Genomic DNA, 115343 nt, shown 5'->3' on the forward strand with positions numbered 1-115343 from the left:
AAATATCTCATCAGGTCGCTTTTTGTTAGGATTGCTCTACCGCTTCTTTCGTTTCTTCAGGTGCTTGCTTTTTTTCAAGCCCTAACGCAATCTGCTCTAATTCTGGACGCAATGTGTGCTTCCCAGCATAGCTTTCAATCAGCTCTTTTACATCAAGACCAGAAGTTTCTTTTAATGTTTCTTGTAGTGTAGACATTAAATTAGTAGCATAAGACGTTACTTTATTAGCGCCACTGCCTTCTCCACCACCAGTATCGACCACAGTAATCTTATCGATATTGCCAAGTGGACTTGCAAGCTCTTTTGCATACTCTGGCATCATACGTACAACCATATCTAGTACAGCTGCTTGACCATAGTATTCAAAGGCTTCGGCAATCTTACGTTTAGCTTCAGCTTCAGCCAGACCGCGTAGACGAATGATATCAGCCTCAGTCTCCCCTTGTGCCCGCTCTGCATCTGCTTTGGCAAGACCATCCAAACGAATTTTCTCTGCCTCTGCTTTTGCCAATGATTCAATACGATATTTCTCCGCATCAGCCTGTGCAAGCTCACGCATCTTTTCAGCTGCGGCATTTTGCTCCACTGCATAGCGGTCTGCATCTGCTTTCTTTTTAACCTCAGAATCATATTGCTTTTCTCTACGTAAAATCTCTTTTTCTTCTAATTCAATTTGCTTTTGACGCTCGATAATGCGAATTTGCATTTCTTGCTCTGTTACTTCCTGCTTTGCACGAGCAGTTTCAAGCTCATACGCTTGGTCAGCACGGGCTTTCGCAATATCCTGCTCACGTCGGAACTCAGCTACTTTTAATTGATTTTCTTTTTCTGCTTCAGCAATTTCCGTCGCACGCTCTAGTTCTGCCTTTTGTGCTTCCTTAGACGCTTCTGCACGTTTAATACGTGTTTCTTTTTCTGCATCTGCTGTCGCAATATCAGCATCGCGTTTTACCTGTGCGATTCTCGGTTTCCCCAGTGAATCTAAATAGCCATTTTTATCTCGTACATCCTTAATCGTAAAGGATACAATGACAAGACCCATCTTCGCTAAATCTTGTGAAGCAACACGTTGAACTTCCTGGGAGAATTTATCACGATTTTTATAGATTTCTTCAACCGTCATGGACCCTAAAATCGAACGTAAATGACCTTCTAGCACCTCACGTGCTTCCCCTTCGCGCTCCGCCTTTTGCTTTCCTAAAAACTGCTCTGCTGCTGTCGCAATTTCTGAAATGGAACCGCCAATTTTAATAATAGCTGTACCATCTGCCATAACAGGAACACCTTGCTCTGTATACACCTCAGGCGTTGTCACTTCTAGTTTACTAGAAAGTAAGCTTAACGGCTGTGCTTGTTGGAAAATAGGGAAGACAAATGTACCGCCCCCACGAATGATTTTAATACGATTTCCCGACTCATCCTTATGTACATTTTTAGAGCCGAGATAGCTACCTGTCACAATCAGTGCTTCATCAGGACCCGCCGTACGATACTTTGTCACATATAAGCCAACTAGGGCAATTAAAACAAATGCTACAATTCCTAAAACAATTAAAATATCGGTTGACATAGACATATCTCTCCTTTAAACAAATTTTTTCTCGTACGTTCTAACAAAAAGTGTTCCGTCCTTCACATCCACAACAAGTACGGTTTCATCATAGTCAATGGCTTCATTATCATAGCCCGTTGCTCGTTTTGAAATCATACCACTTGTCGTTTCGATAACAACCTCTCCAAAACCATCTACTGGAATTGGCACAATAACTCTTCCTAATTGGCCACCCAGCGACTCCTCTGTGTAAGCTAAAGAAACATCAGCGGAACGTAGCGGAACGAGGACAAATAAATAAAAGATGGAACTTAAAATAGCGCCGATGATACATGCAGCAATGATGTTCCAAACGCTAGAGAACCAGGCTAGTTTTTCTAAGATAAAACCTGCTGCTGACATCAACGTAATGAAAGATAGAATGACACTCGGATTAAAAATGGGCAGTCCTTCCCCAATACCTTCGACTGCATCACCAAAAAACATAACCAATACTGTGGCAAGGCCGGCGAAAATCAAAACCACTAAAAAGATCTGCTCGAGTGAATAGCCAAATAGCGTCAAGTTGCTCACCCCTTTTCATCATATTACCTACTATACGGATGTACATCGTGAAAAGTTTCAAAATTTTTCAAACTCTTCTTTAAAGTATTATTTTTTGCTTTCATTAGAACCATGTTACAATAGAAAAGTATTCTGACAACTAAGGAGAAATGGCATGAAGCTTTCGACAATCTTAAATTTTGTAATTTTAATATTTTTCACGTTATTATTCGTTAATGATTTCTTCCCTGATACAGCTATTGCTGCGATGCTGACTAAAAAAATAATATTGCTTATATTAGTTGGGCTTGTCATCATTCAGCTAGCCTTCGACAAGGGTAGATATAAAAGATTATCAAAAAAGGCTTATATCGGATTAACATTGTATACAGTTGGATTATGGATTGTTTTAACATTACTTGGCGGTCAGTCACAAATTGGCTTATCGTTCACAAGTCCTCTATTCTATATTATTGTTGTGCTGCTTGGATTGGATTTAATCCGCCTTTCACGCCAAACTAAGCGAGATCAAACAGAGGGGAAAGCGAAGTAAAGCATAGCTATCCGTCAATCTTACGAAGCTATCCACCACTTTCGCATTGCTAACCGCTACATTCACAGCACTATCCGTCACTTTTGTCCTTCTATCCGACAACAACATAAAAAGCATGTCTCCGATTTTGACAGAGACATGCTTTTCTTATGATTCTAATACATTTAAAATGGCGTCCAGTTCATGGACAGCTAGATCTAAGCGTTCCTTTGCTTCGATATTTTGCTGTTTTAAGTGACTAAACTCTAGTAAATTTTTCTCATGCTTTAACTTAATAGAAGATAAACGTTCGATTCGTGCTTCTACTTTTTCTATTGCTTGCTCACAGACTGTTGTCCATAGCTTTTCTGATTGTTGCATTTCCGTAGTAGATGGGTTGTGCTGACGCATAATTCGTGCGTAAACCATTTCTATTTGTTCTATTAGTTCCGAATAAAAATGGCGCTCGACGCGTGTTGTTTGGAATGTTGGATGCTCTACCTCTTTGGCATACGGCGTTATTTGACGTAAGAGCTTTCCAGCATTTTCTCCAAAAGCATGGGATAAATTCAAGACATTCATTAATTGCAATAATAAGCGTATTTCTTCTAGATTAATAAGTTGTGAATCGATGCTTTCCTTTAACTTTAATGATTCCATATAGCGTCGATCAAAATGTTCAATTTCACCGTTGCGCTGCTCTACTAAATGGACACTTGCATTGTCTTTCAAGCTTTTAATATAGCGAATTGCATGGCTTTTTAGCTCCTCTTTTGACAGCAAGTTATCATTGTCTTGTTGTGGTTTTCCTCGTTGAACATACGCAAATGCATCCATTTTTTTGGGCCATTGTGCTGCTTGGGTTTCATCTGAGACATTATAGCGTATATAAATTCCGTGCATTTCATATCCTCCAAGTCCATTAAACAAGTATCTCTAAAGACAATAAATCGAATACGACATTTTTTCAAGTAAAAAACTTTTAATAATTGAAAATCCTTCTTTTTAACAATAAAACAAAAATCCCGAATAGTCGATACTATTCAGGATTTTACTAGTTTTCATTTATTCCTACTTATCCTTTAACACCTTTCCACCTGCTCCACTAACCCGTGTATGGTTGCATCTCGCAAATTTATATCAAAGCGATAGATGACAAGATAAAAACAATGCTGTTAACTGAGGCCTGAGGAATTTGATGTCATAATGAGCAGCTATCGTGCTACAGGAGCAATAAATAATTTTTGCTGATTATATTTTAAAGCATCCCTTCATCAAAGCAACCTGTAATAAAATTGGTAAGTACAGTTCTAAAAATCGCCAAAATCCTTGTAAGCACTACAGGAATTTGGCGATCTTTATGTGTAGCTATTTAAGCCTGTTGGCGGATATCTTGAATGCTCTTCCCTTCAGTAAACGCATGAATCGATGCAATGGAGCCCACCGATTTAAAATTTGCCTTCTCATAGACTTTGGCAACCTGTTCACTAATTGGTAATATCCAAAGATCATCCAATCCCAGCTCGACTGATTGCTGTTGGATATGCTGCAGCATATAGCCGATTAAACCGCGACCACGATAGCTTTCAGTTGTTGCAACACTTTCAATCCTACCTTGATTTTCTGACACAAAAATATTTGCTGAGCAGCACGCCACCCCATCTAGTCTTAGTAGATAATACGTAAAATGTGAAGAATGATAGGTTTGCTCAAATGCCTTTTTTATTAATGAAGGCTCCCCAAATGCAGAAATGCTCATTTCTACTGCTAATGCTTCCTCCATATTTGCATCCGTTACACGCTCAATTTGAATGGCAGGATTAGGTGGAAGTATCGCATATTCACCATCCCAGTACTGAATTTCATTAACAAAATGCTCATATTGAAAGCCGTGCGTCTCTAATGCCTCTATACATAGCTGGATTTCTTCCAGATTATATAAATAAATCCGCGGAATCAGAGACTTTGATTGGTAGAAATCTTTGATGCCTTGTAAAAATAAATCAGGTTGTGCAATCTTTCTCCAAATCTGTGCATGATTTGCATCGTAATAGGTTGGGATAGCCTGATTGTAAAATAAGACGCCCTCCTTACAAACCTCCACTTCACTGAAACTCTTCACATACTCTATATCAAGTTGCATAATGCGTTCTAAATTAAACATGCTCTGTACTCCCTTCTAACCATCTTTCATATAAATGTTCTAATTGAAGTTCAAGCTTCTGCCGTTGTTCTTTAGCAAGCGATGGTTGTTGTAGTTTTGTCTCTAATTTTTCAATTTGTTGTTCAATCGGTAATTCTTTTTTAGGTGGCTGCGTTTTATTGACTGGTTGTTTTTCAATCATTTTCATTGCAAGTTCCTGTCGTTTTCCTCTAGCCCACTCGTAATCTCCCTCAAAAACCTGAATAGCCTGGTTTTCAATCCACGCCGTTTTCGTAAAAATTTTCTGTAAGAAATAGCGGTCATGCGATACCCCAATAATCGTGCCTTCAAAGGATTCTAGTGTCTCTTCCAATACTTCTCTTGCTTCAATATCTAAATGATTCGTTGGCTCATCTAAGATTAAGACATTGATATCCTCATGCATTAATTGTGCTAAACGAAGACGCATTTTTTCTCCACCACTTAAGTCCTTCACTTTTTTAAAGACATCATAGCCATAGAACAAAAATCGTGCGAGTATATGGCGAGCTTCCGCCTCTGACACGGCGACACTTTCACGAAATGCATCAATTAATCGTATAGCAGGATTTGGATGTTCAAATTGCTGGGAAAGGTATCCAAATTTCACATTACTTCCAATCTGACACACTCCCTGATTAGGAATGATTTCCCCTAACATCATTTTTAATAATGTTGATTTTCCACTACCATTGCTCCCAACAATCGCTAATCTTTCGCCAAAATAAATAGCTAGATTGCTTTCCTTCAATAAAGGCTTATCAAAGCCATGATCAATGGCTTGCAATAGCACGACCTCTTTACCACTGCGTTCAGCCATCGTTAACGCTAAATTCATTTTCTTTTTAGTGAGGGGCTTCTTTACTCGCTCGATACGTGCTAATGCTTTTTCCATACTCTTAGCACGTCGATGCATCGAGGCGTTTGGTGGATTCGCCTCATTTGCCCACTGCTTTAATCGTTTAATTGTTTCTTGCATCTTTTTAATTTTCTTTTGCTGCTCTTCATAATTTGCAAACTGTTGCTCAATTTTTGCTTCTTTTTGTGCTATATAAGCATCATAATGGCCGTTATACGTAAAAGCCTCCCCATCCTCGATTTCTATAATCTTCTGGGCTACTTGATTCATGAATTGACGATCATGGGATACGACAATGACAATCCCCTCAAAGTTTCGCACATAATGTTCAAGCCACTCAATGGCTTGCATATCCAGATGGTTCGTTGGTTCATCCAATAACAAAATAGAGGGCTTTTTCAATAAAATTTGTCCAAGCATAACCTTTGTTTTTTCCCCACCACTTAAACTACTAAATGGCTGCTCTAGCATATCTGAAATACCCAGTCCATTTGCAATCATTGCCAGCTGCGCATCTACTTCATAGCCCCCTAATAGCATAAATCGCTCCTGCAATTGCCCATATTGCAGTAATATTTTATCCGTGACCGTCGACTGCATCTCTTGCTCAAGTACCGTCATTTTTGCCTTTATTGCATAAATATCCGCAAATGCTTCCTCCAGCACTTCTTTCACAGCATGTAGTGGATAATGTGGAATTTGGTGTAAATAGCCAATCGTCGCTTCTTTACTTTTAATAATTCGTCCCTTGTCTGGTATCTCTACCCCTGCAAGCAGTTGTAATAAAGTCGTTTTACCACTGCCATTTACACCAACAATCGCCACATGTTCACCACTATTTACCTCTAGCTGTAGGTTCTCGAATAATATATTGCCACCCATAATTTTTTGAATTTGTTCAGCTTTCATTTGCATCGTTTTTTCCTCCAATGAAACGTGCGAAAACATCTTTACAACACAAAAAAGACTGCTCATTAACAAGCAGTCCTCTTCTCAATTAAATGTGTGAAAAAGAATGGTTAATTCGCTACGTTTGTTATTTGATTTTGCTTAAAAATGGACAGACCTATCCCGTTGTTCGCAAAATCGAAAGTAATCACACGTGCAAAATACATAGCCGTATCCACTTTTACACATGTTTTCGTAGCGTTTTTATTCATTCCTTCTCACCTCCGTTCATAGTAGTTATGGCTATCATAGCATTATTCGAATTATTTGGAAAGGGAAAATTTAACGTTCATTTATCATTATTCCAAAGTTCTATTTGAAATTCGCACAAAGAAAAACATGAGAGGTTGATTCATAGCCCCTCATGTTTTCACTTTTTTCACAAATATTTTTACCACAGGCACCAGGAAAATCGAGACAACTAGGACACGAAAAAGCTGAAAGGCCGTGACAATCGTGACATTTGCATGGACTGAAGCGGCAATAATCCCCATTTGATCAAGACCACCAGGAACAATACTTAAAAAGCTTGTCCTAAAATCAAGGCTGTACAACGCTGCCATCACAAATGTTAAACCATAGGCTGCCCCTATAAAAATGCCCGCTGAAACAAACGCATAAAAGATATGCTTCTTCGATAAATGTAAATCCTCTTTTTTCAATAATAATCCGATATAAATTCCTAGCATGAGCTGAGCAATGTGTAGAAGTGATAATGGTAGTTTTGGTACTTCTATTCCTGCCATATTAACGCCCATTAGTAAAAACACGGGGCCTAGCATATAGCCTGTTGGAATTTTTAGCTTTTGTGCTAGCCACCCTGCGCCACCACATACCACAAGTATACCAACAAGGTTCCATGTGTATGTTCCATCAATCATAGAACTATTGCCACCTGCTCCTGCCACCATTAAAGGAACAAAGCCAACGATTAAAAGGACGCGGAGGATTTGAAAGAATGTGATGACCACCATATCCATCTCTTGTTGCTCTTCCGCAAATGCCACAACCTGCGACATGCCCCCAGGAACACAGCATGTTAAGGCAGTCGCAAAATCCAAATCTGTACGCTTGGCAACAAGGAAACTTACTGCAAAAAATAACAAAATAAATATGATATTTAACACGACCATGCTTCCTAAAAAAAGCTTGATGTCCTGTACTGCTTCTGGTGTAAAGGCATAGCCGATAGAATAACCCGCTACGACTAAACCAAAATTGCGGAAAGAATGATGCCATTTTAATTGGACGTTGGTGGATAGCTGCACGGTGAGCACCGCTGTAATCGCTCCTAACAGCCAAGGCATCGGTATATGTAAAAATTGAAAAACTACAGCACCTATTAATCCAATGCATAATGTGATGAACATATGCTTATCAAAAACAAACATGGTAGCAACCCCTTCAACTCGATAAACCTATTATGACCTTTATAATCCGCATTTTCTAGTGGACTGACTTTGAGCTGTATGCTATCGCTTAAAATGAACCTGTTATCCATCAAATAAAACCTCTTATCGAACAATTTATCCTTGTTAAAAACATCTATGCTACATTAGTAATACCTGATTCAGCGTTTTTAAAGGAGGCCTCCTATGAAAATTCATTTAACCATCAATCATGAGCTCGAAGAAACAGAGGTTCATATTCATGCCAAGGAGTATAATGAGCAAATTGAAAGATTGATGAAACAGCTTCAAGCAGCCCAAACGACGATGCTAGATGGGTATGATCAACAGGAAATTCATCTATTAAAAATTTCCGATATTTATTCCATTTACGCAGAGGATGCTAAAGTATTTTTGCAGACAGATGAGCAAGAGTTTGAGTCAAAGCGAAAATTATATGAGCTAGAGGCTCAGCTAGCCAAAGATTTTGTGCGCGTGAGTAAGTCTACACTCGTCAATATCCATAAAATATCCTCTATTCAAATGGGCAAAATTGGCACTACACAACTATTACTTGAAAATGACGTAGCCATTCATGTCAGCCGAAAATATTTAAAAGAATTAAAGAGACACTTAGGTATTGGGAGGGATTCATAGCATGAAGTATTTACGCATGATGATTATCGGTCTACTCATTTCTCTCAGCTCTTCTTATGTCTTAGTGACGTTAAGTGTACTATCAAACAATGGGGTTATGTCAGGAACAGAGTTATTGGAGCAAATTGTGATCGCAGCCATTCTTGGAATTGCTATTGGTTTGCTATCCTTCATTTTTGATATTGAGCCACTGCCTTTTACAGTTCAGCTTCTTTTACATTTCATGGCTGTAACAGCATGCGTGCTAACCGCAGGCTATTTTGGTAATTGGTTTGAACATTCAGGACTGTCCTATGTGCTTATAAGTGAAGTTATTATTTATGCTATTGTTTGGTGTATTCTTTACGTATTTCAATTAAGGGATATTGAAAAAATCAATAAAGAAATTCAAAAGAGAAGGGATTAACCACTCATGACGTTTGCGATAAAAGTTGAAAATTTATGTAAACAATATGGAGAACAGCAAGCTGTCAAAGGCATTTCTTTTACAGTCGAGCAAGGCACCCTCTTCGCTTTTTTAGGTGAAAACGGTGCAGGTAAATCTACAACGATTGAAATACTATGTACTTTACTAAAAAAATCGAGTGGTCAAGTAACTATTAATGGTTTCACACTCGACGCAAGCAATGATAACGCGGATATCCGTAAATCTATTGGTGTCGTGTTCCAGCAAAGTCTATTAGATGAGCGATTAACTGTACGTGAAAATATCCTCCATCGAGGTAAAACATATGGCTTATCGAAAGCACAGCTTACCGATAACTATCAATTTGTTTCCACCTATTTGCATTTAGAGGATATTGAAATGAAAAAATATGGAACATTATCAGGGGGACAAAAAAGGCGAGCAGATATTGCTCGTGCACTGATTCATCGTCCAAGTATTTTATTTCTGGATGAACCTACAACGGGTTTAGATCCACAAACACGTCAATTTGTTTGGCAGGCGATTAAGCAGCTACAACGGGAAACCAATATGACTGTTTTTTTAACGACCCATTATATGGAGGAAGCGGCAGTCGCTCACCAAGTCACGGTCTTAAAGCAAGGTAAAATTGTCGCACAGGGAACGCCCGATGCACTAAAAACAAAATATGCCTATGATTCAATGGCTCTTGTTTTTCATAATACTCAGGAGGGAGCAAAATTTCTTGAGGAAAATGCGATTTCCTTTACCGAGAACCAAGGGATATACACCATCCGTTTAACTTCTACCTTACAAGCGCTTCCCCTTTTAAAAGAGGCTGAACCACTTATCGCCTCCTTCGAAGTCATTAAAGGATCAATGGATGATGTCTTTCTTCATATTATGGCAGAGGAGGAGGTTGCGTAGTGGAGGCATTAATTAGTTTAGTTCTGCGTAATAACAAAATATTTAGACGGGATAAAACACAGGTGTTCTTCTCCCTACTGTCTGTCATTATTGTCATTGTGCTGTACGCTGTCTTTCTCCAAAAAATGCAGGTAGATGCCATTGAACAACTAACAGAAGCTACTCCTGAATTGATCACCATGGTCAATGAGTGGCTTGTAGCAGGCTTACTATCCATGATTGCTGTTTCGACTACACTTGGTGCCTATGGTATCGCTGTTAAAGACCAAGAATCCAAGGTACAAGCCGACTTTTTAACAGCTCCTCTTTCTCGTGCAACCATTCAGTTGAGCTATGTACTCAATGCATTTATTATCGGCTGTATTTTTTCCTTTATCGCGCTCATTGGCTGTGAAATATTTATTGTCACAACAGGAGGTAAGATTCTAAGTTTTGGGGATTTTATTCAGGTATTGAGCATACTGTTTTTATCTGTCTTGCTTGCGAGTGTTTTTAATTTATTTCTTTCGTTATTTGTGTCGACCCAAAATGCTTACTCAACACTCGGCACAATTGTTGGTACATTACTTGGATTTTTATGTGGTGTTTATGTACCTCTTGGGGCTCTACCAAGCTTTGCTCAACATGTAATCATGTACTTTCCAATTAGCCATACAACACTATTATTACGCAATGCTTTTATGGAGAACTCTATCGCAAATGTTTTTGACGGTGTGCCCGATTCCTATGTGGCAGATTATAAAATCAATTATGGCATTGTTTATGAACTAAATGGACAGATACTTAGCTCCTCAACAAGTCTAATTGTGATTGCCTGTACAATCGTAGTTCTTTCTCTAGCATCTATGATTCTATTTAAAAGAAAATATAATTAAATATTAGGTAACAATTATGCACATCGTTTAAAAGACGATGTGTTTTTCATTGCATTTAAACAAACATTTTGTTATTTTAAATATAAAATAGCAAACAAAAATAAAATTCGTTTGTTTTAATAAGGAGAGGTTGCAATGGATGTAAATGAATTATTTTGGCAAGCTCCTATCGATGATCTTAAAAAGGGATATATTGATCAATCGACACACTTCACCTGTCTACTATGCGGAGAAAAAGTAGAAAAAGGCATTATTTATCCTCAAGAGGGCTTATTATATGAAGCAGAAAAAATGATGCAGCACCATATCATATTGTCTCACCAATCAGTTTTTCATTATTTAAACGGTCTCAATAAAAAAATGACAGGCTTAACAGAACATCAAAGCCATATTTTACGCTTATTTTACGAGGGAAAATCAGATCAGGAGATAAAAGAAGAATTAGAGATTGGCAGTGCCACAACGATTCGCCACCACCGTTTTGCTTTAAAAGAAAAGGAGCGCCAAGCCAAAACATTATTGGTGATGATGGAGTTACTAAAGGAACAAGATCAGAAGGAGGAGTCATTTGTGCCTATTCATAAAACAGCTACTATGGTCGACGATCGCTATAACGTAACCCTCACGGAAGAACAGCAATTATTAGCAAAATTATTTCCAAATGGCGTTGGAAAGGAACTGGTACGCTTTCCAAAGCGTGAAAAGCAGAAAATTGTAGTACTGCGTGCTATCGCAAATCTTTTTGACAAGGAAAAGCATTATACTGAAAAAGAATTAAATGAAGTGATCAAGCCGATGTATGAAGACTATGTTCATATACGTCGTTACTTAATTGAATACGGTTTTCTGGACCGCAAAGCAGATGGTAGTGCCTATTGGGTAAAAAATTAAGAAAGCAGGTTATTAAAATGGATCATAAAAAAGAGTTAAAAGAAATGTATAAAGAGATGAAAATTGAAGCTGGCGTTTTTACAATGACCAATACACAAACAGACAAAGTATTTGTGGGGAGCTTTAATAATTTAAAGCGTTTAAACGGCTTTCAATTTATGCTAAAAACCAATACACATACGAACAAGGTGCTTCAGGCAGATTACAATTTATATGGTCAAGAAGCTTTTGAGGTGGAAATCGTTGAGTATTTAAAGAAAAAAGAAGAAGGCTATTTCGATGAAAAAAAAGAGCTCGAAAAGCTGGAGCAAAAATGGCTTGAGACACTAAAGCCTTATGGTGAGCATGGTTATAATTAGTCATTAGCGCATTTGCCAAAAAGGTAAATGCGCTATTCATTACTTGTTTGAAGGGTTGCCAATCAATTGAATTTCCTGCTGTGCTTTCTTCGTTAGTTTATTGAAAACAAGTTCATACGAATGCTTAATAAGATTCTCTACCAAATCCATCGGGACATCCTCAGCATCCATATAAATGGAATTCCAATGGGTTTTATTCATATAGTAACCAGGTATAATGCTTGCATAGGCTTCTCGTAATTCCTCCGCTCGAGAAGGCTCACATTTCAATGTAAGCACAGGCTTACCCGTTCTGTTTCCTCCAAGCATGGCAAACATTTTTCCACCAATATGATAGCGATCTGCTTGCCACTCCTCTTGATAGTCATACGTTGTTCCATGAAGCTGTATACAGTAAGCATGAATTATTTCTTTTTCCATCTTAACAATCCCCGTCCCCTCAAATAAAAACACACGTTCGATTATGGTAAGTATAACCTAAAACGTGTGTAGAGAATAGCATTATTTAGTTGTACCACGATCAAACATTCCGATTACTTCCGTCGTCTGTAAAATATTCACAAACGACTTTGGATCAGTCTCCTTAATCGTGCTTTTCACATCAGCTAGTTGGTAACGCGTAATAACAGTAATTAATACTTTCCGACCCTCGCCTGAATACGCTCCCTTTGCATCGATAATTGTTACCCCACGATGTAGCTTTTCTAATAGCTGCTGTTTGACCTCTTCCCCTTTACTCGTAATAATCATTAGCGTTAATTTAATATGGCTTGTATGAATTGTATCCACTACTTTTCCAGTTGCATAAATGGACACAAGGGTTAACAATGCTGCATCCCAGCTAAAGACAAAGCCAGAAGCAGCCACTACAATTCCATTCATAGCGGCAATTAACGTACCGAGTGGAAAATCGCGTTTGCGACTAAGTAGCATAGCAATAATATCAAAGCCCCCTGAGGAGCCAGCTGCTCGGAAAATCATGCCCATTGCAAAGCCTACAATAACACCACCAAATAAGGACGCGAGGATCGGCTCTTGTGTCGCTTTGTGTATTGGAATAATATATAAACTCACTGACAACACAGCGACCGAAAGAATGGTGTAGCTAATAAATCGCTTGCCGAGCTTCATCACACCTAAAATCAGTAAAGGCAGGTTAAGCAGTAAATTTAACACGCCTGTATTCAAAGGGGTAATAATGCCAAGCATGATGGCAATACCACTCAACCCACCACTCAAGATTTCATGGGGAATCAATAAATAATTATAGGCAAAGGCCACTAAAATGGAAGAAAGTGTAATTATAATCACATTTCGCATAATGCTATCCCCTATCAATCAACGACCAAATTTTGATACATCTTTGTCATAGACTACCCAATTTCCCCTCATGAAAAACCTATCCTCTTACTTTTTCTTTTGTTCTTCCTTTAAAGGCATATTTTGTTTATGTTCCCCAGTATCCGCAACTTTATAGATTCGCTCTAGCATCGGTGGATGTGTATAACGGAACCACTTCACTAAGAGTGGCGGGTTCACTTCACTTAAGCCTGAAATCGTTAGCTTTTGAAATGCTGTTACAGCCGCTTCTCGATCATTCATAAGGTTAATCGCATATTGGTCGGCTCTCGTTTCCTGATACCTCGATATAAAATTGGATACTGGATTGGAAGCAAATAGTAAAATAGAAGTAATGAGTAAAAATAATGGATAGGAACGAATGCTACTGATTTTATTAATTTTTAAAACCTGTCCATATCGTGAAATCAAGCGACGCATAATTTTCGCTGTTAGCCATAGCCCTATTAACATTAAGAATAAATAGCCTGCAATGCCAAAATAAATATGCTTTTCAACATAATGTCCCATTTCATGTGCCATGATAAATAAAATTTCATTGTCCGTTAGCCTATTTAATGTAGTATCCCATAGCACAATTCTCGAATTGCTCCCAATTCCTGTCACATAAGCATTTAAAGCATTTGTCTTTTCTGCCATGTTGACCTCATAAACATGCTCTGCTGGAATATTGGCCTGTGTAGCAAGTGAAAGTATCTTTGTTTCCAGCTCTTTATTTTTTAATGGATAAAAATCATTGTACAAAGGATCAATGACAACTGGCTGAATGAACATCACAAAGATTGTAAAAGGGATAGTTAAAAGCCAAGCATAGAGCCACCACCTTTTTTCACTCTTTTTAATGAGCCAATAAATCACCGTAACAATAATCAAGCTAGTGCCAAAGTTCACCCAAAAATCAATGACACCATCCTTCATCCAAGATGCAAATGCTTGTGTACTGATGCCATAGCTTTTGCTAAGATGATAGCGATAATAATCAAGCGGGAATAGCACGATATAGAGTAATAAAGATAATAGGAATAAGTAGCCTGCATTTTGCAATAGCTTCCACTTCGTTTGGGAGGTCGTCACTTTTTCGAAATAACGGGATACACCCATTAGTAAAATAAAGAAGTAAATAAGCCATTCTAAAGGGGTGGCTACAAAGAATAAAAAGTTCCGTATTTTTGAAAATTCACCACTTAAAAAAAGCTCCTTGCCAGACATAAACATCACTGGATCTGCAGCCGTTCCTTGTAAGGCACTCGGTATTTTACCACCGCCGCTGTGGAATATATACCAGTACATACAAAGCACGTAAACACCGAAAAGTAGTAGTGTAACAATGCCCATTTTTTTCGCTATGTTATTTCCCCCTCATATCACCCAAAGTTTGTCCTATAGTAAGTGTAAGCGAAATTATCAAAGTTAGAACAAACATTGACCTACTTTTTTAATCTCTCTGTGGCCAAAGAAAAATTTCGCCTCATTTCTATATGAGGCGAAATCATTACCGTCCTATTCATTTATCCATAACAAATGCCGTTTTACCACGTTGATCCCCAATTAGATAGCCAGTGGATAATAGCTGCTCATACCATTGCTTTTCTATAGTAGCTGCTTGAGCCGCATCATCTACCTTCGTAGAAAGTTCAACCATAATGTCTCCTTTGTACTGCCATACCTCTATATCCGCTTCATGTCCTAAAAAGCTTCCTTTATAGGTCATAGCACTAGCAGGCCCATATACGACAACTTGAGACAACGTATTTTTATACCATGCTTCGGAGTTCCAATTTACAATTTTCTTTGGCGCATTTTCAAGAATGAGTTTTTTAGCAACATTTGTATCAACTGAATCATAAGAGACCTTAGCAGAAGTCTTCAAGGATTCCTTCCGGCTAATCGTAAATGTACGATGATCTCCCTTAATATCTAGCTCAAACTTATAATTTGACTCAGAACCAGTAAAACCATGATTCATTGTTTCTGCCATTGCTTCACTTAAAGGTGTGTTTAAAAAACGCTTTTTGTAGGTTACATCCATTTTATTACTACCCTTATATACACGTAAGCGATGTATATAATCATTATGGAGAAACGATTGGTCAAGCGTATCATAAAAATAAACTTTTACGTCATTCTTTTTAGTTGCTTGAAAAACCTGGACAATAGTTGATTCCTTAAAAATCTCAGGTTTAATATTGAATTTAATTTCATGGCCTGGCTCAATGGCTGCTTTCGCTTGTGTTGTATTCACACTCATCATACTCATCACTATCAAGCCCAAGACACATATATATAATGCCCAATTTTTTAGTTTAGTCATGCTTTAATTCCTCCTTCGGAAATGTTGTTGTTAAATTTGTATGTGTACTGTGAAAATAGATTGTTTGTCGTGCACGAAGTCTCTGCGACAGTGTCACTACATCCCAATAGTCTGGATGTGTTTTATAGAAGAATTCCTCAGAGATATGCTTTAAGCTAGCTGGATTGTAAGCATGACGAGAATAGCCTGTATGAACAAAAATTGCCGTCGGATAATCCTTTGCAAGCTCCTCCAAATGAGCCTCATCCTGCTCTGAGACAAAATACAATACATGGTCACTGTCCTGTTTTTGCTTGAGTCGTTCTAAAAGCATCACTTTATTCGGCCAAATATTTTCATGCTCTTCCTCATAATGCGCCAATAAAGATTGTAGCTTTACATCTATACGAATGGCTCGAGTTGTATGTTCGGATAGATACGTCATAATATCAACTGTTTTGCCCGAAAAAGAGGAGGGGAATATAAATGAATGATTGGGATGAGCCTTTACATACATAGCCATTTGCTGTAACACCTCAAGATTTCGAATGCATTTTTCCGCATGTCCACTATCAATAAACGCTACATCATAAACAGTTCCATCCTCCACTGGCAAGGTCGCCTTTAATAAATACGAATCGACTACATAATCACCAGAGAAAAAAATCATTTCATCAAAGAAACGAATTTTGTACCACACGCTTCCAATTAAATGCCCACTATATCCCCATTGAAAGGCAAGATATTCATTGACCTCTATCCATTTTCCAACCGTATCTGGATAGAAAGTTCGGACTTGTGGAAGAGGCAGTGGAAGCTGCTGAGCAGTTGTATGACTCATTAGTATCGGTCCCGTATAGCCCATGTTCTGTAGTAATGGCAATGCCCCTACATGATCAATATGCGAATGAGAAATAAAGACAGCAGCTAGCTTTTCAATATGATTAGATGTAATATTTGGTGGCGTTTTTTGTGTATCTTTCATAATGCCACAATCCAATAAAATGGCCTGCCTCTGATTTTCAATATAAAAACAATTGCGCCCATATTCGCCTACACCACCTAAAATTTCAACACTAAGCATTGGCCTGCCCTCCTCGTTTTTGCAGCCAACCTAATAGGAACATAAAAATAACTGTCATAAGGACGGTTATAACAGCTACTGCCATTCCAACCCCTACATTACCTTGCTCAAATTGACTATAAATAAAGGTTGCCCCTGTCTCTACTGATGGTGGCAAAATTAAAAGGCCAGCTACAAGCTCTCGCATTGAAATAATAAAGGTCATCATCATTCCCGTTAAAATACCCTGCATCAAAAGTGGTAAGATGATACGACGATAAACAGCCATGTTACTACGTCCAAAAATAGCGGCTGATTGAAAGATAGAGGCATCTAATTGTGAAAAAGAAGACTTTATATACTGCACCGAATAAGGCAAAAACAGTACACAATATGTGACTACTACCATTGCCTTTGTGTTATAAATCGTTGCGGGAAGCCAAGGAGCATTCCAAAACATAATTAAACCTACAACAAAGACAATCCCCGGAATAATATTAGGCATTAAACTAAAGAAGTCTAATATTTGCTGCTTTCTGGTTTCACCTTTTTTAATATAAAGAGCGATGAATAAACCTATTATGGCGGTTATCAAGGCCGTCATGATAGAGAAAACGATGCTATTTAAAAATGCTGTCAATCCTGCGCTTCCACTAGTGAAGACCTCTTGATAAGAAGCCAAACTGAAATTCCCTGCCTGTAAACCATCTCCCCGTACCTTTTGCAAAGAGGTCACAATAATAGAGAAATAAGGAATGCCGATAGATAGCAATACGACAAGCCCTACAAAAGTCCATGAAGCTGTTTTTATATACCATTTGTCTTTGATCTCACGTCTAGCAGGTGTTTTTCCTGATAGCACACCATATGTATATTTGCGTCCAATGAGATTTTGGAAATACCAAATGACTAAGCAAACAGACAATAAGAATAAGGATAGCGAGGTTGCCATGCGAATATCGACTGGCCATCTTGATAAATAGGAATGAATTTCGGTTGTAAACACTTGAAACCCAATCCGACTGCCGAATGTAGCTGGCGTTCCAAATTCAGCAAGCGTCTTAATAAAAATAAGCAGACTTCCCAAAACATAGCTTGAAAATAAAAGGGGTAACACAACCTTTAGCCAATTTTGCGAAGAGCTTCGCCCAAAAATCAGCGCTGCATCTAAAAATGAGCCATTTATGCGAAGCAATGTATTTTTCAGCATTAAATACAAAAACGGAAACAGGTGTAAGCACATGATCACTACCATGCCAAATAAGGAAAAGAAGGAATCTGTCATCCAAGCAGCACTTGGAATAAGCTGCTGTAAAAAACCATTGTGCTGCATAAACAAAATCCAGCCCATTGAACCAATATAGGGAGGTGTCATAAATGGAATTGTTAACACTATATCGAGCCATTCATATTGAGATAAACTTGTTTTCGTGCGAATGAAAGCCATAGGTAATGCGATAATTGTTGTCCCAATAATAACGAAAACCCCTAAAACCATCGAATTCCCAAGTGTTTTCCATATTCTATCGTGTGCAAACATTCGACTAAACTGTGAAATATCAACATGTCCCTCTTTTATAAAGGTATAAAATAAAATGGCCATCAACGGTGCGATAGCAAATATGATGACAATTGTTAGTAAAAATCCAAAAGCTCGTCTTCCTTCCATTATCATGACGATTTCAACCCTTCTCTATGAAAACTAGAAGGAGGTATATTAACCTCCCTTTATTTAACGAAATAAATCCGTAAACTTTGTTAGTACTTCCAGCTGTTTCGCTTCCGCACCCATCCAATCAACTGTTAACTGTGGAATTTCATCTAATGCTGCACGATTTTTCACAGCAATATCTTTATTCCCTGGTAATAAGTAAGCATCTGCTACTAGCTTTTGCCCTTCATCTGACAATAAAAAATCAACATAGGCTTGTGCAGATTCTACATGTTGCGCATCCTTTAAAATACCTACTGCTCTTGGACTAACAACTGTCCCACTCGTCGGATAAATGATTTCCACTGGCTCACCGTCTGCTTTTGCTTTATAAGCCATATAGTCTACACCTGCAATCGTGGCATTTTTCTCGCCTGTAATAACCGCATCTAAGGCTTCTTTATTCGCACCATTGACTTGTAAGCCATTTTTCTTCCAACTATCAATCGTGCTCCAAGCTGTTTTTTCTGCTGCTGTGTAGCCAAATAAGAAATCAACAGCAGACCCTGACAGACTTGGATCGGGAATATTTATTTTATTTTGCCAATCAGCTTTTGCTAAATCAGACCAATCCGTAGGCGCCTGTGTCGTATTTTTCGTATTATAGGCAATACCTAAAGCAGAGGCACTGTAGCCATAAAAATATCCATCTTGATCCGACCAATCACTGTTGATTTTGTCCTTGTTTTTAGCCGCTTCGTAGCTTTGCAATTGATCTGTTGCTTTTAACCCATCCATTGAGGCAACAGAGGCAAGCACAACAATATCAGCTACAGGATTATTTTTTTCCGCTTCTAAACGAGAGAGAATTTTACCCGTAGTTCCTTGAAACATTTCCACTTTAATCCCTGTTTTTTCTTCAAATGCTTGCTGAATATTTGCAGCTAAACCATCTGGCCCAGCAGAATACACTGTCAGTACTTTCTCCTCCTGTGTCTTTGCACTTGCTTCATTCGTCTCTTTTGCCTCTTTATTACCACAGCCAGCTAATGCTAAGGTCAATAAAATGCCAGCAGTTGCCCATAATTTAAAATGTCGTTTCTTCAATGTAAACCCTCCAATTGATAGATTTGTTTTTCATCAATAAAAACTTGCAATCTTTTTCCATGCTCTAATGGCTGCTTCTCATAAAAGCTCCAAGACTGTCCATCTACCTGTGCTTGTACTAAATAACGATCGCCAACAAATGTACTTTTCACAATCTGCGCTTGTTTGGCAATCGTACCAGGACGCGAGACTCTCGAAACCCCTTCAGGTCGCACAATTGATTGTCGATTGTGAAGCCAATTCACTTTGCCAATAAAATCTGCCACATAGGGCGTTGCTGGTGCACGATAAATTTCCTCAGGCGAGCCAATTTGAGCAATCCTCCCTGCCTCCATAACAATAATTTGATCAGACATTGTCATGGCCTCTGTTTGATCATGTGTTACGAAAATGGCTTGGCAATTAAGCTCATGAATGAGGTGCATAATTTCATCTTGCATTTGCTCTCTTAAAACAGCATCGAGAGCGGATAAAGGTTCATCAAATAAAATTAATTGTGGTTTGGTCGCTAAAGCTCTTGCTAATGCCACTCGCTGCTGTTGTCCACCCGATAATTCACCTGGCTTTCGTTTCTCATAGCCTTGCATTTTTACCAATCGCATCACATGCTCGACTCGTTCAGGAATAGCTGATTTCGGAATAATGCCCTTTAAGCCAAAGGCAATATTTTGGAAGATGGTCATATGTGGCCATAGAGCAAAATCTTGAAACACCATGGCAATATTACGCTTATTTGGTTTGACATTTTTACGAGACGCCGAAGAATAAATGACGGTGTCATCAAATCGTATTTCTCCTTTTGATGGCTGTTCAAGGCCAGCTATCAACTTTAATAAGGTTGTTTTGCCACAGCCTGATTGTCCGAGAATCGTAATAAATTGCTGATCTAACTCCACATCAATCGGCCACAATGCTTGAGACTGCCCATATTTTTTCTCGATATTTTTTAATGAGATTTTCATAAGTATCCTCCTCGTTACTTACAACTATAAATTCCAGATATTTAGAAAATATTAATCTACTATTAATAACACGTTAAAAAAAATCTAATAAACTAAAGCAAATACAAGATTTTTTCTAATTTCCTTTAGGAGGATAAAATGAACAATAGTAAATTACAGGCATTTTGCTTACTTGTAGAATTAAAAAAATTAGCCCCTGTCGCCAAAGCACTTGGCATTACAGCCCCCACTGTATCCTTTCATATTCGCTCTATAGAGGAGGAATACGGTATTCATTTATTTCGAACAAATGCGGGAGGATACCGTTTAACAGAAGCGGGTGAAGGTGTGTATCATTACGCTCGTCAAATGGTTCAACTTCAAAAGGATATGGATCGTTTTATGGAAAATCTTTTAGCAGGCCATATCGGTTCATTACGACTTGGAGCAAGTGGCTTACCTGCCCATATTTTTATGCCAGATTTAATTCATCAAGTTTCAACGACCTATCCTGAGATTCGCATTTCATTAGAAGTAAAAACAGCACCCGAAATTGAAAAAAAGGTAGCACTACAAGAATTAGATTTCGGGCTCATCATGGAGACTAAGCAGGAAAATCCTTTACTTCATTACGAAACGATCGGTGAAGATGCACTTGTATTGGCATTCAGCCCATCACACGAGCTAGCAGCACAAAAAGACATCACCAAAGAAGATATTCTTAAATACAAGCTATTGTTGCATACATCCTCTAGCTCCACGAATCACTTCATTGAAAAGTGGATGGACCCTTTTCAGCCTTCTATTTACACGATTGAGCTGGATTCTGTGAGCACCATTAAAAAGATGCTGACCTTTGGAAAAAACATGGCGTTTCTATCTGTTTCCTTAATAGAAGAAGAATTAAAATCAGGTGTACTGATGAAAAAAGATCTACATGATGTAACACTGAATAGAAAAATTCAATTGATTTATCCGAAAACGCGCTTAGATCACAAAATGGATGAATTTGTCAAAATGTCGGTTTATGAAATAGCTAAGCAATTAAAAATGTCTTCTACGATGACATAATTCCACATACAGTCGTAATAACATGGAATGGAAAGATATTTATATGAAAGGAGGGTTGTCCTTGCTAACCAAGCTGTTGACAAAGGATTGTATACAGCTTGCAAACTTTGTCCAATCATGGCAAGAAGCGATTCATTTAGCGGCTAGCCCATTAGTACAGCAACACAAAATTGAACAGCGCTATGTCGAAGCCATGATTCGATCTATTGAGCACTATGGTCCTTACGTTGTTATCACACCAAAAGTAGCCATTCCTCACGCACGTCCATCTGATGGAGTTCATGAACTAGCCATAAGCTTGCTCCGTTTACAAAGGCCTGTTTTTTTCAGCCCTAATCAGCCTGTCTACCTACTGATTGTATTAGCTGCCATTGACAATGCTTCTCATCTACAGGTGCTGGCTGATTTGGCATTAGTTTTACAAGAACCCGATCAGATTGATGACCTAATCGCCTGTCAACATGCAGACACGATATGGGAGAAAATTAAACAATATACGACAAAGGAGTCAACAGAATGAAAATTTTAGTCGTGTGTGGAAGCGGTTTAGGAAGTAGCTTTATTTTAGAATTGAATGTTAAAAAAGCATTAGAAGTATTGGGGAAAGATGCAGAGGTAACGCATACAGATTTAGCGTCTGCCAAGGCGGAGAAAGCAGATATTTATTTAGGGGCAGCAGATATCGTGAATGAATTAGCGAAAGACAAAGGAATCATTGTGAGCATCGTAAATATGATGAGTATTGCAGAAATAAAAGAAAAGCTTGAACCGTTGCTTTAAGCATTAAAAATTTGGATAGGATGAGGTGTTGGTATGTTAGATGTTATCATGCATGACATTTTAGGAACACCAGCTATATTAGTCGGCCTATTCGCTTTTATTGGTTTACTTATTCAAAAAAAATCAAGTTCCACTGTTCTGTCAGGTACATTAAAAACGATAATGGGCTTTGTCATCCTCGGAGCTGGTGCCACTGTCTTAATTGGCTCTTTAGATCATTTTAGTAAAATGTTCGATCATGCCTTTCAAGTACAAGGAGTCATTCCCAACAATGAGGCCATCGTGGCAGCTGCTCAGACTAATTTTGGTACAGCTACTGCACTAATCATGGTATTTGGTATGATTATGAATCTACTATTTGCGCGATTTACGCCATTAAAATATATCTTTTTAACTGGACATCATACATTATTTATGGCTTGTTTAATCGCCGCTTCATTATCAGTTGGAGGGATGAGTGGTACACCTCTTATTCTTGTTGGGTCTATCATTCTTGGACTTTGTATGGTCGTGTTCCCTGCCATTTTGCAGCCGACGGTTCGGCAAATAACAGGTAGTGACGACTTTGCAGTTGGTCACTTTGGCAGTGTTGGCTATTATGTTTCTGCAAAGATTGGTAAGCTCTTTGGCAATAAAACGAAATCCACAGAGGATATACAGGTTCCGAAATCATTAGGCTTTTTACGAGATACCTCAGTGGCTATTTCTTTAACAATGAGTGTGTTCTTTGTGATTGTTGCCCTTTTCGCTGGCCCTTCCTATATTGAGACACAATTATCAGCTGGCTCAAATTTTATTATTTTCGCTATTATGCAAGCGATTACATTTGCAGCAGGTGTCTATATTATTTTAGCAGGTGTACGGATGTTAATTGCTGAAATTATTCCAGCCTTCAAAGGCATTGCAGATAAACTTGTTCCAAACACAAAACCAGCGCTTGATTGTCCAACCATTTTCCCCTTTGCCCCAAATGCTGTTATCATTGGTTTCATTTTTAGTTTTGTAGCAGGACTGATTTCCATGTTTATACTCCCCTTCATCGGACTTAAAGTGATCGTGCCAGGTCTTGTTCCCCATTTCTTCACAGGTGCTGCAGCGGGTGTCTTTGGAAATGCTACTGGCGGTAGAATTGGTGCGATGTCCGGAGCCTTTGCCAATGGTTTATTAATTAGCTTTATCCCAGCCATACTCCTTATCTTTATGGGGGATATTGGTTACGAAGGCACAACATTCGGCGATTCAGACTTTGGCGTAATCGGCATTATTATTATTAATTTATTAAAATTATTCGGAGCTGTTTAGAACATGTAGTAAAGCCTTACGCTATTTGCGTTAGGCTTTTCTTGTGCTGTACATTCAAGAAGTGCTACGGAAACCTTAATAAATCCATTACTTTATTAGTAATCTAGCTTTATATTTTTAACTTATTATGTATATTGAAATGAATCATTATTCTTAGATATCCTAAGAAATTTATTTTAACCGATGTCTGACATCAGACTAAAAATATTAAGTTTTTGCCGATATATATTTTATACACAACAGGAGGTACACATAATTTGAAGAAATTAATCATTAGTTTTCTTTTGATCACGCTGTTGATAGCAGGCTGTTCCTCAGCACCAACAGAAACATCAACTGAAGGATATAAGATAGGAATTCTACTATCAGATGCAGGACTAGGTGATGAATCTTTTAATGATTCCGCTTTTAAAGGATTAGAAAAGGCGCGAGATGAGCTAGGTATTTTGTTTGATTACAAAGAGGCTCCTGATGGTAATTACGAGGAGAAGCTAAATGAGCTTGTAGCAGAAAAATATGATATCATCATTGGTCTCGGTTTTTCTGTACAAGAAGCACTAGAAAAAACAGCGAAGCAATATCCAAGCCAACAATTTATACTGATTGACGGACAATCTGAAATGGACAACATCATTTCGATTACCTTTAAAGAACAAGAAGGTAGCTTTTTAGTTGGAATGATTGCCGCTATGACAAGCAAAACAGGAAAAGTTGGTTTCATTGGTGGAGCAGATGCTCCTGTTATCCATCACTTTGAAAATGGTTTTATAGAAGGAGCTCGTTATGTACAGCCATCAATTGAAATTATGAGTGACTATGCTGGAACCTTTGACGATACCCAGGCTGGTGCAGCAATAGCAGAAAGGTATATCAAAAATAACGTTGATTTCATTTACCATGCAGCGGGCTTTACTGGCTTTGGAGCAATTAAAAAGGCCGAAGAAATGGGGATTTATGCAGCAGGTGTTGATATTGATCAGTTTTTCGTTGCGGAAAAAACAGTTGTCACATCCATGCTTAAAAATGTTGACCTCGCCGTCTACCAGCTTACTAAGACATTAGTGGAAAATGGGAAAATTGCTGAGAAATCATTTGCATTAGGTTTAGCGGATCAAGGCGTGGGACTAGCAGATATTCGGGTAATTCAACTGACAGCTGAGCAACAGGCTACCATTGAAAAAGCTAAAGAAGCTATTATTTCAGGTACGATAAAAGTTACTGCAGAAAAGAGGAATGGCCAGTGACACTACGGAAGAAATTATTTATGAACACACTGATTCCAATCGTACTGGCTATGGCTATGATTGGCTTTATTATCATTCAAACATTCACGATCCAGACAACAGCACAGGATGATACTAAGCTTTTACTTGCAGTGAAAGAACTAGAGCAAAGCTTAGTTGTTGCCAGTCAATCTTTAAATAATTTTACCTACTTAGATAGTGAAGCCAATAAAAACGAAGCGCTCACTATTTTGCAAGAAACAAAAAGTAATATAGAGGCATTAGCCTCCCTAACGAGAATGCCTGAGCATCAGACAATCGTCGAAAAAATAGCTAGTAAATTTGAAAATCTAGAAAAAGCGACTGAAAGCGGTTTTCAAGAAAACAATCGCTCTGAAATTAAAAAGCAGTCCATCAGAATAAAAGGGATTTTAAACGATATGCATTTGCTCAAAAAAGAAACGAACGAATGGTATCAAGACATGTTACAGGTAACAAAGCAAAAAATAGGTTTCATTACAACCACTACTATCATAGGTAGTGTGTTATTAATTATTGCTACGATACTTTATTCCTATGTGGCTGCGAAAAGAATTACCAAACCCATTAATCAGATTGTAGATTGTGCACAGGCCGCAGCAACAGGAAACTTAACCATTGATACATCTACCCTTTCCTATCAAGCAAACAGTCGATATGAGATTGATCAATTAACAAAAAGCTTTTCAGAGATGATGAATAATTTAAAAAGTACCGTACAGTCCATCGATTATATTGGAAAGGATGTTAATTTGTTTACACAAGAAGTGACGAGCCATATGAACAATATTCATGAAAGTAGTAATCAAGTCGCTACCTCAACAGACGAATTAGCAAAAGGTAGCTATACGATGTCTGAAGACATTCAATCAGTGGCAATGAAAATGAATAATATGGCAGATCAATTTAAGGATGTAATGCGTACAAGTGAGCAATCGGCTGACACCGGCAAACAAGCTCTGGAGGCTGTTCAAAATGGTCAGTATTCTTTAGAAAAACAATCTTCCATTGCAAAGGATATTTCAACTACCTCACTTGATATTAAGGAAGCTGTTACCCAATTCTCTCAATTTACTTCAGAGATTGAAGGAGCAGCCAATGCTGTCCATACGATTGCCAGCCAAACAAATTTATTAGCCCTAAATGCTGCCATCGAGGCTGCACGAGCTGGAGAAGCAGGCAAAGGGTTCGCCATTGTCGCCGAGGAGGTTAAAAAGCTCTCTTCAGAAACGGAGAATGCAACGAATTTAATCACTTCCATGGTCACGCATATTCAAGATGGCATTACGCACATCCTTACTACGGCAGAACGAGGTTATCAGCTATCAAATGAGCAATCACAGTCGATGGTAGAAACAGAACAATCATTTGACGTTATTGCCATGCATATAACAGATATCCATCACGATTTACAAAAACTCACAAAGGAAATGGCGCAAACGAATGAAATGAGCCAGCAAGTAAATAGTACCATTGAAAATATTTCAGCCATTACTGAAGAAACGGCTGCTGGTACAGAAGAAATATCCGCATCAACGCAAGAACAGTTACTGTCCTTCCAAAAAATTAGTGCTAAAATAGACGAGCTTCAGGCTATGACGGATACGTTGATGAATGAGCTCAAAAAATTCACCCTATAGTGATTCGGTTCATTCCCGCAAGAAATCCAGTGAAATGATTTACTGGATTTCTTCTTAGGGTTGAAAAACAAAACAGTCAATTAAAAGGTAGAAATGGATTTCCGTTGTAGGCTACTTGCTTTATTGTGGTCGAGCGCCGAGTCATTTTTCTCCGCTACCGCTCCGTTTAGTGGCTCCCCTGTTTCGCTATCCCACGGGAGTCAAGTAGCCTCCCATTTGAACCTACAAAAGTGTTACCTTTTTAGCGAAGGTATTCACTACTCTTTATGAAGAGGTGTTGTCACGCATCACTTCTCCACATTGAATTGAAAATATGAGCTTATCCCCTCTAAGAATACGGATAATAGACTATTTGATCGCTATGCTACTAGTTGAGTGGAGTGGAGCGGCTCATCGGACGCCCCCTGGAAAGGACGCTGGCGGAACGGAAATCAACCTCTCACCTTGCAAAGTTTCTTCTTCTGCCGTTGACATCATCTTTTGCAACAACAAGAAGAAATCCAATGAAAATGATTCACTGGATTTCTTCTTTCATTATAAAGTTAAGCCACCATCAACTAACACGATGGAGCCTGTCATATAGCTTGCTTTGTCCGATGCTAGGAACACAACCATTTCTGCTAATTCCTCTGGTTTCGCATAGCGTCCCATTCTCATGTTTGGAATTTCCTCTGGCACATAGCCACCTGTTTCAAACATGGCCGTTACACTGTTTGTTAATGCCGTTTCTACTCCACCTGGACAAATACCATTGATACGGATACCTTTTTTTACATACTCTAAACCAGCTAATAGTTTGTCAATATTTTTCATTAAAAACTTAAAATCATCCATGCTATACTAAAAAAGGGTATACCAAATAGCCTTCCGTTTTCTAAGAATTGGAAGGTTTTGTGTTATTTAGTTAGATATAGGTTCTATGCTATATCTTGGAAGGTCGTTTTGTTTTTTAATAGGGCAAAAATCCAATGTAAGAGCTTATTTACACACGCAATGACAGCTACTTTGAAAGGCTTTCCTTCTTCGCGTTTTTTATCATAATATTCTCGCATTCTTTTGTTGCGAGGGATGATTTCATCTGTCATTTTCTGTTTACGACAATCACGAATGGCACAACGAACAGCCATATATAGGGCATGTCGAAGTCTGCTTGATCCTCGTTTAGTAATACGGTTTTGAGTAGCTCTAAATTTACCAGACTCAAATACACTAGGATCAACACCAGCGAAAGCTACAAGCTTTTTAGGATGGTTAAAACGATCTATCTCACCGATTTCAGAAATAATCGTGGCGGCGATTTTTTCTCCAATACCGGGGATGGATTTGATAATATTATATTCTTCAATTTCTTTTGCGAGGGCGTCTATCTCTGACTCTAATCTTGATAGATGCTCTTTGTATTGAAGAATAATGTTAATGTACATACCTAAGCTCAATATATGACTCTGGTAGACTGTCTTTTCAAAAGGGTTACGAGCTGCAGCCTTTTTAAGTTCTAGAGCTTTTTCGCTTGCCCATCTGTTTGAACGACTCTTACATAATTCCTTGATCCTATTCGAGATTGTTTCCTCACTAGCTTTTAATATGTCTTCAGATGACGGAAACTCTTGTAATAATAAGAGTGACACCACAGAATACAGATCACCAAAGACCCCTCGATATTCAGGAAATACCTGATCGAGCACAGCCTGAAATTGAAGCTTAGTTTGAATCATAACGCCCGTAATATTTTCGTGTTGTCTCGTAAGGTTCCGAAGATTTAATAACTGAATTCCTCGCTTTTTATATGGCTCAAATTCCTCTTTGTAATACAATTCGCAGAGTAGGTACGCATCAATCGCATCTGTCTTTACTTTTCTTAGGCTTGAACTCTTCGCCTTATACGAAATTAACGGATTAATAATAATTAATAAATATCCACGTTCATCTAGATATTGGACTACTGGTGTTTGATAGTGTCCAGTTGCTTCTAGAATCACAGGAGGTTTCTGACCTGTTTCTTTCTGAACTTGATTTAAAAACTCTACAAGTAAACCAAGCCCCTCTAGCGTATGAGATACTTTAAAGCTCTTACGAAAAGGTTTGCCTTTATCTACAAAAGCTTGAACCTGACTTTCCCCCTTTGAAATATCCAGACCAACGACTGGATTCATCCTCCATCATCTCCTAACCTCTTATTTGCCGGTACCCCTTTTCCTTCTTGCAGTGTCACAGCTTCGCTTGTTATACGAGATCTAGGTCCCAACCAGCCTCAATCATGTTTCTACAAGTAGGGGGCAAACTGTTTAGCTAACGGGATCTAGTCCCACGGGCAGATACGTTTTACCCCGGCTACCGTTATAATAAGACCATATAAAAAATGGTCAACCAGAAATATTTAGCATTCTGGCTAACCTTATAATACGAAAGAGGCAGATTTTGTTAAACCAACTACTGCATGCTTACTTGCAGAATAGACAGCCATACTATGCTCACTACGAACACCCGCTGTAGAAGCTGTATTAATAATAGAGCCGCTTCCTTGTCCCTCCATTACTTTTAAAACATGTTTTAAGCCAAGGAATACACCCTTCACATTGATTGACATAATACGGTCATATTCTGCATCTTCAATCTCTGTTAGTGGAGAAATTTTCTGAATAACCCCAGCATTATTGAAAAATATATCAATGCGTCCATACGTATCAACAGCCGCATTGACATATTTCTGAACGTCTTCACTTTTTGAAACGTCAGCCTGAACGAAGATACCTTCTCCACCTTGTTCTTTAATCAAGCTTACTGTTTCTTCTCCTGTTTCTTTGTTGAAATCCACTACTACCAATTTTGCACCATTGCTAGCAAGTTTCAAACTACTGGCTCTTCCAATACCGCTTCCTGCGCCAGTTACTACTGCAATTTTATTTAAAAGATCCATCTTCTCTTCCTCCCTAACATTTTGAAGTCACTATCTATTTTATTGCTACTTCCCCTTCATTTATTGTATTATTCTACACAAAATAGTACTTTCTCAATGTCTATCCAATAAAAATGTAAATGCTTTCATTTTGATAGCACCATTACGAACTGAGGTATAGGAACATGAAAATTACCACTATCGATCTTCAATACATAAGCCAATTAATCTATGAAACACACCATCTTCCAGTCACTTATATTAATTCATTGGGGGAAATAATTTTTGACTATTCATCAACAAATAATTCATCTTACATTTCTTTAAAGGAGCAGCTCAAAACATACCCTTACCATACAAATTCAAATGATTATCCAATTTTTTTCTCTTATGCTGAATTTAATTTTTTCTATATTAACTTGAAGACTGATGATCAATATTTAGGGGCAATTGTAGTTGGTCCTTCCTTTTCTGCAGAAGTGGAAGACATAAAGGCAAATGTTAATCAAGAGCTGATCCCTATTCTTCATTATCAGCAATGTTTAGCCATTAGTTTATTTGTGTATTACTCCATCTATCAAAAGAAATTAAATAAAACAGCTGTTATTTATCACAACCAGGCATTAAAACCGCTCATTCGTCATGAGGAAAATACGGCGCTTGAGCTCTCCCATGCTAGAAGAAATGATATTATTCATACAAATCTTTACTACGAAAAAATATTGTTAGACAATGTGAAAAATGGGCGTATGGAGAAATTAAATGAAGTTTTGAATTATTCCATTGTCGAGCAAGCAGAACTTGGAATACTTTCAAAACGTAATAATTTAAGAAGTATTCAATATTTGATGATTACAGGAATTGCACTTATTTGCCGTGCAGCGATTGAGGGTGGATTAAATGAAGAAACAGCCTTTACATTAAATGATTTTTACATTCAAAAGCTAGAGGATCAAAACAGCTTAATCGATATTCTTTCGTTAATGGAGGAGGCTATTTACGACTTTACAAGCCGTGTATCGCAAGCCAATACAAGGAAATATTCAGCCCCTATTACTACCTGTATCCATTATATTGAAAATCAATTATATGGGGATCTAACACTCGACCAACTTTCAGCTATTTGCCATCTAAGCCCCAACTATCTTTCATCTTTATTTAAAAAGGAAGTAGGGACTTCCTTTAGTGAATACATTCAGCAGCAAAGGATTGATGAGGCGAAAAAACTCTTAACATTTACCAACTATCCAATCCTAGACATCGGCACATTACTTAATTTCACAGATCAAAGCTATTTCATTAAAGTTTTCAAAAAATTTACAGGGATCACTCCTAAACAATATAGAACTAAGTATTCTCATAAATAATTCGTTATAGAGGGAAAGTAAAAAGAAGGTAGGAATCAACTTTTACTTTCTTTTTCCTTTTTTGAAGTACTAACCATATACTCTATGTCATACCCTATATTAAAACGTAATCATTACACTTTAAGGAGGTCTATGTGGAACGTCTCCATTTTTCTAAATATGTATTGAATTTTTGGTTCCTTTTCATTTTATTCATAGGCATGCTACCACTACTGTTATTCAACGTCTCAGCACTAAACGACCTTAGTTCCTCTCTACTCAATTTAAATACGATATTTTTAAGTATTTTAATTGAAGCATTACCATTTGTCTTAATTGGAATACTGATTGCAGGCTTTATTCAGATTTTTATTACAGAGGAACATATCCAAAGGTGGATTCCTCGAAATCCTGTGATGGCTGTTTTCATGAGTTGTTTTGTAGGTGCATTATTTCCAGCCTGTGAATGTGGGATTGTTCCGATTGTTAGAAGATTGATTGCCAAAGGCGTACCAATACATGCAGCTATGGGTTTTATGTTAACTGGTCCACTTATTAACCCTATTGTTATTCTTTCTACCTATATGGCATTTGGCAATGATTTAAGAATAGCGAGCCTTCGAATGCTCGTTGGCTTTGTCATCGCTATTGTAGTGGCATTACTTATCAGCTTGTTTTTCAAAGGCTCACAATTTAAGGTCTCCTTACAGTCCTACTCATTGACAACCACTAGACAACAAACATCCTTCATCACTAAACTAGTAAATATGGTCAAGCATGCCATCGATGAATTTTTTGATATGGGCAAATACTTAATAATTGGGGCATTTTTAGCTGCCTTTGTACAAACCTATGTATCTACGAAAACACTCGTAGCCATTGGAGATGGTGATTCCTCCTCCATTCTAGTTATGATGGGCTTAGCCTTCATTCTGTCACTTTGTTCAGAGGCAGATGCCTTTATTGGCGCATCCTTTAGTGCTATTTTCTCCACTCCATCCATTCTGGCCTTTCTTATTTTTGGCCCTATGATCGATTTGAAAAATACCATTATGTTGATGAGCGTATTTCGCTTAAAATTTGTATTTTGGTTAATCGCCTTAGTGGCTACAGTCGTCTACATTAGTATATGGATTCTTTCAGCGTATCTCTAAGGGGGAAAACCATGAAATTTCATGTTCAAGTAGCGCTAAGAGCCTTACTGTTACTTGCCTTTTCAGCTATGATAGCCAACCTGCATTGGACCGGTGAACTAACAAAATTCATCAACCCGAAATATGAAGGGCTGAGTAAAACAGCCGCCATTTTGTTTTTTATACTATTTCTTGTTCAAGTGACAAGAGTAATATCTTTTTCAAAGGCTCCCCATTCATGTGATCAAGCAGGACAAGCTTGCTGCTCCCATCACGACCATGGTCACTCAGCCTTTACACGTAAAAAAATGATTGCCTACCTTATTATCATTACACCAATAATGACAGGCTTCTTCGTGCCAGCAAAAATTTTAGATGCTGCCATCGCTGATAAAAAAGGTGGTGCATTTATTCTCACCCAGCAAAATCAATCATCTAAAATAGAGGATTACCTCACTTCAAATGAAACGATTGATGAAAACATCTATGATGAACATGAAGCTGATCCCCGACTGACAGAGGAAAAACAGGAAATGACAAAAAAACAATATGAGCAATTAAAGCAACAGCTATCCCAACAATCCATGCTAAAAATGACCGATGAGGACTACACGATTTATTATGAAGAAATTAATCAAAATTTGGCTAACTATTTGGGGAAGAAAATACAGTTGAAGGGCTTTGTTTTAAAAGAAGAAAGTTTTACAGAAAAGCAACTAGTGATTTCAAGATTTCTTATTACGCATTGCGTCGCCGATGCCAGTATTGTCGGCTTTCTGACAGAGTTTTCGGACGCTCCTACACTCACAGAAGATACATGGATTGAAGTGGTCGGTACAATTAGTCAAACAACATATGAAGGTGCAAGCTTACCTGTTATCCATATTGATGATTGGGTAACAATCGAACAACCTGAATCACCTTATCTTTATCCTATTAATATTCGAATGAGTTTCTAGTAATAAAAGGGCAAAGCTTATGGCTTGCCCTTTTTCAGCTATTAATGGGGGATCGCACATCTAAGCCTAAATGGGAACGTAATGTGCTACCTTCATATTCAGCTCTGAATAACCCCCGCTCTACTAACATGGGAATAACGTCGCTAAAGAACAAATCCAAAGATTTCGCAGGTCCGCCTGGTATGGCAATAAAGCCATCCAATGCACCCTCTTCATAAAAAGTAACGATTTGATCGACAATATCCTGTGGTGTACCGATTGCTACAAGGTGGGCTGAGCCAATTACCTCTGGGCGTGCTAACAATACTGCGACTGTTGGTTCATTGTTTACAATATAACGACGTACCAAATCTGCATGTGTTTTACTACGTACTTGTTGATCTTTTGATGGCAGCATATCAACCGTTACCTGATCTTCAAGTGCCAAATGACGAACATCCATGCCAATCACAGATTCTAAAGCACTGTAGCGCCGCTCAAGTGTTAAATGTGCATGTGCTTGTCGGTGCATTTCGAGTGCTTCTTCATATGTATCCCCTATAAAGAAATAGAGTCCGGGTAATAAGCGAATATCGTCGGCTGAACGACCTACTTCTATAGCCTGCTGACGCAAATCATTACGCATCTCAATACCCACCTCCATGACTGGTGTAGCCGCAAAAATCGCATTGGAAACAGTAGCCGCAAATTGCCGCCCAACATCCGACGCTCCTGCTTGGAAGAGTGGAATCTCTCCTGCTGGATGCATTGGGAGATTTAAGGGACCTTTTATATGGAAAAATTCTCCTTCATGCTCAATTGGCTTAACAAGCTCTTTTATTTTCTCTAAATTCCCATCCATTTCTAATGTTTCATAGGGATAACTATGCCATAGCTGCTTGACCACCGCTGTACATTCTGCAGCTTTAGCATAACGCTCCTCGGAAGAAGGCATGGGCTCATTGCTGAAATTATGGGCGCCATCTATAGAGGTTACGATATTCCATCCAACTCGTCCTTCGCTAATCCAATTTAAGGACTGCAATTGACGCGCAATCAGATAAGGTGGCGTAAAGGATGTGGAAATCGTTGTTACTAAGCCAATCTGTTTCGTTTCTCTTGCCACCATCGCCATTAAAAAGTTAGGATCTAAGCCAACTGTTCCTTTCATTTTAGCCATTAATTCTGGATGAGCTGTTAAATAATCCGCCTTAAATACAAAATCTAATTTCGCTGCTTCAGCACGCTGCGCAAATGCAATATGTTCTTCTATCAAGGCACCCTGTTTGCCATGATTACCGTAAACAGCTAAATGCATTCCAATAATAAGGTGTCTTTTCATTGCTACTCTCCTTCTTTTTAATTGATAACGATTATCATTTTCATAATAATCATTCATGGCAGAGATTGCAATGAATGACTATTAAGTTTTTGAAGGTCCTCTACAAATGAAAAATAAGCAACCAAACTAATATTTACTATAAAGTTAAATAAAGGTATTATCGAGATAATTCAAAAATATTTAAGCGGAGGAATCATGAGAAAATTTACCTCTTTATTTATAGTTACTCTTTTTATATTTCCAATTGGTGGCGCATCTTTTATAGAAGATCCTATACTCCAACCATCTATTCCGCCGAACCTTGGTGCTTCTGCTGAGGAATCTTATTCTACCCCCACAGCTGAAAAAAGTGATGATTCTCTTCTTACAACGTCTTCTACCTTTCCAACTGGTCAGGGTTCGATGAGCTTTAATTTTAAAGCACCTAGTAATGGCACTGATACAATTCAAATTTATGTAAAAAATAACAGCTCACAATATAACCCAATACCTTCATCTGTTTTTCTACTTAACCATTGGCTGATCATTTTCTCTTCGAGATATTGACCTTCCTGCATATAAAACTTGTCAGTTGAGAAATGATTCACCGATAAATTCATGAGTCCTCTTTCAATTTCATTAATATTTAAAGCGTTATTCATATTATTGATGATTGAACCTCTAGCAATATTGACTTTTGCAGGCTGTTGAATCTCATAGACTTCCTTTTTCTGAATCGATGAAATATACTTTTTCTCATTAGCAGTAACACTTTCGTCCTCACTACTACAAGATGCTAAAATCAATATTGGTGCGAATAAAAATAACATAAAGCTTCTTTTTTTCATTGCTATTTCTCCTTGCATACTATGTATCATTTGATAAATTACCTCATTCAACGATACCAAATTTACCAAAATAAAACATTATATATTTACAAATCTCCCCATTTACCTATCAGATAATCAAAAAAGACCTATGCTCGTTTTCTCGAACATAGGTCTTACTGCTTTCAACTGCTAATGAGTGGGTTTTTCACTACATTGGAGTGGCTCTCACACTTTTAAGAGCGGGTTCTCACCTCTTTAAGAGCGGGTTCCCTCCTTCTTAGAGCGATTTACCCCTCAATACTATTTGGCATTTTTATCGGGCTGGTGAATACCAAATACATTGCCTTCCGTATCAATATAATAGCCTTGCCATGCCATTCCTGGTAATGCGTACTTTGGCATGGCTACTTTGCCCCCGTTTTCAAGAATTTTTGCTTCCGTTACATCATAACTTTCAACACCCATTGTACAAGCAAAGCCATTCAACGCTTGGTTTGTTTCTGGTGGAGGCCCTTGGCGTTGCATTAAAGCACCGTTAATGCCAAGTTCACCATCTTCACCTGTCACGGCACCGAAGTAAGGCATGCCTGCATATTCACTCCAGTCCTGAAATGACCATCCAAAAACTTTCCCATAAAAATCCTTAGCCCGATCCATATCACTTACATGAATTTCAAAATGAACTAATCTCCCCATAGTATCCTCCTTAAAGATGAATGTATTTGATCATATTTACTATATATCATTTTTCTGAAGATTAAAATTAATAAATTATTTCTGCCATACCAACAACACGTTGGTTTATAGAGACTTATATGGAATCTCCCATCTATTATTCAATTCTATTATTTTTAGAACTACAAAAAAGTGTGACTAGAAAATGAATTATTCTCTAATCACACACTATTAGGGCTAGTTATAATTGACTATATACCGAAATGGCATCGGTAATATTATATTGCTCCGTTCTAGGGCTGCCGTCCGCTCCTACTGTCACTAGCACATATTCTTGTCCATTTATAAGAGCTAAGCTTGCTAAACATAAGCCTGCATCTTCTGTATAGCCAGTTTTTCCACCTAAAATTTCCCCTCCTGGCAATGCACTTGACGTCATATGCTGAAACATGCGACTGGTAAAAGTAATGCCTTCCGGATGAAGGTTTGTTGATTTTATAGAATATCTTTCTGCTGTATAAACATTTCGAAACTCATCGTTTGTTAAGGCGTATTGTAAAAGTAAAGACATATCCTTTACAGTTGTATAATGATCTGAATGGTGGAGTCCAGTTGTATTCACAAAGTGCGTATTTTTCATGCCTAGCTGCTGCGCCTTTTCGTTCATCAGTTTCACAAATCCACGTTCTGACCCCGCAACATATTCAGCTAAACCTAGTGATGCTTCTGCACCTGATGGCAACATGGAGCCATACAATAAATCTTCTAATGTCAGCTTTTCATTTGGGAGAAATCCAGCTACTGAAGCATTTTCCTCTATTAAATCCTGAAAGATATGTTTAGGTAAAATGATTTCTTCTTGTAAATTGGAGATCTGCTCAATCGCGACTAGTACCGTCATCATTTTTGTCAAAGAAGCCGGATAAATCTTTTCCTCACTTTTTTTATCTAAGAGAATTTGATTTTCATCCAAATTCACTAAAATTGCATTCGAACTGTATATATCAAGATCAAGCATATGCTGACTGGAAGTTTGTACTACTTTTGGTGCATGATCTATTTCCTGACGTAAAGCCATTGGCGATTCTTTCAATAGTAAATAAATAAATATCATCACGAATAAAAACAATAAACTCAATATACCTTTTCTCTTGAACATAAAAACAACTCCTTCTCTTTATGCTTTTATTCAACCATAAAAAAAGGAGCTTATTTTTAATTTACTATTAGTGAATTCTTAAGGTTTCTTAAGAATTGGTGGGAATCATCACGGTGAATACGGTTGTATCATTACTAGAAGTTGCGGTAATCGTTCCGCCATGGGCCTGTACAATTTCATTAGAAATGGCTAAACCAAGCCCAGCACCTCCTGTTTGGGTAGACCTTGCACTATCTAAGCGGTAAAACTTCTCAAATATCATTTTTAATTTTTCAGGAGGGATCGTCTTCCCTGTATTCGTAAACGAAATAAATGTCTGATTATTTTCGCTTTGCGCACTAATTTCAATTGTACTATTTGGATCACTGTAGGCAATTGCATTTTTTAAAATATTATTAAATACCCTTGCTAATTTATTACCGTCTGCATAGATAGTAATATCTTCATCTATTTTGACGATGGCTTTTTGCCCCTTTGGTGCCAGCAATGGATAAAACTCGTCGACCACTTGCATTAACATATGATGTAAAGGAATAGGATCTTTCTCTAAAATGATAGATTGTAAATTAAATCGGGTTATTTCAAAAAATTCATTGATTAGTTGTTCCAGTCTATAAGATTTTTCTAATGTAATCGTCACATATTTTTCTTTCTGCTCTACAGGCATATCCCTCGCTTCATCTAAAAGACTTAAGTAGCCAATAATGGAGGTTAAGGGTGTTTTAATATCATGCGCTAAATAGACAACTAAATCATTCTTTCGTTGCTCCGCTTCTTGCGCATCCCTTGCACGCTTTTCTAATTTATATTTGACGTTATTTAATTTTTTCTCCAAAAAGTCGAGTTCAGCTGGGAGCTCAATTTCCTTCCCTGACTCATCTGCAAGCATCGTGATACTTGAACTAATTTGATGAAAATATCGGGTAAATCGAGACAAGGCGATATAAAAAATAATCAACAATAATAAAATAAATCCTATGGCTAGCCAAAGCGGTTTATTTTGTCGAAATAACACATGATAGGCACTACTTGCGGCATAATAATCAAGCTGCAAGACATTTTCACAAAAGGCAATAAAAGCATCTGCAAAGGGAGCTTGTAAGACCCCATCAATAAATGCAAAATTAATAAAAAAACCTATGATGCTTGAGATGACAAGTATCGAAATAATTTGTAGAACCATTTTCCTTTTCAGTTTACCAAACTCATTTTTCAATGGTATACCCCACTCCCCAAACCGTTTTAATATACTTTGGGTTCTCCGCAGAATCTTTCATTTTTTCCCGTAAATGTCGAATATGAACCATTACCGTATTATTGCTGCTAAAGTACTTTTCCCCCCATATTTCTTGGAATAATTGCTCTGAGCTAATAACTGTTCCTCGATTTGCACATAAATACCAAAGTATAGCGAATTCCGTTGGTGTAAGGGATATAGGCCTTTCATTTAAAAAGACTTGCCGTGTGTTTTTGTTAATCACCAGGCCAGCAAAATCAATGATATCTTCATGTTGCTTCGAGCCCTGGTTGTACAAGGTAAATCTTCGTATTTGCGCCTTTACACGAGCAACCAACTCCAATGGACGAAATGGCTTTGTTATATAATCATCTGCTCCTAGAGAGAACCCATTAATTTTATCAACTTCTTCTTCCTTTGCCGTAAGCATTATCACTGGAAAATTCAATGTTTCTCGGATTTTTCTTAAAATAGTAAAGCCATCTATATCAGGCATCATAATATCCAGCACAGCTAGATCTACATTTTCATGCTCGATACATGCCAAAGCCTCTTGCGCTGTATAATATTTAAATACATGATAGTTTTCATTTTTCAAGTAAAGTTCTATTAAATCTGCAATTTCCTTTTCATCGTCAACAACTAATATATTCAACTGTATTGCCCTCTCCTTCTCCCCACTTGTTTTCCAATGATTTTTCACAGGCATTATAGCACTTACGTATGACTATATCTATTAATAAGGTAGTACCTTTGAAAGCTAATGAAAAAAGTAGAGATGGAATACTTCTTTCCAACTCTACTTGCGATAGTTTATGTTAGCAAAGGTGCTACACAAAAAAAATATTCAAGTTATTTACCTCAGGATACGCTATAGCTTAATAATGAACGATTACTACACAAACAATAGGCTTAGCCTTTCATGTTTCTCGTGATTCATTTGTTGGATTGATTGCTGTAGCAGTAGATTTTCTACTCATATCCTGTGTTACCACTCTGCCTGAGTAATATAGCATTTGTTTATTTAATTTATTCTCTTTTGCAGTTAAATTGGTTGGCTTCACTTTCAGAACAAGCGTTTTGCTCCCTAAAGATGATTGATATTTATCGATATGCTTTTTTGACAAAGGCGCTTGGTAATAATCTGGTACATATTTATCAAGCATGGCCTGCATAGCAGCAGTAGCTTCATTTAAATCTGTGACAATTTCCACCAAGCCATTTGCGATTATGCTCATATAAGCCGTATCAGTCTTAGCTGGAATGGGATCTACCATTGTTCCATAATTTTCACTTACTGTGATACATGCATTTTGATTGGTTGCTAGAATGTCTATTTTTCTTCCCTCGTTGGCACCGTGGAAATAAAAACTTCCGTCTTTGTAGACATAATTTAGCGGAATAACATATGGCATATGTTGTTCCACTAAACCAAGAAATGCAGTTTGGGCACCTTCTAAAAATTGCTTAATTTGTTTGTCGTCTGTACAAGCTCTATTGATCATCCGAATATCTGTTACCATGATCATTCCCCCCATCCTCTTCTAAAAAGGAGTCTACAGCAGTATTGCACACTAAAAAAGGGACAGTTTGATGAAAGGGAATGGGTACAAGGTAAAAATACTAGTTTATCAGAAACCCATACTATTTCTCTTAGAAGCTTTGCAAATCTCTAAGTGTTATATTTAATAGTTCATCGCAAATATCATTCAACAAATGAATGTCATATAGTGAATTATTATTTCTCCAAATTTTCACCTGCATCACGATAGAATAATTTAAGTTGTGCAACAATCATAATGCTAATGACTACAAGTAAAAACCATGAACTGATTTTACCAAAATGAACAATCGACCAAGACACCTCCTGATTCGGATATGACCATGCTCCAAAAAACGTTGCAATATTCTCCGCAATCCAAATGAAAAAGCCAATCAAAAAGAACGATACAACGATGGGCATTTTAAAGACTTTGTTCCGTACGGTAAATTTTACAATAGTACGATAAAACACAATAAATAGTAGTGCCATTAACAGCCATCTGAAATCATAAATAAAATGGTGTGTGAAAAAATTTAAGTAGATAACGGCTCCAAGTGGAATAGCTACATAACTTTTTGGCCAACTTACAATTTTTAAATCAAACCTACGCCAGGCTTGGCAAATATAACTTGCCACACTCGCATACATAAATCCACTATATAAAGGCACACCCCCTATTTTTGTCCACGCTTCTTCAGGATATGACCATGAATTGAAATTCACTTTATATAGTTCGAGCACGAGCCCAATAATGTGAAACAAGCAAATGACTTTTATTTCATCCTTTGTTTCTAAACCAAATTTATACATCAAGTACTGAGTCAATAGACAGATAACCAGAATAAAGTCATATCTTCCTACCCCAGGTATTTGAATGGCTTTAGAGAGTGCAAGTGTAGCAAATATCACAACAGGAAAAATACAAGATAATGATTGATGATACGTAAAGACTCCTAAGTCTTTACTAAAATTCTTCAACATGAATCCACCTCAAATGAACTTGTTCATAATTTAATGCTTCTTGTATGAAGAATAAACGATAAATTATCTAATTTCAATATTTTTTTATCGAAAATCGATAAATTTTTTCTTTTAATATCGAAACTATTTCTAGTTAAATACGTCTTTGTTGTTCTTTATTTATGAAGAAAAGAGTAGCCACATAAGCAGCTACTCTTTGAAATTAAAGATATATTTTTTGATTTAATTTTAATTGCACTTCTTGCTGATTTATTTCTAAGTTCGTCACTTTTTTCACTTTTAAATAATAAACGATATAACATCCAATGAAGAATGCACCACCACAGTAGAGTGCTAAACGTTGTGCTGGATCAAAAGCCAAGCTTACCATTACTATACAGTTCGCTAATAAACCTAATATAGGGATCACTGGATACAATGGCGCTTTGAATTTTAAATCCTCTACTTTTCCTCCTTGACGTATATAGGAGCGTCTAAATGCAATTTGAGATGCTGTAATCGCAATCCAACCAATTTGTGCACCTAAGCCTGCTAGAGATAATAACCACACAAAGACTGTATTAGCAGCGAAGACACTTGACAGTAATGATAGACCTGCTACAGCGAGTGTGATTAGTAATGCATTCATTGGGATACCTCTTTTATTAACCTTCCCTAAAACGGGACTTGCCATCTTTTCGACAGATAGTGAGAACAGCATACGTGTTGCAGCATAAAGACCAGAGTTTGCGACAGATAATAAGGCTGTTAGGATAACAAAATTCATAATATCTGCTGCATATGGAATACCTATGCTATCTAATACAACTACAAATGGACTTTCCACAACCCCTGCTTTATCCATTGGTATCATAGCTGCAAGTACAAATACCGATAACACAAAGAAGAACAACGTACGCCAAACAGTTTGCTTAATAGATTTAGGGATAGTCTTTTCAGGATTTTCACTCTCCCCAGCAGCAATACCAATTAATTCTGTACCTTGGAATGAAAAATTCACGGTAATCATTGTAATAAGCAGTGCTGTTACGCCATTCGGAAATAGTCCACCCTCATAAAAATGAGTAAGGAAAGGTGCATTTGTTCCATCTTTCATATCGATTAGCCCAAACATAGCTGCTCCACCAACCGCAAGGAACATAATAATTGCTAATATCTTAATGCTGGAGAAAACAAATTCTGCTTCACCAAATGCTTTTGCTGATAAACCATTCAATACAAAGAGCAGTGCAGCAAATATTAGGCACCACATCCATACTGGTGAATCAGGGAACCATCTTTGCATAAGTTGTCCAGCTCCTAAAAATTCAAGAGCAACAGTTACTGCCCAACCTAGCCAGTATAGCCATCCAACGGCAAAACCAGTAGCAGGACCGATAAATTTCGTCGTGTACGTTTGGAACGAGCCTGATACCGGCATAGCAACAGACAATTCACCCAAACATAGCATTGTTAAATACATAACTGCTCCGCCTACTAAGTAAGCGAGGATGGCACCAGTTGGCCCAGCTTGGTTAATCGTGTAGCCTGATCCAAGAAAGAAACCAGTTCCAATACATCCGCCAAGTGAAATCATAAATAAGTGTCTTGCTTTCATACTTCTTTTTAATTCATATTGTTCTGCTGCCATAAAAAACTCCTTACATTCATTATCTTGTAAGCACTTTCTTTTTTTCGTGCAAAACAGATAACAATCTAAAATTTGAATGATTAATAGATAAACTGTTTTATATATTTTATGAACTGTCAATTTTCTGACAAAATAAAGGCTATTGATTAGCTAAATTGTATTGTAAACTTACTATAGGGAGAGCTACTTTCTTATAGTTGGTTGTCGCGACCTAATTTTTTAAGAAAGTTCTTCCTTTTGGGATACAAAATGACTTCTATTCATGGCTTAAAGTAATGTATCGCCAAATAGTGAGCTGATTAAAGCTACTGCAGCAATAGCCGTTTTATTGTATTGATCTAATACTGGGTTAGTCTCAACAAATTCTGCTGAAGTAATAATATTTGCTTCTGACAGCATTTCCATAGCCAAATGACTTTCACGATAGCTAATACCACCTGCTACGGGCGTACCTACACCTGGTGCATCATTTGGATCAAGTCCATCTAAATCTAATGATAGGTGAACACCGTCTGTACGCTCCTTTAAATAGTCAATCGTTTCTGACATCACTTTCGTCATTCCTAAACGATCAATTTCATGCATCGTGTATACTTTAATACCAATTTCCTTAATAAGTTTTTTTTCTCCTGGATCTAAATCACGAGCACCAATAATAACAACGTTTTCAGGCTTTACCTTTGGAGCATAGCCTCCGATATTTGTAAGTGCTGGATGCCCAAGGCCTAAGCTTACAGCTAAAGACATGCCATGGATATTTCCTGAAGGAGATGTTTCACCAGTATTTAAATCGCCATGGGCATCATACCAAATGACCCCTAGATTCTCATAATGCTTGGAAACTCCTGCTAATGTTCCAATAGCAATACTATGATCTCCACCTAATACTAAAGGAAAACGGTTTAAAGAAATTTCATGGTCTACTTTTTGGCCTAGCTTCTCGTTACTTTCTGTGACAGTTTTTAAATTTTTTAAGTTTGTCTTTCCTTCTGCGTCTTTATCTTCGTGTACGAAGTCAATAGTTAAATCTCCTTCGTCATAAATCGAATAACCAAGGCCCTCAAGTCGTTCAGTTACCCCCGCATATCTGATAGCACTTGGTCCCATGTCTACGCCTCTTCTTGTTTGACCTAAATCCATGGGCACCCCAATAATTGTCACTTCTTTATTCATGATGTTTTCTCCTCTCCACTAATTACTTTCACAGTATAAAGAATTTGCAACATTGACTCAACTCGACATTTTTTTAAATTTTTATACAGTTTAAATTATTAAAAACATAGATTTATTCCTGTATAAACGAATGCATAAACGCTATTTCAATGCATACCAAAACATTTTTTTCCTTTTAAACGTGTTTTTTGTAAGAAATTACTAAACAAAATATTAAAACTGTTCTTTTTTTATAGTTTTTTCCGAAAATTTCGTCGGTAATTTTATCTATAAATGCTATATGTTAATAAATATTTTCCAAAATCATTCAATTATTCTTCTTTTTTACGGCAAAAAAAAGCCTTACTACAATAGTAATAAGGCTTTTCAATTGCCTATTTTAATAGTCGCACAATACTATTCAAACAGGTTTCTTTATAAAATTTATGTTGTTCTTCTAAATCGCAGGTTAACCACTGAATTAATGAACCATCAATCATTGCCCTCATCATTTTTGCATAGGTTAAGGAATCAATGTCTGAACTAAAGACACCTTCTCTTTTTCCTAATTCAATAATTTCTTGTCCAATTCTCCAGCAATTCTCATAAAATTTTAAGTTAATTTTTTTGTACTCTTCATTGCTATTTGCCTGAGCTAAAAAATCTAAATAAACTCTGTAAAATTTTTTATTTTCTATAGGGGATACAAAAACAGCATTTAAGTAGGCCTGGAGCTTGTCTATAGCTGTTTGATGCTTGCCTATTTCTTGTATTTCATAGCTGTAGATTTTGCTCGTAGTGGATTCCAGTAATTCTAATAAAATGTTTTGTTTGCTTGTAAAGTAGTAGTGAACTACCCCTTTTGAGACACTGGCATGATTGGCTATGTCTTGTAGTGTAACCTTATCATAACCTATTTGTGAAACAGCGTTAAAGGCTGCTTTCATAATCTGTTTTTTACGTTCTTCCTCTTTCTTTTTCATAGGAGCCTCCGATGACTTGATAGAAGTTATTATACATGAAGAGTAGCAACAATCCAATTTTATGTTGACCGGTCAGAATAATTTTGATACTGTTTAATGGAATAAAATTGTAGGGGGACGTTTACGATGACGGCAGAAAATTTTAGTGCGTTAGTAGTCAATAAAGATGATGCATTTACAGTGAAAGTGAACAAGTTAACTTTAGAAGATCTACCAAAGGGTGAGGTATTAATTAAAGTTAGTTATTCAGGTATTAATTATAAAGATAGTCTTGCCTCTATTCCTGATGGTAAAATCGTTACGTCTTATCCTTTTGTTCCTGGCATTGATTTAGCTGGGACTGTTGTTTCTTCTGAGGATTCTCGCTTTAAAATTGGTGACGAGGTCATTGCAACTAGCTATGAAATAGGTGTTTCCCATTTTGGTGGCTTTAGTGAATATGCCCGCATCCCAGCGCAATGGATTGTACCGCTTCCAAAAGGACTTTCCCTTAAAGAGGCTATGGTAATTGGTACTGCAGGATTTACAGCTGCATTATCTGTTCAAAAGTTAGAGGAAAATGGTATTCATCCTGAAAAGGGAAAAATTCTTGTGACAGGGGCTACAGGTGGTGTAGGTAGCTTTGCTGTCTCTATTCTTTCAACACTGGGTTATCAAGTTGAAGCGAGCACAGGAAAAGAATCTGAACATGAATATTTACAATCACTCGGGGCTACTACAATAGTAAATCGTGAAGAGGTTTATGATGGAAAAATTAAAGCATTAGGCAAACAAAAATGGGCTGCTGCTGTAGATTCTGTTGGTGGAGAGCCACTTGCCTCTTTATTAAGCCAGATTCAATATGGTGGGGCTGTTGCAAGTAGTGGTTTAACAGCAGGTACACAGCTTCCTACAAGTGTATTTCCCTTCATTTTAAGAGGCGTGAGTTTACTTGGAGTTGATTCTGTTTATTGCCCAATGGACATTCGATTGAACATTTGGCATCGATTAGCGACTGATTTCAAACCAGCAAACCTTAATGATTTCATTCAGCAAGAGGTAACACTACAACAACTTCCTGATGTTTTACCTATCTTACTAAAGGGTCAAGCAAGAGGCAGAATCCTTGTTACATTATAAGGAGTTTCATCAAGCCTCCTTCTCCATTGTATTTCCCAGAAAATAATTCTAGTTGTCAAATAAGCTACTACGCATAGCGAGCGTGGTAGCTTTTTTTATGGTTGACATCTCCCTGACATATATGCGCTTTATAGTAACTCATGAACGACCCACCTGTTTCCTTTAGACAAATTTAGGCACCTAAGCTTGTCTAAATTAGTACTAACAAGCATACCAATAGAGTATGTAGACAGCTTTCTGGGAATTCAATACTATAATTAAAATTTTGGAGATGAGCGTATGAAGCGAGCACATATTAATGAATTAAATATTACACGAGCATTAGCCATTCTAGCTGTCCTTCTTATTCATTCTACTAGTACCCCTGTAACGGCTTTATCTAGTGACTCAAAACTATATCCATTTTATGTATTTTTTAATATTTCCCCTAAATTCGCTGTTCCTGTTTTTATTTTCTTAAGTGGATTTGTATTATTTTACAATTATATACAAAAGGATTTAACAAAGGAGCTTATTAAAAATTTTTATAAAAAAAGAGTGACACAAATTCTCATTCCTTACCTCTTTTTTTCTATCTTTTATTATGCAGCGATGCAATTTTATGTGATATATGATTTAGCAGAAACTTGGCGCTCCCTATTTAGTATCGAATTTCTGGAAAAACTATTATTAGGCAAAGCGTATACCCATCTATACTATATTTTTATTATTGTCCAATTCTATCTTTTGTTCCCATTACTCCTATATATTTTAAAGAAAAAACCAGCCCTATCTCCTCATTTAATTTTGATTGGCTTTGCTCTTCAATGGGTCTTTATTCTATTAAATGCGGAGTTTTGGCAGTATCCCTATAGAGGGAGTATCGCTTTCTCTTATCTCTTTTATTTCTTAACAGGGGCATTTTTAGGAATCTATTTTGAAAAATACAAAGGATGGCTTCAACTAAAAAAAGAAAATTTTCCTATCACGATACTTTTTTTGTGGTGTATATGGCTAAGTTCTACGATATATAATGTATATTTATATTTCTATGTTTATTCATCACAAACCTATCTAGTGAACAGCACCATATTTGAGCTAGTTTTTCAGCTACAATCTTTTACAGCCTGTATTGTCTTATTACAGCTTTCTTTCTGGATCTATGATAAATGGAACCAAGCTATTGTAAATGGCTTAATCAATCTAGGAACAGTATCATTTGGCATCTATCTACTACATCCATTTTTCCTTTTCCTTTATAGACAATTAAGTACTGGTGGTAATAGTATTATCTATCACCTTTGGAGCATTGGGGGCTTTATCTTTTCTCTCTTCGTTCCATGGATGGTCGTACTATTGATGGGCAGATTCTTTAAGTACCATTGGATTGCCTTTGGTCCTATCCCAAGCAAATTCCCTTACAAATAGCCGTTCTATATACACAGCCTGTTGTCGATTAGTTTCCGTCAACCGGCTATGTATTTCTTTGAGAGCCTATTTACCCTTGCTATATTTTAAAAAAATTTGGGTTTCTTCAGGGATACATTATTAATAAGAAGAAACTAATTAAAAAAGCCCTGTAGAGACCTCTCCACAGGGCATTTCAATGAACGATTTAATTATTTTGCAATTGAACCGTCTTTTACTTTGTTGTTATTAGCATCAACTAAGTTTGTAGATTTGAATTCAACTACAATGCTATCCGTTAAAGCGTAATCCGCTTTAGTTGTCACAGTTAATTTACCATTAGCTACAGCAGCTGAAGCAACCTCTACAGTTGAACCAGCAATTTTAACTGTTAAACCTGTTGGTGCAACTTGGTCAGCAATACTTTCAGTGAAGTCAACAGTAAATGTTTTGCTATCTACTACCGTTACTTTAGATGCTACAGGCACAATATTTTCTTTAAGTGCTACTAGAATTGTAGCTTTTCCACCTTTAAGTGTATTACCTTTTGTATCTACTACATTTTTAGCTTCAAGTACATAATTACCATTAGCAGTGATAGAACCTTCTGGTAAAGTGAATCGTACTTTTTTAGTACCATCTACAAATTGAAGTTGAGTGCCAGCAGGTAGCTCTTTTCCTCCAATTGTGTAGTTAGCAGGATTTGTTGCTGTTGCAGTCACATCTTTAGCATATTCAACAGTGAATACGTTATTGTCAGTTACAACAACTGGAGTAGCTCCGAATACTAATGAATCTGTTGGTGTTTCAGGTGTAGCTTCAAATACGCCTGTTGTTACATTGAAAGTAACAGTATCAGCAGTTACATTGCCAGCTAAATCTGAAACTGCTTTAGCAGATAATTCAAATGTGTATGTTGAATTGCTATCTAAATCAATGTCCACTTTTACAGTGTTTTTCTCTGCACCCTCGATTTTACCGTTACCATCTACATCGAAACCAGCAACAGCTTTTACTGCTGTTTCTTTCCCAGTAGTGTAAGCAATACCATTTTGAGTTTTAACTGTTAATTTACCATCTACTTTTACTGGTTCACTAAAAGTAAGGTATAAAGCATCTACGTCTGTAGTAGCATTTACATCATCAGCCACTAACATTTTAGAAGAAACAGCTACTAAAGTAGCAGGCGTTAAATCTTTAGAAAGAATAGCATTGAACTCAAATGCATCTCCAGCGTTACCAGCTAAATCTTTTTGACCTTCTACTTTAACATTGGTATTGATGAATGTAGCAGTACCTAATGCAGTTTTTGCATCAATTGTAAATACAGTTTTATCCTCTGCATCTTTAATATCAGCATCTGTTAAATAGAAAACAGTTGATCCAACAGTTACTTTTGCATACCCTTTAACTGTATTCTCTTTATCAACAACAAAATCTTGTTTCTTTAATTCTTCTGAGAAATCGAAAGTGATTTCTGTACCGTTTACTGCTGTTGAAACAGTTGGTTTTGAGTTATCAACGTCTGCTTTAAGAACTGTGAAGTTAACAGCAATCGGATTTGCAATATTATTAGCAAAGTCAGTTGCGCCAACGATGTCTACTTTGTAAGTTTGTTCAGCAGTTAAACCATTGATTGTTAATGTTTTACCAGATAAAGTGTAGCGATCCTTAGCAAGTTCAGCACCATTTAAGCTTACAGTTCCTTCACTTTGTACAAGCTCGTCGAAAGTGATAACTGCTGTAGTACCTTTTGCTTCAACAGTATTTACACTTACAGGAGTAGTGTCTGCAAATGTGATCAATTTGTTAAACTCTTCTGTTAGAACTTTTGCATCTGCTTTTGTTTTGATTGGCTTTACAGTCACTTTGCCATTTGTTAATTTAATCTCTTTATCAGTTGTTAAAGTAACAGTCATTCCATCTTCAGATACTTTTGCATTCGTAATAGCTACACCTTCAATAGCATATTTCGCTGTCACTGCAGCATCTTTAGCATCAACAGCTGTATTGAACTTCACTTCCAATTCTTTTGCATTAAGTCCTTTTACAGAATCTACAGCTGGTGTTACCTCTTTAGTTGTTGCATCAATTGTACGTTTTACCATTGTAGCGAATTCTTCACGGCTGATTTTATCCTGTGGTGCTAATAATGACCCTTTACCATTGATTACACCATTTTCTACAGCTGTTTCTAAGTAAGATACAGCCCATTTAGAAGCTTTAGAAGCATCTGCAAATTGGCTAAGATCTGCTTTACCTGTTAATTGGTAACCTTGAACGATCACTTTAGCAGCTTGTTCTCTTGTTAATTGAGCTTTAGGCTCAAATTTACCATTGCCCATACCATCAAATAATTCTGGTGAAGTTGCAAGTACTGCGTTATAGAACCAGTCATTTTCATTTACATCAGAAAAATCTTCTGTGCCCGTAGCTTTTAAATCTAATGCTTTAGATAAAATTTCAGCAGCTTCTGCACGTGTAAGTGTACCAGCTGGGTTGAAGTTTCCTTTTTCATCGCCTTGGATGTAGCCTTTATCAGTTAAAAATTGTACAGCTTCTTTTGCCCAAGATGAAATGCTAGCTGCATCTTGAAATTCAGCAGCTGATGCTACTGGTACGATTGCTGATGCTACAAGTGCTGCTGTAGCTGTAGTTGCGAAAAATTTACGACCCTTGTTTTGTTTTGTCATAGTATATTCCTCCAGAATTTAAATAAATTATATTATTCTGTGAGAACAATATTATCGCGCTATTTAATTATAAAATTATAAAAATATGTATAAATCGTTCCCACAAATAATAATTTAACCAATTATATGTAAAGCAATCTTCTAAATTTTCCATGATTAAATATCCCAATCAAACTGTAATTTGCTTTACAACACAATAATATAACTTCATTACCAATAAATAAACGCTAAAAATAAGGTAATATTAATACTTCATTGGCTATGTAGGGAATCTTTTCATAAAAAATTTCTAAAATAAGGAAACATTATGCTGAAGTGCGACAAAACAATCCATTTGGATGAATATTACAGACACCTATTTTTTTCTTCAATTTTGTTCTAGTATTTTTTTAATATAATAATAATTCCTTTAAACGCTTATTTTTATACTCCTTAAATTTCATCAGGATTCAAATATATGCAATTACTTATATAGATGAACTCATCTTTAGCGAAATTGGATTAAATGGATGGTATAGAAGAAAAATACTGATGCATGAATAACCGAGGCTCAAGTTTGGGAACAACAAAAGGAGATCGTTTAGGGGCTCTCACTATCTCAATATTATCGATAATGATTATCGTTGTTAATTAAAAATAAATCTTTAAATTCGAACTGAAAAACTACGGATATCTATCTAGTAGAAGAATGAAAAGTGTGAGCTTTATCTTTGCTCAATCGTTTTTTAGGTTGGGGCAATTGTTTGTAATCAACACTTCGATGAATGTCGAAATATTTATCTTTTACAATGGGTTCTGATAGTGAAAATATTTTGCGGGAGGAACTTATAATGAAAATAATGAAACAAATACCAAATACAAAAATAATAAACCCTAAAATTTTATATTATGGATTTCCTGTAATTTTACTGAGTACGTTAAATGAGGATGGTACAGTGAATATTAGCCCTTTATCTTCTTCTTGGGTATTAGGAGACTGTATTGTCTTAGGCATTGGACTTGGTGGAAAAGCAATTGAAAATTTAGAGCGACATCCTGAATGTGTCATTAATATTCCTGCCCCCTCTCTATGGGAGAACGTGGAACAGTTAGCTCCATACACAGGAAAAAATCCAGTTCCAGAATTTAAGAAACAGATTGGCTTTACATTCAGAAAAGAGAAACTTGATAGTAGTGGCTTAACACCTATTGGATCTACAACGGTTATTCCTACTCGAATTATGGAGTGTCCAATTCAAATCGAAGCCCAGGTAAAACATATTCGCATCCCAGATTATTCTCCTAATTTTGCTATTGTTGAGACCCAAACGATACATGTTCATGCCCATGAGGATATAATTATAGAAGAAAATCATATTGATCCAAATAAATGGAGTCCTCTCATTTATAATTTTCGTCATTATTTTGGTTTGGGTAGCAACCTTGGTAACAACTTCCGTTCTGAGATCTAAACATTGGCATTAAAACATAGGGTTCACAAATAGTAAAAAAAGACCAGGTTCTCATTTAAGCGCCTGGTTAGTTGTTTCATTAACTAATTGTGGTCAAGATAAAATACTTGCTGTTCAGAGGGATATACTATCCAATGACAAAATGCTGATCAGGGCTATCGTTTGATAATTGGTCTTTTGCACTCAGTTGAGAATCACTTCAGTTTATTCTGTTCAAAAAAATTCTCTAAAGTTTTTAACGATTTCCTTTGCTTTTGTACGATATAAATAGTGATTAAGGATAGCTTATACAATGAAGGTGTACTGCCTATGACAACCATATGAACGGAGTATGAACAAAAAAATAGTACGTCGTTATATAAAATATAGAGAGGGCCCAAGGATCCATTTGTTATGGCACTACTTAATTGATATGAAAAAAAGGATCTTCAAATCGAAGATCCTTTGGCGAATTTTTTGCTGGATTTTTTGTATTTCGTTTTGACGTTTTTTAACAATCCATCTTTATCAAGCAATGTAGGTAAGCTGATGCCGATAACGATTGTTACGATACCTGCTATTTGCAAAGTTGTAACCGTTTCGCTTAAGAGAATAACGGATACCATCACCGCGATTGGCAATTCAACAGCACTCAATATGGATGACATACCTAATCCCACTTTAGGCACTGCAATTGTGAATAAGAAAACTGGTATAATCATGCCAAATAACCCTAATGCTAAACCATAAATCCACAGTCCCTCGTTAAACAAGGTGCCATTCCAAATAATTTCTGGAGACTGAAAAGCCGCCGTCGTCATGAATGCAAAGAAAGAAACCAAAACTAAACGGTTGGAGGTTGTCATACTTGCGGTTGTCTTTCCGTTTACATATAAAAATAAGGAGTAACAAAGAGCAGCTGCTAAACCCCATAACCACCCTTGAAAAGGTATTTGAGACAAATCAACATCAATTATACCAGCGGCTGGTATGGTTCCAGCTACTAATATAATTAAAGAGATGAATTCAATTCTGCTTGGAAATTGTCGTTTTGTGATACAAGAAATCAACATACCGATCCATGTAAATTGAAACAGTAATACTACTGCTAAGGACGCAGGCAAAAAGTTTAATGAATGACCATATAAAATATTTGTTAACCCTGTTAACAAGCCTGCAAATAAAAGGATTTTAACGCCTTTAAAGCTAAAGTTTGATCTATTTGTAACTAAGGAAATACATACTGCTATACAAAACCCGATAAAAAACTGACTTGTAACTGCCTCAGCTACAGAAAAGCCACTACGCATTGCCAGTTTTATAATAGTTGAAACGATACCAAAACTACTAGCTGCAATCACTACTAATAGGGGATAAAGATATATCTTGATTATTCACTTCCCTCTCAAAATTTGTCTTGATGAAATTTTGTTTATGATTTTGAGATGTCGAAAAAAATCATAATCTCCAATATATATCACTGATTGTTATTTTACAATCTTTTTTTTCGTTCATAAGGAATTCTCCCGTAGCGAAAATGACAAAAAAAGCCAAAACTCACATATATAAAGGGTTTGGCTTTTTTCTATGTATTTTTTATTAAAGTATGTTAAATTGAATGTTTTTCTCAATTTTCTTCAGCATATTACAATCTTACTCTGTAATAATCCAATCAAAAAAACACCTCCCTCTATAAAAAATATAGAAGTGAGATGTTTTTAATGTTCACTAATATGATTAATGAACGGCCGCAAAATGTTTAGCGTGACTCTTTTGGCGGTTGGCATACATCACATTTTCGTTGGTTTTTATTTTTAAATTTTGTAAATGTTTTTTCAAAGTTACTACCACATGCACATTTAAATAGTAGCTTTTGAGAAAAACCATGATATTCTGTCGTTAACAACTTACTTTCTGAATTGTTCTCAACAAATTTCTGAATATCACCAATCGTCCAACGTTTATTCATTCACTTACACCTCCATATTTGATCGTTCTGCGGAGGCTTTTCCTGGCATCCGTTATAAGTACCTTAAGTGCCTCATTATAACATGAGCTGACTCACAATAAAATAGATTTTGACAAGCCTTTGACTCGTGCTAGGAAGCGGAATTCTTGCCTGTTACGATTCGAGCAAGCCTCCCAGCACTTGGCATTCTAAGGAGCTTCCATCTTTAATCAATCTTTTTAAAATTCAAAGCTTTTGAATCTGCTCTTTAATATCCACCTTGCATAATCCACCGTGATAACAAATCACAGATTCAATGTCTAGGTCTGCATATTTCTTTAAAGATTGTTGAGCAACCTCTATATCCAAAGTGGTTGGGACATGAATCCCTCCTAGTGTACCATTTATACTATACATCGAATCGCCTGCAACAAGCGTTTTACTTTGCTTTAAATATAAACTGATATGGCCAGGCGTATGTCCTGGTGTATGGATAACTCGTATTCCCCCACAATATGGTAGTTCTTGACCGTCTTTCAAGATCTCATCTACTTTGCTCTTAGGTGGATTTGCTAGATGCCCGTCTTTCAACAATGGTAATTCCCCCTGAATATAGGGCTTATCTAATTCATGCGCATATACTTTTATATGACTTCCACAATATTGTAATATCTCAGGAAGACTGCCTATATGATCGATATCCTGATGTGTCAATATCACAACTTTTAGTTGGTCGAACGACACGCCTACCTTATCCATTGCTATACGTAGATCTTCCATTTGTCCTGAACATCCAGTATCAATTAAAACAGCCATCTCCTGATCCCATAATAGCGTTGGATGAATGAAGGCCCCATTAAATTCAAGCTCCAGAATCTCTACTCCATTAGAAATTTTCATTTTCTTCCCCTTTATAATTAGATTTTATTATTCAGGAACAAGTTAATTTTTCATATCCTGAAGAACAGTCCCCTTCCGCCAAAGTAACTCTCTCAACGTGTCGAAATTGACTAGAATCGTTCCAACAATAATTGTCATAGTACCTATTCCTGTTAGCCACGAAATATATTCATGATAGAAGGTAACACCTAATATAACGGCAATTACTGGTGAGATATACAGCCATGTTGACGGAAAAACAGGAATTGTTCGTGAAACAAGCCAATAATAAATAGTGTGACCGATCATTGAACCAAAAATAATCAAATAAAAAAGAGAACCCATTGAAGCTGGACTTAAAAGATAATGAAGCTGAATGTTCTCAGTAAAAAGTGACAAAATGATTAATAAAATCCCTCCATGCATCATTTGTGCTGCATTTAAAGCAATTGGGGATGTTGTTCCGAATTTTTGGATAACATGCTTTGTATAAATCGTTCCAGATGCGTAAAAAACTTCACCTAAAATAATAGCGAAACAACCAACCATCCAGAGAGGACTAATCTCAATTGCAAAACTAGGTAAGATTAAGAACGTAACACCAATGACTCCGACGACACAGCCAATAAATGATTTCCGATTTCCTTTTTGCTTCAATAGGAATGTCTGAATCACAATAATCATCATCGGACCTGTAGCAGATAAGACAGCCGCGATTCCAGATGTCACATACTGTTCTGCCCAGTATAATGTGGCAAACGTTCCAAAGGTTAAGCCCACTCCTGTAAAAAACATTTCTTTCCGAAATAATAACCGGATTGTCGTTTTTTTGCGCCAAACCATAAAACTAAATAGTAGTAAACCAGCAATGAGAAAACGAAGACCAGCTGATAAAAACGGAGGAACTCCTGCATCAACCCCAACTTTAATTGCTAAAAATGTTGTCCCAAAAATCAAACACATAAAGAAATAATTAAAAATTACCATATCATACTCCTCCTCTTTTTCTATCATAAAAGAAGGAGGATAGAACAGATTGAAAAGGATAGAACAGATTAGAGCAGTTCGTGGTACAATCGTTTTGAATAGGAGGGATCGATGTGGGCAAAGCAATTCAAAATGAAGATTATCTTTTTAAGAAAATCTATGATAATGTACTGCACAGAATAGAGCGTAAAGAATGGAAAGAAGATGAAAAGCTTCCCTCCGTCCGGCAATTAGCATCTGAAATGAATGTTCATCGGCTAACGGTTTTAAAGGCTTATCAATTATTGAAACAGCATGACAAAGTTTATGTAAAAGATAAATCAGGCTATTTTGTCCAATCAACTGTATCGAAAAATCTTGAATATCTAAATCAGGAGAATCCAATTATTTCAGCATACGTAAAAAAAAATCATTTATCCGAAATCCATCAACCATCTTTTTCTTATCACTTTTCTCAGGCATTGATTGATCCTAATCTTTTGCCAAATCATTATTTTTCTGATTACGTAAAGGAAGTGTTTGACCTTTATCCAAAAGTACTGGCAACCTACTCCACTGTGCAAGGTGATTTAGAACTGCGTGAAACACTTACCCAATATTTTATCAACCAGTATAAAACTCATCTCAGTGCAGATGATCTGTTAATAACGTCTGGCTCACAGCAAGCCATTCACTTAGTTGCTCAAGCTTTTATTAAGCCAAGAGACGTCGTTTTATTGGAACGTCCAAGCTATAGTGCTGCGATTGATATTTTTAGCGCACAAGGAGCACAAATTGTAACCGTGGATATCCATCCTGAGGGCTACGATTTAGAACAGGTTGAATACTATATTAAACAATACAAACCTCGCCTATTTTATCTCAACCCCACCTTCCATAATCCTACTGGTTATACGGTTTCAATCGAGCAGCGCAAAAAGTTAGTAGAATTAGCTGAGCACTATCGGTTTCTATTAATTGAAGACGATGCCTATCACGACATTTATTTTGATGAAGCCCCACCTCCACCGATTTACACATATGATAGTGCTGGGACAGTCATTTATATCCGAAGCTTTTGCAAATATATCTCTCCTGGTTTGAGAATTGCGACTGTTATTTGTCCATCATCATTGATGAAATCACTATTAACAGAAAAATCGCTAGCTGATAATGGCTCACCACTTCTCAACCAAAAAATTTTTCTCCATTACTTCTCCTCACTAAGATTGCAGCAACATTTGGAGAAAATTCGGATCGCCCTGCAGATTCGGAAGGAAATTATGGAGGAGGAGCTAGCTGTAACAGGTTGGCGTTGGATCAGCCCAAAAGGCGGTCTGAATTTATGGGTACAGCTCCCAGATGATCTTCCAACTGAATTATTATTATCTAAAAGTATCGAACAATCGATATCCTTTGTCCCAGGTCAAGTTTGTGATCCACTAAAACAGCTATCATCCTGGATACGTTTAAGCTATTCTTATGCTAATGAAAAACAGCTAAGTGAAGGAGTAAAAAAATTGGTTACAATGGCGCAATCGCTTTCTAAGTGATCGGACTGTCTAATGAACTTTGGCTAATTCATGTTCCTTAACTTATTGTTGGAAACTGGGACTACCGATTATTTTATCTATAAACGATGGTTCATAGCTTTATCAACCATTTTTAATTATTCGTTCATAGTTGACGCGAATTGTAAAAAGCAGTGAACAAAGTAACTCAGGCAGTCACACAGACCTAAACATATTTAGCTGTCAAGTTGAATAATATGAAAAAAAGCTATACACCTAGCTCTTATCTGTATCAAAATCATTGCAACGAAGGACAGATCCTTCAGATTTGATGAACCCATATTGACGCTATACCCCCAGCAAAATAACAGTCAAATTAAAGCAGCCTCTGTTAAGGAGAATTACTTTTATTATTGAAGAGCGAGATTTAGAGAAATTTCTATTCTCATAACCTCCCTATAGAATGATAGAATGTTTTTATACAGTGATAGAAGGAGGAGAAAGATATTGTCTAATCAAAATGAGTCTTCATTAGATAAGGAAAAACAGCCTGATCCGAAAGTTAAAGTAGAAAGAAAAGAGGGAGAACCTACTGCTGCTTTCAAGGGGGCTTCCTGGGCAGCATTGTTAGTAGGTGTGACGGCTTATTTTATAGGCTTGTTTAATGCAACGATGCAACTAAACGAAAAAGGATATTACCTAGCTGTTTTAGTATTTGGACTCTATTCAGCAATATCCTTACAAAAAGCTGTAAGAGATAAAGAAGAGGGAATACCAGTTACGAATATTTATTATGGTATTAGTTGGGTTGCACTTATTGTGTCGATTTCATTAATGGGCATTGGGCTATATAATGCTGGAAGTATTGTTTTAAGCGAAAAAGGATTTTATGGTATGTCATTTGTTCTAAGTTTATTTGCATCCATCACGGTTCAAAAGAATATTAGAGACACACAGCAGGCAAGAGAAAGAGATTAAGTTACTGAAAGAGTCGAGAAGTTCATTCTCGATTCCTTTTGTCATTTTTTCTTAAGCTCCATGCTCCACCAGACTATAAAAAAGAGCATGGCTGTCATCAGCCATACTCCTCTCAATTTTATTAATTTTCTCCGCTTATCTCGACTAAAATTTTAGATTGCGTTTTGTCATTTGTTAACGTTTTGAATCCTTTTTCAACAATCTCATCTAATTCAATTTGACTTGTGATGATCCCTTGAGGATTTAGTTGACCAGCGCTCATTGCATCAATTGTTCGTTGGAAGATTGACGGTGTATAAACAATGGATGATAATACATTAACACCTGTGTTTGTAAGCTGCATTGGATTCCATTCGATTGGTCTTGCAAAAATCGAAACAATCATCATGTTACCACGAGGTTTTGTTACATCAATTGCTTGTTTAAAGGTTGGGGCAACCCCCGCAACCTCAAAGGATACATCAACCCCATCTGCAACAATCGCGCGAACTGCTTGTACAGGATTTTCTTTCCCTGAATTAATAGCATGGGTTGCACCTAATTCTTTTGCCTTTTCTAATCGATCATCGGATAAATCTAATACAATAACTTTACTAGCACCTGATGCTTTTGCAGCGATGACAGTTAATAATCCAATAGGTCCAGCCCCAAATACAGCAACAGAATCACCTAATGTAACCCCAGCATCTTTGACAGCTTGTACAGCAACAGCCATTGGTTCTACCAATGCACCATCTTGTAATGTTAAGTTATCTGCTAATCGATGTATATTCGTTACAGGGACATTAACATATTCCGCAAATCCACCGTTTCCATGTAAGCCAATGAAGTTAAATCCATCATAACGATCGACTTCTTCATGTTTTTTTCTATATGTTAATGTAGGATTGATGACAACTCGGTCCCCAGCCTTAAAGTCAGTAACCTTAGAGCCAACTTCTTCGATGATACCAGCAAATTCATGTCCCATTGTAAGTGGGGCAACTTCACCTGTTAAATCAGCTTTTTCATCAACTGGTACGAAAACCGGACCTTCTTCGTATTCATGCAAATCACTTCCGCAAATACCAGCCCACGCTACTTTTACTTTCACTTCTTCTTCTCTTAAAGCGCGTAATTCAACCTCTTCAACTCTAATATCTTTCACACCATGCCAAACTGCAGCTTTCATTTATGTTACCCCCATAAAATTATTTAAATTGGTACCATAAAATAACATCCTTAATAGCTACTCGTGCATGATCAAAATCCGACACTTCTATACACTTGATAAAAGTATTGATGGACATATGATAGGATTCAACTAGATTCATCTTCCATTTTGTTTGTGCAGCTACATTTGTAACAAATATTGTTTCTTTAAAGAATCGTAGCATCGCAATATTTCCTGTAACATCAAAAAACAATTGTAACAAGTGGGCAAACGAAACAACATATTCATAAATATTTTCAGCAGACTTTCTTTGTTTCATCGCTTCAAAACGATGTAATAGTTCATTTTGCAAATCGGCAGTCCATTTAGATTCACACTTGGTAAGTGCAATATCCAATAGATGATAAAGCGCTTCCAAATAATCCTTTAATTCCTGATCCGTTATAATCTTCACTCTTACACCTTTATGTTGTACTTTTTCAACTACACCATCTTTTTGTAAAAGATAAAGGGCCTCACGGACAGGTGCATGACTTACTTGTAACTCCTTTGCAATTTCCGCCTCTATTAAGCGCTGACCTTGTTCATAGTAACCAGAAAATATACGAAATAATAATCGTTCAGCTATTTGCTCAGAAATTGTTTTTTTTGAAATTGAATTTTCATCAAACCCCATTAAACCACTCCAATAAATTTATATCTTTTTATTTTAACATAGTTCAGTGTATAGGGTGATTAGCTAAAAGCGTTATATATTATGGATTATAGATTATCGATAATCTATAAAAGTATTTTAATCTATAAATTCATTTCTTTCAATTATCTTGTTTCGATTATAACTATTCCCAGAAAATTGGAAATAAGATCACTATAGTCTTCAAGGTCAAAATTTTTCAAAATCATCACCATCTTTTTTTCTCTTCATATTCTATAGAATCAGAATATTGAGGGGGAAACATATGGGGATTGAATTCACAGCTCTCCATTGGATTTACGTGGTTTTTATTGTGCTCATCATCGGATTTATGGTTAAACGTCGCGATACCACCCTCATTTGTGTAGTAGGCATCTTTATGCTAGCAATTGTTGCGACAGGTGATTTTACTTCGTCTATAAGTGGTGTGTTTAACAGCTTTATTTATGCCATAACTGAGCTGCTATCAACGATTCTTATTATTTCGATTATCGTAGCGATGAGTCGGGTCATGATGTCTTCAGGTATTAATGAGGTTATGGTGGCCCCTTTCACAAAGATCATTAAAACACCCGCACTCGCTTATTGGACAATTGGACTATTAATGATGCTTATTTCTTGGTTTTTCTGGCCATCACCTGCAGTAGCGCTATTAGGAGCAGTGCTCTTACCTGTTGCGATTCGGGCGGGCCTCCCAGCACTGGGGGTTGCCATGGCGATGAATTTATTTGGGCACGGTATTGCGTTATCGAGTGATTTTGTCATTCAAGGGGCTCCAAAATTAACGGCTGATGCTGCGGGTATTCCTGTTGGAGATGTTGTTTCAGCTAGTATTCCACTTGTTATCACAATGGGTGTTGTAACGACAATTGTTGCTTATATTTTTTTACGACGTGATATGAAACGAGGAACGCTACTTTTAAATACTGGCAACAATGAGGAGATGGATGTTGAACAAGAAACTGCAGAAAACTTACTGTCAATTGGGCAAAAACGATTCTTCGCCGTACTTATTCCTATTGCCTTTATCTTAGACGTTATCGCTATGTCAGTATTCGATTTAACGGGCGGCGATGCAACGGCTTTAATCGGGGGAACCTCTGTTTTTATTTTATTGTTGCTTAGTATGGTTGCTCATAAATCAGCGGGTTTAGAAAAGACAACAAGTTATTTGATTCAAGGATTTCAATTCGGCTTTAAAGTCTTCGGACCTGTAATTCCAATTGCTGCTTTCTTTTATCTTGGAGATGCTGGCTTTACACAAATTCTTGGTGATCACCTCCCCGCTACCTCACACGGTATTGTCAATGATCTTGGTGTCGGTCTTGCAGCAATAGTTCCGTTAACAAAGGAAATTGCTGTTGTCACGCTAGCAGTTGTTGGTGCTATTACAGGATTAGATGGTTCTGGCTTCTCAGGCATTTCTCTTGCTGGCTCTGTCGGTAGTTTGTTCGGCAATGCCATTGGTGGAGGAACAGCCACTTTAACTGCTTTAGGGCAAATTACAGCCATTTGGGTTGGTGGCGGCACATTAATTCCATGGGCATTAATTCCAGCTGCTGCAATTTGTAATGTCAGCCCATTTGAGCTAGCACGACGAAACTTGATCCCTGTAGTCATTGGACTGATTGTGACGACAATTGTGGCGGTGTTTTTAATTTAGTTTCAACCAAAGGAAAAGAGATGGTCACTATATTAGTAACCATCTCCTTCGCTCTCTGTATAATACTTTTTTAAAATGTCATAAAACATTTCTTTTAGTTGGGATTTTTTCATTCCTAAAATATAAGCCTCTATTAATAGTTGCTCCATATTCATAGTTATTTGTTGAAATGAAATAGTCGTTGCTTTACTAGGATCTACGATAACAAATGCTCTAGAATGAGGTTTAATGGTGATGATCCCCTTTTTTTGAAGCTCTTTGTAGCTTTTATGAACCGTATGCAGATTGAGATTTGTTTGTGCCGCTAAATTGCGAATGGAAGGCAAATGGTCTCCCTTATTTAAATTTCCAGTCACTATTGCTAAAAGCACCTGCTGTGTGAGTTGCTGATAATATGGCGTTTTGCTTCTTCGATTTATTGTTACATTCATTTGTCGAGAATTTCCTCTATATTAAAATTTCTTTTTGGCAATAAAATGATGCATGTTAGCCATCATGAATAGTACAAGTAACAGTGTGATAACAATAGTGAAGCCATACCATGTTTCAACGTTACCTGTCATTAATATCGTTGTAGCATGCAAACTATTACTAGCAGGATTAATGACATCTAAGAATGGATGTAAGCCAGCACAGAAACGACTAATAAATAAGACACCAATACTGATTAATGCAATAAATGGTGCACTATTAAAAAATGTACTAATCATGGCAACAAATGTAATGACAAACAACAGCCAAATACAATAAAATGCTAAAGCTATCAATGCACGAGTTATCGGTACAGAGGTAAATAAATAAGATGTATAGCCAAAGGACATTGCATAGCCAAGCGTAATACATAGAACAGCTAAAACATAATGAGTAAGAAGCTTGCTATTTAAGTAGGATGAGATAGATACTGGCCTTGTTAAAATGAATGCCATCATCCCATTGGCTTTTTCTCCCTGAATAATACCCATCGTTGCAATGGCAAGTATGATTATACCTAATTGATCAAATTGCGAATTCAGTGTTGAGGCGAGCACTTCTTCTCCCCCTGGCTTTGCCATTGTAGGATCAATCATAATCCCTTCAATACCACCCATTGATTGTAAAATAGTAGGTAAGAAATACATCATGATCGGCTGAGTTAAGCCTAGTAGGATATAGACAATCGGTAGCCAAACGACTTTATATTCCTTTGTCATTTGATTCATTTCTTTTTTACTTAATGCTATAAACGTATTCACTCCAGGTTACACCACCAATTCTAAAAATATTTCTTCTAAGCCTTCCTGCATGCCTAGATCATACTTTGTAAATATTACGTTTGAATCCAATCCATACTGTAGCAATCGATGGGCATCCGCTTCCAAGTGATTGACATATACTTTAAAACCATCACTACAACTTTCGATTTTCTTTACATAAGGTAAATGTTCAATCGTTGTTAGCCACTTAACATCTTTCTTTTGAACCATTAAAAAGATAGCTGAATCCTGATAGCGATTAAGTAACTCTAATTTTGTTGCATCTTCAATTTTGTAACCATTTTTAATGACTACAAAGCGCTCACAAACTTCCTCCGCATCGCCTAATATATGCGTAGAAAGTAAAATAGTCGTTTCTTTTTTTATGTCTTTTAATAGATTCAGTACTTCACGCCTACCAATTGGATCTAGTGCTGATACTGGCTCATCCATAATGATGAAAGCTGGCTTGTGTAATAAAGCTTGTGCGATGCCAAGACGCTGTTTCATACCACCTGAAAATGTTCCAACATGAGCATGTGCTTCCTTCCCTAAGCCTACCTTTTCTAAAAGAAGTGGAATATCTTTTTGTAATTGATTTTTCGCAATACCAGAAAGCGTCCCCATAAAGGATAAGGTTTGAGATGCTGTCATCCATGAGTAGAAATTAGGATACTGCGGTAAATAACCAATATGATTTTTCATCTTTGAAATTTTTTGTCCATCAAGGACAATGTCCCCTTCATCTGCATAAAGAATATCAGCAATGATCTGAATTAATGTGGATTTTCCTGCCCCGTTTGGTCCAATAAGCCCTACACATTCATTCGAATCAATAACCATTGAAAAACTACTTACGGCCGTTTTCTGATTAAATTTTTTCGTAATATTGTTAATTTCTAAGCGCACGTTTATTGACATCCTTTCTCCCCATCACGAAATATAGAACAGAACCAATTGTATTAAAGAACAAAATAATAATTGCCCACATTAGTATGTTTTCTCTGCTATCTCGATGTTTATATAAATCAATTAGTGCAACAGTGATAAGTAAAAAACCTACGAGTACAAATGGTAAAAGAATTGGCAGTATGCTTGCCCAATCAATTTGATTTAAGTCTTCAAAACCATAGTGTAATTTCATTGTAATAGCCTCCTTCATTATCATTATCAATAATGATAACAAAAAGATAAAAAAATTTCATTACCTTTTTACTGTACATCTATAAAAAAACGCTATAGTATATTTTTTGATAATGTTCTCAAATTGATAACATTTGAATGCTTCCCTTGATACTATCTCATTTTCTGGTAGGAGGATCGGTTTATGCGCAATAAAGCAGAGGTATTAATGCACCCTGTGAGAATGAAAATTTTACAAGCTCTGATGCACAATAAAGAAGAGGGTTTAAGCACATTGGAGATGATTTCTGTTATTAAGGATGTACCACAAGCCACTCTATATCGTCATATCCAAATTTTAGTCGATGAAAACATCATAAAAATTGTGAAAGAGCGAAAAGTTCGTTCTGTTACAGAGAAGTTTTATGCATTAAATGAAGGAGCAGCAAAACTTAGTAAGGAGGATTGGACTCAACTCACAACCAAGCAAAAATTAAATTATATTTCCTACTATCAATTGGCTTTACTATCTCAATATCAAAATTATTTGCATTCACTTGATGAAAAAGAAAGCACGACAGATTTAGCAACATTTTCTTTAATCGACCTAACGTTAACGAACGATCAATTCAAGAATTTTGAAAATGAATTAAACGATTTATTTACTAAATACTATAATATGACCGACTCAAATAAAGGTTTTGAGACTAAAACAATTGCTCTAAATATTATTCCAAAGCCTTAGGTACTATTGACGTAAAGAAATGGAGAAGATTTATGAAAAAAGGAAAGTCACTAGAAAATATACGAAAATTAATTATGATCATTATTGGGGCAGTTATAGCTGCATACGGACTAGAGGCCGTGTTAATTCCGAATGCTGTCATTGATGGCGGTGTAACAGGTCTTAGTATTATGGGTGCACACCTCTTTGGTATCCCGTTAGGCGTACTGCTCTTTGTATTAAATATTCCGTTCATTTATATCGGCTACAAGCAAGTTGGAAAAACCTTTGCCTTAATGAGTAGTGCTGGTATTGCAGCTTTATCGATTTCTACAGTGCTTTTACATGACGTTAAAACCATTTTAGGCCCAAATGATCCCCTCCTAATTGTCTTATCTGGTGGTATGCTCCTTGGTGTGGGTATTGGAATTGTCCTACGAAATGGTGGCGCTTTAGATGGCTCAGAGGTTTTAGCTGTACTATTATCTCGTAAAATTCCATTTTCAGTCGGCGATATTATATTATTTATTAATGCCTTTATTTTCTTAGGGGCAAGCTTTATCTTTGGCTTAGAGAGTGCTCTCTACTCAGCGTTAACTTACTATATTGCCAAAAATGTTATCGATATTATCCAAGTTGGTTTAGAAAAATCAAAAGAAGTTCGTGTTGTTAGTGGAAAATCCGAGGAGATTGGAGACGCTATCCAAGCCCGCTTAGGACGTGGTGTTACCTATACACATGGACGTGGTGGTTTCTCCAATGAACCAACAGAAATCTTAAACTGTGTCATTAACCGTATGGAAGAAAATAAATTAGTTTCGATTATTAAAGACATCGACGAAGGCGCTTTTGTAGTCATTTCTGATGTGTCAGAAGTTCGTGGTGGTAACTTTAAGAAACGAGATATCCATTAATTTCAAAGTAAGTAAGGCGCACTATACCTTACTTACTTTTTTTAGTTGCTTCTATCATATTTTACGCCTCCTATTAAACATAAGCCTCCCAGCATTACTACTAAGGAAGCCCCAACTAAGGCATACTGATAGCTATTTGTGTAACTTGCAAGTGTGCCTGCAATGGATGGACCAATCATTTGTCCGAGCGCATAGCCAGCCGTTAAATAACCTATCATTTGATGACTATTAACTGGTGCAAGTTTCCTCGCTAATGTTGTACAAACAGTTGTAATTCCCATAAAGGTTGCCCCAAAAATGAAGGCACTAGCATACAGGGTCATCGAATTTGTAGCTAGCGCAGGTAAAACAATACCTAAAGCTTGCAGTAGCATAGAGATGAGTAAAATTTTCACATAGCCATAACGCTGTGCTAGCTTAGACCAAACGATACATGAGGGAATTGCTGCAACACCCACAACAAACCATACAAAGGCTGCATCTCCATGAAAGCTTGTCGACTCCTGTGCAATTGATACAATAAATGTGCCTGTGACAATGTAGCCAAGCCCCTCTAAGCTATAAGCGATGATTAACCATTTCATCCAAGACTGAGGAGGCGTTTTCTGTGAAATTACCTGGCTTTCCACTAGTTGTTTACTTGGTGTAATAGGCTTAATGAATAGTACAATCAAGACAAACAATACAATACTAAATAAAGCTAATACGATCCAAGTTCCATTCCAATGGAAAACAGCTTGGATTGGTGAAACAATTACCGCACTTAATGCAATCCCTATTCCCACCCCACTATAGAACAGCCCCGATAGATGCATATGACTACTGCTGGCTAACTGGTCTAGTATAAGGCTTGTTATAACAACAAAAATAAAAGCACTCACAACACCCGAGATAAATCGTAATAAATACCAAATGATGATTACATTTGTAAAGCCCATGAAGGCTGTTGTTAAAATGCTGATAACAAGGGTAATTTGCAAAAAGAGAATACGTTTATTCCCTATTGGTAAACGACCTGCCACCCAGGCTCCAACCAAATAACCTAAGTAATTACTCGTTGCTAAGTAACCTGCTGTTGCCCGGCTAAATTCAAAAGCTTCTTGCATATAAGGTAAAATAACCGTATACGAAAAACGGCCGATGCCCATAGCAATAACTAAAGCAAAAATGCCCCCGATTAAATAGCGTACGGTTTGCTTGTGCATATCATCACTCCTTCTATTTCACTATATCGAATATCTAGGTATCAAAAATAGATCTAATTCTTTATAATAAGTATCAATAAAATTGATAGCTGGAGGGCATATGAATATTAATGATTTAACGATTTTTCGAACAGTCGTCCAAACAGGTAGCTTTTCTAAAGCTGCCACAGCACTTAATTACACACAATCCAACATCTCTATGAAAATACAAAGTCTTGAGGCACTCTACGAAACAACCTTTTTTTATCGTGGACATCGAGGGATACGGTTAACATCAAAAGGAGAACAATTCTACGAGTTAGTCCTAAAAATGCTTCATCTCTATGAAAAAACCTTTGAGATCATACATGAAACGGAGGAACAACGAGGCGTTTTACGAATTGGTTCGATGGAAACAACTGCTGCATTGCATTTACCAACTCTTTTAACAACATTTCATCAAGCACATGAACAGGTGGATATCACGATACTAACAGGCCCTTCTCTGCACAATATTGAACGGGTAGAAAACTATGAACTAGATGGTGCATTTGTTACAGGACCTGTTTATAAAGAAAATATAATGATGAAAGAGTTTGTCTGTGAAGAGCTTGTTATTCTCACTTCTAGCAAGCATAAATCTATTAAGCATCTACAGGATTTAGAGGGAAGCACCATGATTACATTCCGCCATGGCTGTTCCTATCGAGCCATCTTGGAACATTGGTTACATGAAGAAGGGGTTCGACCACAAAATCGCATGGAGCTTGGTACGCTTGACGGTATTATTGGCTGTGTTGCTGCTGGGTTAGGTATTACCTTGCTACCACGTGCCATTGCGGAAAAATATATGGCAACACAAGCATTAACATTGCACAAGATAAAGAACAAGCAAGCACATATTCCTACATGGTTTATTTATCGTAAGGATGAAGTACAATCTCCCATCCTAACGCATTTTTTAGAAGCCATAGAAGCTTATGACTATCCAACGATTTGAGGGTTCTATCCGTCAATTTTGAAATTCTATCCGTCAATTTGGGGAATCTATCCGTCAGTTTAATAAAACTATCCTTCCCCTAATAAAAAAGCTGTTCAGCAGATTCTCCACTGAACAACTTTTTCTCTGTTTTCTTTTGACGACTGCATGCATTTCCATTAGGCTGTAATTAGACACTGAAGGGAGTTTTCTATGGATATTTTTATCGCCAGTAACCGCCAATTACCGATCCGCTACTATGTGCAGGAAGCAATTTGGATTCGACGTGGTGGCAGTATGAAGCTGCCAGATTTAACACTGCCATTTTTCGTTGAGGTAGAGATTAAAAATCAATATAATTTACATATCATTGCAGATTATATTATGGACTTTCAACGACAATACAAGCAGACAGAAATCCAATTATTAGTCCGAAACACAGCTACCCTAGCAACCCTACAAGATATGCTTTCACAACATGTACAAACACAACATGCCATTAGTATTGTTCCATTGTAGTCAGTTATGAAGCGCTAATGGCAATGTGATAATAAAGTACAGTGTCTCGTTTTTGTATTTTGCGTGAATGGTTCCTCCGTGAAGCTCCACTATGCTTTTGGCTATTGCTAGTCCAAGCCCTGAACCCTCGGTTACATTTGTTCTCGATTGATCTTTTTTATAAAACCTCTCAAATAAACTAGCAAGCTCCACCGGTGTAAAGGCATCACTTTGATTCGCTACACAAATTCGCACATGGTTTGCTTGTCCTTCAAGGGAAACCATAATTTTTCCTTCAGCTGTACTATAATTGATCGCATTGATGAGTAGATTATCAAATACTCGTACAATCTTTTCCGAATCCAGTGCAGCAAAAATTCGTTTCTCTGGAAAATGTTTTATAAAAATGCGTTGTTTCTCTTCTGCTAATGGTACTAATTCCTCCATTAGTTGTTCAAGCAGCTCATTTACACAAACTTGTTGTCGCATTAAAGTATTTTTATCATTCGTGAGCTTAGTATATTCAAATAAATCGTCTATTAAATTTTTTAATTGCTCGGATTTAGAGAAGGCTATTTTCAAATATTCGTCATATTGCTCTTTCGTCTCATACTTCTCTTCTCTTAATAAACGCAAATAACCCATGATTGAGGTAAGAGGTGTTCTAAGGTCATGTGAAACATTTGTAATAAGCTCGTTTTTTTGTTGCTCAATTTTTCTCTCCATCTCGATACTTGTCATAATTTCTTCTGCCATTTGATTAACATTATCCGTTAGTAAAGCAATTTCATCCTGACCTTTTTTCTCAATACGAAAGGCTAAATTTCCTTTTGCGATTTCCATAACCCCCTCCGCTAATGCCTCAATTTGATTCATTTTCCGTTTTGTTATAGAGAAAAATGATACGATAAATAGCATAACCCCAATGAAAAAAGGTATGGGCCCTTCATTCGTACTTGTGATGGCTTCTCCTTGTGGAAGCCCACTAACAAAGAAATAATAATTTTTATCTTGTAAAGTTAGTGGCACTAATGTAGTAAACTCCTCCCGAGAAGTTTCGATTACATGATAGGCATTTTCAAAAGGTTGATTCATTGTAAAGCCCATGACATGCCCCATTTCTTCATGCAAATCGATTTGTTGCTCTTTTACCTGCTTTGTTTTATATAAGATCTTACCTGCCTCATCTGTCACGACAATTTTTAATGCATTGTCCTCATTTTCTATTTTTCCATTTTCTTGATCAATCAATTCTCTCAATGCTTCAACACTATTTTCTTGGGTTGCCAATTCTGCTGTATCCTGTGCATGATAATACATCATCTTCATACTGCCACTATAATCCACAATCACTGTTTCATTGATATTCTCAAAAAATGGCACAACCGCACGTGCCACTAAAAAGCTGCCAAGCGCACATAATAAAAACGTTGTAAATAGTTGAATACGAATGCTCCGCTGAATATTATTTTTTATTTTCGCACCGATATGCTTCAGAAATCTTGGGAACTTTAAAAGCCTAAAGATCTTTTTCAACTTTATACCCTACTCCCCATACGGTTTTAATATATTGAGGATTTCTTGGATTTGTCTCAATTCGCTCTCGAATTTTTCGAATATGTACCATTACAGTATTTTCCGATTGAAATGCTCCCTCTTTCCAAACTTTTTCATAGATTTGCTCTGCACTCATGACGATGCCTGGATTACTAACAAGCAACTCCAATATAGCAAACTCTCTAGGTGTCAGCTTCACTCTTTCATTGTTAACAAAAACTTCATGTGTCGCTGTATTGATACGTAAATCACCCACTTCTTTCTCCTCATTATTAGTACTATTTATACCACTCATTTTCAAATAGCGACGAAGCTGTGATTTAATACGGGCAATCAGCTCTAACGGATTAAAGGGCTTTGTTACATAATCATCGGCACCTATCGTTAAACCAACAATCTTATCCATATCTTGAGATTTCGCAGTCAGCATAATAATCGGCATTTCTGCTATTTCTCTTACCTTCATACACATTTCAATGCCATCTACTTTAGGCATCATTAAATCCAATACAATTAAATGTACTTTATGCATCTTTACTAACTGTAAGCCCTCTTCTCCATCACATGCCTCTAACACATGAAAACCCTCGTTTTTCAAATAAATGGAAATCAGATTTCTTATCTCTTTTTCATCATCTACAATTAAAATTGTTTCATTACTCATCTAATCCCACCATTAATCAAATATTTTCCATTCATAATGTTCCTCTATTTTATCTATTTTTTTATTTTCCGTATATAAAAATAATAAATACAGCTAATAGTGACGAGGAATAACCCAAAGTAAATACCATATTTCGTTGCAATCATAGAAAAATATTCAATTTGACTGCCAAATAATAAACCTAGTGTAAAATAAATCAATGTCCAGACAAAGCCTGTTGTATAGGAAAATAAAGCATATGTTCTAAAAGGCATCTTATTCATTCCCACCAAGTAAGGGAGGATATGTCGAACAATTGGAATAAAGTAACTCAGGACTAATGCAAAGTGTCCATATTGATCTAACAATTCTTTTGACTTGGATAAGTACTTTGCCTTTTTCTTTTTCACAAGTTTATCGAGTACACGATGACCAAATAGTTTTCCAAGAATAAACCCTAGAGAAAGCCCTGAAACAACGCCTAAATAAGTAAGTAAGAAAGACTTCCATATGACCAATTTTCCTAGCGACGATAGAAAACCACCACTCATGACAATCATTTCATCTGGTAGCGGCATGCCTATGATTCCTAGCCATAAACTAAAAAACAAAGCAAAATAGCCATATTGTTCAATAAATAATAAAAGATCCTGTAGCTCCATTAGCTGACCCTCGTATCTCCTAGCCTACAGCTCAATACATAGGCTGGTGGCATATTGAGCCATACTTTCTCATGTGAAATATCCTGAAAATAGGTATGAAAAAATGACTTTTTCACAAGTGAATATTGGAAAGTAATGAATTTTCCATTGTCCAAACAATCCTTCACATTTCTTAAAACACAACATGATACTTCTGCCTTCAACGATGTAAATGGCAGTCCAGAAATAACATAATCTATTTTTTCGATATTCAAGTCCTTCAAATATTGCTTCAAATTTTCTGCTGAGCCATGGATCACTACAACATTGGCTACATGAGCAAATTGCCTACGTAGTTTCTCACAAAAAATCGTATTATGTTCAATGAGAACAAGCAATGTAGCTGGCTTTTTTCTTTTCACAAGCTCCGTTGTAAAGGCCCCCATCCCTGGGCCAAGCTCTATAATGCATTGAGCCGTTTCAAAGCAAATAGGTTGCACCATTTTATGCGCTAATTTCTTAGAACTAGGTGATATGGCGCCTATTGTTTTTGGATGCTTTATAAATTCAGTAAGGAAGGTAATAAGATGCATTTCGTTGTCTCCTCGCTTTGCTTTCTTTATTGATGGTTCTAACTATAAAGAGACTTTCTTAAAGATTTGCAAGGAGAATTCTTAACTTTTTCTTAATAATTTACATTATTTAGCTAGTAGATCAACACGATCTCATATGGTGAAAAGCAAAATATTCTTTTATCTATAAAAAAAAATTGTAAAGGACGGTAAATCTTCTGTATCAACTTCCTCCTGAACATCAGTACCATTTCCCTTAAGATTCATAAAAGATTAAAAGGTACTTCGTTCTAATGACTATTTCCTACATAAAATAGGCATACAATTGCTGCCAATCGAATAGAAACCTATATAGAGAACATTTAGTCATGGGAAAAATAAAGTGGGGTGTGTAAGGATGCTTAAAGTAAATGATGCAAAAGAAATGGTACTTGAAATTGTGCAAGATGACCCATTGTTTGTGGCACTACAACATACGCCTTTAGAGGAAAACCTTTATAATGATGGGTATTTAGCAGAGATCGATGAATCGAAACACTATACAATTGCAGAAGTTGCGGGCTGGTTTAATATTACAGACGCCATGCTGCGCTACTATTTAAAACCGTTTGAACAGTATATTTTTGACAATGCTTCGCCCAATACAAATAGTAATATTCGTTTAAACCTACCTGCTATCTTGAGATTGCGCATGATTTTATTATTGAAGGATGAGTATCGTGTGAGGGGGATTAAATTATTGCTAGGTATTGATGATAACGGTCAGCTGCTGAAACACCAAATTACAGCAACGACCATGGATTCTGAGGATTTATCACATAAAATTGACTTGCTTGGAAACGTCCTACAGCAGATGATTCAAACAGGTCTTTTTCAAATTTTGCCGAATGAAGAGCAAGGGACATTACAAGTTAACATTAATCAGGACTTTCTTGACAAAAACATTCAACGTTTTTCGAACAATTCTGTCCTTCAAGTGGAAGAAATTCAAAAAGAAACGTTGGAACTAAAGCAGGAAAATGAATATCTCCAAAAGCAAATTACCGAGCTACAAGAGAATAGCGTGAAGGACATTGTACAAAAGATTAGAGAGCGTCATATAGAAAATGAAATCGTCTCCACATTACGTACAGAAGCATTACAGCAATACTCCCAACAAAATAAAATCGGTTTTTTCACCAAATTTTTTAAGTCCGCACAAATTGAAATGGACAAAGAGCAATACGTTCTCAGCTATATTTCAAAGCATCTAGAAGAACGTCTAGAAATTGCATTGAACGATTATTATGATAAGTAAACTAGAGCAATGGAGAGCATGAGTGAGACTATTGGAAATGGTCACGATCATGTTCTTTTTTATTTTTCCAAATTGCATTGACCACAGTAGTCAATTTCAATATAATGGCATAAAATATGACAAAAAGGAGTAAAAAATTGTACCAAGCTTTTATGAATTTAGCAGAAGATAAACGTCAAGCAATCATTAATGCTGCCTTAAAGGAATTTTCAATCAATCACTATGCTACCGCTTCAACAAATAGAATTGTGAGCAATGCCAGAATTTCAAAAGGCATTTTATATCACTATTTTGGTAGCAAAAAAAATTTGTATCTTTTCTTATATGACTATACAACTACTATATTTTCCGAGGCACTTAATCGCCAAATTGATTTAGCAGAGCCTGATATTTTTAAGCGTTATCAACAGATTATGAAAATTAAAGTTGATCTCATGAAGCAATATCATGCTCTATTTGATTTTTTGAAAAAGACCTTTGCTGAAACAAGCTCTGAGGTACGAGATGAACTAAATCATTATAATGCCACTATTCAAAAAAATGCTTATGCAACGGCGTTTGAAGGAATTGATACTAGTTTATTCCGAGAAAATTTGGATATAAAAAAGGCAATCGATACTATTCAATGGGTAACAGATGGCATCAGTCATCGTTATGAGGAAAGATTAAAAGCGCATGTAGATAATCAAGAGCTCTTTAACGAATTAATCGAGCAATGCATGGAAGAGGCTAGTGAATATTTTCTATTTTTGAAAACATTATTGTATCAATAAAATGGGGTGAGTGACATGTCCATGATTGAAGTAAACCATTTAACCAAAAAGTTTGGCGATTTTTATAGTATACAAAATATTCATCTACAAATTCCAAAGGGAGAAGTGTTCGGTTTTTTAGGACCAAATGGGGCAGGAAAGTCCACAACCATTCGCCATTTAATGGGTTTTTTACAGCCAACTGAGGGCTCTTGCTTCATTAACGGTTTAAATTGCCGGGAAGCATCTGCAACCATTCAACAGTTTGTTGGCTATTTACCTGGAGAAATTGCGTTTATTGATAAAATGACCGGGAAGCAATTTATTCACTTTATTGCTCAGTTAAGAGGTATGAACGATTACACGCATGCTGAGAAATTAATGCATTTCTTTGAATTAGATGCTTCTAGGCTCATAAAGAAAATGTCGAAAGGTATGAAGCAGAAGGTTGGCTTAGTTTGTGCCTTCATGCATCATCCCAAAATTGTCATTTTAGATGAACCTACTAGTGGTTTAGACCCGCTCATGCAAACAAAATTTATTGAATTCATTTTAGCTGAAAAGGACAAAGGAACGACCATTTTCATGTCCTCCCATATGATTGAAGAAGTAGAGAAAACTTGTGATCGTGTAGCGATTATTAATGCAGGTAAAATCGTGGCGACTGAAACCATTACAGATTTAAAGAAACGTAAATCTAAAAAATACATGCTTGAGTTTCAAGATGAGCAAGAGCTCACTCGCTTCCTTGATGAGGAATATGTACTCGAACGAATCTCTTCTACCAAAGTTATGATTACTATAACTGGAGACCTTCAAGCATTTCTTCATACTCTATCTAACTATAAAATTATAGATTTAGACGTTATTTCCCAATCACTAGAAGATATTTTTATGCATTATTACGAAAATGGAGGTGCTCAATCATGAATTTTACCTTATTCAAGCATGAGCTATTTGCCTCTCTTAAACTATTTATCATTATTCTAGCTGTGCTAATGCTATATATTATCAGTGTGATTTACATGTATAACCCAGAAATGACGGACACGCTAAAAAAATTAACGGAAACAATGCCTGAGATGATGGCAGCCTTTGGTATGACCAGCATTGGCGATACCTTGATAGAATTTCTCTCCACCTATTTATATGGATTTTTATTCATGATTCTACCTATGGTATTTTCTATCATGTTAGCCAATAAGCTCATCATGGGCTATATTGATAATGGTTCAATGGCATACTTAATCGCTACACCGAATACACGCTTTAAAATTGTCCTTACACAAGCACTATTTTTGATTATTAGTCTTTTTACATTACTTGCCGTTACTACGTTGGTCATGATTGTCTTTGCAGAAGTATTATTCCCTAATGAGCTGGACATAACGGCCCTACTGCTGCTAAATTTCGGGCTATTTTTATTGCACTTTGCCATTAGTGGATTCTGTTTTCTTATGTCTTGTAGCACGAAAGATTTAAGAACATCCTATGCCTATAGTGCTGGCATTCCCATTGCCTTTTATCTGATTGAGGCACTGAGCAATATGGGTGGTTCACTAGACAAATTACAATACATTACAATCTATTCATTGTTCGATTCCGTTCAATTAATCCAACATAATAGCTCTTGCTGGTGGATGCTAGGTACACTTTTCCTCATTGGCTTGCTATGCTATAGTCTAGCAATTCGTTTTTTTGTAAAACGAGATTTACATCTATAATTTCTAACGCTACAGCGCTAGGGCTGTAGCGATTTTCCATTAAATAGTACCTACTACATTTCCTAAAAAACGTATTAATCGAAAATGTAGCGCGACCATTTCTTCTACCGTTAAGTTCTCGTTCCCCTTGTCTAACCACTCCTGAATGACCCCTAAAATGGCTGATGCTATAAAGGCTTGTAAGTATTGCTGAAACTCTGGATCTTGTGCTTCCTTGCGTATAAGGGATAATCTGTCCAAAATATGATTCCCAAAGACCATTTTCACCTTTTGTGTAAAGCTAGGACTCCCCTGCTCTCCTAATAACATACGAAAAGCTGGTGCATGCTCTTTTATACACGTTATTACGTTGATAAATGGCTGATAGAGTTGCCCCATTTTTAACGTTTGAAAAGCATCCAACGGCTGAACATGTTTGACATAGCGTTCTAACTCCATTAATAGCTCTTGCTGCAAATCCTCCATCACATCATATTTATCCGAATAATGTAAGTAAAACGTTCCACGATTGATTTCAGCTACTAACGCTAATTTTTTTACAGTTACACGCTCAAAGCCTACCTTCTCTACTTGTTGGATAAAAGCATTTTTAATGGCTTGCTTCGTTTCAAAATTCATTTTTTCATGTACAGACACCTGTTTCCCTCCATTTACTTAACACTTGCTGGCAAACTGTTGATTGTATTTGCTCACATGCTACCGTAAAATTTTTATCAAATCAACATTGTGTTCAGTGAAGGAGTGAGGACCATATGGGCAACCAGGCAATCTCTATTAAATCTCTCGAAAAACGATTTCAACATAAGCAAGTAATTGCCCCCCTATCTTTGGATGTTCCTAAGGGACAGTTAATGGGCTTACTCGGTCCGTCAGGCTGTGGTAAAACAACACTCATCAAAATGATTATGGGAATGCTGAAACCTGATAGTGGTACTATTCAAGTGTTAGATTTGACTGTTCCTCATAAGCAATTATTAAATGATATTGGCTATATGGCACAATCAGATGCACTTTATACAGATTTAACTGGGGAAGAAAATCTACATTTTTTTGCAAAGCTTTATTCATTATCCAAGGCGGAACGAATAGAAAGAGTAGCCTATGCGGCAAGACTCGTTCGTTTAACTGATGACTTACAACTTAAAGTGGAAAATTATTCAGGGGGAATGAAACGTCGCTTATCTCTTGCTATTGCCCTTATACAAAATCCTAAGCTACTCATTTTGGATGAACCCACGGTGGGGATAGATCCTGTCTTAAAAAAGGAAATTTGGCAGGAACTTATTCGTTTAAAAGAGCAAGAACAAAAAACCATATTAGTGACGACGCATGCGATGGATGAAGCGGAAAGATGTGATCAATTGGCCATGCTGAGAAGTGGACATATTATTGCACAGGGTACCCCACAAGAGTTAAAAGATCATTATCAAGCAAAAGACTTTGATGAAGTGTTTGTAAAAGCTGGAGGTGAGGTTCAATGAGAATAGGTGCTATCGTCATAAGAATCATCCAACAAATGAAAAGAGATAAACGGACTCTTGCTTTATTATTTTTAGCCCCACTTCTTGTCTTATCCCTAATGTATTTTATTTTCAATAGTAACGAGGCTTCTTCTGTTACACTTGTGATCTCTAATGCGCCCGCCCCATTGATCGACAAATTGAAAGAGACTGATTTTATAATTATCGAGGACAATGCTTTTTCTAAAAAACAGCTACAAGATAAAGAGTATGATGGTTGGCTAGCAATAGAGCAAAATGCTAGTAAGTTAACTTTATTAAATGATGATCCTTCCCTGGCAAAGGCATTAGCAATGCAACTGGCACAAGTTTTACAACCTTCACAAGCTGCTATGGGCAGTTTTGAAACAGACTATGTTTATGGTAATGAAGATACAGCCATTTTCGATATTTTTAGTCCTATGCTAATTGGTTTCTTCGTGTTCTTCTTTGTCTTTTTAATTACGGGCATTGCCTTATTAAAGGAGCGTACTTCAGGAACATTGGAGCGTTTACTGGCGACACCGATTAAACGCTCAGAAATTGTAGCAGGCTATATGGTTGGCTATGGTTTATTTGCGTTCCTGCAAACAATTATTATCGTCCTGTTTGGTATTTATGTGCTCGATATTGTCCATGTAGGCTCCATCTGGCTTGTCCTGCTTATTAATATGATGGTCGCTCTTGTATCATTATCCTTAGGTGCGTTGCTATCTAGCTTTGCCGCTTCAGAATTTCAAATGATGCAATTTATTCCGCTTGTTATTGTTCCTCAAGTGTTCTTTTCGGGTATTTTCCCGCTCGATAGTATGGCGGAATGGCTTCAAAATATTGGGCGTATCATGCCTTTATACTATGCTGCGGACGCATTGAATGGTGTAATGTATAAAGGTTATTCACTTCCTGATATTATAGTGAATCTCAGCATTCTTGCTTGTTTCGCCATTGTTTTCATTACATTAAATATGATCAGTTTAAAAAAATATCGTTCGTTGTAATCAAACCTTAAAAGTTCTGCTATTTGAGAAGCAGAGCTTTTTTATGTAATTGAAATGACTAAAAACAGGAAATATAACCAATTTAATTGAAGTGAACGGTGGATTTTCATTATAATTATTTTGTGGTGAAGAATTAACCTAAAAGGTGTGTGAAGATGACAACTATTTTGGAAGTACAAAACATCTGTAAACAATATAATGGGAAAAAAATTTTAGAGAATGTATCGTTTTCAATTGCGTCCAATCAAATCATTGCTCTAGTGGGGAAAAATGGTTCTGGAAAAAGCACTTTACTCAAGATGATTGCATCATTCATGAAACCAGACAGTGGTTCTATTGTGAAGCATAAAACGTCTTTAAAAGTTGGCTATGTACCAGAAACAACTCCTTCTCATATTTTATTTACCCCTCAAGAATATCTTTATCACATGGGCTGTATACGAGGTATGGCTAAAAAGCAGCTTTTACAGAAGATAGAAGAATTACTTGAAATGTTTCAGCTAAAAGAGGAAAAAAATACAAGGATTGTCCATTTCTCTAAAGGAATGAAGCAAAAGGTAATGATTATGCAGGCGATGCTAGAAGAAACTGATCTACTGATAATGGATGAACCATTGTCAGGACTTGATGCCAAGGCACAAAATGATTTCGAACAAATCTTAACTAGAGTAAGAAGCAAAGGACTAAGTATCCTCTTAACCTGTCATGAAACCAAATTACTCGAAAACCTTGTAGACTCCGTTTTACTTATTCAAGAGAATGCGATCATTCAGATAAAAGAATTCGATAGTAGCCCAACTCATCGATTAATTTTTGAGATTGCTAGCCTATCATTACTCGATGAACTCATACCTTCTATGGATATTCAACAAAAACAACATTTAATGAATGGACATTATGAAATAGTGACGATTGTTCCAGCAAAGGATTCAGATCAAATTTTACTGAAATTATTACAACAAAATGCTTCAATTAAATATTTAGCTACTGTCCACCACAAAAAAGAACAATTCTCTTCTCATTTTTGAAAGGAGGAATCGAAAAAGATGAGCAGTTTATTGCGCTATCAATTGATAAATTATTTAAGAACCTATCACTACGTTCCACCTTTTACAATCTTCATTCTATGTCTTATCGTTAATTATACTTTTGTCCCTAATCCAATATTAGATAGCTATTCATTTACATCGCTTTTGCTCTTTTTTTTAATGGGCTGGTTTACTGTTACATTATTTCATGCTGAAGATGAAGGACAAAAAATGATTACTACCCTTCATACGAAAAAAACAATAGACTACAATTTAGGGATATTCATTATTTGTGGTCTACTCGCCTTTAGCCTAAGCTGTGTTTCTGTCATCTACCCAATTTTAATAGAGGCATTTTTTGAGAAGCCCAAACTATTACATATTTTACTAGGTTTCTTGTCTCATTTCAGTTTATCGTTACTTGCCATTGCACTCACTGCTTTATTTACTAGGGATCTCGTGAAAAATAGACGAAATACGTGGTGGGGTGTAATAGGCATCCTTATTATTTCTGTCGCTATCGCTACTTTAAAGGATTCTATTCTAACTGGACTACTTTGGTTACTTCCACCACTTCATTTTTCATTAGAAATGATGAGTGTTGGCGATCAAATTGACGTTATACCCAACGTTTTTTACTGGCAATACGCATGGATTATAATTTATGCATTCCTTATCATTGTTTTGTTTTTTTTCCTAGTCAACCGAAGAAAATGATTGAGACATCTTACTGAGGAGAGATAGTATGTATGCGCAACAGGAACATCAAAGTACTAATTGTTGAAGACGAAAATGATATAGCTAATATTATAAAGGACTACTTAAGTGTTAATCAGTTCGATTCACATATTGTTCGAACAGGTCATGAAGCAATCCATTATTTGCAAGAAACTAAACCTGATTTCATTATCCTTGATCTTTCTCTACCAGATTGTGATGGCATTGAATTATGTCGTAAAATCCGTGAAAATAGCAATGTTGCCATTCTTATTTTAAGTGCTCGAGGAAGTGATACAGATAAAGTACTGGGATTAGGCTTTGGAGCAGATGATTATATGACAAAACCATTCTCTTTAAGTGAACTTGTCGCAAGAATAAACGCTCATTTACGAAGACAAGATAGATGGCTTCAGGATAATGGTGGTCATAGGGGAGTAGATGTAATTCATATAGATAATATGGTCATAAATAAACAGGAATATATTTTTTTACGCGATAGCAAGCCAATACCACTATCTGCAAAAGAGTTTGAACTACTATTTTTCCTAGCTAAAAATAGAAACCAAGTTTTCTCTAAAGGTCAGTTACTTGATGCCGTTTGGGGTTATGAGACCTATGGAGATGAAAATACAATTACGGTTTATATTAGAAGACTTCGTGAAAAAATTGAAGTCAACCCTTCTCATCCAGTTTATCTTCAAACGGTTTGGGGAGTCGGTTATAAATTCAGTACAACCAATCACTCATAGGAGAATCAAATGTACCTAAAAAATTGGATGAATAAATGGGTATGGGCCCTAGTAATCTGTGTTGTACTATTGTTTATCGGTGTCCTTTCACTATTTTTTGCAACAGAGACTTCTCAAGAAGAATCACAAGATAACTATGTTATTAATCAAATTCGTATATCAGTAAATCCATTATTATTGTACATAGAAGATCATTTTCCAAATTTAGCATTAGATTCAGCTATACGTAGCACGCTACAGCAAATGAGTAATGACAGGAATATTGATATTACAGTAGTTCAACTAGATGGAACAGTAAGTTACTCTTCAATTAAAAATGATGTTTCAACTACTATTCATCTTAAACATGCTATACATTATGATTTATTTACCTCACAACAAGAGCCTGGAAAGATTAAGATAGCCTTTCCGATTATGAATGGAGAAAGCAATGAACAGATAGGAAATGCTATTTTTTCCCTGAACAAAAACATTCTCTTTCCTTTAAAACAGACTAATTCCAGCTCGATTATTTTATTAGTCTTTATTGGCTTCTTGAGCCTTTTGATCATTTGCCTTGCCCTATTCTTAGTAAGGAAAGTTCATAAAGATATTTTAAAGCCTTTACATGAGCTGAGGAGCAACACAGAGGAAATTGTAAAAGGAAATTACGAACAAATTACCATCCATTCGAAAATGGATGAGATTGGTGAATTGTATGCAGTATTTGATCAAATGCGATTAGAGATTAAACAGTTAGCCATCCAGCACAATGAACAAGAGCAAACTCAAAAGAAGCTCATATCTAATATATCTCATGAAGTAAGAACTCCCTTAACCACAATCAAAGCATATTTAGACGCTATTTCTGAGGGAGTTTGTCGAGATGAAGATTCACTTATGGCCTATATTCAAATCATGCAGTCTAATACGGATAAGATGTCGAGGCTAGTTGATGATTTATTTATTCATACCTTAAAGGAGCTTGGTCATATCCCAATCCATTTAAAAGAACAATATAGCCAAGACGTTCTTACAAACATTCTGAAACCAATTCAATATTATGTCCAAACAACAAATATTCATTTTATAAGACCTACTAGGATTCCTAATGTCCTTATTCTAGTAGATGCTGATCGACTAGAGCAGGTGATCTCCAACCTTATTACCAATGCGTTAAAGCACTCTTCTAATGAAGATACCATCACCATTACTACTTATATCGAAAATCAATCACTCTATATCCAAGTAATAGATACTGGAAATGGGATGCTTCCCGAAGATATGCCTTTTATTTTTGAACGTTACTTTAGAGGGCGGCAACCTGGAAGTGAATCAGTCATTAAAAATGAAGGAGCAGGACTTGGCCTATCCATTTGTCAGCATATTATGGAAGCGCACCATGGGTCCATTTCATTTCATAGTAAGCCCAATGAAGGCACTACCTTTACACTTATACTCCCAATCTCGTAAAAAGACTCCCATTTTAGGAAGTCTTTTTTTCCTTCAACGTTCTTTTCTTATATGCTAAAAAGAACGAAAGTGTAAGTATACTACCAAAACATGAATCGATAATACGGACAACCCATATTCCATAACTTCTTAAAGGAATGCCGTTAATAAGCTGCCATAGACATACATATCCAAGCGTTAAAACAGCTAGTAAACTCCAAAAAATGATCTTCTTTCGTGGCGATAGAGCTGGTGTTTTTTTATCTTTGCTTAAAGATGCTCTGTAGTATATATAGCCAAAGATTAACATAATACCAAACATTGTACTCCCGTGTTGTAGAAATTTATAAATCGGTATTTGATAGCCAAAGATAGTATATGTTTGAGTAAGAACTCGAAGTTTTGTCACCATCAGCCCGTTTTGATGTGTAAATGAATCCCATATGACATGTGTTAACATGCCCAGCAATGCAGAGTAGCTAAAAACGAATATTTTCCACATGTTATTTCCTGCAATTTGATGGCTATCTGTATCTTGTAAAAACTCTGGTAAATGGCTCATGATTGGCTGTTGAATAAACCTTTGATAAATCAAGTAGATGAATAGAACGAGCGGGAGATTGAATAAAAAGAACCCTGCAAATGTATGGCCAATCTCCCCTATTGGCCTTCCTCTTAAAAAGTATTCAAAATCTGGAGCCATACTTCCTAAAACCAATGCAGAAAAATGAATATATTTACTTTTTCGAGAAAAAGGTAAGACTGCCGCTGGATGAGCAAATGTTAAGGGCATATCTCTAACCTCCTTATTTATTACATCTATTAAATCGCATATTATAACGTTTACTATTGAGAAAGGTTACTCTGTCTGTAAGAATTTATTAATAATTTCATAAGAACTTACTAATAATTACATATTACACTAAAAAAAAATGAGTCTAGGAGGCCTTATCATGGAAAAAGAGATACTGATTCGAGCCCAAAATTTATGTAAAACCTATTCAACTGGCAGCGAACAATTCCATGCTATTAAGAATATGAATGTCGACATTTATAAAGGGGATTTCACCGTTATTATGGGGAATTCGGGTTCTGGTAAATCAACGCTTCTTTATCTTTTAAGTGGGCTTGATGCCCTTACAGCAGGTGAAGTTTATTTTCAAGGAGAAAAACTTGATACCTTTTCTGAACGAAAGTTAGCTACCTTTCGTTCAGAGAAGGTTGGCTATATCTATCAAAGTAGTAATCTCATTCCAGATATGACGCTACTAGAGAATATTGCTCTTCCTGGATACATCGCGAAAAAAAATAAAAAGGAAGTCATACAAAAAGCGGAGCAACTACTAAGTTTAATGGGACTTGAAAAGCAACGAAATCGATTACCCTCTCAAACATCAGGTGGTCAGCAACAAAGAGCTGCCATTGCTAGAGCGTTGGTCAACAATCCTGAAGTGTTATTTGCAGATGAACCTACTGGTAGTTTAAATTTTGATCAAGGTGTAGCAGTATTAGATACCTTAACGAATTTAAATAGAAATGGGCAATCCATTGTCATGATTACACATGATATGAAGGCAGCTTGTCGTGCGAATCGCCTAATCATCATTCAGGATGGAAAAATAGATGGGATCTTAAACTTTGAAAAATATGATCATACCAACATACAAGAACGGGAACACATTATCTTTTCTTATGTTGCCGGGAAGGAGTAAAAAATGTACGCGATTATAACCCTTTGCTCTTCCTATATAAGAAAACGGAAAATACAAAATGGACTGATGATTGTCCTTATTTTTCTATCAACACTTTTACTGGCGACTTCTGTCACTATACTGACCAATACAAACAATATTTTTGAAAAAGCCCATCATGATTCAAATGGTGCCCATCAAATTTTAACAATGGGTAACAATATTCATAACCCGATCGCTGTAAACAATTGGTGGCAGGAGCAACCAGGCGTGACAACCTCCAGTCTCATACCCTATAGAAATTTATCTAGATTTACCTTCAATGGGAAAGAAATATCCAATATCTATTTATTTATGATGAATACGCCAGATACACCGTTTATGATTGATCAATTACTATTTTCTGAGGGTGAAAAGCAACTCTCTCCTCCTGAGGGTACGATTTGGATTCCCACATCATTGGCATCAAGCGCTACCATTTCGCTCGGTGATGTAATTGAATTTCATACAGGTGAGAGCACGTTTAACTTAACGGTATCAGGCATTGTGGTTGATATGCCATACGGAGGCCCTTTTACAACAAATGCTCGAATTTGGATGAACAATACTGACTATCAACAGCATTTAGCAACCATGACAGGTTCAGATCAGTACATGATGGCATTACGCTTTAATGACTATCAGCAAAACACCAATTATTGGGGTGATTTTGAAAAATATCTGCAGGGACCTTATCTAGAATCTAAAATGGAATATGAAGAAATAGCTTCTTTTTATTTGATCATTAATAAAATCATTGGCTTTATTATGATCGCCTTTGGTATAGCTATGCTTCTGGTTTCCTTGTTTGTTATTGGTTTTAGCATTTCCGATGCCATTTTAACAAATTACAGAACAATAGGCGTTATAAAATCTTTGGGTCTTTCTTCTAGAGAGATAAGTATCACTTATGTATTACAATTCGGATTGTTATCCGCTGTCGCGATTATACCTGGCATCATCATTAGTAAGTTCCTTTCTAGAATAATTATAGAAAGTTCCTTATCCTATATGAAGGCAGGAAATCATTTAACCATACATCAAGATACTCTACTCAATATGGTGATTGCTCTCATCTTATTTGGCATTGTGCTACTCACTGCCTATTTCTACTCACACAAGGCGCGAAATGTAGAGCCTGTTCAAGCCATCAAATATGGGATGTCAGAAAGTCCAAATAGTAAAATGAATCGGCGCAGAAACAGCTCGAATAGATTATTTCGATTAAGTAGTCTACCGATTCAACTTCAAATTGGTCTTAAAAGTATCATAAAAAACATAAAAAGTTCCATTCTTGTTATGGCACTTACTTCTATTACGTCTGCCATACTAGTCTTTAGTGTAGTCATATTAAATAGTTTTACTTCCATCAAAGAAACATCTCCTTCATGGGGATATGATGCCTCACATGTAGTAGTAACGGTATCTAATAAAGAAACCTTTACAAAACAACAATTTGAAGATTTTTTAATGGCTGATGAACGGGTTAAAGATCATGCATGGCTTGATCAATTCACAGGAGTCCTCCCTAATGACAGCCATCCCCCTTTAAATATTAATGTCAATGTGATTGAGGGTAGTTTTGATGCCGCTGGCTATGTGACATTGTCTGGCCGTAATCCAAACAGTAAGAACGAAATTGCGATTGGGCTCAATGTTGCGCGCGCTTTAAATAAAAATATAGGCGATATTGTAGAAGTTTATCTTGAGGGGAAACCGCATTTTCTTATTGTGACCGGAATCTATCAATCGATAGCAAATATGTCGAATTCAGCAAGGATTACAGCAGATGTTATTAAAGTGAATAACACAACCTACACTACTTCAGAAGTAAGTATGATTAATCTATTAGATGAAACAGTCGCTACGCCATTCGTTGAGGATTTAAATACGCATTTTAAAAGTTCTGTATCAGCTGTCACACAGCAGCTATTATTTGATGCCGTCTTTAAAGAAGTCGTGGCAGTTTTAGTCATTCCGCTTTCAATCGTTGGTATTTTATTTATCATCGTAACCTGCATCATTATTTTTAGTGTATCACGAATTAATGTTAGAAAAGAAAGTAGCACGTATGGGATTTATAAATCCATTGGCATGACCTCTACAAATATTAGATGGTCGATTACAATAGGTATTTTCATTCTATCCATAATGGGTGCATTAGCAGGAATCTTTATCGGGATAAAATTAATTCCTCTAGCTCTTCAGTCGATTATTTTAGATTATGGCTTACTCGAACTACCGCTTGTTATAAACTGGCCAACAAGTATCGGTATAAGCTTTGTAAGTGTGATAGCTGCCATTTTTGGCGGCTGGATTTCGACCAATGTCATTGCTAAAACGTCACCTCGCATATTAATTGTTGAATAATTAAATTTGGCCCCTACTAGTTTAGGGGCCTCTTCTTTAATGTTAGTATTAACTATTCAAAAAAATTCTCTTCAGATAGCACGACAATATTGTTTCTTCGAAGCAATGCCGTAGTTACTCCTTCGCCAGCTAATTTTGTTCCATTAAACGCACCGTTATAAATCTTTGCACTGCCACAGGATGGGCTATATTCCTTTAAAATGACATGAGTTGCCCCTACCTCAAGCGCTTTTTGTAAAGTTGCATAGGCTCCCTTCAGATATAAATCTGTGACATCTCGTCCAGAACTTTCAACCACTGTTGCGTTGCCATCAAGTACATCTTGTCCATTGCCACCTACAATTTCAGCAGGTTCACGAGGCGTTGAAAAGCCTCCCATCAGCTCTGGGCAAACCGTGACAGCTTTTTTTTCTAACACAAGCTTTTGTATTTTTTCATCTAGACTGTTTGTGCCATTATAACGAACATTTAAACCTGCTAAGCAAGCACTTATTAAAATCATCGTTTTCTCACTCCCTCTACTATCTTTATTTCACTATAACACGCGTGCTACACTATTTTTATGAAGATTAAGGGAGGAGATAAAATGCCTGATCCTATTTTGATTTTACCTTATACAGATGAGTGGGCTAAGGAATTTCATAGCATAGGCTGTCAATTACGGGAGGCCTTAGGAAACATAGCGCTGAGAATTGATCATATTGGCTCAACCGCTGTAACAGGATTAGCAGCAAAGCCTGTAATTGATATACAAATATCCGTCACATCGTTTACACCATTAGCAGCATTTAAAGCTCCATTAGAATCTCTAGGTTTTAGTTATCGAGCAGAAAATCCAGACAAGTCTAAACGCTATTTTCGAGAGGCTCCAGGAGATAGACGAGTACATATTCATGTTCGACAGGCTGGTAGTTGGGCAGAGCAGCTAGCCTTATTATTTCGAGATTTTTTGCGCTGTCATCCAGATTACTGTCGTCGCTATGAGCAGGTAAAATATGAATTGGCTAAGAAATATCAACATAATCGTCAACTTTATACAAAATCTAAAGAATCAATCATATGGGAAATTTTAAAACAAGCAAATCATTGGAGTCAGCAGACTGGCTGGTCTCCTGCCAATTCAGATAACTAAAGAAAAAGGAGGAACAAACTTGGCTGAATTTACAATTTGTTTTCTGAAGAAGGGTGATTATATCCTTTTATTGAATAGAGATAAGCCTCAGTGGATGGGCGCATGGAATGGTGTTGGTGGCAAAATTGAACAGGATGAAACACCATTAGCTGGTGCCTTGCGAGAAATTAAAGAAGAAACAGGCATTACGGTTGAGGATATTACCTATAAGGGTAAGATTACCTGGACAGATGGCGTTGTGAACTATGGCTGTATGTATGCGTTTATAGCGGAACTACCTGAATCTTTTACATTTGAAACACCGATAAAGGTTGCTGAGGGCATTCTTGATTGGAAGGAGCTTACTTGGATTTTCCACCCTGAAAATGTAGGTATTGCGGACTTAAAATATTATTTACCTACGATGCTCAATGAAACAGCAAACTATGATTATATTTTTACATATCAAGATAAGAAATTAGTCAATATCTCTTCCGCACCAATTGAACAAACATCGACTGTCTAATAAAAATAAGCCTCGTCCATGCAATAGGTGCATAACGAGGCTTGTTTTTAAAATCTTGGTTGTGCAAAGCGCATTCTGCACATTGACCAATTTAAGCTTGTATTTTGGATGTCATCATGTATTTCCCATAAGCTATCCACGATTCGCAATTCAACATTGCGCTCCAATAATGCTTTAGCTATATCATTAATCTCTGAGACATGGATGGGCATTTGTGTTATTTCACTCGTATAATAGCCCGCAATATCATCCTGTAAAGTGAATCCATTACTATCAAACTCATATAGGTAAAGACTTGTAGTTTTCAATACTTCCAACCACTTGTTTTCTATGACTACTACATGTGAAGCTTGAGGTAGATATTGCTGTCTGTCCTGCTCTGTTGTTTGATCTCCTGCATGGAAGCAAACACGCGGACAATCTCTAGGCGTTAAATAGTTTGGCAGGCATCTTTCGCTGATTGCCCATACTAGCCCTTTTTTGGCATCTAAATCTGGTCGCTCAGGCAGTCGAGGATGAAAAATCATAATAGTAGGGTCTTCACTGACATGAAATAAACGCATGTTACTTCTCCTTTATTTCTTTAATTTAAAAACAATAAAATCTGCACAATGCAAATCTTCCACAAATTGAGGATACTTCTTTAGCATGTCTTGTGATGGCTTGGGCTCTACAATAGTCTCAATAGTAAATCCAGCTTGCCTAATTGCTTGCACATAGCTTGTTAATGTTCGATGGTATAGAACGATCGGTGGGTCAGCATCTAGCTGGTGATACTCCCCTTCATAAAAATAACGTTGGACTTTCCAATACTGTTGATCTAGCTGCTCATGTCTCAACCATCCACTATTAGGTGTCACAAAGCATGGGTGTAAAATCGAAAAAATAAAAGTGCGATTAGGTTTTAATAATCGATACATCTCACATAGAGCAGTCTGATAATCCTCTAAATCTTGGAGAACCATATTTGAAACAATACCATCAAATTGTTCATCTGCTAAAAATGATAAATTTTCACAATTGCCGTGTAAAAATTGAATAGCTTCCTGCTGTTGTGTTCTTTCCATAGCAATGTCTAGCATTTTTTGTGAAAAATCAACGGCTGTTACTCTTGCACCCTTCTTTACTAGTAATCTGCTTAAATAGCCTTCTCCACATCCTGCATCTAATAGATGCTTTCCATCTACCTCTCCTAGCAAAGGAAAGATAGTGGGATTTAACAGTACAACACGATGAATGTCACCCTGCTCATCGTAGTTTGCTGTATACCTTTCCGCATATCGATTCCAGCGTTGAATGGCTTGTTCTGTGTTCATATAAAGTCCCCATTTCAAAGTAAAATCGTAACGTTACGTCCTTTGTGCACTTGTCTATTTTTCCATATAAAGAAAAAAATATATAGACTTTTATTTTATTTTTTAATATCATGTAGATAGAGGCACGGCTTCTTTAAGTAAATGATAAAGCCAGAAATCCAAATAGGATTTCTGGCTTTTATGCGTTATATAGAAATTGTCTGTTCAGCAACAGCTTCTTTTTTTACAGTGAGCCATCTACCAATTACCATAACAAGTAATGCAAAAAACACAACGACACCAGCAAATACAAGTGCTGCTTTATAGCTGCTATAAACTTCAACCAGTTTTCCTGCGACGATCGGTCCGATAATTTGTCCAAAAGCATAAAAGGTTGTTAATAAAGATACAACGAATCCACTCTGTGTCGGGAAAAGCTGTCGTGCATAGGAAGTAGTTAGCGTAACAATTCCTACAAAGGTTAGACCGAATAAAAACGATGCTAGTAAAACGCTCCATACCGTTTGTGCAAAAACAGGTAATAGGATACCAACCACTTGCAGTATGTACGCCACAAACAAAATTTTTATAGCTGAAAACTTCTCTAATAAGACCGTCCAAACAGGAGCTGATGGAATAGCCGCTAGCCCCACAATGACCCAGCTATAGGAGGAGTAAGCTTGAAGAGAAGGAATATTATGAATAATATCGACTAAAAAAGTACCTGTAATAATATAGCCTAACCCCTCTAAGCCATAGGATAAAATCAGCCATGGCATAAAACCCTTTGTCATTTTTGTATCAAGAGATTTCGTAACTTTTGTGCTGTCCGGCACTGCTAAACCTCTCCACAGATAATAGGTAATAAGTAAAAATACTGCTGATAAAATCCCTAAGCCTAACCATGTACCCTGCCAAGCAAATCTTGCTTCTATAGCAGGTACACATAAACCTGAAATAGCAATCCCTAAGCCTATTCCACTAAATACATAGCCAGACCATCGTGATAATGAATGCTTCGCCAAGTAATCCATAATAATACTCGATGTTAATACAAAAATAAGGCCCCCTGTAATGCCAGCAATTAAACGCAGAACTAGCCAGACACTATACACCTCTATTAAGCCCATTAATAGAACAGATAGGACATTGGTAACAACACTTGCCATTAAAACATTTTTACGTTGACAATAAATGAACCCTGCCCATAATGCGCCAATGAAATAACCAATATAATTGCTTGAAGCTAAAAAACCAGCCACTTCCAATGAAAATCCTACATCATGACGCATAAAGGGTAGAATCGGTGTGAAGGCAAATCGACTAATCCCCATTGCAACAACTAATAATAAAATTCCTCCAAAGACAATTCCTATATGTTGTCGATTCATGATGAACCCCCCTCTCATATTATTCTACTGTAATTAAAAGGATACAGAGCGCAAATTAATAAATCTAATATATAATGTATATAAAAGCATAAAAAAAATTTATGAAAGGTGTAACGACATGAATTTACATGCTCTACGTTTATTTACAAAGGTGGCTGAACTCAATAGTGTTTCCAAAGCGGCACAGACGCTTATGATTAGTCAGCCTGCTGTAACCATTCAAATTCGAAATTTAGAGAAAGAACTAGGTTTGACATTGCTAGAATCCAAAGGTAGGGGCATTTCGCTAACACAAAATGGTACTTTTTTATACAAACAGGCACAGCGCTTATTTGATCTAGAAACTGATATTGAAAATAAAGTTGAACAGCTTAAAAATACGGGCAATGAAGAATTGCAAATTGCCTCCACACATGTTCCCTCTCATTTTTTACTACCTAAATGGTTAGCTCAATTTAAACAAGTTTATCCAGCAACACATATTCATTTAAAGACCGCCAATTCCCAGCAAGTAATTGAGGATTTACTCCATTATAAAGCTGATTTAGCTTTTATCGTCAAAGAAGATGGACATCATGCTGATATTAATTATCAATTTCTAATGAATTTGGATTATTGGTTTATTGTGCCGTACAATCATCATCTGGCAGGTCATACAGTATCCCTTGCAGAACTTATGCAGCAGCCCTTCGTCACAAGGGAGGATGGTAGTTCCACAAAAGAATACTTAAATGCCCTATGTAAAGTGCATAAAATTCCTCCACCGAAAGTAGGTTTACAACTAGACGGGATTAATGAATCCATACATGCCATTGCAGCAGGTTTTGGTACAATGTTAGCACCATCCATCGCAGCTTCTAGCTTTATTCTACAGCAGCAAGTTGCCCGCGTTTTTATTAAGGACATTGATATTCAACGCCCGATCTACCTTTGTACAAGAAAAAATGAATTGCATCACTCCACATCCTTTAATAATTTTCTTCACATCATCAATGAATCGATCATGTAGAAAGAAGGCACTCTCAAATAAGTGCCTTCTTTTGTTATCTATCAACGCTTGTCAAAGCTGTAAAAATGTAGTTAAAAAGGTACATATATTTCTTTAGTCACCATACTAATATTCGTTTTTTTATAGACTTAATAGTTTTTATAGCCTATAATAATCCGTGTTATTATCAATAAACGAACATTAAGGTGGTTTTTATGTCTGAATATACGCATATTTTCAAAGGAACAGCTTTTACTAGTAAATCTGCTACTGACGTTCACATTTTAAAGGATTATTTATTTTTCATTAATGCTGACGGCATGATTGTTAAAACTGTCGCTCCTGAACAAGCTGATTACCAGCAACTATTAATTACATATCAAGATCAAAATAACTTCCATGCATTAGCTGAAGGGCAATATTTCCTACCAGGATTTGTCGATTTGCATGTACATGCACCTCAATGGGCACAATCTGGGACAGCTTTAGACATTCCTCTTTACGATTGGTTAAATACATATACTTTCCCTATCGAATCAAAATTCTCCGATTTAGCATTTGCTCAAGAAGTTTATGGGGATTTAGTAAGCACACTTCTTGCCAATGGTACAACTACATCATTATATTTTGCGACGGTTCATAAGGACGCCAGTGTACTTTTAGCGAAAATCTGTGCTGAAAAGGGACAGCGAGGACTAGTCGGAAAAGTAGTCATGGATGACCCTGAGCAGAATCCTGATTTTTATCGAGATGAAAATACAAAAACCGCATTAGAAGATACGGAAGAATTTATTTTAGCTGTAAAAGATTTAGCCAAAACGACTAAACAGGGTGTTTATCCTGTTGTCACGCCTCGCTTTATTCCAAGCTGTACGGACGGTGCCTTAAAGGGCTTAGGTGAACTGGCTGCGAAATACGATACACATATTCAATCACATTGTAGTGAAAGTGACTGGGAGCACGGCTACGTCAAAGAACGATTCAACAAAAATGATGCCGTTGCCTTACATGACTTTGGTTTGTTAGGTGATAAATCTGTCATGGCTCATTGTAATTTCTTAAGTGATGAGGATGCCCGATTATTTGCTGAAACTGGCACTGCCATTGGCCATTGTCCAATCTCTAATGCCTATTTTGCAAACAGCGTGATTCCAATCGCCCGCTTCCATGCAATGGGCGTTGATATTGGATTGGGCTCAGATGTTTCAGGTGGATTTTCTCCTAGTCTTTTTGATAATGCAAGACAAGCTGTTATGTCATCGAGAATGTTAGAGGATGGTGTAGATACAGCTATTGTAGCTGAAAAGCGTGGTGTGCCAAATTCACGCATTACCATTAATGAGGCCTTCTATCTCGCGACAGCTGGTGGTGGAGAAAGCTTAAGTCTTCCAATTGGCCGTTTACAGGAAAACTATACATGGGATGTACAAATTATCGATACAAAAATCTCTACTGCTAAGCTTCCGATTTTTGATCAAAATGAAGATTTACACGATATATTCCAAAAAATCATGTATCTTGTACGCCCAGAAAATATCCGCGAGGTTTGGGTGCAAGGAAATAAAGTTCATACGAGAGACTAATCATTCTCTTATTCTCTACTAAAAATCTATCATTTTGAGGTGTACAACTTCGTGGAAACACAACATAGAAAACTAACTAATCAAACAAAACAAACACAATTAACCGTTCTACCAGATGAAAAAATTTCGTTCGGTCAGTCTGCTCTACTTGGTTTACAGCATGTTATGGCTATGGATGTATACGTGGTGCCCTTTTTAATTGCCATGCTAATCGGCTTACAAACTGGTCAGGCAAGCGCATTAATTCAATCAACCTTTATTGCAGCTGGGATTGCGACGATTGTGCAAACACATTTTTGTATGAAATTACCGATGGCACAAGGTCCATCCTATGTTCCACTTGGTGCCATTATTGGGATCTATGCAGCAAGTGGTAGTGGTGATCTAGGTTGGAGTACTGTGCTAGGTGCTAGTTTAATTGGAGCCATTTTGGTTATTATTTTAGGCTATACAGGCATCTTCAATAAAATTGTCCAAACATTTATTCCACCAATTGTTGGTGGAACAATTATCTTTGTGGTAGGGCTGTCCTTAATGCCTGTTGGTTTAAGTGATAATATTTTTAATGGAGCAGGTGCATCTATTAATCAAAACATCTATTTAGCGCTGATCACAGCATTCGTGTTAATTATTTGTGTCATGTTAGGCACAGTCTTCCATCAAAAAGGACGTCTATTCCGAATAGCTTCTGTCATCATTGCCTTAATTGCTGGTAGTATTGCAGCAAATATTATGGGTGTTTTAGATTTATCTCCTGTATCGCAAGCAAAATGGTTTAGTATGCCACAAATTCCATTTGCAGATTTTAGTTTTAGCTTTAATATTTCTGCTATTATTACAATGGTCATTATATATATTGTCTTAATGGCAGAAACAACAGGAACTTGGTTTGCTATTAGCAATGTCATCGACCAACCTTTAACAAATAGACAAATTAATCGTGGGGTTATTGGTGAAGGAATAGGCTGCTTTATTGCTTCTTTACTTGGTTCCACTCCTGTTACTGGTTACTCCACAAATGCAGGTGTTATTTCTATTACTGGAATTGCGAGCCGTCGAGTATTTATAGCAGCAGGTATTTGGTTTATCGTCTTCGGCTTCTCTGGTAAATTAGCAGCACTTATTTCAGCGATTCCTTCAGCCGTTATTGGCGGTGTATTTGTGATCGTCTGCGGCATCATTGCCATTAGTGGCTTGCAGGTCATGAAAAATGAACACATTGGTGAAAAGGAAATGTATGTTATTGCAATTCCTGTTATTTTAACGTTAGCTTTGACATTATTGCCTGATGATTTCCTCTATTCATTACCTACAACCGTTCAATATTTATTTGGTTCGCCTATTGCGACCGCCGCGCTCGTAGCGATTTTCCTTCATAAAATTCTACCAAGCTCAAAATAGTAGCTATCTACATCAAACAGCACCTCTAGTCCATTCGGGTTAGAGGTGCTGTGTCTATTTATTTTCTAAAATTTCTGTTTCCTTCTCTATAAATCTGTTATACTAGAGCAAAAAAGTAGGGATTAAAATGGACTATGATGTCATTATAGTTGGTGCTGGCTCCATGGGGATGGCGGCTGGTTATTATTTAGCAAAGGAAGGCAAAAATGTACTTATGCTAGACGCCTTTACTCCCCCACATGAAGAAGGTAGTCATCATGGGGATACAAGAATCATTCGCTTTGCTTATGGTGAAGGAGCTAGCTATGTGCCTTTTGTAAAAAGAGCTGGCGAGCTTTGGCAAGAGCTAGAGTCTTTAGCAAATGAAAGCCTATTTTTACAAACTGGTGTAGTTAATATTGGGGAGCCAACATGTGCTTTTATTCAAAATGTGAAGGCGAGTGCTGTGCTCTATGATTTAGCGCTTGAACACTATTCAGCTGATGAAGCGATGAACAAATGGCCAGGGCTATCCTTGCCAAAAAATTTAGTTGCTTGCTTTGAACCAACAGCTGGTGTCCTTCGTGTTGAAGCATGTATCCAAGCCTATAAAAAATTAGCCTTAGAGGCGGGTGCAAGCCTTCGAACAAATGAAAAAGTATTGGCTATCCAGGCTGGTGAAATTGTACAGGTACAAACAGTACATAATAGCTATAAAGCAAAGCAATTAATAGTAACTGCAGGTGCATGGGCGACAGAGTTACTGCAAACAGTAGACGTGAGCATACCCGTCACACCAACGCGGAAAACCTTTGCATGGTTTGAGGCAGATGAGCAGCTGTATCGGGATGAAATTTTTCCAGCCTATTGCTTTGAATTTGCTGATTCAACCTACTACGGTTTTCCAAGTATTGATGGATCGGGGTTAAAACTTGGTCGACACGATGGTGGTGATGTGGTTAATCCAAACGACCCTCTACGTCCGTTTGATGCATCTGATGCTGTTGACTTACAAAACTTCATTGAGCAGTTTATGCCTCAGCATGGAGCACTTAAATATGGAAAAACATGTAAGTATTCGATGACACCAGATGAAGATTTCATTATCGACTTTTTACCTGAACATCAGAATATTGTGATTGCTGCAGGTTTTTCGGGTCATGGCTTTAAATTTAGTAGTGCCGTTGGGGAAGCTCTTGCAGATTTAATTGTAGAAGGAAAAAGTAAACAAGATTTATCTACCTTTAAGCTTAGTCGATTTTAGCAAAAAAGGATTGGTGCAACGACTAACCGTTGCACCAATCCTTTATTTTATTAACATCATTTGAAACTCTTGCCAATCATCTAAACGTGGAAGATTTACATGCTGGTTATAAGATTGATTCTTTAATATTACCTTAGTTGTCACATCATGAAGCGTTTCAAGTACTGCAGGTTTATCATCTACATAAATATCTAAAGCAAGCTCTTTTATAATGGCTACTTTTTCTGCATCTTGCATGCCACAGAAAAAATGACCGTCTGTTATTGGAAAGCCCTGTGCTTCCATCCAAGCTTTTGTTTGCGCGCAATATTGTTTTGGACGAGATGTAATATAGTAAATGTCATGTCCCTGCTCCGCTAAAGTTTGGAGGGTTTTTAAAGCACCTTCAAAAGAAGGACAATCCGTAAAATAGATCTCTTCTAATACGCTATTCCACATGGCTGAACCTTCCTCATCTGTTAATCCAAATGGTTCATGAATTTCTACTCGTTGTATTGCTTGAAAGGTTTCAAAGGAAACATTTTTGCCAAGCTTTTTATTATAAAGTGAAAAGGCATGTGCGCGTAAATCAATTAATGTGTCATCTATATCAAAGCCAAACTTCATCTAGTTGTTCGTCCTTTCACGAAGCCTTGTTTATAAAATTAGAAGCAAATGTTTGCTCTTTTTCAATTTGTTTTGCTAATACTTCCTCAATGGCTTGCTCACGCATTTGTTGAAAATATTGTACGTTAAATTGTCCTAGCGTGTCTTTATTTAGCAATGCTGCAAGACAATCTGCATCTTTTAGTGCACTATTTAGCCCAAAAGCGCCTGTTGGTGTCATTGTGTGAACGGCGTCTCCTAGCAAGACAAGGCCCTTTGTCCCCCAACTATTACAATGGCTACTAAAGACATCAAGCAAAACAAAATCCTGCCAGGATGTTATCTGTGCCTGTACTGTTTTCGTTAATTGTGGAAATGCCTCCACAAGCTGCTGGATAAAGGGTGTAAATGCTAGTTTTCGAAGCTGAGGGAAACTACCTTGCTCAATATTCCAGCCTATTTGAATATAACCACCAACTTGTGTAAACAATGACAGCTGCTTATCATCGATGAGTGCCATTTTTATAGATGGTTCCCAATCAGCGGGTGCGGGAATCTTAGCCCACAGTAAATCAAAGCCATGCTTCTGTTTCTGAACATCAATTTCTGCTTGCTTACGAATAGTAGAATAACGACCATCCGCACCGATAATTAACTGACTATCGATTTTTATAGGGTCTCCATTTTTTATCGCCATAACGCCACTATAATGACCTGTAGCATCCGCAATTAGCTTGATAACCTTTGTATGTAGCAGGCATGTAAAGTTAGGGAACGGTTGTGCTTTTTGTAAAATTGCTTTTAATAAATTTGCCTGTGGTACATGAATGCCTAAATGTCCTATTGCTTCATCTGGAAGAATCGTTTTAAATGCTCTGCCACCAGCATAATACTCAAGCTTCTCCATTCGTAATATACCGAGTGCCTCGACTGCTTCGAAAAGATGATGGCTTTTTAAAACAGCCTCCCCCTCCTCATTTAAATGCTCGCCACGAAATGCCTGACCAAGTGCTATGTTTTGCTCTAGTAGAATCACCGACAGCCCTTTTTTAGCAAGGAGGTAGGATAACAATACACCAGCAGGCCCTGCCCCTACTATACAGACATCTGCTTGATAGTTCACTTTTCTTCACCCTGCTTTGGATAAGCAATAATACGCAAATCCTCACCTATTTTATCAAATGAAGCAAATTCAACATTCCATGCCTCATGCATGAGAGAGGGGTTATAGCCAGCAAACGGTGTTAATGATAGATTTCCACCTAAAACTTTAGGCGCTATATATACCACATATTTATCGATTGCACCTTGCTGTAAAAAGGAAGCATTTATTTTACTTCCACCTTCTAGCAAAATATCTGTTATGCCATGTGTATAAAGTTTTTCCAGCATCTCATCAATCTGTAGTCCATATTCATTTTTTTGTACAGGTAAAACTGTAACGCCTTTTTCTGTAAATAAAGCAATCTTTTCTTGGCTTACATCATCACTACAAACAAGAATCGTTGGTGCATCCTCTATATTTAATACATTTGCATGGTCGGGTGTACGTAGAGAACTATCCATAATAATACGTGTTGGGCTTTTTCCGTATCCTTCTTTTAATCTCGTTGTTAAAGAAGGATTGTCAGCAATGACTGTACCCACGCCAACTAGAATTCCATCCACTTCATGACGAAGATGGTGAACATCCTCACGTGCACCCTCACCAGTTACCCATTTTGAATGCCCTGTATGCGTGGCAATTTTCCCATCTAAAGTCATAGCAAATTTTGAAATAACAAAAGGGCGTTGCGAAAGCATATTGTGAATAAAACGTTCATTTAAGCGGCGCGCTTGTTGCTCTAAAACACCAACTTCTACCACTATTCCCGCATCTTTCAGCAATTGAATACCACGACCTGCTACAGTTGGGTTCGGATCTTGCATAGCAACTACCACTCGACTGACACCAGATTCCTTCACTAAATTTGCACAAGGCGGTGTCTTACCATAATGTGAACAAGGCTCTAACGTTACATATAACGTAGCACCCTTTGCATGCTCTCCAGCCATTCGAAAAGCATGCACCTCAGCATGTGGTTCTCCTGCTTTTCTGTGTAAACCTGTGCCTACAATCATGTCATTCTTCACGATTACAGCCCCAACAAGTGGATTAGGGTTCGTATTTCCTTTGGCACTAGCAGCTAAATCTAATGCTAGTTGCATATACTTTTCATCTACATTCATCATCCTTGCAACCTCCACCTATTGCTTTTCACGTATATGTCCAGATTTTTCAACTTTCGTTTCTAAATAAAAACGATTCGTCTCTGTCAAACCGCCCCATAAAGGAACATGCCCTTCCGCAGCCATGCCACGAGCCTGTAATGCAGCCAGTTTCTTCGGATTATTTGTAATGAGTGTTACAGGTTTTGTACGCAGTGTAGCTAATACAGCAAGTGCTTCTTCATAAGATCGTGTGTCATCTGGGAAGCCAAGTGCATGGTTTGCTTCAACTGTATCTAGCCCCTCCTCTTGCAATAAGTAAGCAAGAGATTTTGAGAATAGTCCAATACCACGGCCTTCATGATCGGCTAAATAAAATATAGCACCACAGCCATGCTCAACAATCATTTTCATAGACTCATGCAACTGGTATCCACAATCACAACGCTGACTGCCAAATATGTCGCCCGTGTGACAAATACTATGCATTCGGATTAAAGCATCTTCTGAATGGGTAAAATCACCATATACAAGCACTGAAGATTGTTGCAAAAATGCTAAATTGGCAGTGGCTAATCCATCAATGATTTCTTCTTTTGTTAAATCTGCATCAATTTTAAGCCAGTTATACCATTGAAAAGTTGCAGAAAAATCACCTTGTTTTACAGGTAATTTCACTGGTCCAACTAGGCAAATATTCTCTGTATTTGTATGCTTCACTATCGTCATTTTATCTTTCACTATGTCCATCACTTTAGTCGTAATTGTCATATTAATCTCCAACCTTCTATAGAAACAGTTAGTGAAATTCACCAACTGAGCACATGTATTTTCACATCACTTACATAATGTAACTTAGTTTATAATAATAACTAAAAAGTGTCAAACAACAGCTATTACTCTAATAATTATAATTATAAGTGATGGGAATTTTATTATTACTTTTTCATCATATACTACTAGCTTATGGAGATGCTATTTTTTCTGTGCAGGCTAGTCTATAATAAGCTGTGGTACTGTAATGACGAAAGGAAGTTTAACATGAACTTAGAAAAAACTGTTCAACTAAAGCAACCAAAATATCAACAAATAGCCATTGATCTCGCCTCCAAGATTGTTGAAAGAAAATACCGCATTGGCGATAAAATATATGCAAGATCCTCTCTTGCCAGTCAATATAATGTTTCCGCTGAGACGGCAAGAAGAGCTATTGCCGTTTTGCAAGACTTAGAAATCGTGGAAGCTTCTAAAGGTAGCGGCGTAATTATAAAATCGTATGAAAAAGCGGCTCAATTCGTCAGACAGTTTCATGATGTACAATCGATTCATGAAATACAAAATGAACTTTTGACAAGTATTCAAAAGCAACATCATGAATTAATTAATTTACAAGATAAGGCAAAGCAACTAATTAGCCGCACGGAGCATTACCGATCAGTCAATCCGTTCATTCCCTATCAATTAGAAATGACAGCGGATAGTCCATGCATTCATCAAACTGTACAAGCTTTAAATTTTTGGCAAAATACTTCTAGCACCATCGTTGGTATTAGACGCGGTAATGAATTATTACTATCCCCTGGTCCTTATGTCTCATTTGAAGAAGGTGACATAATTTATTTTGTTGGAAATGATGAAAGTTTCGCTAGAGTTCAAAGCTTTTTATACCCAAATTAAAATCCGTTTAAGCGCTGATATAACAGCGTTTAAGCGGGTTTTTTCTTATTTGTCGATTTGACAAAAGTAACAACCCTTTGCTACAGTAAGGTTGTTACTTGTTTATTTTTGGGTATCATTATCCTCACATAGTAATAATCTACGAAAGGAGTGCTTCTATGGAAAAAATTAAAATAGAACACGTATCGAAAGTGTTTGGCAAACATATTCCCCAAGCACTAGAACTCGTTAAGCAACAAAAAAGTAAGACTGATATCTTAAAAGAAACAGGTGCAACTGTTGGTGTATACGATGCAAGCTTTACTGTCAACGAAGGAGAAATCTTCGTTATCATGGGATTGTCAGGAAGTGGCAAATCCACGCTTATACGGCTTTTAAACCGCCTAATTGAACCAACGAGCGGAAATATATATATCGATGGAGAAAATATTTCTACCATGGGAAAAGAAAGTCTACGGTCTGTAAGAAGAAACAAAATGAGCATGGTTTTCCAAAACTTCGGTTTATTCCCCCATCGAACATTACTTCAAAACACCGAATATGGCCTTGAGATTCGAGGTATTTCAAAAGAAGAACGGCAAGCAAAAGCTGAACAGGCTTTAGAAAATGCTGGATTACTCGCTTATAAAGACCAGTATCCGAGTCAATTATCAGGTGGTATGCAACAGCGTGTTGGTTTAGCACGAGCCCTCGCTAATGATCCTGAAATATTGCTAATGGATGAAGCATTTTCTGCACTCGATCCATTGATTCGCAAGGAAATGCAAGATGAGCTACTCGATCTACAACAGACATTGAAAAAAACGATCTTATTTATCACACATGATTTAAATGAAGCATTACGCATTGGGGATCGCATTGCCATTATGAAGGATGGCTCTATCATTCAGATTGGTACGGGAGAAGAAATATTAACCAACCCAGCAAATGATTATGTCAAAACATTCGTGGAAGATGTGGATCGTTCTAAAGTATTGACAGCTGAAAATGTCATGGTACGACCAGTTTCTGTCAATACAGACCTAGATGGCCCTAAAGTGGCACTAAAACGTATGCGTCAGGAAGCTGTTAGTTTATTAATGGCTGTTGATAAAAATAGACATTTAAAAGGCTATATCACTGCAGACGATGCACTAGCTGCAGCAAAGAAACAAGAGCAAACCGTCCATTCTATTGTGCAATCAGAAGTATTAACAGTTCCACCAGATATGCTACTACAGGATATTTTAGGGATGATTTATAATTCTCCTACTCCTATTGCCGTTGTGAAAGATGGTCGCTTGCTTGGTGTACTAATTAGGGGCGTTGTCATCCAAGCACTGTCAACGAGCGATGAGGAGGCCGAAGCACATGAATAACTTTTTAGATAATATTCCAACATTACCACTAGCTCCGTGGGTAGAATCAGCTATGGACTGGTTGACGAGTAATTTTTCAGCGTTCTTTAACTCTATTCAGCAATTTGGAAAACTACTCATGAATCAGGTCACTGATTTATTAATTAGTATCCCAGCCATTATTCTTATACTTCTTGTCGTGATATTTGCCTTCTTCGTTTCAGGCAAAAAGTTAGGGCTTGCTGCATTCTCTTTAATTGGCTTGTTGTTTATCTATAACCAAGGATTATGGACTCATCTTATGGAAACAACCACGCTTGTGATCTTTTCCAGTATTATATCCATCATCATCGGTATTCCACTTGGTATTCTAATGTCAAAATCAACGGTAGCTGAAAACATTATTAAACCAATACTAGATTTCATGCAAACAATGCCTGGCTTTGTGTATTTAATTCCAGCTGTTGCCTTTTTTGGTATTGGTATTGTACCTGGTGTCTTTGCATCCGTTATCTTTGCTTTACCCCCAACTGTACGTATGACAAACCTCGGTATTCGTCAAGTACCAAAAGAATTAGTGGAAGCTGCTGACTCCTATGGTAGTACAGCTAGCCAAAAATTATTTAAAGTAGAAATTCCCCTTGCTAAATCAACCATTATGGCAGGGATTAACCAAACCGTTATGCTGTCACTTTCTATGGTAGTTATTGCCTCTATGATCGGTGCTCCAGGTCTAGGACGTGAAGTATTAACAGCCCTACAACGTACCCAAGTTGGGAATGGCTTCGTTGCAGGTTTAGGTTTAGTTATTTTCGCGATCATTATTGACCGCTTAACACAAAGCTTTAATAAAAAGAAAGCACTATAATTGTCATCTTTCTTGCTACCTTCCATCCTCCGATGGATGCCGGCAGTTTGATACAAAATGATGAAGAGAAAGGGAGATTCGATGAAACTGAAAACACTTTCAAAGTTAGGAATGGCTCTAGGTCTAGGCTTCATGCTTGCTGCATGTAGTGGAGGAGACTCGGGCTCAAGTTCTGGAAAAAACAGTGATTCTAAGGAGGTAAACCTAGCCTATGTTGAGTGGGATACAGAAATTGCCTCAACGAATGTTGTTGGGCAGGTACTCGAAGATTTAGGATATGATGTAACATTAACTCCTTTGGATAATGCGATCATGTGGGAGGCTGTCTCAAAAGGAGAAGCTGATGGAATGGTTGCTGCGTGGCTACCACATACACATGCTTCACAATATGAAAAGTATAAAGCTGATTTAGATGAGCTAGGTGAAAACCTTGCTGGTGCAAAAATCGGTTTAGTTGTACCAAGCTATATGAATGTCAATTCTATTGAAGATTTATCTAATGAAGCAGATCATACAATCACTGGTATTGAGCCAGGTGCAGGCATTACTGCTGCTACAGAAAAAGCAATAGAAGAATATGATAATTTAGCAGATTGGAACTTCATTACTTCGTCTTCTGGCGCCATGACAACTGCATTATCAAAAGCGCTGAAAGATAAGGAAGAGATTATTGTCACAGGCTGGTCACCCCACTGGAAATTTGCGAAATATGATCTTAAATACTTAGAAGATCCAAAGGGTGTATATGGTGGAGAAGAAACGATTAATACATTCGTACGTAAAGGCCTAAAAGAAGATTTACCAGATGTATATTCAGTACTCGATAACTTCCACTGGACAGCAGAAGATTTAGAAAGTGTTATGTTACAAGTAATGGATGGTAAAGATCCAAAAGACGCTGCGAAAGAATGGGTTGATGCTAATCCAGATAAAGTGGCCGAATGGACAAAAGACGTAAAAAAATAATATAAAAACAGGCACTCCTGCATAAGGAGTGCCTGTTTAATTATGATAGCAATTTCAACATGATTGCTGCTCCTAATACAAGGACAATACAAACGATGCGTCGCCAGTCCTTAGATTCATTAAAAAACAGCATACCTAACAGTGCTCCCCCAGCTGCACCAATCCCTGTCCAGATCGCATAGGCAGTACCCATTGGTAATGTTTCCATCGCATAGGCAAGGCCTGCAAAACTTAAGGTGAATGCACCAATCAACAGACCTAAATTTTTCATACTCTTCGTCTTATTATATTTACTAATCATATATACGCCCATCATCTCACATAACCCTGCAACAACTAATGCCATCCATGCCATTATTCACTCACCTCTTGTTCCTTAGGCTCTCCCGTTACAAGCTTTAAGCCTACAACTCCTGCAAGTAACACAACAATACATATAATCTTTGCTAATTTCCACGGCTCTCCAAATAGCAAGCTATCCGCACATACAGTACCAGCTGTCCCTAATCCGACAAATATTGCATAGACGGTCCCAACTGGTAGATGCTCACCTGCTTTAATGAGCAAATAAAAACTAATAAAAATGGCAATTGCTGTACCAATCCATTCCAGTACACTTGTTGCATGCTTTAACCCAATGACCCAGCCAACTTCAAAGCAAGCCGCTATAATAACGCTGATCCATTGTTTATTCATGATAAATCCCTCCATTTTATAAGACACGGCCGAATAAATAGCTAATTCAACTACTTTTTCAGCATTCGCCGAATGACTCGATTTTAGCCAAACAAAAAAAGCCTGAAGAAACTGTCTTTAAACAGTATCTCCCAGGCTTTTATCCTTCCGTGTCACAAAATCAATTTGTGGTTTTCTCTCGGACCAGACTAGCAAGCGCTACGGAACCCTAGAAAACTTTTATTCGATTATTACTCTAAGTATAGCAAACTATTTAATGATTTTCCACTGGTACATAGCCAACCTTTTCTACTATTGCCTGCCCTTCCTCAGAAAGTATCCAATCAATCAGTTTCTGTACATTTTGATTTTCTGTTCCTGCTGTGATGGCATAAAATTCAGACACTAAAGGATATGTCCCATTTTGAATATTCTCTTTTGTTGGTGCTACTCCGTCAATGGATAGTAATTTGATCTTTTTGTTACCTACCATCTCTGTAGAATAATATCTAAATGTAAAACCCAAGGCATTTTTATAATTTCGATATTGCGACACTTCACGAATGATTCCCCCCATTCCTGTTGCAACATCTTCAGTGGGTGCCTCCATGATTGGCGTATTGCCCATCAGCTTTTCTAGTGTCGTTTGGCTTCCACTATCTGCTGGGCGTTGGAAAGCACGAATGGCCTCATCCTCCCCACCCACCTCACGCCAATTAGTTATTTCTCCAGCATATATTTTTTTGACCTGCTCAAGTGTTAAATTATCGATTTTATTTTTACGGTGCACAAAAAAGACAAATGCCTCTCGACCAATTGGCGTCATATCAAATGTAAGTCCTTCTTTTTCTGCTTGCCATTCTTGTGAGGTGGACGGGGCTGCCGCAAAGATTAAATCAACATCTCCAGCAATTAAATTTTGATAGGCCTCTGGTGTACGACTTACTTGAACTCTACTATTATATGGAGGATATTCCTCTTTGGGATAAGTAGCCTCCACAAAAGCCGCATATAAAGGGTACATGGCTGTTGCACCATCTAATCGTGGTAATGACTCTGTCAATTGTAAGGAAGCTTTATTCTTCACTACTTTATTGCCAGGGACAAATGGCTGATAGACTGTTACATCAATTTCCGCATTAACAGTGGGAATACTCATTTTATAATAATGTTGAATCGGTTTGATGGCTGCAATCAACAGGGCAATTCCCATGACACCAACTAGCAAGCCCCTTCGTTTTTTTGTGTTGGTCCATTTAAACATGCTACAAACAATCCAGACAAATAAACAAACAGGTATAGTAAAGACCAAATAAATTAAATGCAGTCCACCACTCAATGTGATAATGAATGCCACCATTAATGTCACAAAGGATAAACCAATTAGTATAGATACTATTTGTATAAACTTAAGCATACAAAGACCTCCCTAGTGTAATTTTACACTCTTACACCAATGGTACCCGAAAGATACAGCATTCACAACTATATATTCTGAAAATTATGGTAAAATTAAATTTGTCTTGATTTAATGAATGCTTTTTGTGTGAATGTGGTATATCAAATATAGAAAACGCTCTCTATAGAAATGGGAGCTTTTCGATGTATCTCAAAAAATCTCGACAACCTATGCTAAGGCATAATTGATATTAGTAGGAGGATGTACATATGGCAATTGAAAAAGTACGCCGCCATTTAGCACAATGGCATGTAGAACACAAAATACAAGAATTAGAAGAAAGCTCCGCAACAGTTGAATTAGCAGCACAGGCGCTTGGCTGTGAGCCAGAGCGCATAGCCAAATCTTTATCTTTTCTTGTGAATGATGGTGCGATCTTAATTGTGGCTGCAGGTGATGCTAAAATCGATAATGCAAAATATAAAGCCATATTTGGCACGAAGGCAAAGATGTTATCCAAAGATGATGTGGAGACGATGATTGGCCACGATGTCGGGGGTGTATGTCCTTTTGGTGTCAACGAGGGCGTAGCCATTTATTTAGATGAATCACTGAAACGTTTTACTACAGTATTTCCAGCGTGCGGTAGTAGTAATTCAGCCATTGAGGTAACCATTTCAGAACTTGAAACATATGCTCCCTATAAAGAATGGATTGATGTCTGTAAAGGCTGGAATGAATAAGGACCAAACGATTGGCGATACTTTAAAAAGTCTCGCCAATTCATGTTGTTGAAAAAAGATAATATCGCTAGGAGAAATAATACCTTTTGGCAAGGTAAGGGTTGATTTCCGTTCCGCCAGCGTCCTTTCCAGGGGGCGTCCAATGAGCCGCTTCTCTCACTTACGTTCGCTCCAGGGTCTCATCAGTGACGCTAAATCCCCTAGGAGTGACGCTGGCTCCTCTCCAATCAACCATTCTGCAAAGTGTCTTTACTTTTTTAATAGTAGCATAGTAATAAAATCGCCCATTATCTGTATTCATAGAGGGGATAAGCTCTTATTTTCAATGTGGAGAAGTGATGAGTGACAAGAAGTGAACACCTTCACTTTATTTGAAAACCTTTGCTAAAAAGATAACACTTTTGTAGGTTGGAGTGGAAGGCTACTTGACTCCCGTGGGATAGCGAGTCAGGCGAAACCCTGCACGGAGCGGAGCGAAGGAAGCGGTTCGGCGCTCGCCCACAGGAAAGCAAGTAGCCTGCAACGGCAATCCATTTTCACCTTCTAAAAAAATTTTATGGGTGGTTTTGTTTTTCAGCACTATAGATTTGCTATTCCTTGTAACCAACGGCTAACCAATGTGAATCCCATTCTGTAATTTGATTGCCTACCCGACAGCTTAAACCACATGCTTGGTTATCCGCAACAAATGAGCCAATTAGCCACTTCTTAGCGTGATATCCTTCTTTTAACTGCACAGTTATACTAGGCATCTCCACATACTGTTGGTAAATAAACAAATTATCATTATAATGTTTGGATGTGGAAGCATTTACTCTCCGCCCACTTCCTGCGTAAATTTCTACTGTATTTCCCTCACGAGAATAAACAGGCTTCTTGACATAGGGTATATCACCTCGAATAAATGGCTCTGCTGTCAGGTATGTAGGAAGCATATATTGCAAAATAGCTGCTCGTTCCTCAGAAGTAAAGAGCAATGGATCATTTCTCCGCTCCCATATTAACCATAATAAGATTTTCGATTGTAATACATAGGCAGCAGGTGGATTAATAATTGCCAGCTGTCTTTTTTTGACAAGCTCTAAAAGATGCAAGCCAATGCGATCACCATCCGCTGCCACATCATCTATTAAAAACTCTACAGGGTGTGCAGGTCTAAATAAAATATCAATTTTCTCCATTGTGGGTGTATACAGACCTTGTGCTACCTCAGATGTATCACTAGAAAAGATAATAAGTTCTTGAATGGGCACATACTCAATGTCAAAAGGAATACAGGACTTGATAAACTGTACCTGACAATATTCTTCATAGTCCTCTTTCGCTGTTTTACCTGTGATGACAATCTTCGGCTTTTTGACATCATGTAAATAGTGGATGGCAGCAAAAAGAGCGCCCGACAATGCTTTTTGTAAGGCTGATACATCATTGGGATTTTTATAGCCAAAATGCTGACATAGAGCGTCATTCATCTTGAAGGTTTCTTGTACAAGAAAAGGTGTTTCTCCATTTAACTCTAAACATTTAATGTAGCCCTCCTCCGTACAAATAAAATCAAATCGTGCCAGAATGGATTGCTGCTGTAAATAATCTAACTGAATATATGGGATCATTTCTGGTCGAATACCTAAGGCTAAGAGCTGATCGACTGATAAATGTTTAAATTGTTTCCCGACTTTTAAAAAGATGCGCCAAAGTATTTGTGTTGCATAATAAAGTTGATCAATTTGCTGCTTTGGTAATTCTAAAACATCATATAATGCATACTCTAAATCCTCAAAGTCAGGAAAGAAGTCAGGAAATTTTGAGTAAAATGCTTGTCGTTGCTGTGTGTGATTCATCATGTTCTTCACTCCCTATCCAAGCCTTACGAAGAGGACGAGCCGCCACGAGATGTCCCACCAGTACCAAAGCCTGATTTTCCTGTGCTTGTGGAAGAGCTATTGGAGTAGGAATTGGAACTCTTAGATGAACTATCCGTCGAATAGGAGCGTTGTCCACTCGAATAAGAATTTGATCCACTTGAAGTTGAGCTACTCGAAGTTGAACTAGCCTTATTTTGCGTACTGTTTGTTATACCATTTGTTGGTTTACTCTCATCCTTAGCGCTTGATGACGATCGTGGCACTGCTGAGCCGCCACCATTGCTTTGCTCATCTCGCTCTGTACCATTTTTTAAATTGCGACTTTTATATATCGCACTTCCTATCATGGCTCCAGCCGTTGCATACATCAAACCATTAAAGAAATGCTGTGCATAGTAAGGTGAATTTTCATCGATACATTCAAAGGAACCATCATCACCTTCTTGCCATTCATCACAAGCTTCAGCCATTTCACTATTGTAAACACTTTCTATTTCATCACTTGTAATGGCTTGATTTTGATCTTCGGTTACCTGATTAGAAGTAGTTAAAGGGTATTCTTCTACTGTTTGAGATTCACTATTTCCACATGCTGCTAGCTGTACAGCCATCAAAGATGCTGTTGTCACAGCCATATATTTTTTTATTTGCTTTGCCATATTATAAGCGCTCCTTTATTTCTGGTACCTAGTTTACGATTATCTCCCATTTTAGGTTTCGTTTTTTACAAAAACATACAATTTATTTTAGCAGAAAAAATCCCAAACAGTAGGATTGTTTGGGATTTACAGTGTTTTATGATTGTTTTGATACGACTTTTTTTCCATAAGTCATATAGCGCCATAATTTTTCAAATGGTCCTATTGTAAAGAACTTAAACCAAATCACGCTAAAAATTATTTGAATGATAAACGTAATACTCGCTATCACTACAATATCTGATGGTGAAACTACTTCTAGCCCCATGAATGAGATGATGGCTGTTCCAATAAAGCTTTGCGCCAAATAATTTGTAAAGGCCATTTGCCCCACACGTCCAATTGGCTGAAGTAGCTTCGCTATTGTTTTATGTTCTAATAGAATAAACAAACCACTTAAGTAAAAATAGGTTGTTGGAACAACCCCTAAGCCAATGATAGATTGGAGCTGTTGGTCATCTGCTTGTGAGGCAAACCAAATCCATAATGAGAATCCAATAAAGAATGGGAAAGTACTATAAAGCAACCATTTTATTTTTTGACTATGCGCTCCAATATGCCCAATCCAATCAGCTTTTGCTACTAAAAATCCACTTAAAAACATAATAAAGATAGCTACTGCATCATTGCCTAAAAAGCCAAAAATAGCTGACGAAACGGCATTAGACGGCATATACATTTGTCCTAATAGTGCCAGAATATGCAGTGTGATAATGGTAAATAACCATTTAGAAATGGTTGAAACCTTCGCAGAGTAAAATGGTAGCAATAAAAAACCAATTACTGCGTAAATGGATAGGATAGAGCCCCAAAAAATAAAAATATGAATAATACCAATAACGAATAAAGCAAATAAACGTCTTGCAAAGCGCCATCTCGGTCTATCCCCACGCGCTTCTGCACGTGAAGCAAAAATATAAAAACCAACTCCAAATAGGAATGAAAAGATAGAGAAAAATTTCTTTTCTATAAAAATATCAATAAGTGAATCAATCACCCCATTGATTCCACTCATATCAGGCATTGGTGCACCCTCCATTAAGAGCTGATAGGCACCTACATTAATAAATAAAATACCAAATAACGCTAATCCTCGTATAATATCTAAGGAAATGATTCGTTCTTTTTGTGTAACGGATGGATTCATGTTGAAAAACTCCTTATCTTTTATGCTATAGCTAGCATAACGCACCATCCTTACAACTAATTATTTTTAAGCTTACAGGAACCTTACAAATCAAAAAGAATAGTCTTATAGTTTTTTATCCTCTTCTATGATGAAATATTACATATTTTATAGAAAAGACATCGAAAAGAGAGGTTAAGGAGATGAATAGAAATCGCAAGCTCGGTTTTTGTTATCCTGGCTACCGATACTGTGGCCCTGGCTGCTCAGGACCAGGTATGCCTACAAATGCAGTGGACGCTTGCTGTAAACTGCATGATGAATGCTATGAACGACACGGTAGCACAAAATACTGTGATGAATTGTTTCAACAATGCCTCCGTCCCCATATGAACGCACCAAATAAAATGGCTAGAGACGCTAGACTATTCTATCGAGTTTTTGAATTACGCAATCGTTTCTTTTAACAGCGCATAAAGCTCACGATGTTTATAATAACCTCGTGGGCTACTTTTTTGTATAGATAGCATATTTTTGCGGAGTCGTAAAACCAAGCTTTGTGCCTAGGTGAATGGAGCCTGTATTTGAAATATCACAATCCCAACAAGGCTTTAGCTGGTTGACTAGACAATGATCTATAAAGGCTTCTGCAATGCTACTTGCTAATCCTTGTCCTCTATAGTTTGGATCTGTCATAATATCAATTTCTGCATAGTCATTTGACTTAAATATAGAGACGGCTTCACTAATGATTTGTTCATTATGTACGAAACAAAAGCCAAAGCCATTTTTGAGAAAATTAGAGGTAGAATCCCAATATTCCTCATAATAAGTCTGATCAAATTCCAGTGAATTTTTAATCAGGGGTTCAGTAATAAATTTGACTTCGTAATCACCTTCCCCATGCTTCTCTCTATGATTATAAATATTTTCATCAAATGTAAATGTATAGCGTTCTAGCTTTCTTAGCTGATTATTTAACAATTGTTCGATTTTAGTATTCCACTGTTCAGAATAAGAAAATAAGGTAAACCGTTTCTGTTGTTCTATAGCCTGTTGAAAACAATAAGCAAGCTGATAATCAATCGAAGTCTTATTTTCATCGCCATATACATAGTATATCCCTGATTTCGTGTGAAATAATAATGTTTGAAAAGCAGCTGTATCGGAATAGACAGCTCCTTCTATCATTCGATCTAGTATACTATAAACAAATGTCGGGGCTCTTGAAATAAATTGTTTAATGATAGGATATTGCTCTTCCGAGACTTTTATCATGCGATTTCCTCCAGTATTTTGCAGTATGTATCCTTTCTATTATAATAAACTTATATCCATATGAAGGGACTGAATTATGCGCAGATAGCAATATTTTTCATCCAACATCATCATAATTTTGGAGGTAAAAGTATTGATTGAAAATATCGACACGGAAAGATTGCGGTTACAAAAAATGGAGAAAGCTGATGCTAAAAGTTTATTAACCATTTGGTCTGATCCTGATGTAACCAAGTATATGAACATTACTCAGTTTACACAAGAAGAGCAAGCCTTGGAAATGATTGAACTTCTAGAACAATTAGCTAAGCAACACAAGGCAATCCGCTTCTCTATTTTTGAAAAGGCATCCAATCATATCATTGGGTCATGTGGCTTTAATATGCTTGATTATGACAATGCTCTAACAGAGATTGGCTATGATTTGGGCAAGGAATATTGGGGAAAAGGCTATGCAACAGAAGCTATAACTGCTTTAATTGATTATGCCTTTAAGCACTTAAAAATGGAAACCATTGTGGCAGAAGTTGACGCTGCCAATATCAATTCACTCAAGGTTTTAAAAAAATTGAATTTCATTTACCAAGAGAAGCACAATACTGAAGATACTCTACAACTTTACACTTTAACAAAATCGTAAGAAGAAAAGGCTAAGCATGGTAGAATTCAACCAATACTTAGCCTTTTTGATTAATGATACATGCCGTTATTCATTTTCCCTGTCAGCTTTTCTATTTTTACTTCAAATAGTTCAATTTTCGGCATAATCGGATAGCCTTCTCTTTCAAATGTCCATTCAGGCTTGCCATACTTCTCCAGTAACGCATCAAAGAACCATTCTTTTTTCGTTTCCTCTTCAATTCTTTCGATATGTCCAAACAAAACAACACTTTGATAAACTAGTGCGGATTGACAGGCATATTTTTTGCCTGGATGTAAATCACCCATATCGCAAACTTCTATACAAATTTTAGGATTTTGTTTGATATTTGACCAAAAGTGACTTTCTCGAAGATTACCAATATGCAAGTATAGTTTGTTCTCCCCTTCGTATACATAGACAAACGGAATAACATAAGGAAAACCTTCCTCATCAACTGTTGCAACATGCGCAACTTTTCCCAACTTTAAGTATTGCTGTGCATCCTCTTGTGAAATTTCAACACGTTTGTTTTGAATCGTACCTCTCATCATTTCTTAACCCCCTCATGAAATTATGTAACGATTAATAAACGCCATTAAACAGTTTATTTCAAAATTTACATCTTTAACAAAACTAAAAAAGGGAAATTTTTTCAGTAGAAAAATAAAAGCCAAGGATGCACTAGTATAGCATCCTTGGCTTTTTTGTTATTTAATTGGAATCCAAATTTCTGAATACGCATCAGGGCTATAAGCATCCTCTTCAGGATAAACCTCCAACTCTGCTGTTCCTGCTGGTTCATATGGGTTGGATGGGAACCACTCTGAATAAATTTGTTTCCACGTATTTTGCATTGCATCAGGCATAGGTCCATGTACTTCAAAGATAACCCATTTGGATGCAGGTACTTCCATTGTTAAGAGATCTTCCCCTACTTCTCCTACATGATCAGTAGCAATCCAATAATCAATGAAGCCCTTTTGTCCATGTTCAGTATTTGGTACACAAACACCTAATACGCCATTGACCGTGCCATTATTTAATTGGTATAGCTGGTGATCAAAGCCACTTTGGTTTACCTCTTGCCAAAATAGAGGTATTTCCGTTGTATTCTCCCCATTTTGACAGTTGTATGTTCTTTTTACACCCACAATTTGAAACTTGTCTTTTTCAATAATTTTATATTTCATTGGTTCTGCTCCCTTCAAGCTTACCTGTATGACCAGGCGATTATATGATTGTAATGGTCCTTGCTTCTTTCTTGCTTCACTAGGCGTTACATGGTGTTGTTTACGAAACGCTTTAGTAAAGGCTTCAGGAGTTTCATAGCCGTATTTGTAGGCGAGATCGATTATTTTTTGTTCAGTACCCAGCAATTCTTGTGCAGCTAATGTTAATCTTCTTCGCCGTAGATAATCTGCAATAGACATATCTGTCAAAATGGCAAATGTTCGCTGAAAATGAAAGACAGATGAATTAACCTCCTGTGCAATCTGTTCAATCGTAATATCCTCTAATAAATGATCCTCCATATAATTAATGGCCTTTTGAATCGACTCAATCCAACTCATTGCTCTCACTCCTTGATTCCATCATAAAATAGATATGGCTGCTTAACCTGTCTTTTTATGCTAACTTTGGACAGGCTAAATAGAAAGAATTTTCTTTAAATTTTCTATTGAAATACATTAAATTCTGACCAATTTTTCAGGACAGATTTAACAAAATCAATTGAATTAAGAATTAGGAAGACCTAACCGTATTTTATTATCCCTCCTTTGCTTAACCAACATTAAAAAAAGATAAGTTTATTATATACAGAAATGAAATGGAGGTTTTTTCTTGGTCAAACGGCAAGATGTTGCTGCTTTTTGCTTAAACGAAAGATAATCAATTATTAATGGTTTTACAAGGAAATAAGGATGAAGCAAAAATACGGGCAGATCCATCAGGTGGTAAAGAGGCAGTAGAAGACTTTGAGACACGCTACATTCGGTAGGGTTTATGAAGAAACAGGCAATCTCATTAAGATTATTAAAGAAATTATTATAGACATAATGAAGTTGTGGAGGTTCATTATTTTGAAACGGTCCTGGTTAATCCAGATGAATTCATTTATGACATTGCATAAAAATCAAAGGAGGAAGTTACCCGAATACCTTTAACCTCCCCCAACACTCGAGTTTATCTTTTATTAAAAAAAGTCACGTCTCATCGACATGACCCCTCTTGTTAAATGGTGTAATCGCTTTGCTGATAAATAATTAAAGCAGAATGGATGACCGTCTGCTCTCCAATAAAGAGCGTATTGTATTTGATATCAAGTATGAAAAAGCCTTTTAAATCTACTAAAGCTCGGTTAATATCAAGTTCAAATTGCACAATATCATTGTTTTGAATTGTCACAACTTGAGTTATCTGTGTCATTGTCCACACTCCTTTAATCTTATGATAGAGCAAAAAGAAGTACATGTCACATAAAAAAGTTGGAGCTAAAACAGCCCCAACCTTTAGTACATCGTTAAATACTCCTCACGTTCCCAGTTATGGACACGTGTGCGATATTTATTCCATTCAATCTCTTTCGCAGCTGTGAATTTATCGTAAATATGGTCACCCAGTGCATCACGAACAATGGCATCCATCTCTAATTCGATTAACGCAAATTCTAATGAGGATGGTAAACTATCAATCCCATTCAACTCCCGATCCGCTGCTGTCATTTTATAAATGTTACGGTCTACTGCAGCTGGTGGCGTTAAATCTTTTCGTATACCATCCAGCCCAGATGCTAGAATAACAGTCATTGCTAAATAAGGGTTTGCTGCTGGATCCACTGAACGTAATTCAATTCGTGTAGATAGCCCACGAGCTGCTGGAATACGAATTAAAGGTGAGCGGTTTTGAGCAGACCAAGCTACATAGCAAGGGGCTTCATAGCCAGGTACTAATCGTTTATAGGAATTGACAAGTGGATTTGTGATAGCCGTAAAGCCATGCACATGCTTCATGATTCCTGCCATAAAGCTACGTGCGGTTGCACTTAATTGCAAGTCTGCATGTTCATCGTAGAAGGCATTTTTATCACCTTCAAATAACGAGAGATTAAAATGCATTCCTGACCCATTGACCCCAAATAGTGGCTTTGGCATAAATGTTGCGTGGAGGCCATGCTGTGCAGCAATGGTTTTTACAACTAGTTTAAATGTTTGGATATTGTCACATGCCTCAATAGCACTCGCATACTTAAAGTCGATTTCATGCTGGCCTGGTGCTACTTCATGATGAGACGCTTCAATCTCGAAGCCCATTCCCTCTAGCTCTAAAACAATATCACGACGACAGTTCTCTCCCAAATCAGTTGGCGCTAAATCAAAATAGCCCCCACTATCATTTAATTCCAGTGTCGGACGCCCCTTTTCATCCAACTTGAATAGGAAAAATTCAGGCTCTGGCCCTAAATTAAACGAAGTAAAGCCTAGCTCCTCCATTTCCTTCAATACTCGTTTTAAATTGGAGCGTGGATCTCCTTCAAACGGTGTACCATCTGGTCTTGCAATATCACAGATAAAGCGAGCCACTTTCCCCTTTTCAGCAGTCCAAGGAAAAATCACGAAGGTATTGAAATCAGGCTTTAAATACATATCCGATTCTTCAATACGCACAAAACCTTCGATTGAAGAGCCGTCAAACATAACTTTATTATCTAGCGCTTTTTCTAATTGACTGACAGGCACTTCCACATTTTTGATTGTCCCTAATATATCTGTAAACTGTAGGCGAATAAATTTCACATTTTCTTCCTTCACTCGACGTATAATATCTTCTTTGGTATAATGTTTCATTTTTCACCACTCCAATGTAAATTTAATTAACATACTTTTTTTTATGACTGATCTAAAAATACATTAAAATTGAATAACAAGCAATATGTATGTAATGTTTTATAACATGCATTTTATCGAATATATTAATCCCTTTTTTAGATTAATTTTTCTTACCACATTTCCATCTCAAATAGCGATCTTTCACCTTAAAAGAAGGGCAAAATTAATACTTTCTACAAAAGGCCTTTAGTCTTACAAAATCCTTCGTCACTCTAAAAATGTACAGTCAAGTATCATGACTAGAGACGAAGCATTCTCTACTTCCTCATGCATCAAATGCAGATATATCAAGAGCATCGTTAAAAAGTTAACCCGTGAACCCTATCCAAGAACCTAGATGTCAAAAATCCTATTGATTAAGTTTTACTTTATATCACAAAAGCCTTGTATAATGCCATATTTATTGGTAAATTTATAGCAAATTAGAATTTTCATTTATTCATATTATAAGTAAATACGGAGTATATAATTATGGTTAGAAATCATTATGTTGGCTTCCAGGAAATATTTAGTTATAGATACATAAGGCGGTGAATTTAGTAGGCATGTCAGTATTAATTATTGGCAGCGTAAGTAATGATGTGCTACGTCTGCAGAAATATTTTCATCGTATCAGCATCCCAAATATTCATTGCTTTTCAACAACGGAAGCAGCAA

116 protein-coding genes, 2 pseudogenes and 1 riboswitch (1 of these 119 only partly in view) are annotated in these 115343 nt (G+C 36.9%); of the genes and pseudogenes, 52 read left to right on the top strand and 66 right to left on the bottom strand.

The genetic code is table 11. The features are described 5' to 3' along the window. Positions 1-25 precede the first annotated feature (25 nt). Positions 26-1570 (bottom strand): flotillin family protein, encoded by a 1545-nt coding sequence (locus V1L66_RS15920; RefSeq protein ID WP_004232547.1) that lies wholly within the window; start codon positions 1568-1570, stop codon positions 26-28. A 15-nt stretch (positions 1571-1585) separates the two neighbouring features. Continuing rightward, positions 1586-2116, bottom strand: coding sequence for a hypothetical protein (locus tag V1L66_RS15925; RefSeq protein WP_004232545.1), 531 nt, complete (start codon positions 2114-2116; stop codon positions 1586-1588). Positions 2117-2270: 154 nt separating this feature from the next. Between V1L66_RS15925 and V1L66_RS15930 the strand changes: the two genes are divergently transcribed. Next, positions 2271-2648, top strand: a complete 378-nt coding sequence (locus V1L66_RS15930) for a hypothetical protein (RefSeq protein ID WP_258860442.1) — start codon at positions 2271-2273, stop codon at positions 2646-2648. A 147-nt stretch (positions 2649-2795) separates the two neighbouring features. Here V1L66_RS15930 and V1L66_RS15935 read toward each other — a convergent pair whose 3' ends face one another. The 5 genes from V1L66_RS15935 to V1L66_RS15955 all read right to left on the bottom strand — a co-directional run bounded on the left by V1L66_RS15935 (position 2796) and on the right by V1L66_RS15955 (position 8007). After that, positions 2796-3530 (bottom strand): hypothetical protein, encoded by a 735-nt coding sequence (locus V1L66_RS15935; protein WP_016995241.1) that lies wholly within the window; start codon positions 3528-3530, stop codon positions 2796-2798. Between the two features lie 469 nt (positions 3531-3999). Then, entirely contained in the window at positions 4000-4791 is a 792-nt protein-coding gene (locus tag V1L66_RS15940; RefSeq protein WP_258860441.1) for a GNAT family N-acetyltransferase, read from the bottom strand. Then, positions 4784-6583 (bottom strand): ribosomal protection-like ABC-F family protein, encoded by a 1800-nt coding sequence (abc-f, locus tag V1L66_RS15945; RefSeq protein WP_258860440.1) that lies wholly within the window; start codon positions 6581-6583, stop codon positions 4784-4786. Before abc-f ends, V1L66_RS15940 begins: the two co-directional genes overlap by 8 nt. Before the next feature lie 104 nt (positions 6584-6687). Then, the gene (locus tag V1L66_RS15950) at positions 6688-6828 is read right to left on the bottom strand and encodes an RAxF-45 family protein (RefSeq protein ID WP_004232534.1); all 141 of its coding nucleotides are present in this window, start codon (positions 6826-6828) and stop codon (positions 6688-6690) included. 150 nt (positions 6829-6978) lie between these two features. Continuing rightward, positions 6979-8007 (bottom strand): AbrB family transcriptional regulator, encoded by a 1029-nt coding sequence (locus V1L66_RS15955; protein ID WP_036079916.1) that lies wholly within the window; start codon positions 8005-8007, stop codon positions 6979-6981. A 204-nt stretch (positions 8008-8211) separates the two neighbouring features. Here V1L66_RS15955 and V1L66_RS15960 point away from each other — a divergent pair, with 204 nt between their 5' ends. The 6 genes from V1L66_RS15960 (at position 8212) to V1L66_RS15985 (ending at position 12119) form a co-directional block, all read left to right on the top strand. Continuing rightward, positions 8212-8661, top strand: coding sequence for a LytTR family DNA-binding domain-containing protein (locus tag V1L66_RS15960; protein ID WP_016995496.1), 450 nt, complete (start codon positions 8212-8214; stop codon positions 8659-8661). 1 nt (position 8662) lies between these two features. After that, the gene (locus tag V1L66_RS15965) at positions 8663-9067 is read left to right on the top strand and encodes a DUF3021 domain-containing protein (protein ID WP_333006502.1); all 405 of its coding nucleotides are present in this window, start codon (positions 8663-8665) and stop codon (positions 9065-9067) included. Positions 9068-9073: 6 nt separating this feature from the next. Next, the gene (locus tag V1L66_RS15970) at positions 9074-9994 is read left to right on the top strand and encodes an ABC transporter ATP-binding protein (RefSeq protein ID WP_333006503.1); all 921 of its coding nucleotides are present in this window, start codon (positions 9074-9076) and stop codon (positions 9992-9994) included. Continuing rightward, positions 9994-10869: an ABC transporter permease gene (locus tag V1L66_RS15975; RefSeq protein WP_333006504.1), complete on the top strand. Its 876-nt coding sequence runs from the start codon at positions 9994-9996 to the stop codon at positions 10867-10869. Before V1L66_RS15970 ends, V1L66_RS15975 begins: the two co-directional genes overlap by 1 nt. 135 nt (positions 10870-11004) lie before the next feature. Next, entirely contained in the window at positions 11005-11760 is a 756-nt protein-coding gene (locus V1L66_RS15980; RefSeq protein WP_312126846.1) for a DUF2087 domain-containing protein, read from the top strand. Positions 11761-11777: 17 nt separating this feature from the next. Then, on the top strand, positions 11778-12119 hold the full coding sequence (locus tag V1L66_RS15985; protein WP_333006505.1) for a GIY-YIG nuclease family protein: 342 nt from the start codon (positions 11778-11780) through the stop codon (positions 12117-12119). Between the two features lie 39 nt (positions 12120-12158). Here V1L66_RS15985 and V1L66_RS15990 read toward each other — a convergent pair whose 3' ends face one another. The 8 genes from V1L66_RS15990 to V1L66_RS16025 form a co-directional block, all read right to left on the bottom strand. Then, positions 12159-12539, bottom strand: a complete 381-nt coding sequence (locus tag V1L66_RS15990) for an MmcQ/YjbR family DNA-binding protein (protein WP_333006506.1) — start codon at positions 12537-12539, stop codon at positions 12159-12161. Between the two features lie 81 nt (positions 12540-12620). Then, entirely contained in the window at positions 12621-13439 is an 819-nt protein-coding gene (locus V1L66_RS15995; protein WP_016995490.1) for a YitT family protein, read from the bottom strand. A gap of 87 nt (positions 13440-13526) precedes the next feature. Beyond that, a complete protein-coding gene (locus tag V1L66_RS16000; protein WP_333006522.1) occupies positions 13527-14825 on the bottom strand; it encodes a M48 family metallopeptidase in 1299 nt (432 codons plus the stop codon). Between the two features lie 157 nt (positions 14826-14982). Continuing rightward, complete coding sequence (locus V1L66_RS16005; RefSeq protein WP_333006507.1) at positions 14983-15789, bottom strand: hypothetical protein; 807 nt, start codon at positions 15787-15789, stop codon at positions 14983-14985. Further along, complete coding sequence (locus tag V1L66_RS16010; protein ID WP_333006508.1) at positions 15782-16852, bottom strand: MBL fold metallo-hydrolase; 1071 nt, start codon at positions 16850-16852, stop codon at positions 15782-15784. The genes V1L66_RS16005 and V1L66_RS16010 overlap by 8 nt, the downstream gene beginning before the upstream one ends. Next, complete coding sequence (locus V1L66_RS16015) at positions 16845-18506, bottom strand: iron ABC transporter permease (RefSeq protein ID WP_016994693.1); 1662 nt, start codon at positions 18504-18506, stop codon at positions 16845-16847. The genes V1L66_RS16010 and V1L66_RS16015 overlap by 8 nt, the downstream gene beginning before the upstream one ends. 57 nt (positions 18507-18563) lie before the next feature. Then, positions 18564-19589: an ABC transporter substrate-binding protein gene (locus V1L66_RS16020; RefSeq protein WP_016994692.1), complete on the bottom strand. Its 1026-nt coding sequence runs from the start codon at positions 19587-19589 to the stop codon at positions 18564-18566. After that, positions 19586-20551: an ABC transporter ATP-binding protein gene (locus V1L66_RS16025; RefSeq protein ID WP_333006509.1), complete on the bottom strand. Its 966-nt coding sequence runs from the start codon at positions 20549-20551 to the stop codon at positions 19586-19588. Before V1L66_RS16025 ends, V1L66_RS16020 begins: the two co-directional genes overlap by 4 nt. 138 nt (positions 20552-20689) lie before the next feature. Here V1L66_RS16025 and V1L66_RS16030 point away from each other — a divergent pair, with 138 nt between their 5' ends. The 6 genes from V1L66_RS16030 to V1L66_RS16055 all read left to right on the top strand — a co-directional run bounded on the left by V1L66_RS16030 (position 20690) and on the right by V1L66_RS16055 (position 26585). Continuing rightward, positions 20690-21601, top strand: a complete 912-nt coding sequence (locus V1L66_RS16030; RefSeq protein WP_333006510.1) for a LysR family transcriptional regulator — start codon at positions 20690-20692, stop codon at positions 21599-21601. 61 nt (positions 21602-21662) lie between these two features. After that, positions 21663-22121: a PTS sugar transporter subunit IIA gene (locus V1L66_RS16035; RefSeq protein WP_333006511.1), complete on the top strand. Its 459-nt coding sequence runs from the start codon at positions 21663-21665 to the stop codon at positions 22119-22121. Next, positions 22118-22381 carry a PTS sugar transporter subunit IIB gene (locus V1L66_RS16040; RefSeq protein ID WP_312127122.1) on the top strand — a complete coding sequence of 88 codons (264 nt, stop codon included), beginning with the start codon at positions 22118-22120 and terminating at the stop codon, positions 22379-22381. The genes V1L66_RS16035 and V1L66_RS16040 overlap by 4 nt, the downstream gene beginning before the upstream one ends. 33 nt (positions 22382-22414) lie before the next feature. Then, positions 22415-23683: a PTS ascorbate transporter subunit IIC gene (locus V1L66_RS16045; RefSeq protein ID WP_016994686.1), complete on the top strand. Its 1269-nt coding sequence runs from the start codon at positions 22415-22417 to the stop codon at positions 23681-23683. Positions 23684-23940: 257 nt separating this feature from the next. Continuing rightward, positions 23941-24927 carry a BMP family ABC transporter substrate-binding protein gene (locus V1L66_RS16050; RefSeq protein WP_333006512.1) on the top strand — a complete coding sequence of 329 codons (987 nt, stop codon included), beginning with the start codon at positions 23941-23943 and terminating at the stop codon, positions 24925-24927. Next, on the top strand, positions 24924-26585 hold the full coding sequence (locus V1L66_RS16055) for a HAMP domain-containing methyl-accepting chemotaxis protein (RefSeq protein WP_333006513.1): 1662 nt from the start codon (positions 24924-24926) through the stop codon (positions 26583-26585). The genes V1L66_RS16050 and V1L66_RS16055 overlap by 4 nt, the downstream gene beginning before the upstream one ends. Positions 26586-27119: 534 nt before the next feature. On the opposite strand, the pseudogene V1L66_RS16060 reads toward V1L66_RS16055, so the two are convergent. The 3 genes and pseudogenes from V1L66_RS16060 to V1L66_RS16070 all read right to left on the bottom strand — a co-directional run. Continuing rightward, positions 27120-27374: pseudogene (locus V1L66_RS16060) on the bottom strand (SDR family NAD(P)-dependent oxidoreductase); the annotation flags it as partial. A gap of 128 nt (positions 27375-27502) precedes the next feature. Next, positions 27503-28738: an IS110 family transposase gene (locus tag V1L66_RS16065; RefSeq protein WP_274771811.1), complete on the bottom strand. Its 1236-nt coding sequence runs from the start codon at positions 28736-28738 to the stop codon at positions 27503-27505. A gap of 254 nt (positions 28739-28992) precedes the next feature. After that, positions 28993-29502 (bottom strand): annotated as a pseudogene (locus V1L66_RS16070) (SDR family NAD(P)-dependent oxidoreductase); the annotation flags it as partial. A 164-nt stretch (positions 29503-29666) separates the two neighbouring features. Between V1L66_RS16070 and V1L66_RS16075 the strand changes: the two are divergent. The 3 genes from V1L66_RS16075 to V1L66_RS16085 all read left to right on the top strand — a co-directional run bounded on the left by V1L66_RS16075 (position 29667) and on the right by V1L66_RS16085 (position 32919). Continuing rightward, positions 29667-30848, top strand: a complete 1182-nt coding sequence (locus V1L66_RS16075) for an AraC family transcriptional regulator (protein ID WP_333006514.1) — start codon at positions 29667-29669, stop codon at positions 30846-30848. A gap of 134 nt (positions 30849-30982) precedes the next feature. Next, positions 30983-31981 carry a permease gene (locus V1L66_RS16080; protein ID WP_333006515.1) on the top strand — a complete coding sequence of 333 codons (999 nt, stop codon included), beginning with the start codon at positions 30983-30985 and terminating at the stop codon, positions 31979-31981. Between the two features lie 11 nt (positions 31982-31992). Then, complete coding sequence (locus V1L66_RS16085) at positions 31993-32919, top strand: TIGR03943 family putative permease subunit (protein ID WP_333006516.1); 927 nt, start codon at positions 31993-31995, stop codon at positions 32917-32919. Between the two features lie 34 nt (positions 32920-32953). Here V1L66_RS16085 and V1L66_RS16090 read toward each other — a convergent pair whose 3' ends face one another. The 11 genes from V1L66_RS16090 to V1L66_RS16140 form a co-directional block, all read right to left on the bottom strand. Next, positions 32954-34216, bottom strand: coding sequence for an NtaA/DmoA family FMN-dependent monooxygenase (locus tag V1L66_RS16090; protein ID WP_257961494.1), 1263 nt, complete (start codon positions 34214-34216; stop codon positions 32954-32956). 476 nt (positions 34217-34692) lie between these two features. Continuing rightward, on the bottom strand, positions 34693-35067 hold the full coding sequence (locus V1L66_RS16095) for a CamS family sex pheromone protein (protein WP_333006517.1): 375 nt from the start codon (positions 35065-35067) through the stop codon (positions 34693-34695). A 282-nt stretch (positions 35068-35349) separates the two neighbouring features. After that, the gene (locus V1L66_RS16100) at positions 35350-35745 is read right to left on the bottom strand and encodes a VOC family protein (protein WP_112117635.1); all 396 of its coding nucleotides are present in this window, start codon (positions 35743-35745) and stop codon (positions 35350-35352) included. Between the two features lie 220 nt (positions 35746-35965). Continuing rightward, positions 35966-36883, bottom strand: coding sequence for a serine hydrolase (locus tag V1L66_RS16105; protein ID WP_333006518.1), 918 nt, complete (start codon positions 36881-36883; stop codon positions 35966-35968). An 88-nt stretch (positions 36884-36971) separates the two neighbouring features. Then, positions 36972-38066 carry a HAMP domain-containing sensor histidine kinase gene (locus V1L66_RS16110; RefSeq protein ID WP_312125791.1) on the bottom strand — a complete coding sequence of 365 codons (1095 nt, stop codon included), beginning with the start codon at positions 38064-38066 and terminating at the stop codon, positions 36972-36974. A gap of 22 nt (positions 38067-38088) precedes the next feature. After that, positions 38089-38781 carry a VanR-ABDEGLN family response regulator transcription factor gene (vanR, locus tag V1L66_RS16115; protein ID WP_312125788.1) on the bottom strand — a complete coding sequence of 231 codons (693 nt, stop codon included), beginning with the start codon at positions 38779-38781 and terminating at the stop codon, positions 38089-38091. A gap of 259 nt (positions 38782-39040) precedes the next feature. Then, positions 39041-39643 (bottom strand): pyridoxamine 5'-phosphate oxidase family protein, encoded by a 603-nt coding sequence (locus V1L66_RS16120; protein ID WP_333006519.1) that lies wholly within the window; start codon positions 39641-39643, stop codon positions 39041-39043. A gap of 215 nt (positions 39644-39858) precedes the next feature. Then, positions 39859-40644 (bottom strand): DUF817 domain-containing protein, encoded by a 786-nt coding sequence (locus tag V1L66_RS16125; protein ID WP_333006520.1) that lies wholly within the window; start codon positions 40642-40644, stop codon positions 39859-39861. A 202-nt stretch (positions 40645-40846) separates the two neighbouring features. Then, positions 40847-42274 (bottom strand): amino acid permease, encoded by a 1428-nt coding sequence (locus tag V1L66_RS16130; RefSeq protein WP_016994824.1) that lies wholly within the window; start codon positions 42272-42274, stop codon positions 40847-40849. Positions 42275-42541: 267 nt separating this feature from the next. Next, complete coding sequence (gene rocF / locus V1L66_RS16135; protein WP_036079979.1) at positions 42542-43447, bottom strand: arginase; 906 nt, start codon at positions 43445-43447, stop codon at positions 42542-42544. Between the two features lie 374 nt (positions 43448-43821). Then, entirely contained in the window at positions 43822-44409 is a 588-nt protein-coding gene (locus tag V1L66_RS16140; protein ID WP_333005462.1) for a TetR/AcrR family transcriptional regulator, read from the bottom strand. A 126-nt stretch (positions 44410-44535) separates the two neighbouring features. On the opposite strand from V1L66_RS16140, the gene V1L66_RS16145 reads away from it, so the two are divergent. Both V1L66_RS16145 and V1L66_RS16150 read left to right on the top strand, forming a co-directional pair. After that, the gene (locus V1L66_RS16145) at positions 44536-45528 is read left to right on the top strand and encodes an acryloyl-CoA reductase (protein ID WP_333005463.1); all 993 of its coding nucleotides are present in this window, start codon (positions 44536-44538) and stop codon (positions 45526-45528) included. A gap of 279 nt (positions 45529-45807) precedes the next feature. Beyond that, entirely contained in the window at positions 45808-46935 is a 1128-nt protein-coding gene (locus V1L66_RS16150) for an acyltransferase (RefSeq protein ID WP_312125763.1), read from the top strand. A 191-nt stretch (positions 46936-47126) separates the two neighbouring features. Here V1L66_RS16150 and V1L66_RS16155 read toward each other — a convergent pair whose 3' ends face one another. After that, complete coding sequence (locus V1L66_RS16155; RefSeq protein WP_312125760.1) at positions 47127-49607, bottom strand: S-layer homology domain-containing protein; 2481 nt, start codon at positions 49605-49607, stop codon at positions 47127-47129. An 830-nt stretch (positions 49608-50437) separates the two neighbouring features. Here V1L66_RS16155 and V1L66_RS16160 point away from each other — a divergent pair. Beyond that, positions 50438-51058: a flavin reductase family protein gene (locus V1L66_RS16160; protein WP_333005466.1), complete on the top strand. Its 621-nt coding sequence runs from the start codon at positions 50438-50440 to the stop codon at positions 51056-51058. Between the two features lie 428 nt (positions 51059-51486). Here the strand turns inward: V1L66_RS16160 and V1L66_RS16165 are convergent, their stop codons facing one another. The 4 genes from V1L66_RS16165 to V1L66_RS16180 all read right to left on the bottom strand — a co-directional run bounded on the left by V1L66_RS16165 (position 51487) and on the right by V1L66_RS16180 (position 54851). Continuing rightward, the gene (locus V1L66_RS16165; protein ID WP_036079994.1) at positions 51487-52422 is read right to left on the bottom strand and encodes a DMT family transporter; all 936 of its coding nucleotides are present in this window, start codon (positions 52420-52422) and stop codon (positions 51487-51489) included. Positions 52423-52796: 374 nt separating this feature from the next. Next, complete coding sequence (locus tag V1L66_RS16170; protein ID WP_016994831.1) at positions 52797-53006, bottom strand: hypothetical protein; 210 nt, start codon at positions 53004-53006, stop codon at positions 52797-52799. A gap of 225 nt (positions 53007-53231) precedes the next feature. After that, positions 53232-53885 (bottom strand): MBL fold metallo-hydrolase, encoded by a 654-nt coding sequence (locus tag V1L66_RS16175; RefSeq protein WP_312125753.1) that lies wholly within the window; start codon positions 53883-53885, stop codon positions 53232-53234. Positions 53886-53927: 42 nt separating this feature from the next. Next, positions 53928-54851, bottom strand: coding sequence for a DMT family transporter (locus tag V1L66_RS16180; RefSeq protein ID WP_016994834.1), 924 nt, complete (start codon positions 54849-54851; stop codon positions 53928-53930). A 113-nt stretch (positions 54852-54964) separates the two neighbouring features. Here V1L66_RS16180 and V1L66_RS16185 point away from each other — a divergent pair, with 113 nt between their 5' ends. Together V1L66_RS16185 and yiaA are read left to right on the top strand one after the other, a co-directional pair. After that, on the top strand, positions 54965-56383 hold the full coding sequence (locus V1L66_RS16185) for a PLP-dependent aminotransferase family protein (protein WP_312125749.1): 1419 nt from the start codon (positions 54965-54967) through the stop codon (positions 56381-56383). A 465-nt stretch (positions 56384-56848) separates the two neighbouring features. Then, complete coding sequence (yiaA, locus tag V1L66_RS16190; RefSeq protein WP_016994835.1) at positions 56849-57319, top strand: inner membrane protein YiaA; 471 nt, start codon at positions 56849-56851, stop codon at positions 57317-57319. Between the two features lie 121 nt (positions 57320-57440). Here yiaA and V1L66_RS16195 read toward each other — a convergent pair whose 3' ends face one another. Then, complete coding sequence (locus tag V1L66_RS16195; protein WP_036080010.1) at positions 57441-58490, bottom strand: 2,3-butanediol dehydrogenase; 1050 nt, start codon at positions 58488-58490, stop codon at positions 57441-57443. 19 nt (positions 58491-58509) lie between these two features. Continuing rightward, positions 58510-59148: a GntR family transcriptional regulator gene (locus V1L66_RS16200; protein WP_036080013.1), complete on the bottom strand. Its 639-nt coding sequence runs from the start codon at positions 59146-59148 to the stop codon at positions 58510-58512. A 283-nt stretch (positions 59149-59431) separates the two neighbouring features. On the opposite strand from V1L66_RS16200, the gene V1L66_RS16205 reads away from it, so the two are divergent. After that, positions 59432-60829 (top strand): hypothetical protein, encoded by a 1398-nt coding sequence (locus V1L66_RS16205; protein WP_016994839.1) that lies wholly within the window; start codon positions 59432-59434, stop codon positions 60827-60829. A 32-nt stretch (positions 60830-60861) separates the two neighbouring features. Here the strand turns inward: V1L66_RS16205 and V1L66_RS16210 are convergent, their stop codons facing one another. From V1L66_RS16210 to V1L66_RS16225, 4 genes are read right to left on the bottom strand one after another with little or no spacing between them, the layout of a single operon-like run. Beyond that, entirely contained in the window at positions 60862-61260 is a 399-nt protein-coding gene (locus V1L66_RS16210; protein WP_016994840.1) for a GntR family transcriptional regulator, read from the bottom strand. Positions 61261-61281: 21 nt separating this feature from the next. Further along, positions 61282-62061, bottom strand: coding sequence for an ABC transporter permease subunit (locus V1L66_RS16215; RefSeq protein ID WP_333005474.1), 780 nt, complete (start codon positions 62059-62061; stop codon positions 61282-61284). 6 nt (positions 62062-62067) lie between these two features. Further along, complete coding sequence (locus tag V1L66_RS16220) at positions 62068-62970, bottom strand: ABC transporter ATP-binding protein (RefSeq protein WP_016994842.1); 903 nt, start codon at positions 62968-62970, stop codon at positions 62068-62070. Beyond that, on the bottom strand, positions 62954-63205 hold the full coding sequence (locus V1L66_RS16225) for a PLD nuclease N-terminal domain-containing protein (protein ID WP_016994843.1): 252 nt from the start codon (positions 63203-63205) through the stop codon (positions 62954-62956). The genes V1L66_RS16220 and V1L66_RS16225 overlap by 17 nt, the downstream gene beginning before the upstream one ends. A gap of 183 nt (positions 63206-63388) precedes the next feature. Between V1L66_RS16225 and V1L66_RS16230 the strand changes: the two genes are divergently transcribed. Together V1L66_RS16230 and V1L66_RS16235 are read left to right on the top strand one after the other, a co-directional pair. Beyond that, positions 63389-63928 carry a transcriptional regulator gene (locus tag V1L66_RS16230; RefSeq protein WP_036080020.1) on the top strand — a complete coding sequence of 180 codons (540 nt, stop codon included), beginning with the start codon at positions 63389-63391 and terminating at the stop codon, positions 63926-63928. 32 nt (positions 63929-63960) lie between these two features. Beyond that, on the top strand, positions 63961-64821 hold the full coding sequence (locus tag V1L66_RS16235; protein ID WP_048391185.1) for a YitT family protein: 861 nt from the start codon (positions 63961-63963) through the stop codon (positions 64819-64821). A gap of 41 nt (positions 64822-64862) precedes the next feature. Here V1L66_RS16235 and V1L66_RS16240 read toward each other — a convergent pair whose 3' ends face one another. Next, on the bottom strand, positions 64863-66026 hold the full coding sequence (locus tag V1L66_RS16240; RefSeq protein ID WP_054550644.1) for a YbfB/YjiJ family MFS transporter: 1164 nt from the start codon (positions 66024-66026) through the stop codon (positions 64863-64865). A gap of 100 nt (positions 66027-66126) precedes the next feature. On the opposite strand from V1L66_RS16240, the gene V1L66_RS16245 reads away from it, so the two are divergent. After that, positions 66127-67005 carry a LysR family transcriptional regulator gene (locus V1L66_RS16245; protein WP_333005476.1) on the top strand — a complete coding sequence of 293 codons (879 nt, stop codon included), beginning with the start codon at positions 66127-66129 and terminating at the stop codon, positions 67003-67005. A gap of 192 nt (positions 67006-67197) precedes the next feature. Further along, on the top strand, positions 67198-67503 hold the full coding sequence (locus tag V1L66_RS16250) for a hypothetical protein (protein ID WP_016994847.1): 306 nt from the start codon (positions 67198-67200) through the stop codon (positions 67501-67503). Here V1L66_RS16250 and V1L66_RS16255 read toward each other — a convergent pair whose 3' ends face one another. Genes V1L66_RS16255 through V1L66_RS16270 form a run of 4 tightly spaced genes read right to left on the bottom strand, consistent with a single transcriptional unit; the run spans position 67504 to position 70916 of the window. After that, complete coding sequence (locus V1L66_RS16255) at positions 67504-69018, bottom strand: ATP-binding protein (RefSeq protein ID WP_333005477.1); 1515 nt, start codon at positions 69016-69018, stop codon at positions 67504-67506. Further along, the gene (locus V1L66_RS16260; RefSeq protein ID WP_016994848.1) at positions 69002-69703 is read right to left on the bottom strand and encodes a response regulator transcription factor; all 702 of its coding nucleotides are present in this window, start codon (positions 69701-69703) and stop codon (positions 69002-69004) included. Before V1L66_RS16260 ends, V1L66_RS16255 begins: the two co-directional genes overlap by 17 nt. A gap of 53 nt (positions 69704-69756) precedes the next feature. Continuing rightward, positions 69757-70344, bottom strand: a complete 588-nt coding sequence (locus V1L66_RS16265; protein WP_036080038.1) for a DedA family protein — start codon at positions 70342-70344, stop codon at positions 69757-69759. Then, the gene (locus V1L66_RS16270) at positions 70344-70916 is read right to left on the bottom strand and encodes an rRNA adenine N-6-methyltransferase family protein (protein WP_333005480.1); all 573 of its coding nucleotides are present in this window, start codon (positions 70914-70916) and stop codon (positions 70344-70346) included. Before V1L66_RS16270 ends, V1L66_RS16265 begins: the two co-directional genes overlap by 1 nt. A gap of 376 nt (positions 70917-71292) precedes the next feature. On the opposite strand from V1L66_RS16270, the gene V1L66_RS16275 reads away from it, so the two are divergent. The 4 genes from V1L66_RS16275 (at position 71293) to V1L66_RS16290 (ending at position 74668) form a co-directional block, all read left to right on the top strand. Continuing rightward, positions 71293-72192 (top strand): hypothetical protein, encoded by a 900-nt coding sequence (locus V1L66_RS16275; protein WP_333005481.1) that lies wholly within the window; start codon positions 71293-71295, stop codon positions 72190-72192. A 137-nt stretch (positions 72193-72329) separates the two neighbouring features. Beyond that, positions 72330-72965, top strand: a complete 636-nt coding sequence (locus V1L66_RS16280) for a TetR/AcrR family transcriptional regulator (RefSeq protein WP_333005482.1) — start codon at positions 72330-72332, stop codon at positions 72963-72965. A gap of 15 nt (positions 72966-72980) precedes the next feature. Further along, positions 72981-73874 carry an ABC transporter ATP-binding protein gene (locus tag V1L66_RS16285; RefSeq protein WP_333005483.1) on the top strand — a complete coding sequence of 298 codons (894 nt, stop codon included), beginning with the start codon at positions 72981-72983 and terminating at the stop codon, positions 73872-73874. Then, entirely contained in the window at positions 73871-74668 is a 798-nt protein-coding gene (locus V1L66_RS16290; protein WP_312125711.1) for an ABC transporter permease subunit, read from the top strand. The genes V1L66_RS16285 and V1L66_RS16290 overlap by 4 nt, the downstream gene beginning before the upstream one ends. Positions 74669-74707: 39 nt before the next feature. On the opposite strand, the gene V1L66_RS16295 is transcribed toward V1L66_RS16290, so the two are convergent. Then, positions 74708-75304 (bottom strand): TetR/AcrR family transcriptional regulator C-terminal domain-containing protein, encoded by a 597-nt coding sequence (locus V1L66_RS16295; RefSeq protein ID WP_312125708.1) that lies wholly within the window; start codon positions 75302-75304, stop codon positions 74708-74710. A 116-nt stretch (positions 75305-75420) separates the two neighbouring features. Between V1L66_RS16295 and V1L66_RS16300 the strand changes: the two genes are divergently transcribed. The 6 genes from V1L66_RS16300 (at position 75421) to V1L66_RS16325 (ending at position 81114) form a co-directional block, all read left to right on the top strand. Continuing rightward, positions 75421-76149 (top strand): ABC transporter ATP-binding protein, encoded by a 729-nt coding sequence (locus V1L66_RS16300; protein WP_333005487.1) that lies wholly within the window; start codon positions 75421-75423, stop codon positions 76147-76149. Then, a complete protein-coding gene (locus tag V1L66_RS16305; RefSeq protein WP_333005489.1) occupies positions 76146-77165 on the top strand; it encodes an ABC transporter permease in 1020 nt (339 codons plus the stop codon). The genes V1L66_RS16300 and V1L66_RS16305 overlap by 4 nt, the downstream gene beginning before the upstream one ends. Positions 77166-77320: 155 nt before the next feature. After that, a complete protein-coding gene (locus tag V1L66_RS16310) occupies positions 77321-78193 on the top strand; it encodes an ABC transporter ATP-binding protein (RefSeq protein WP_333005491.1) in 873 nt (290 codons plus the stop codon). Positions 78194-78211: 18 nt separating this feature from the next. Further along, positions 78212-78910, top strand: coding sequence for an ABC transporter permease (locus V1L66_RS16315; protein WP_333005494.1), 699 nt, complete (start codon positions 78212-78214; stop codon positions 78908-78910). Between the two features lie 32 nt (positions 78911-78942). Further along, positions 78943-79662, top strand: coding sequence for a response regulator transcription factor (locus V1L66_RS16320; protein ID WP_333005496.1), 720 nt, complete (start codon positions 78943-78945; stop codon positions 79660-79662). 9 nt (positions 79663-79671) lie between these two features. Continuing rightward, positions 79672-81114: a HAMP domain-containing sensor histidine kinase gene (locus V1L66_RS16325; RefSeq protein ID WP_333005498.1), complete on the top strand. Its 1443-nt coding sequence runs from the start codon at positions 79672-79674 to the stop codon at positions 81112-81114. Between the two features lie 13 nt (positions 81115-81127). On the opposite strand, the gene V1L66_RS16330 is transcribed toward V1L66_RS16325, so the two are convergent. After that, the gene (locus V1L66_RS16330; protein WP_333005499.1) at positions 81128-81886 is read right to left on the bottom strand and encodes a DUF4184 family protein; all 759 of its coding nucleotides are present in this window, start codon (positions 81884-81886) and stop codon (positions 81128-81130) included. Positions 81887-82046: 160 nt separating this feature from the next. On the opposite strand from V1L66_RS16330, the gene V1L66_RS16335 reads away from it, so the two are divergent. Together V1L66_RS16335 and V1L66_RS16340 are read left to right on the top strand one after the other, a co-directional pair. Continuing rightward, the gene (locus V1L66_RS16335; RefSeq protein ID WP_333005500.1) at positions 82047-82805 is read left to right on the top strand and encodes an ABC transporter ATP-binding protein; all 759 of its coding nucleotides are present in this window, start codon (positions 82047-82049) and stop codon (positions 82803-82805) included. A 3-nt stretch (positions 82806-82808) separates the two neighbouring features. Next, a complete protein-coding gene (locus V1L66_RS16340; protein WP_333005501.1) occupies positions 82809-85193 on the top strand; it encodes an FtsX-like permease family protein in 2385 nt (794 codons plus the stop codon). 52 nt (positions 85194-85245) lie between these two features. Here V1L66_RS16340 and V1L66_RS16345 read toward each other — a convergent pair whose 3' ends face one another. Continuing rightward, positions 85246-85695, bottom strand: coding sequence for a DUF523 domain-containing protein (locus tag V1L66_RS16345; RefSeq protein WP_258860315.1), 450 nt, complete (start codon positions 85693-85695; stop codon positions 85246-85248). Positions 85696-85779: 84 nt separating this feature from the next. Between V1L66_RS16345 and V1L66_RS16350 the strand changes: the two genes are divergently transcribed. Continuing rightward, positions 85780-86325, top strand: a complete 546-nt coding sequence (locus tag V1L66_RS16350) for a GrpB family protein (protein ID WP_036080072.1) — start codon at positions 85780-85782, stop codon at positions 86323-86325. A 19-nt stretch (positions 86326-86344) separates the two neighbouring features. Next, complete coding sequence (locus tag V1L66_RS16355; protein WP_016993221.1) at positions 86345-86830, top strand: 8-oxo-dGTP diphosphatase; 486 nt, start codon at positions 86345-86347, stop codon at positions 86828-86830. Between the two features lie 47 nt (positions 86831-86877). Here V1L66_RS16355 and V1L66_RS16360 read toward each other — a convergent pair whose 3' ends face one another. The 3 genes from V1L66_RS16360 to V1L66_RS16370 form a co-directional block, all read right to left on the bottom strand. Then, a complete protein-coding gene (locus V1L66_RS16360; RefSeq protein ID WP_333005503.1) occupies positions 86878-87393 on the bottom strand; it encodes a DUF6886 family protein in 516 nt (171 codons plus the stop codon). A 12-nt stretch (positions 87394-87405) separates the two neighbouring features. Further along, positions 87406-88146, bottom strand: a complete 741-nt coding sequence (locus V1L66_RS16365) for a methyltransferase domain-containing protein (protein ID WP_333005504.1) — start codon at positions 88144-88146, stop codon at positions 87406-87408. A 185-nt stretch (positions 88147-88331) separates the two neighbouring features. Then, complete coding sequence (locus tag V1L66_RS16370) at positions 88332-89516, bottom strand: YbfB/YjiJ family MFS transporter (RefSeq protein ID WP_333005505.1); 1185 nt, start codon at positions 89514-89516, stop codon at positions 88332-88334. 118 nt (positions 89517-89634) lie between these two features. Between V1L66_RS16370 and V1L66_RS16375 the strand changes: the two genes are divergently transcribed. The 4 genes from V1L66_RS16375 (at position 89635) to solA (ending at position 94731) form a co-directional block, all read left to right on the top strand. Continuing rightward, positions 89635-90525, top strand: coding sequence for a LysR family transcriptional regulator (locus tag V1L66_RS16375; protein WP_333005506.1), 891 nt, complete (start codon positions 89635-89637; stop codon positions 90523-90525). A gap of 194 nt (positions 90526-90719) precedes the next feature. Beyond that, the gene (gene guaD / locus V1L66_RS16380; RefSeq protein WP_333005508.1) at positions 90720-92087 is read left to right on the top strand and encodes a guanine deaminase; all 1368 of its coding nucleotides are present in this window, start codon (positions 90720-90722) and stop codon (positions 92085-92087) included. A gap of 51 nt (positions 92088-92138) precedes the next feature. Next, positions 92139-93488 (top strand): solute carrier family 23 protein, encoded by a 1350-nt coding sequence (locus tag V1L66_RS16385; protein ID WP_333005510.1) that lies wholly within the window; start codon positions 92139-92141, stop codon positions 93486-93488. Positions 93489-93615: 127 nt separating this feature from the next. Next, positions 93616-94731 carry an N-methyl-L-tryptophan oxidase gene (gene solA / locus V1L66_RS16390; RefSeq protein ID WP_036080087.1) on the top strand — a complete coding sequence of 372 codons (1116 nt, stop codon included), beginning with the start codon at positions 93616-93618 and terminating at the stop codon, positions 94729-94731. A 42-nt stretch (positions 94732-94773) separates the two neighbouring features. Here the strand turns inward: solA and V1L66_RS16395 are convergent, their stop codons facing one another. From V1L66_RS16395 to V1L66_RS16410, 4 genes are read right to left on the bottom strand one after another with little or no spacing between them, the layout of a single operon-like run. Continuing rightward, positions 94774-95337: a 5' nucleotidase, NT5C type gene (locus V1L66_RS16395; RefSeq protein WP_016991846.1), complete on the bottom strand. Its 564-nt coding sequence runs from the start codon at positions 95335-95337 to the stop codon at positions 94774-94776. Positions 95338-95353: 16 nt separating this feature from the next. After that, entirely contained in the window at positions 95354-96439 is a 1086-nt protein-coding gene (locus V1L66_RS16400) for an FAD-dependent monooxygenase (protein WP_333005512.1), read from the bottom strand. Next, positions 96436-97548 (bottom strand): bifunctional diaminohydroxyphosphoribosylaminopyrimidine deaminase/5-amino-6-(5-phosphoribosylamino)uracil reductase RibD, encoded by a 1113-nt coding sequence (gene ribD / locus V1L66_RS16405; protein WP_333005515.1) that lies wholly within the window; start codon positions 97546-97548, stop codon positions 96436-96438. The genes V1L66_RS16400 and ribD overlap by 4 nt, the downstream gene beginning before the upstream one ends. Positions 97549-97563: 15 nt before the next feature. Further along, a complete protein-coding gene (locus V1L66_RS16410; RefSeq protein ID WP_016991843.1) occupies positions 97564-98295 on the bottom strand; it encodes a GTP cyclohydrolase II in 732 nt (243 codons plus the stop codon). 270 nt (positions 98296-98565) lie between these two features. Between V1L66_RS16410 and V1L66_RS16415 the strand changes: the two genes are divergently transcribed. The 4 genes from V1L66_RS16415 (at position 98566) to V1L66_RS16430 (ending at position 102372) form a co-directional block, all read left to right on the top strand. After that, a complete protein-coding gene (locus V1L66_RS16415) occupies positions 98566-99201 on the top strand; it encodes a TrkA C-terminal domain-containing protein (protein WP_036080093.1) in 636 nt (211 codons plus the stop codon). Positions 99202-99359: 158 nt separating this feature from the next. After that, on the top strand, positions 99360-100559 hold the full coding sequence (locus tag V1L66_RS16420; protein ID WP_016991841.1) for a glycine betaine/L-proline ABC transporter ATP-binding protein: 1200 nt from the start codon (positions 99360-99362) through the stop codon (positions 100557-100559). Continuing rightward, positions 100552-101406 carry a proline/glycine betaine ABC transporter permease gene (locus V1L66_RS16425; protein WP_016991840.1) on the top strand — a complete coding sequence of 285 codons (855 nt, stop codon included), beginning with the start codon at positions 100552-100554 and terminating at the stop codon, positions 101404-101406. The genes V1L66_RS16420 and V1L66_RS16425 overlap by 8 nt, the downstream gene beginning before the upstream one ends. 81 nt (positions 101407-101487) lie before the next feature. Next, positions 101488-102372, top strand: a complete 885-nt coding sequence (locus V1L66_RS16430) for a glycine betaine ABC transporter substrate-binding protein (protein WP_016991839.1) — start codon at positions 101488-101490, stop codon at positions 102370-102372. A 40-nt stretch (positions 102373-102412) separates the two neighbouring features. Here V1L66_RS16430 and V1L66_RS16435 read toward each other — a convergent pair whose 3' ends face one another. The 3 genes from V1L66_RS16435 to V1L66_RS16445 all read right to left on the bottom strand — a co-directional run bounded on the left by V1L66_RS16435 (position 102413) and on the right by V1L66_RS16445 (position 104464). Further along, positions 102413-102727: a multidrug efflux SMR transporter gene (locus tag V1L66_RS16435; protein WP_312128586.1), complete on the bottom strand. Its 315-nt coding sequence runs from the start codon at positions 102725-102727 to the stop codon at positions 102413-102415. Further along, positions 102727-103068, bottom strand: coding sequence for a multidrug efflux SMR transporter (locus V1L66_RS16440; protein WP_004232293.1), 342 nt, complete (start codon positions 103066-103068; stop codon positions 102727-102729). The genes V1L66_RS16435 and V1L66_RS16440 overlap by 1 nt, the downstream gene beginning before the upstream one ends. A gap of 126 nt (positions 103069-103194) precedes the next feature. Next, a riboswitch (guanidine-I (ykkC/yxkD leader) is annotated at positions 103195-103291 on the bottom strand. Positions 103292-103321: 30 nt separating this feature from the next. Next, complete coding sequence (locus V1L66_RS16445) at positions 103322-104464, bottom strand: substrate-binding domain-containing protein (RefSeq protein WP_333005518.1); 1143 nt, start codon at positions 104462-104464, stop codon at positions 103322-103324. 251 nt (positions 104465-104715) lie between these two features. Between V1L66_RS16445 and V1L66_RS16450 the strand changes: the two genes are divergently transcribed. Continuing rightward, complete coding sequence (locus V1L66_RS16450) at positions 104716-105189, top strand: YbaK/EbsC family protein (protein ID WP_016991837.1); 474 nt, start codon at positions 104716-104718, stop codon at positions 105187-105189. Positions 105190-105779: 590 nt separating this feature from the next. On the opposite strand, the gene V1L66_RS16455 is transcribed toward V1L66_RS16450, so the two are convergent. The 3 genes from V1L66_RS16455 to V1L66_RS16465 form a co-directional block, all read right to left on the bottom strand. Beyond that, positions 105780-107033, bottom strand: a complete 1254-nt coding sequence (locus tag V1L66_RS16455) for a glutathionylspermidine synthase family protein (RefSeq protein WP_333005519.1) — start codon at positions 107031-107033, stop codon at positions 105780-105782. A 23-nt stretch (positions 107034-107056) separates the two neighbouring features. Continuing rightward, positions 107057-107713 carry a hypothetical protein gene (locus tag V1L66_RS16460; protein WP_016991835.1) on the bottom strand — a complete coding sequence of 219 codons (657 nt, stop codon included), beginning with the start codon at positions 107711-107713 and terminating at the stop codon, positions 107057-107059. Positions 107714-107849: 136 nt separating this feature from the next. Continuing rightward, entirely contained in the window at positions 107850-108899 is a 1050-nt protein-coding gene (locus V1L66_RS16465; protein ID WP_036080113.1) for a DUF418 domain-containing protein, read from the bottom strand. 182 nt (positions 108900-109081) lie between these two features. On the opposite strand from V1L66_RS16465, the gene V1L66_RS16470 reads away from it, so the two are divergent. Next, positions 109082-109345 carry a Parvovirus coat protein VP1-like protein gene (locus tag V1L66_RS16470; RefSeq protein WP_128568202.1) on the top strand — a complete coding sequence of 88 codons (264 nt, stop codon included), beginning with the start codon at positions 109082-109084 and terminating at the stop codon, positions 109343-109345. A 40-nt stretch (positions 109346-109385) separates the two neighbouring features. Here V1L66_RS16470 and V1L66_RS16475 read toward each other — a convergent pair whose 3' ends face one another. Then, positions 109386-110156: a GNAT family N-acetyltransferase gene (locus V1L66_RS16475; RefSeq protein WP_274772144.1), complete on the bottom strand. Its 771-nt coding sequence runs from the start codon at positions 110154-110156 to the stop codon at positions 109386-109388. 133 nt (positions 110157-110289) lie between these two features. Here V1L66_RS16475 and V1L66_RS16480 point away from each other — a divergent pair, with 133 nt between their 5' ends. Continuing rightward, the gene (locus V1L66_RS16480; RefSeq protein WP_333005522.1) at positions 110290-110796 is read left to right on the top strand and encodes a GNAT family N-acetyltransferase; all 507 of its coding nucleotides are present in this window, start codon (positions 110290-110292) and stop codon (positions 110794-110796) included. A 50-nt stretch (positions 110797-110846) separates the two neighbouring features. Here the strand turns inward: V1L66_RS16480 and V1L66_RS16485 are convergent, their stop codons facing one another. The 4 genes from V1L66_RS16485 to glnA all read right to left on the bottom strand — a co-directional run bounded on the left by V1L66_RS16485 (position 110847) and on the right by glnA (position 114644). Next, on the bottom strand, positions 110847-111350 hold the full coding sequence (locus V1L66_RS16485) for a pyridoxamine 5'-phosphate oxidase family protein (RefSeq protein WP_241490019.1): 504 nt from the start codon (positions 111348-111350) through the stop codon (positions 110847-110849). Between the two features lie 156 nt (positions 111351-111506). Then, complete coding sequence (locus V1L66_RS16490) at positions 111507-112370, bottom strand: AraC family transcriptional regulator (RefSeq protein WP_333005523.1); 864 nt, start codon at positions 112368-112370, stop codon at positions 111507-111509. A gap of 661 nt (positions 112371-113031) precedes the next feature. Continuing rightward, positions 113032-113226 (bottom strand): hypothetical protein, encoded by a 195-nt coding sequence (locus V1L66_RS16495; protein WP_016991830.1) that lies wholly within the window; start codon positions 113224-113226, stop codon positions 113032-113034. Positions 113227-113309: 83 nt separating this feature from the next. Beyond that, positions 113310-114644: a type I glutamate--ammonia ligase gene (glnA, locus tag V1L66_RS16500; RefSeq protein WP_036080124.1), complete on the bottom strand. Its 1335-nt coding sequence runs from the start codon at positions 114642-114644 to the stop codon at positions 113310-113312. Positions 114645-115231: 587 nt separating this feature from the next. Here glnA and V1L66_RS16505 point away from each other — a divergent pair. Next, positions 115232-115343, top strand: partial view of a response regulator gene (locus V1L66_RS16505; protein ID WP_036080127.1) — the 5' end (the start) only. It continues 1022 nt past the right edge of the window; only the first 112 of its 1134 coding nucleotides appear in the window; the start codon lies at positions 115232-115234; the stop codon falls past the right edge of the window.

The sequence above is a fragment of the Lysinibacillus sp. IITD104 genome (genome assembly GCF_036698265.2).
GTDB classification, from domain to species: domain Bacteria; phylum Bacillota; class Bacilli; order Bacillales_A; family Planococcaceae; genus Lysinibacillus; species Lysinibacillus boronitolerans.

Excerpts from the sequence above, each read along its gene's own strand:
- V1L66_RS16340 (WP_333005501.1), top strand. The coding sequence starts at position 82,809 with ATGTACGCGATTATAACCCTTTGCTCTTCCTATATAAGAAAACGGAAA.
- V1L66_RS16095 (WP_333006517.1), bottom strand. The coding sequence starts at position 35,067 with ATGAAAAAAAGAAGCTTTATGTTATTTTTATTCGCACCAATATTGATT.
- V1L66_RS16335 (WP_333005500.1), top strand. The coding sequence starts at position 82,047 with ATGGAAAAAGAGATACTGATTCGAGCCCAAAATTTATGTAAAACCTAT.
- V1L66_RS16420 (WP_016991841.1), top strand. The coding sequence starts at position 99,360 with ATGGAAAAAATTAAAATAGAACACGTATCGAAAGTGTTTGGCAAACAT.
- V1L66_RS16145 (WP_333005463.1), top strand. The coding sequence starts at position 44,536 with ATGACGGCAGAAAATTTTAGTGCGTTAGTAGTCAATAAAGATGATGCA.
- V1L66_RS16045 (WP_016994686.1), top strand. The coding sequence starts at position 22,415 with ATGTTAGATGTTATCATGCATGACATTTTAGGAACACCAGCTATATTA.
- solA (WP_036080087.1), top strand. The coding sequence starts at position 93,616 with ATGGACTATGATGTCATTATAGTTGGTGCTGGCTCCATGGGGATGGCG.
- V1L66_RS16305 (WP_333005489.1), top strand. The coding sequence starts at position 76,146 with ATGAGAATAGGTGCTATCGTCATAAGAATCATCCAACAAATGAAAAGA.
- V1L66_RS16150 (WP_312125763.1), top strand. The coding sequence starts at position 45,808 with ATGAAGCGAGCACATATTAATGAATTAAATATTACACGAGCATTAGCC.
- V1L66_RS16440 (WP_004232293.1), bottom strand. The coding sequence starts at position 103,068 with ATGAATAAACAATGGATCAGCGTTATTATAGCGGCTTGCTTTGAAGTT.
- V1L66_RS16120 (WP_333006519.1), bottom strand. The coding sequence starts at position 39,643 with ATGGTAACAGATATTCGGATGATCAATAGAGCTTGTACAGACGACAAA.
- V1L66_RS16360 (WP_333005503.1), bottom strand. The coding sequence starts at position 87,393 with ATGCGTTTATTTCATGTCAGTGAAGACCCTACTATTATGATTTTTCAT.
- V1L66_RS15960 (WP_016995496.1), top strand. The coding sequence starts at position 8,212 with ATGAAAATTCATTTAACCATCAATCATGAGCTCGAAGAAACAGAGGTT.
- V1L66_RS16310 (WP_333005491.1), top strand. The coding sequence starts at position 77,321 with ATGACAACTATTTTGGAAGTACAAAACATCTGTAAACAATATAATGGG.
- V1L66_RS16455 (WP_333005519.1), bottom strand. The coding sequence starts at position 107,033 with ATGATGAATCACACACAGCAACGACAAGCATTTTACTCAAAATTTCCT.
- V1L66_RS16395 (WP_016991846.1), bottom strand. The coding sequence starts at position 95,337 with ATGAAGTTTGGCTTTGATATAGATGACACATTAATTGATTTACGCGCA.
- V1L66_RS16170 (WP_016994831.1), bottom strand. The coding sequence starts at position 53,006 with ATGAATAAACGTTGGACGATTGGTGATATTCAGAAATTTGTTGAGAAC.
- V1L66_RS16200 (WP_036080013.1), bottom strand. The coding sequence starts at position 59,148 with ATGGGGTTTGATGAAAATTCAATTTCAAAAAAAACAATTTCTGAGCAA.
- V1L66_RS16240 (WP_054550644.1), bottom strand. The coding sequence starts at position 66,026 with ATGCACAAGCAAACCGTACGCTATTTAATCGGGGGCATTTTTGCTTTA.
- V1L66_RS16325 (WP_333005498.1), top strand. The coding sequence starts at position 79,672 with ATGTACCTAAAAAATTGGATGAATAAATGGGTATGGGCCCTAGTAATC.
- V1L66_RS16330 (WP_333005499.1), bottom strand. The coding sequence starts at position 81,886 with ATGCCCTTAACATTTGCTCATCCAGCGGCAGTCTTACCTTTTTCTCGA.
- V1L66_RS16300 (WP_333005487.1), top strand. The coding sequence starts at position 75,421 with ATGGGCAACCAGGCAATCTCTATTAAATCTCTCGAAAAACGATTTCAA.
- V1L66_RS16425 (WP_016991840.1), top strand. The coding sequence starts at position 100,552 with ATGAATAACTTTTTAGATAATATTCCAACATTACCACTAGCTCCGTGG.
- V1L66_RS16465 (WP_036080113.1), bottom strand. The coding sequence starts at position 108,899 with ATGAATCCATCCGTTACACAAAAAGAACGAATCATTTCCTTAGATATT.
- V1L66_RS16205 (WP_016994839.1), top strand. The coding sequence starts at position 59,432 with ATGGGGATTGAATTCACAGCTCTCCATTGGATTTACGTGGTTTTTATT.
- V1L66_RS16195 (WP_036080010.1), bottom strand. The coding sequence starts at position 58,490 with ATGAAAGCTGCAGTTTGGCATGGTGTGAAAGATATTAGAGTTGAAGAG.
- V1L66_RS15980 (WP_312126846.1), top strand. The coding sequence starts at position 11,005 with ATGGATGTAAATGAATTATTTTGGCAAGCTCCTATCGATGATCTTAAA.
- V1L66_RS16490 (WP_333005523.1), bottom strand. The coding sequence starts at position 112,370 with ATGAGTTGGATTGAGTCGATTCAAAAGGCCATTAATTATATGGAGGAT.
- V1L66_RS16105 (WP_333006518.1), bottom strand. The coding sequence starts at position 36,883 with ATGTTCAAGAGAAAAGGTATATTGAGTTTATTGTTTTTATTCGTGATG.
- V1L66_RS16245 (WP_333005476.1), top strand. The coding sequence starts at position 66,127 with ATGAATATTAATGATTTAACGATTTTTCGAACAGTCGTCCAAACAGGT.
- V1L66_RS16450 (WP_016991837.1), top strand. The coding sequence starts at position 104,716 with ATGGCAATTGAAAAAGTACGCCGCCATTTAGCACAATGGCATGTAGAA.
- V1L66_RS16085 (WP_333006516.1), top strand. The coding sequence starts at position 31,993 with ATGAAATTTCATGTTCAAGTAGCGCTAAGAGCCTTACTGTTACTTGCC.
- V1L66_RS16075 (WP_333006514.1), top strand. The coding sequence starts at position 29,667 with ATGAAAATTACCACTATCGATCTTCAATACATAAGCCAATTAATCTAT.
- V1L66_RS16495 (WP_016991830.1), bottom strand. The coding sequence starts at position 113,226 with ATGACACAGATAACTCAAGTTGTGACAATTCAAAACAATGATATTGTG.
- V1L66_RS16010 (WP_333006508.1), bottom strand. The coding sequence starts at position 16,852 with ATGCTTAGTGTTGAAATTTTAGGTGGTGTAGGCGAATATGGGCGCAAT.
- V1L66_RS16365 (WP_333005504.1), bottom strand. The coding sequence starts at position 88,146 with ATGAACACAGAACAAGCCATTCAACGCTGGAATCGATATGCGGAAAGG.
- V1L66_RS16315 (WP_333005494.1), top strand. The coding sequence starts at position 78,212 with ATGAGCAGTTTATTGCGCTATCAATTGATAAATTATTTAAGAACCTAT.
- V1L66_RS16470 (WP_128568202.1), top strand. The coding sequence starts at position 109,082 with ATGAATAGAAATCGCAAGCTCGGTTTTTGTTATCCTGGCTACCGATAC.
- V1L66_RS16275 (WP_333005481.1), top strand. The coding sequence starts at position 71,293 with ATGCTTAAAGTAAATGATGCAAAAGAAATGGTACTTGAAATTGTGCAA.
- V1L66_RS15990 (WP_333006506.1), bottom strand. The coding sequence starts at position 12,539 with ATGGAAAAAGAAATAATTCATGCTTACTGTATACAGCTTCATGGAACA.
- V1L66_RS16410 (WP_016991843.1), bottom strand. The coding sequence starts at position 98,295 with ATGACAATTACGACTAAAGTGATGGACATAGTGAAAGATAAAATGACG.
- V1L66_RS16040 (WP_312127122.1), top strand. The coding sequence starts at position 22,118 with ATGAAAATTTTAGTCGTGTGTGGAAGCGGTTTAGGAAGTAGCTTTATT.
- V1L66_RS16125 (WP_333006520.1), bottom strand. The coding sequence starts at position 40,644 with ATGTTGAAGAATTTTAGTAAAGACTTAGGAGTCTTTACGTATCATCAA.
- V1L66_RS16435 (WP_312128586.1), bottom strand. The coding sequence starts at position 102,727 with ATGGCATGGATGGCATTAGTTGTTGCAGGGTTATGTGAGATGATGGGC.
- V1L66_RS16285 (WP_333005483.1), top strand. The coding sequence starts at position 72,981 with ATGTCCATGATTGAAGTAAACCATTTAACCAAAAAGTTTGGCGATTTT.
- V1L66_RS15970 (WP_333006503.1), top strand. The coding sequence starts at position 9,074 with ATGACGTTTGCGATAAAAGTTGAAAATTTATGTAAACAATATGGAGAA.
- V1L66_RS16350 (WP_036080072.1), top strand. The coding sequence starts at position 85,780 with ATGCCTGATCCTATTTTGATTTTACCTTATACAGATGAGTGGGCTAAG.
- V1L66_RS16160 (WP_333005466.1), top strand. The coding sequence starts at position 50,438 with ATGAAAATAATGAAACAAATACCAAATACAAAAATAATAAACCCTAAA.
- V1L66_RS16025 (WP_333006509.1), bottom strand. The coding sequence starts at position 20,551 with ATGAAAATCTCATTAAAAAATATCGAGAAAAAATATGGGCAGTCTCAA.
- V1L66_RS16180 (WP_016994834.1), bottom strand. The coding sequence starts at position 54,851 with ATGGTAATTTTTAATTATTTCTTTATGTGTTTGATTTTTGGGACAACA.
- V1L66_RS16250 (WP_016994847.1), top strand. The coding sequence starts at position 67,198 with ATGGATATTTTTATCGCCAGTAACCGCCAATTACCGATCCGCTACTAT.
- V1L66_RS16235 (WP_048391185.1), top strand. The coding sequence starts at position 63,961 with ATGAAAAAAGGAAAGTCACTAGAAAATATACGAAAATTAATTATGATC.
- V1L66_RS16265 (WP_036080038.1), bottom strand. The coding sequence starts at position 70,344 with ATGGAGCTACAGGATCTTTTATTATTTATTGAACAATATGGCTATTTT.
- V1L66_RS16155 (WP_312125760.1), bottom strand. The coding sequence starts at position 49,607 with ATGACAAAACAAAACAAGGGTCGTAAATTTTTCGCAACTACAGCTACA.
- V1L66_RS16445 (WP_333005518.1), bottom strand. The coding sequence starts at position 104,464 with ATGCTTAAGTTTATACAAATAGTATCTATACTAATTGGTTTATCCTTT.
- V1L66_RS16415 (WP_036080093.1), top strand. The coding sequence starts at position 98,566 with ATGAACTTAGAAAAAACTGTTCAACTAAAGCAACCAAAATATCAACAA.
- V1L66_RS16065 (WP_274771811.1), bottom strand. The coding sequence starts at position 28,738 with ATGAATCCAGTCGTTGGTCTGGATATTTCAAAGGGGGAAAGTCAGGTT.
- V1L66_RS15940 (WP_258860441.1), bottom strand. The coding sequence starts at position 4,791 with ATGTTTAATTTAGAACGCATTATGCAACTTGATATAGAGTATGTGAAG.
- ribD (WP_333005515.1), bottom strand. The coding sequence starts at position 97,548 with ATGATGAATGTAGATGAAAAGTATATGCAACTAGCATTAGATTTAGCT.
- V1L66_RS15935 (WP_016995241.1), bottom strand. The coding sequence starts at position 3,530 with ATGCACGGAATTTATATACGCTATAATGTCTCAGATGAAACCCAAGCA.
- V1L66_RS16370 (WP_333005505.1), bottom strand. The coding sequence starts at position 89,516 with ATGAATCGACAACATATAGGAATTGTCTTTGGAGGAATTTTATTATTA.
- guaD (WP_333005508.1), top strand. The coding sequence starts at position 90,720 with ATGTCTGAATATACGCATATTTTCAAAGGAACAGCTTTTACTAGTAAA.
- V1L66_RS16260 (WP_016994848.1), bottom strand. The coding sequence starts at position 69,703 with ATGAGTAATGAAACAATTTTAATTGTAGATGATGAAAAAGAGATAAGA.
- V1L66_RS16100 (WP_112117635.1), bottom strand. The coding sequence starts at position 35,745 with ATGGGGAGATTAGTTCATTTTGAAATTCATGTAAGTGATATGGATCGG.
- V1L66_RS16175 (WP_312125753.1), bottom strand. The coding sequence starts at position 53,885 with ATGAAAATTTCTAATGGAGTAGAGATTCTGGAGCTTGAATTTAATGGG.
- V1L66_RS16210 (WP_016994840.1), bottom strand. The coding sequence starts at position 61,260 with ATGAATGTAACAATAAATCGAAGAAGCAAAACGCCATATTATCAGCAA.
- V1L66_RS16090 (WP_257961494.1), bottom strand. The coding sequence starts at position 34,216 with ATGCATTTAGCTGTTTACGGTAATCATGGCAAACAGGGTGCCTTGATA.
- V1L66_RS16140 (WP_333005462.1), bottom strand. The coding sequence starts at position 44,409 with ATGAAAAAGAAAGAGGAAGAACGTAAAAAACAGATTATGAAAGCAGCC.
- V1L66_RS16225 (WP_016994843.1), bottom strand. The coding sequence starts at position 63,205 with ATGAAATTACACTATGGTTTTGAAGACTTAAATCAAATTGATTGGGCA.
- V1L66_RS16230 (WP_036080020.1), top strand. The coding sequence starts at position 63,389 with ATGCGCAATAAAGCAGAGGTATTAATGCACCCTGTGAGAATGAAAATT.
- V1L66_RS15950 (WP_004232534.1), bottom strand. The coding sequence starts at position 6,828 with ATGAATAAAAACGCTACGAAAACATGTGTAAAAGTGGATACGGCTATG.
- V1L66_RS15920 (WP_004232547.1), bottom strand. The coding sequence starts at position 1,570 with ATGTCAACCGATATTTTAATTGTTTTAGGAATTGTAGCATTTGTTTTA.
- abc-f (WP_258860440.1), bottom strand. The coding sequence starts at position 6,583 with ATGCAAATGAAAGCTGAACAAATTCAAAAAATTATGGGTGGCAATATA.
- V1L66_RS16290 (WP_312125711.1), top strand. The coding sequence starts at position 73,871 with ATGAATTTTACCTTATTCAAGCATGAGCTATTTGCCTCTCTTAAACTA.
- V1L66_RS16130 (WP_016994824.1), bottom strand. The coding sequence starts at position 42,274 with ATGGCAGCAGAACAATATGAATTAAAAAGAAGTATGAAAGCAAGACAC.
- V1L66_RS16320 (WP_333005496.1), top strand. The coding sequence starts at position 78,943 with ATGCGCAACAGGAACATCAAAGTACTAATTGTTGAAGACGAAAATGAT.
- V1L66_RS16345 (WP_258860315.1), bottom strand. The coding sequence starts at position 85,695 with ATGATTTTAATAAGTGCTTGCTTAGCAGGTTTAAATGTTCGTTATAAT.
- V1L66_RS15995 (WP_016995490.1), bottom strand. The coding sequence starts at position 13,439 with ATGCGAAATGTGATTATAATTACACTTTCTTCCATTTTAGTGGCCTTT.
- V1L66_RS16475 (WP_274772144.1), bottom strand. The coding sequence starts at position 110,156 with ATGATAAAAGTCTCGGAAGAGCAATATCCTATCATTAAACAATTTATT.
- V1L66_RS15930 (WP_258860442.1), top strand. The coding sequence starts at position 2,271 with ATGAAGCTTTCGACAATCTTAAATTTTGTAATTTTAATATTTTTCACG.
- glnA (WP_036080124.1), bottom strand. The coding sequence starts at position 114,644 with ATGAAACATTATACCAAAGAAGATATTATACGTCGAGTGAAGGAAGAA.
- V1L66_RS15985 (WP_333006505.1), top strand. The coding sequence starts at position 11,778 with ATGGATCATAAAAAAGAGTTAAAAGAAATGTATAAAGAGATGAAAATT.
- V1L66_RS16110 (WP_312125791.1), bottom strand. The coding sequence starts at position 38,066 with ATGGTTCTACAAATTATTTCGATACTTGTCATCTCAAGCATCATAGGT.
- V1L66_RS16015 (WP_016994693.1), bottom strand. The coding sequence starts at position 18,506 with ATGATAATGGAAGGAAGACGAGCTTTTGGATTTTTACTAACAATTGTC.
- V1L66_RS16460 (WP_016991835.1), bottom strand. The coding sequence starts at position 107,713 with ATGGCAAAGCAAATAAAAAAATATATGGCTGTGACAACAGCATCTTTG.
- V1L66_RS15965 (WP_333006502.1), top strand. The coding sequence starts at position 8,663 with ATGAAGTATTTACGCATGATGATTATCGGTCTACTCATTTCTCTCAGC.
- V1L66_RS16030 (WP_333006510.1), top strand. The coding sequence starts at position 20,690 with ATGAACAATAGTAAATTACAGGCATTTTGCTTACTTGTAGAATTAAAA.
- V1L66_RS16375 (WP_333005506.1), top strand. The coding sequence starts at position 89,635 with ATGAATTTACATGCTCTACGTTTATTTACAAAGGTGGCTGAACTCAAT.
- V1L66_RS16430 (WP_016991839.1), top strand. The coding sequence starts at position 101,488 with ATGAAACTGAAAACACTTTCAAAGTTAGGAATGGCTCTAGGTCTAGGC.
- V1L66_RS15955 (WP_036079916.1), bottom strand. The coding sequence starts at position 8,007 with ATGTTTGTTTTTGATAAGCATATGTTCATCACATTATGCATTGGATTA.
- rocF (WP_036079979.1), bottom strand. The coding sequence starts at position 43,447 with ATGAATAAAGAAGTGACAATTATTGGGGTGCCCATGGATTTAGGTCAA.
- V1L66_RS16485 (WP_241490019.1), bottom strand. The coding sequence starts at position 111,350 with ATGATGAGAGGTACGATTCAAAACAAACGTGTTGAAATTTCACAAGAG.
- V1L66_RS16270 (WP_333005480.1), bottom strand. The coding sequence starts at position 70,916 with ATGCATCTTATTACCTTCCTTACTGAATTTATAAAGCATCCAAAAACA.
- V1L66_RS16005 (WP_333006507.1), bottom strand. The coding sequence starts at position 15,789 with ATGACTAAACTAAAAAATTGGGCATTATATATATGTGTCTTGGGCTTG.